Genomic DNA, 115343 nt, shown 5'->3' with positions numbered 1-115343 from the left:
ACATTTTGCATACCTTATTTGGTTTTGGGGCGTGGGTGGCTGTGCTTGTGCTGGCGTATGAGTTGGTGCGGCTGTGGTGGACGCATGTTAAGCTATTTTGGGTACTAAGATTATTTGCTTATGGGCTGTTGGTATTGTTTGTCAGTGCCTTGCTTGCTTATATCGGCGAGATTACGGATGCTTTACTTGCTACGCGGATGGGTGGGGCGATAGGATTTGAGCTTCAAAAAAGTCTTGCTGCCATCTTTGGTGAGACGGTGACAGCTCTACTTTTGGTTGGTATGATTGTCATCATATCTTTGCTAAGCTTTGAGATTCGTTGGCGCCATCTGATGGGTCTGGCGTTTCAGTGGATTGGCGGCGATAAACATACCTCTATAGCAGAATCAGAGCCTAAGCCAAAGCATGCAGACGGCGCCATGTTGGATGAGGAGACAAGCCCTGCAGCGCCAGCCGTGGTGAGCACGCCGCATAATCATGACGGCGCCCTTGAGAGCTTTTTGCGCCATTCTGGACTGCGCGATGAGCTGATCGCTGAGCGTGAGAATGAAGCCCATAAACAAGCTGCCGAAGCACAGGCAGAAAAAATGCGCCAAGAAACTGCACAAGCAGCCAAAACTGACCCAATGGCATACAATCATCAGTCGGATGATACCAAGGTTTTGGATGAGCCAAGTCAGCCGTCCGATCAGGCACAGAAGAGCCCATCGACAGTGGAGCGCTTTAAAACGATTCAAAAAGTCGCCCCGGCTGCTGATGAAGATCGGAGCGAAAAACTAGAAGCGATCAAGGACGCCACACCTAAGCCCAATATCTTGGAAGATGAGCAGCCTTCCCAAGAGCAGACTGATCAAGCGCCCAAATCAAAACAACCACCAGCGCCTGTGCAGTCGCGCGCGATGGATACATTAAGCTATCGTTTGAGCTTGACGCCGATTCCTGAGCTGGATTTATTGGACAAGCCCAATTTATCCAACAAGCCCAAGGTTAGTGAGGATGAACTTCAGCAAGCCTCAGAGCTTTTGGAGATTAAGCTTCAAGAATTTAATATTCAAGCCCAAGTGATTTCGGCGATGGTGGGTCCTGTGGTGACACGCTTTGAGGTTGAGCTTGCGCCAGGGGTCAAGGCAAGCCGAGTCACGCGCGTATCTCAAGATTTGGCACGCTCGATGTCCAAAGCATCTTTGCGTGTGGTTGAGGTGATTCCAGGCAAGCCCTATATTGGTATCGAGGTGCCTAATCAAAAGCGTGAGATGGTGCATCTGATTGAGCTATTGGACACTGAAGATTATAAAAGCCCAAACAATCAAATCGCCATTGCCGTCGGTAAAGATATCAGCGGTAAGCCTGTGATTGCTGATTTAGCCAAAGCACCTCACATGCTTGTGGCAGGCACGACAGGATCGGGTAAATCGGTGTTGGTGAACTCATTTTTATTGTCAATGCTGCTCAAATATACGCCCGATGAGCTGAAGCTTGTACTCATTGACCCAAAACAGCTTGAGCTTGCCAACTATGGCGACATTCCGCATCTATTAACCCCTGTCATCACCGACATGAAAGATGCCGTGGCGGCGCTGACGTGGTGCGTCAATGAAATGGAGCGGCGCTATCAGCTGATGAGTAAGCTAAGAGTGCGTAAAATCAGCGAGTTTAATAAAAAAGTAGAAGCCGCCGAAGCTGAGGGCGAACCGATTTATGATCCTTTATGGAATATTAATCACAGTGTCAGCCAAGATAAGCCGCCCAAGCTCAAGCCACTGCCAACGATTGTGATTGTGGCGGATGAATTTGCTGATATGATCATGCAGCTTGGCAAAACTGCCGAAGAGCCAATCGTTCGTCTAGCTCAAAAAGCGCGTGCCGCTGGCATTCATCTGCTGCTTGCCACACAGCGCCCAACGGTAAATGTGGTGACAGGCTTGATCAAGGCGAATATTCCGTCTCGTGTCGCGCTGCGCGTCAGCTCCAAAGTCGATAGCCGCACCATCATCGAAGAAGGCGGCGCCGAAGATATGCTGGGCCATGGCGATATGATGTTCATTGGACCGGGTAAAAATCATCCTGAGCGTGTTCATGGCGCTTATGTGGATGATGATGAGGTCAATCGAGTCTGTGATGCTTGGCGTGAGCGTGGTAAGCCTGACTATATTGACCTATCTGACAGCTATTCATTTGAGGGCGAAGGCAGTGGCGATATGGGCAGCGGCATCGATGGCGATGAGCTGTACGAAGCGGCGGCAGCTTTTGTGGTGGAGACTAGAAAGCCATCCATCTCGTCAGTGCAGCGCAAGTTTAGCATCGGATACAATCGCGCAGCGCGTCTGCTTGACCAGATGGAAGAGCGTGGATTGGTCTCATCGATGGATAACAGCGGTAAGCGTCAGCTGCTTTTGTAGGATGGTGTGATGTCATTATCAAGCGGAAGTATCGCTGTTATTGTTGTGCTTGTCGTTGCTGGTTTTTTGGTGGGTAATTTTATGGCGGCGCGACCCAATGCCAATGAAGTGCGAGTGGCTGATTTTCGGCTGATGGCACGTAGTCTTGGTATTTTTCCTAAGCTCATTGCTTGCCCAGCTTGGCTCAAAGATCGGTATGATGCGCTCAAACCTGCCAAAAAAGATGTGTATGCCAGAGCTGGCAGCATCCCTTTGATTGCCCAGTACACTGTGATCATAGAAGATCTTAGGCTGCCAATGGCTCAATATCATGTCGTGGCAGATCGTTGGCAGCTGATAACTCAGCAGTTTTATACACCAAAGATGCTAACGCAGGTGCGCCGCCTTGATGAGCAGCCCATACATCTGCCCGATCACATCAAGACCCAAGTTTTGGGATTGTCGGTCAAGGCAAATCACATCTCGCTGTACTGGCTAGATGATAAATATCAGCACAGCCACAAAGCCTATAAGCTCGATAAGGCAAAAGCCCAAGCCGACCTAAATGACATCAAAACCCAGCTGACAGCTTGGGCGAAATTAATTGATGGCGATATGGCGTCTTGATAATCGTGATCGGTCATTTGATAAAACTTTGAGCAAATTTTTATAAAATGATTGACAAAACCACATTTGCACCCTATAAATGCAAATTGATACAGAATCATCCAAAGGAATGTGGGGTGATTTTTCAGACATTTATCACATTTAAATAAAGGCATAATCATGGCAACTTCTAAAAAAACGACCACCAAAGCTGAGGCGGCATCGACCAAAGCCAATGCTAAGGGCAAATCCTTAGTGATTGTGGAGTCGCCTGCAAAAGCCAAAACCATTAATAAATATTTGGGCAAGGATTATGTGGTGCGCTCAAGTATCGGTCATGTGCGCGATCTGCCTGTCAGTGGCAGCACATCTAAAGCCAATAAGACCGAGGATGCAGGACTGTCTCGTGAAGAAAAAGCCCAAAAGGCGCTCGTTCGCCGCATGGGCGTCGATCCTGAGCATGATTGGGCGGCTGTTTATGAAGTCCTGCCCAATAAAACCAAAGTCATCCGCGAACTCAAAGCGCTTGCCAAAGACGCTGATAAAATTTATCTCGCCACCGACTTGGATAGAGAAGGTGAGGCGATCGCATGGCATTTAAAAGAAGTCATCGGTGGCAGTGATGATAAATACAGCCGCGTGGTATTTAACGAAATTACCAAGTCCGCCATCCAAACCGCCTTTGAGCATCCTGATCAACTAAATATCGATCGTGTCAATGCGCAGCAGGCACGCCGCTTTTTGGATCGTGTGGTGGGCTTTATGGTGTCGCCGCTACTGTGGGCAAAGATCGCGCGCGGATTATCAGCAGGGCGCGTACAAAGCGTGGCGACGCGCTTAGTGGTGGAGCGTGAGCGTGAGATCCGCGCCTTTGTGCCCGTTGAATATTGGAAAATTCATACCAATAACACCGCAGCAGGCGAGACGCTGAACCTTGAAGCGGTTAAGCGCGGCGGTAAAATGCTCAAGCTTGGCAATAAAGATCAAGCGAACGAAGTGGTCTTGGCTTTAGATTCATCAGATTTTATGGTTTCGGCGATCGAAGAAAAGCCCACTCAATCACGGGCATCCGCGCCATTCATCACCTCAACGCTTCAGCAAGCTGCCAGTACGCGTCTTGGCTTTAGTGTCAAAAAGACGATGATCTTAGCGCAGCGTCTATATGAAGCAGGGCATATCACTTATATGCGTACCGACTCGACCTTTTTGAGTCAAGATGCCCTGAATTCTGTGCGTGATTATATCACTGAGAATTTTGGTGGCGCTTATTTGCCCCAAAAGCCTAATTTTTATGGCAATAAACAAAATGCCCAAGAAGCGCACGAAGCGATTCGCCCCTCAAATGTTTCGGTCAAGTCAGCTCAGCTAATCGCCATGGAGCGTGATGCTCAGCGACTGTATGAACTGATTTGGCGACAGTTTGTGGCGTGTCAGATGACGCCTGCTCGCTATCAGTCGGTGAATCTGATCGTCACCGCCGGTGATGTGGAATTAAAAGCCAAAGGGCGCACATTGGTGTTTGATGGTTATACACGCGTGCAGCCTCCTGCTAAGACTGACGATGTCTTATTGCCTGCTGTCAAAGTGGGTGAAAAGCTGCCACTGATTGAGATTTTACCGACGCAGCATTTTACCAGTCCACCTGCTCGCTACAGCGAAGCAAGCTTGGTCAAGGAGCTTGAAAGCCGTGGCATTGGCAGACCGTCCACCTATGCGTCAATCATCTCAACCATCCAAGAGCGCGGCTATGTGCGACTTGAAAATAAACGCCTATATGCCGAAAAAATGGGCGACATTGTCACAGAAAGGTTGGTGGAGAGCTTTCCTGATCTGATGGATTATGCGTTCACCGCAGGGCTAGAAGATAAGCTTGATGAAGTGGCGGTCGGTGATGAAGATTGGAAAGCGGTATTGGATCAATTTTATCATGACTTTAAGCAAAAGCTTGATAGCGCCAAAGCTTCTGATGGGATGCGCCCAAATGATCCGACCAATGTGCCTGATATTCATTGTGATTTGTGCAGCCGTCCTATGCAGGTGCGCACTGGCTCAACGGGAGTATTTTTGGGCTGTACTGGCTATAATCTACCGCCCAAAGAGCGCTGTAAGGGCACCAAAAATCTGATGCCTGTATCGGCATTTGAGTTTGATGCCGATGATGATTCAGCCGAAGTCAATGCACTTATGGAGAAAAAACGCTGCCCAAAATGTAATACCGCGATGGATGGCTATATTGTCGATGGCGGACTTAAGCTGCATATCTGTGGTAATAATCCTGATTGCGATGGCTATGTGCTTGAAAAAGGCGTGTTTGAAGTGGGCGGTGCGACCAGTGATGCGCCGACCATTGATTGTGATAAGTGTGACGGTCAAATGGAGCTGAAAACGGGGCGATTTGGGGCATATTTTGCATGCAGAAAGTGTGATAATACCCGTAAAGTGCTCAAAAATGGTCAAGCTGCGCCGCCGCGTATGACGCCGATTGATATGCCTAATCTGCGCTCACAAAAATTTGATGATCATTATGTGCTGCGCGAAGGGGCGGCGGGGCTGTTTTTGGCAGCATCCAAATTCCCCAAAGTGCGTGAAACTCGTCCGCCTAAGCTTAGCGAGCTGCGCGAGATCAAAGATCAGCTTGAGCCTAAATTCCATTATTTGTTCGATGCGCCAGATGTAGATGAAGCAGGTAATCCGACGATCTTGCGATGGAGCCGCAAAAATTCAGAGCAGTATATCGGCTCAGAAAAAGACGGCAAGGCGACACGTTTTGCACTCGTTTGGCGTCAAGGCGCTTGGGTGGAAGAATGACCTTAAATAAAAGCTGTAGGAAATATCGCACAAATATTGACGATTTTGGCGTATTTTCATCATCACAGTTTTATTGCATAATACACCCATAGCAAAGGAAAACCCTGATGGAGCAGGGCAAGGATGAAGTGCTATTCATGGAAGGTTGGTAAGGATACGGATTTTACGGTGGTAAAATCATGGAAAATGGCAAGCTGTATCGGTGACGGTACAGCTTGTTATTTTTGTGCTGATTAAAATTAAAAAAATGTGCGACTGATTAAGCCGCACAATGTGTCTTTCAACCAATCGCTTTAATGCGCTTGATCCCAATTCTCACCAATGCCGACTTCAACCACAAGCGGCACAGCAAAATCAACTTCCCAGCCCAGCTGCTTGGCGGTGTCGGTCAAGGCATTTTGCATCGCTGTTTTGATCAGCTTGCCGATATCATCCGCCTTGTCAGCATCAACTTCAAAAACTAGCTCATCATGCACTTGCAGCAGCAGTTTGGCGTGCGCTTTTGGTAGTACTTCATCCACAGCAATCATTGCAAGCTTGATAATCTCAGCTGCTGAGCCTTGCAGCGGGGCATTAATCGCTGCGCGCTCGGCAGCATCTTTGACCATGCGATTGCTGCTTTGGATGTCAGGCGAATACAGCTTACGTGCCAAAATCGTCTGTACATAGCCCAGCTGTTTTGCCATGGCTTTGGTATTTTCCATATAGCCTGCGATGGCAGGGTAGCGCGCAAAATAGCGCTTGATATACTCTTGGGCAACCGGTCTATCAACGCCAAGCTGTTTAGCAAGCCCAAAAGCGCTCATGCCATACAATAGCCCAAAATTCACCGCCTTGGCAGCACGCCGCTCGCTTGGCATAACTTCGCTGATGTCTTTGCCCATAATTTCGGCTGCGGTCGCGGTGTGAATGTCCAAATTATGATTAAAAGCACGGATCAAGCTTTCATCGCCACTAAAATGCGCCATCAGTCGAAGCTCGATTTGTGAATAATCCGCTGCCAAAATCACGCGACCTGGCGGTGCAACGAACGCCTCACGAATCAGTCGCCCTGTGTCTGTCCGAATGGGAATGTTCTGTAGATTTGGATCTGATGATGACAGGCGACCTGTGCTGGTGAGCGCTTGGTGATAGCTGGTGTGCACACGCCCTTGACTGTCTGCGGCTTTTGCCAGTGCGTCGGTATAGGTGCTTTTGAGCTTCGATAAGCTGCGATGCTCAAGCACCACATCAATCAGCGGATGATCAATTTTTGATAAGACGGCTTCTGATGTGGAATATTGCCCTGTTTTGGTTTTTTTGCCACCTGCGATGCCTAATTTTTCAAATAAAATCTCGCCAAGCTGTTTTGGACTTGCCAAATTAAACTGCTCGCCTGCGATGCGCTCGGCTTCGATTTCAAGCGCCATGATTTTTTTGTCAAATTCGCCTGATAGTTGCCCCAAAAAATCTGTGGCAATCAAAATCCCGTCATGCTCCATTTGCGTCAGAATCTGCGCGGTGGGGATTTCAAGCTGATGTAGTAGCTTAGCGGCAGCGTCATCACGGCTTAGATAGTCGCTAAAGACACTGAACAATCGGAAGGTGACATCCGCATCTTCGCACGCATAGCGACTTGCCACGTCTAAGGCGACTTTATCAAAGCTAAGCTGCTTGGCGCCTTTGCCTGCGACTTGTTCAAAAGTGGTCGTCTGAATGCCCAAATAATGCTCCGCCAAAGCATCCATGCCATGCCGTGTCGCGGCGGCGTTGATGACATAACTGGCAAGCATGGTATCCATTGCCCAGTGGTTTAGGGTGATGCCGTATTTTTTGAAGATATGCGCATCATATTTTACATGTTGTCCGATTTTACCGATGTTTGGATTTTCTAAAATGGGCTTAAGAGCTGATAACACTTCATCAATCGGCAGCTGATCATCGATCAATACATCAAAATCTTCTGTATGCCCCACAGGAATATAATAACCTTCATAATTGGCAGTACTCACCGAGATGCCCACCAGCTTTGCTTGTTGCCAATCAATGTTAGTGGTCTCGGTGTCGATGGCAAAATACGGCACTGATGCTAACTTGTTTACAAGCTGATCAAAGGCAGCTTTCGTTGTGATGCTATGGTAGGACAATTCACCTGCGGGCAGTGTTGACACGCCGCTTGGTGTATCGGCACTGCTAGCATCAGATGATGACTCTTGGGTCGGCGGAAGGTTTTTGTCTGCTTGATTATTGGACTGAGTCAGCAGCTTGGCAGTGTCGGCGATTTCTTTTTTAAATTCTAATTCTTGAAAAAGTGTATATAACGCAGGCGCGCGCTTTTGCTCGGCAGCTTGGCTGTGATCAAGTGCGATGTCATCAAAACCGATGGCAAGCTCAAGATTGGTGACGATGGTGGCTAGTACGCGATTAAGCGGGATATCGTCTTGATTGTCAGCGATGCTTCTACCGACAGCGCCTTTGATGTGCTCAAGATTGGCTAAGATGCCATCGATGTCGTGATATTCATTGAGCAGTTTGGCGGCGGTTTTTTGACCGACCTTGGGGATGCCAGAGATGCCATCGGACGCATCGCCCATCAGGGTCAGATAATCGGCGATCTGCTCACTGGTGACACCAAATTTCTCAACCACGCCAGCTTTATCGGTCAGCTTGCCAGTAAAGCTGTCTTCAAGTATCACACAGTCATTGACCAGCTGCGCCATGTCTTTATCGCCTGTCGAGATGACCACAGGATACCCATTTTGGCAGGCTTGGCGAGCGAGTGTGCCGATGATGTCATCTGCTTCAAAGCCATCGATCTTGATAAGTGGAATGCCCAGTTTCTCGATCATGTCATGGATATAAGGAATCTGCACGCGCAAATCGTCATCCATCGGCGGACGATGCGCCTTATAAGCTTCAGACAAATCGTGGCGAAAAGTGGGCGCCTTGGTATCAAATGCAACCGCCATATAGGTAGGATTGTATTTTTTGATGAGTTTATTAATCGCATTTAGGACGCCGCGAATGGCATTGGTCGGCAGTCCTTGGGAGTTTGATAGGGGCGGCAGACCATGAAAGCAGCGAAACAGATAATAAGAGCCATCCACCAAAATCACAGGCGGTCTTGAGCGGTCAATGTGATCGGTCGGTAGCTTGGCAAGGTTTGGGATGTCAGCGATGTTTGGATAAATGAGATTTGTCATGGTCGTATTTGAATGAGAATTTAAACTATTATAACCAAAAAACCATCGCTTGGGGCATCAGATGTCAAAAAGCCCACCGCTTGGGTGGGCTTTGACTTAGGGTTATTTATACTCGGTGCATTTGATGTCGTCATCGCGGCAAAACATTTCATGATGAGCGGCGGTGCATTTTTTCTTGGCAGCCAAGCGTGCTTTACCGCGGCTTTCATGTTCAGCGGTAAAAGTGTCTGTGAAAGCCTTGATTTTACACACATGGACGCTGTTTTTTTCTGTGTCTTTCTTGTTGGTCGTGTCGGTTTTGTCGTGGATAATGACAGGCACGCCTACTGGCACAGGGATAATGACGGCGCCATTGGGCTCATCCATCGGCGCCACGCATGCAGACAGACCCAAAGTGGCGGCGATGATAAGGGCAAATTTATTCATAACATAACCTTAAGTTTCAATGAAACATGATAAAAAAGTTGCGGTATTATATAAGCCAATTACAACATAAGTTTTTGTAATATGTGTCAAATTGTAACAAAATCAACTTAAGATTCTTAAATTTATTTTTATACACGATTAGAATATATGAACTATTCTCCCATCGTTGGCATCATTATTATCATGTTCAAGTAAGCCAAAATCTGCTAAAATACCCCTTTTTATTTTGATAGACTGATTATGACCGATTTTCACGACCACATCAATTCTCGCCGCACGTTCGCCATTATCTCTCACCCTGACGCCGGTAAAACCACCATGACCGAAAAGCTGCTACTGTGGGGGCAGGCTATCCAAGTGGCGGGTGAAGTGCGTGGGCGTAAAGCCGACCGCCACGCCACGTCCGACTGGATGAGCATGGAGCAAGAGCGTGGGATTTCTATCACCACATCGGTCATGCAGTTTCCTTATAAAGACCACATGGTAAATCTGCTAGACACCCCAGGGCACGCCGACTTTTCAGAAGATACTTATCGCACGCTGACCGCCGTGGACAGTGCCTTGATGGTGATTGACGGTGCAAAGGGCGTCGAAGAGCGGACGATTAAGCTCATGGACGTGTGCCGAATGCGTGATACGCCGATTATCAGCTTTGTCAATAAGCTTGACCGTGAGATTCAAAACCCGCTGGCACTGCTTGATGAGATTGAAAGCGTCCTAAAAATCAAATGTGTGCCCTTTGCTTATCCCATTGGTATGGGACAGGATTTTGTGGGGGTGTATAGTTTTGTGGACGGCAAAACCTATTTTTATAAAAAAGGCTTTGGCTCACAAATCACTGACATTGAAAGCCGTGACGGCTATGACCATGATGATATCAAAGAGCGACTGGGGCAAATCCTTTGGGATGAATTTTTAGAAAATGTGGAACTTGCCGAAATGGCATTTGGCGATTGGGATGTGGATGAGTTTTTGGCAGGTCGCCAAACGCCTGTGCTATTTGGCACAGCACTGGGCAACTTTGGCGTAAACATGATACTAGATGTGCTCACCCAATACGCCCCAGCCCCCAAAGACCATGCAGCGGTAGAGCGTACTGTCAAGGCAGATGAACCAAATTTTACAGGGTTTGTCTTTAAAATCCAAGCCAACATGGACCCCAAGCACCGCGACCGTGTGGCGTTTTTGCGAGTGTGCTCGGGCAGATACGAGCGGGGCATGAAGATGAATCATGTCAGACTTGGTAAAGAGGTGCGAGTATCGGACGCACTGATGTTTTTGGCGGGCGACCGTGAGACGCTGGACGAAGCCTATGCTGGCGACATTATTGGCTTGCACAATCACGGCACGATACAGATTGGCGACAGCTTCACCAGTGGCGAGACCTTGAATTTCACTGGCATTCCACACTTTGCCCCTGAGCTGTTTCGCCGTGTGGTCTTAAAAGACCCGATGAAATCCAAACAGCTACAAAAAGGCTTGCAGCAGCTCTCCGAAGAAGGGGCAACGCAGGTGTTTATGCCCCAAATTAATAATGATTTGATTTTGGGCGCGGTGGGCGTGCTGCAATTTGAAGTGGTGGCACATCGCCTATTAGAAGAATATAAAGTGCAATGCACCTTTGAGCCGATTAGTATCGCCACGGTGCGGTGGGTGCATTGTGATGACAAAGTGGCGTTTGAAAAATTCAAGAAAAAAGCCCACGACCAGCTGTCCATTGACGGCGGTGGCTATCTGACTTATCTGGCGCCAAGCCGTGTGAACTTGCAGCTCATGCAAGAGCGATATCCAGAAGTGGAGTTTAGAAGTACAAGGGAGCATTGATTTTTAAAAATAAATCCGCCCAAAGGCGGTTTTATTTTTTTATTTGAATGCTTTGCTACAATTGCCTATTTGTATCATTTTTAGCTTTGTAATGTCCTGCATTGCTTCATCACTTGGTACAATTTTTAATTTTGCACCACCTGAAAAGACACCCATTTTAATAGATTGCTTAACAAAATAATTTTGATTGGCATTTGTGTATAAATCCAAGTGATTATTACCAAATTCAGATTCAGTTGAGATTCGATGATTTTTATTACCAGTAATTTCTGTATAAAAGAAAGTATTGGGTGCGGTTTCTCCCAAGCATTCACCATCAACCCAAACATCTTTTTTAAGAGCCTGTCCAATCATTGAATCTCTATAGACATAAAGACCTGCATTGCCATTAGTCGGACTTTGAAAGCTTTTTGCTTTTTCTACTATTGCTCCAGTATAAGTTGGAACAGTTGCACAACCTACCATCAAAACAGGTAATAATACTAATGCAAAAATATTTTTTAGCATAATAGCCTCTTATTCGCCAACATAACGACCGCTTGGGGTTAATTTACAGTTACCTGAAACATAAGATCCATCTGGACATAAATTCATATTCCTTGAACTTCTGCCACCAATATAACCGCCATTTGGAGTTAAATTGCATCGATTTCCAGAAACATAAGAACCATCTGGACACATAGTCATTCTGTTATCACCATTGCCACTACCAACATAAGTGCCATTTGGTGTTAATTACATCTTGTCCCCGACACATAAGAACCATCTGGGCACATGGTACTGGCTGAAGCAGTTGAGCAAGTGATTGCGGAAGTTACCGAGAACAGTATTGCGGATAAAGATTTTTTCATTACAAAACTCCTTGAAAGTTTAAAAAACAAATGGAATTTGTTTAATATATAATAACAAATATAACTTGCAGATCAACCAACTAATCCGACACAAATTATCACAAATCCGTTATCAAAACCCACAAAAAGGTACTTTTATGGCAATTTCTGACAACTTGCAAAAATTAAGAAAACTTAATGATTTAAGCCAAGAACAAATGGCGGAAATGCTGAATATGTCAAAAAACGGCTATGGCAAATTAGAACGTGGTGAGAGCAAAATTACGGTAGATCATTTACAAAATATCGCCAATGTGTTTAATATTGATATTGCAGATTTATTAAAAGAAGAGCGTGATTTTTCACTGCTTATTGGAGATAATCACGGTAATTACGCCAATAAATACTATGATAACGCCCAAGAAGTTGAAAAATTACAACTTATCATCAACCACCAAAAACAACTGCTTGAACAAAAAGACAAAGAAATTGAGCTGCTAAGACGATTGCTTGACGCCTAAAGTGTTTTTGTTTTTTTGACTGCCTAATTAACATCTTATCAATTCGCACTCTTCTAGCTTGTGATACAATATCCCAAATTGTATCCATCGAAGAATATCATGCCCAAAACTCCCCACACTGACACAGGCTCATTTGCTGGCTCATTATGGATGGTGGCAGGCGCTGTCTGCTTTAGTATCATGGGGCTGCTTGTCAAGATGACAGGTGCACGCTTTGGGATGCACGAGTACGAGCTGGTGTTTTGGCGCGTTGTGTTTGCGGCGGCTGTTTTGGGTGCCCAAGCCGTGCTGATGAAGCGGCAATTTGCGACACGCTACCCACAGGCGCATTTTTGGCGCTCATTGGCAGGCACGATCAGCTTATTTATGTTCTTTTTTGGTCTGGTGCATCTGCCACTGGCGACTGCCATCACATTTAGCCATACATCAGCGATATTTTTGGCGATTTTTTCAGTGATACTCTTAAGACAAATGCCCAGCCGCCTGACTTGGTTTGCGCTGCTACTTGGGCTTTTTGGTATCATGCTGATTTTGCGTCCCAGTATTCTTGGGCATGGGCTGATACCGACTTTGGTCGGGCTTACCAGTGGTGCGATCGCAGGCTATGCGTATTTACAGGTGCGTGAGCTGTCACTTTTGGGTGAGCCGTCATGGCGCATCGTGTTTTATTTTTCTTTGCTTGCAACGATCATCTCAGCGATCGCCAGTACCATCGTAGGCTGGACGCCCATACAACCTCAGATGCTGCCTTATTTATTTGGTATCGGTCTGTCAGCGATGGGTGGTCAGCTGGCGATGACGCACGCTTATAAGGTCGGACGCAAATTCATGGTATCGGCGCTCGGCTATTTGGTTGTCGTGCTATCCACACTGTATGGCGTGGTGTTTTTTGATGAGATTTTGCCGATGATGGCGATTATTGGCATTGTGCTTGTGATTGTCAGTGGTATTTTGGCAGGTAAAAAATAACCCCTTAAGATTAAGCGCATCAATCCCAAGTCGCTTAAGCCTTTTGTTTATTGGTAACTGTGTTAAACTATCTGCCACATTCCTCAATTCTCAATGTTATGCTTATCTGTCCAATTTGTCATCTGCCGCTAAATCTTACAAATAAAACCTACCAATGTGCCAATCAGCACAGTTTTGATGTCGCCAAAGAAGGCTACGTCAATCTGCATGTCGTCCAACATAAAAAAAGTAAAAATCCTGGCGATACGCCCGAAGCAGTACAGGCAAGGCGAGCGTTTTTATCGGCAGGATATTATCAGCCGCTCAAAGATGCGATCTCACAGATGGCAAAAAAGCTCAATCCAAATACTGTCCTTGATATCGGCTGCGGTGAAGGATATTACACCCAAGGTCTGATCAAAGAGGCAGGTCAGGTCATTGGGCTGGATATTGCCAAATCTGCCATCCAAACTGCTGCCAAAGCCGACAAAGCCCATCGCATCACTTGGGTGGTGGGTACAGGTGCTGTGCTGCCTGTGGCGGATGGATCGATAGATGCGTGCACCAGTGTTTTTAGCCCACTGCCCAAAGATGAGATGCTGCGAGTGCTCCGTGATGGTGGCTATCTGATGGTGGCGTCAGCAGCGCCTAATCATCTGTATGCCATGCGAGAGGCGCTTTTTGGGAAGGTGATCGTGCATGAGCCTGCCAAATCCATCCAAAAGCTTGCGCCTGAGTTTGAGCTCATCGATCAAGCACACATCATCGCGCCGATGCAGCTTGATAATACCGCACTCAAACAGCTAATCGCCATGACACCTTATGCCTATAAGGCAAAAGCTGATCGCCGTGCCATGCTTGAAAGCTTGGAGCATTTTTCGGTGCAGGGCGAATTTTGCCTTTTTGTCTTTCAAAAGGTGAAATGATCCTTGTTGGTAATGAGCACCGCCTAAGTGCAATACGGGAAAGTTAAGCGGTGCCAAATGGGACTATTCGCTGTCTTTTTGAAGCTTTGCCATCTGCGATACTTTGCCAAAGCCTTTTGGCAAGGCGCTACCACGGCTGGCACGGCGAGCGATATAATTGGCTACATCGCTGGGCTTGAGTGTCAAAGTCCGCTTGCCTGCGGTGATGACCAAGCTGTCAGAGTCAGACAGAGCAGTGATGGCAGTGATAGCTTCACCTTGTTTTAGATTGGCAAGTTTATTGCCTTTGCCTTTGGCGAGAGTGGGCAGCTCATCACGCCCAAACACCAGTAAATTACCATTAGACAGACTGACTGCCACCAAGGTATCATTATCTGTCATCGGCACAATGGGCAGCAGCGCCCCTTCGCCAAGATTGATACTGGCTTTACCTGCTTTTTGGGCAGTGTCCAAATTACTTAACTGATTGATAAATCCATAGCCTGCACTGCTTGCCATCAAAATATTTTGATCATGACTAAAGTGTAGCTGATCTATCTTTGCACCTGCAGGCAAGTTTAATAAACTGGTGATTGGGTCGCCTTGGGTACGCGCCGAAGGCAGATGCACGCTATCAAGCCCATAACTGCGACCAGTATTATCAATCAAAATAAGCCGATCAGTGGATTTGCCAAGCGCGTGTGTTAGATAGCTGTCGCCTGCACGGTAATTCATCTCGGCAGGGTCTGTGTGATGACCTTTGGCAGCACGAATCCATCCTGCTTGAGACAAGATGGCGGTGATCGGCTCACTGGCAATCAAGTCCACCGCTTTTAGACTGCTTGCTTCTTCACGCTCAACCACAGGCGAGCGGCGAGCATCGCCATGCTCTTTGGCATCCGCTGTCAGCTCGTCGATGAGTAGCTTGGTGAGCGCATCGGGGTTATTCAGCTGCTCACTGATCAGCGCACGCTCGGCGTCTAGGCGATCACGCTCAGCGTTGAGCTCGATCTCTTCGAGTTTGGCAAGCTGACGCAATCTGATGTCTAAAATTGCATCAGCTTGAATTTGGGTCAGTCCAAAACGCGTCATCAGCTCAAGCCTTGGATCATCTTCTTCACGAATGATGCGAATCACTTCATCGATATTTAAATACGCAATTAATAAGCCTGCCAAGATATGTAGCCGCTGATCAATTTTATCCAAGCGGTGCTCTAGGCGGCGAGTCACCACGCTTCTACGCACCGACAGCCATTCGGTTAGGATGGTTTTTAGGTTTTTGACTTCAGGCTTACCGTTGACGCCGATCATGTTCATATTGACTCGATAGCTCGTCTCAAGATCGGTATTGGCAAACAGATGACTCATGATTGTATCAATGTCAAGCTTGCCTTTTTTAAGCTCAATCACGATACGGCAGGGGTTATTATTGTCCGACTCATCGCGGATCTCGGTGACCCACGGCAGTTTTTTGTCGGTCATCAGTTTGGCGATTTGTTCGACGATTTTATTGCCTGAGACTTGATAAGGCAGAGCATTGACAATGATCCAGTTTTTTTGTTTTGGATCAATTTGGTAAGTGGCACGCATTTTATAGCTGCCTTTACCAGTTTCGTATAAGGCGATCAGCTCATCTTTGGGTGTGATGATCTCAGCTGTGGTCGGCAGATCAGGGGCAGGCAAGGTCTGTGCAAGCTGCTTGATGGATAAGTCAGGATTTTTTAGTAAACGCACGCAGGCTTTGACCACTTCGTTCAAATTATGCGGCGGAATATCTGTCGCCATACCGACCGCAATGCCTGTCGTGCCATTTAATAAGATGTTGGGCAGGCGTGCAGGCAGGGTGACAGGTTCTGACAGTGAGCCATCAAAATTATCCTGCCAATCCACTGTGCCCTGCTCAAGCTCGCTTAATAGCGTGTTGGCGTAATGGCTCATCTTAGCTTCGGTATAGCGCATCGCTGCAAACGACTTGGGGTCATCAGGCGAGCCCCAGTTGCCTTGACCGCTGATCAGCGGATAGCGATAGCTAAAAGGCTGCGCCATCAGTACCATGGCTTCATAGCAAGCACTGTCGCCGTGCGGATGATACTTGCCCAAAACATCACCAACCGTTCGCGCACTTTTTTTGGGCTTGGCGGTATGCTTGAGCCCAAGCTCGCTCATGGCATAGACGATGCGCCGCTGCACGGGTTTGAGCCCATCGGCGATGTGCGGCAGGGCGCGATCCATGATCACATACATGGCATAGTTTAGGTAGGCATATTCGGTAAAATCACTCACCGAACGAGTGTCAATCTGTGTTGTCATAACATACTTTGGTCAAAATTTATCGGCTATGATAGCAAGATTGACAATAAAAAAGCAATGACAGCTCAGGATCATTGCTTTGAATGGGTGTCAATCAGACGGGAGTGGCGGATAAGGCGCTTTGCATTCGCTTGGCAAGCTGTACATCGCGGCTTTGGACAGCGCGCTGATCTGCGGCACCGATACGCACAGAAAGTGCGGTGTAGTCATTTTGCCAAACTGGATAATGCTCAAGTATCTCAGCATAAAATGCCACACGCACCATAAAGCTGATGGCGTCGGCAAAGCTTTCAAAATGAAAGGTTTTTACCAGGCTATGACCATCAAGTGACCATCCTGGCAAGCCCTCGAGCTGAAGGGCGACTTGATCTGAGGTAAGACTGCTCATAATAACTCCAAAAATAAGCACAGATAATGACTTAAGTTTAACACAGATGTAGCAATATGTATCATAATATTTACTGATGAGTGAGAAGCCTTTTATAATAGTCATCAACAATGAGTTACTGGCTTAAAAACCATCTATTTTTTTTTATGCTTAAATCTTAAGGGAATTAGGATGATAAGAATAAACACCCTATTAAAATGAATAGGGTTGATGTGGGGTTTTGTGCTAATGCATCAATCTGTCATTCATAAGCCAGGCTCTAACTGCTGATCTGATGGCTTATGATTTAAGAAATTAAGATATGAAAATGGAGTCGATTGATTTGTTTTAGTTAAGAGACTGATTTTAATTTAATTATTGCTCATTAGCATGGCTTGAAACAATTCATAACAAAAAGGACTTAAAAAAGTATATTTTTTTAACTTTTGGTACTAGATTTACCCAACTTAATATACTACAATATGCCCAAGGCAAAATTCAACCAAAAAAAATTAAAATTTTAATTAAAATGCTCCAAAATAATGGTTGACTTGTTTATAAAAAAGAATATTTTATACACTTCTTATAAATGACATTCATTTTGCCGATACAGGCTTAGATCTTGTTATCCTCTACTAAGCCAATTTCAAAACCCTTCATATGCCCGATATTTACTTTTAATTTAACTATTGGAAATTTACTATAAAAAAAATTCTTTGTGCTGTTACAGCATCTGTTTTGGCGACCACCGCATTTGCCCAAACTTCTGGTCATGGTGCAGGTCAGCTTAATGTTTATGGTAAAGTCACTCAAAATACTTGTCAATTAGCGCCAAATTCTGCTAATGTTCAAGTTGAATTGGGTAGTACTCCAGTTGACCAATTGGCAAAAGCAGGCAGTGTTTCTGCCCGTCCAGCCAAGCCTTTTGCGATCGAATTGATTAACTGTCCAGCAAGTTATGTGGTGGTTGATGGCGAGCAGGCTGGTACCAAGCTGACTCAAGCAGCGGTTAAATTTGCCACTTCTCCTAATGTTACCGAAGATGGCTACTTGAAGAATGTGTCAGCCAGTGCTGCTAAGGCTGAAAATGTTCAAGTGCGTTTATTGAACGCTGATGCAGGTGATGAGGTCATTAATTTAAGAACCAATGCTAATGCACCAAGCAAAAATTTAGCCGATGCCAACGGTAATATTACTTTTAATCTAAAAGCTCAGTTGGGTTCTAAAGAAGGTAATGCCACCCCAGGTCATTTCCAATCAAGCGTACCATTTGAGATTGTTTATAAATAATAGCAGTATTTTCATCCGTTGATGATGTGATGAATTTGACCAAAACCATCTGATTTCGGATGGTTTTGTTGTCTTTGTGCTAAGTACGAGGAAGATAAAGTGTCAAAATTTTTATTAGGATTGGGTGTTTTTTGTTTAAGTATGGCGGCTCAGGCCAGTATTGTCATTCAAGGTACGCGAGTGGTTTATCCAGGCGATGCCAAAAGCATTGATGTCGGAATCACAAACCCTGATCAATCTCCTGCGCTGATACAGTCCTGGATTGAGCAAGGCGATCAAAGCAATCAAACCAAGATTCCTTTTATTATTACACCGCCGCTAACCCGTATCGAAGCCAATACCGAGCAGAGCTTGCGTGTACGCTACACGGGTGAGGCTCTGCCAAGCAATCAAGAAAGTTTATTTTATTTAAACATTTTAGATGTGCCGCCCAAGCCTAAAAATGCTCAAGAAGAACAGAGCTATCTGCAAGTTACGATATTGAGCCGATTGAAGTTTTTTTATCGTCCAAAAGGTCTGCCGTATTCAATCGATGAGGCATACGATAAAGTGACGTGGCAGCTACAAGGGCAGTCCCTGGCACTGTATAATCCCACGCCTTATTACATTACTTATGCGGCTCTTGCAATTAAAGATGCTAACCAAACAGTTGTCCAATCGATCTCAGAGATCGATATGATTGCGCCGTTTTCCACTCAGACGATTGAACTACAACAGCACGCGCCAAATGCTACTAGCGTACAGTGGTATATTATCAATGACTATGGGGCGACTCAGCATGGCACCTCAAAGCTTCAATAATTTTGGCTAAAATATGATGAAATCACTGTTTCAAATAAGTATGGTGGCAAGCTTAATCATACTGCCATCTGCGGTATTGGCGGACGGTGAGTTTGAGTTTGATGACGCATTTCTGTATCAAACAGGGCAACATATCAGCACTGAGCAGTTTCGTTTCGGAAATCCCATTGCCGCAGGTCAATATGTCGCTGATGTCTATGTTAATGGTGCTTATCGTGATCAGCTGACACTTCGCTTTGTCGATGGTGGCAGCGAGCCCATTCGTGGATTGTGTTGGTCGCAAGAGCTCATGGAAGCGCTTGAGCTAAAAGCTGAAGCCGTGGTTCTACAACCAACTGCCAACTGTATATCAGCGCTGGATGCCACGCCAGAGCTTGGTTATCGTTTTGATATCACCACGCATAGACTTAGTGTCGATGTGCCACAAATCTATATAAATGCGCGACCAAAAGGCTATATCCCTCGCTCAAGCTGGCGAGAAGGCGTGCCTGCTGCGTTTTTAAAATATAGCCTCCATGGATACCAACAAAAAGATGACGGCAAAAGATCTGATCATCATTTTGCCAGTTTAAATACTGGGGGCAGCTTTGGGCGGTGGTCTTTAAATCAGCTGGGTTTAGCAAGCTTTGGGGCAAATGATCGTTATCAGCATCAGCAGCTGTATGTACAGCGTGATATGGATGATATTGATGGCAGGCTCAAGATCGGTGATTTTTATACCCAAAGTCCATTGATTGATAACATCTCACTCCGAGGCGTATCACTGCTGTCTGAACCTAGGATGCTACCATATATTCAAAATGGTTACGCCCCTCTTATCCGAGGTCATGCAAGCAGTCCTGCCGTGATAAAAATTTATCAAAATGATTATATTATCCACGAGTTGTCAGTCGCGGCAGGACCGTTTGAAATCAGTGATCTACCTGCACTGTCCTCCACATCAGATACGCTCAGAGTGGTCATCTTGGAGGCAGACGGTGTCGCACGTGAGATGCTTGTACCATTTGCAAGGACAGCACAAATGCTTCGACCTGGACATATGCGCTATCATCTGTCGGCAGGTGCTTATCGCCAAAATCAGCATACTGATGACAACCTGCTGGTACATGGATCGGTACAGTACGGCATGAATAATCATCTCACTGCACAGGCAGGTACGATCTTTCATCCAGACTATCAGTCAGTCACTGTGGGCGGGGTGACGGGCTTGGCATGGGGAGCGCTGTCTTTTGATATGAATGCTGTCCAAGCTGAGGGCTGGGATAGTGCCAGCAAGCTGCATTTGGGTTATCAGCATTATTTAAAATCTTCAAAAACTTATATTGACGCCGATGCTTATCATTATGTTTCTAAGGCTTATCCAAGTTTGGGCGATGTCATCAATACCAATCAGCCAGCCCCACAAAACAAACATCTAAAGCGGCAATATCGGCTAAATGTCAGCCAAGATCTGTCTAAAGGGCTTGGCAGTGTGTATGCCTCAGGCACACTCAATCGCTATGATGACAAAAACGAAAGCAGTTATCAACTTGGTTATAGCAATGCTTATAAAAATATCCAGTATCGTCTTGGTGTCGGCAAAAGCTACAATCTGAATACTGATCGCTATGAAAATTCATGGTTTGCACATCTAACGATGCCATTTGATGAATATCTAAAAAATCCATCCACGATCAGCGCACAGCATAATCATCGCCAAGGCAGCGATTATTCACAAGTTTCATGGAGTAGCGTCTTTGGCGATGCCGATCAACATCACTACTCGGTCGGAGTGGGTAAGCAAGATCATGAGGATGCGAGCGTCTATGCCAGTATTTCTGCAGGACTGCCAACAGCGCGCGTAGGGTTATCGGCATCCCATCAAGGTGATAGCAGTCAGTTTAGTTATTCGGCATCAGGCGCGGTGGTGGCTCATGAGCACGGCGTCACTTTGGCTAATAACTTGGGCGAAACCTTTGCGATCATACGCGCCAAAGGGGCGAAAGGTACACCGATTACCGGTGGTAATGGTAACAAAATCGATCGCTTTGGTCATGGTATTGTGCCGACTTTGTCGCCTTATCAAATCAACCGTATCGGCATTGATGTCAATCATCTGCCGGATGATGTTGAGATCGAAGCCACAGCCAAGACGCTGATTCCAAGAGCTTATACAGCGCATTTGGTAGAGTTTGCGACAAAGTCTGGTCAATTGGTGCTGTTTGATGTGAATAATTTGGATCTGCCCCCACTTGGCAGTGTCTATGATCAAGCCGGCAATCTGATCGGTCAAGTCGTTCAAGATGGCAGGGTATTGGCGCGCGTTACAGACAGTCAAGGACAAGTGCGCGTGTCTTGGCAGTCGGGCGAATGCTTGATTGATTATGACATTGAAGATGAGTCAAGTGAGCTTGTCATCTATCCTACCCAATGCCAAAATTAAGGAAAATACCATGAAACCAAGCATGACATATGGCGTAATATTGGTGGGTATATTGACCAATGCAGCATTTGCCAATCACCAAGATATGCCAAATATTTTACCAGATGCCCATGCGACTTCGGCTGATCAAGTAAATCAGACGCTGGCGTCTGATAATCAGGCTGTGGGGGCGGTCTTGGCGGTGTCATCTCAGACCCAAGATTGTCAAGTGTCTGTAGCGACAATCACCTGCACAGAAGAGCTGGTGCTCCAAAAGCCTGCTAATCAGCCTGAGCATTTTTGGATAAAAGCTGCCGACATGCCACCCGCTGGCAATGTCCGCACTGATATTTTTATCAATGATATTTGGGTGCCGACCATCGCTCATGAGTGGCAGCAGCGGTCAGCTTATTCAGCCACCGATATGCTTAGGCTAAAGATCGTTTATACAGTTGATGCGCCAAAAGCCGGCGATTATCGCATACCTTCTTGGAAGGTGTTTGATTATGTCTTGGGCTTACCTGACAGTCAGCACTCAATTGGGGTGAAGATGGGATTTTCAAAAGCGACTCAGCCAGTCATATGTGCACTTGATAAGCAAAGTCAAAGCGTGATACTTGAGAATGTCGCAAGCAATCAGCTTCGCCACCAAGGAAGCAAGGTCAAGGCAGGCAGTTTTGTGGTGGGTTTAACCTGTAATAGCGATAGCCCTCAGATTGCCATGGCGATGACCGATGTCACACAGCCAAGCAACACCAGTGATTTACTGAGCATAGCCACAGGACGGGCATCAGCCAAAGGCTTGGCTTTACAGCTAAAGCGATCTGATGATCAAAATGTAAGCTTTACACCTCAGGCAGCCAGTTTTGAGATGCCAGCGGCCAATCAGTGGTATCTGCAAGCCAAAAACAGCACCCCAAATCAGCAGTTTGATGTGTATTATGTGAACACTCAAGGTCAGGTGACGGCAGGCAAAGTAGAAGCCAAGGCCACAGTGACTGTCGCATTTCGATAGTCATTAACGCATAAAAAACCCAAAGCTTAGGATCAATCTAGGCTTTGGGTTTTTATGGATTAAATCACACTGTCAAATAAGCGGTAGTTTTGATTTGGTCAGTTTGATTTTTGGTGCTTATTCATGTAATTAGCCACAAAACTACAGCTTGGAATGATTTGCTTGCCTTCAGCTTCGGCATATTCAACAGCGTGCTTGACAAGGGCTGTGCCAACACCACGACCTCCAAGCTGCGGCGGTACAAGCGTGTAGTGATAGTTAAGCGTATTATCATCAATGATGGCATAGCTTAGATAGGCAGTATGACCATCAATGGTAGTCTCAAAACGCTGAGTATCGGGGTTGTGGGTGATAGTGGGGTTTGTCGTCATTGCTAATCCTTAGACTGTTATTTAACCTGTTGTCTTACCATGCTAGCATAAAATCAATATAATTAAAATCATCTTTTAATTCATCAGGCAAAACTATCATCTTTGATCAAATCAATGCCGATGTAAATCCCTTGCCCCACCTGCTAAAGCGTGCGATAATAGACGGTTATATATCTTAATTTGTATAGTTTACCAAATCGTTAATTTTAATTGTTAATCAAAGGCTTAGTATGGCTCAATACATTTACACCATGAACAAGGTGTCAAAAATTGTTCCCCCAAAGCGTGAAATCCTAAAAGACATCAGCTTGTCATTTTTTCCAGGTGCCAAAATCGGTGTCTTGGGTCTAAACGGGGCGGGTAAGTCTACCTTGCTACGCATCATGGCAGGCGTGGACACCGAGTTTAATGGCGAAGCCCGAGCAGCAACAGGGATTAAGATTGGCTATCTGCCTCAAGAACCCCAACTTGACCCCGCCAAAGACGTGCGTGGCAACGTTGAAGACGGTGTGCGTGAAGCCCTAGATGCCCTTGACCGTTTAAATCAAATCTATGCCGAATATGCCGAGCCTGACGCGGATTTTGATAAATTGGCTGCCGAACAAGGCAAAATGGAAGACATCATCCAAGCGTGGGACGCCCATAACCTAAATACCCAGCTAGAAAAAGCCGCCGATGCCCTGCGTTTGCCGCCGTGGGATGCTGATGTGTCTAAGCTGTCAGGCGGTGAAAAACGCCGTGTTGCTTTGTGCCGTCTGCTGCTATCTAAGCCTGATATGCTCTTGCTTGACGAGCCGACCAACCATTTGGACGCAGAATCGGTGGCGTGGCTTGAACGCTTCTTAAAAGATTATTCTGGCACGATTGTGGCGATTACGCACGACCGCTATTTTCTTGATAATGTCGCTGAGTGGATTTTGGAGCTTGACCGTGGCTATGGCTACCCATACCAAGGCAACTACACCGAGTGGCTAGAACAAAAAAATAAACGCCTAGAACAAGAACAAAAACAAGAAGAAGCCTTCGCCAAAGCCCTAAAACAAGAGCTAGAATGGGTGCGTAAAAACCAAAAAGGTCAGCAAGCCAAATCCAAATCTCGCCTAGAACGCTTTGAAGAGATGAACTCACGCGAGTTTCAGCAGCGTAACGAAACGGCGGAGATTTATATTCCGCCAGGACCACGCCTTGGCAATAAAGTCATCGAAGTCAATAACATCTCCAAATCTTTTGACGGACGCTTATTGTATGAAAATTTGTCATTTAGCGTACCGCCAATGGCAATCGTCGGTATTGTTGGTCCAAACGGTGCTGGCAAAACCACGCTGTTTAATATGATTACTGGCAAAGACACGCCTGACACAGGCTCAGTGGAAGTGGGTGAGAGCGTGAAAGTGGCTTATGTTGGTCAGGTCAGAGATGAGCTGGACGACAAAAAAACCGTGTGGGAAGAAGTCTCAGACGGCTTGGATATGATTACGGTGGGTGAGTACACCACGCCAAGCCGTGCTTATATTGGGCGCTTTAATTTTAAAGGTCAAGACCAACAAAAACTCGTGGGCAACTTATCAGGTGGTGAGCGTAACCGCTTGCAACTTGCCAAGACCTTAAAACAGGGGGCGAACGTTATCTTGCTGGATGAGCCGTCCAACGACCTAGATGTCGAGACCTTGCGTGCCTTAGAAGATGCGGTGCAGGTGTTCCCTGGCACAGTCATGGTGGTGTCGCATGACCGCTGGTTCTTGGACCGTATTTGTACGCACATTTTGTCGTTTGAAAATGAAGAACCTGAATTCTTTGACGGCAATTACAGCGAATACGAAAAATGGCGTAAAGAACGACTAGGTGCAGACGCCACACCCAAGCGGATGAAATATAAGAAGATTGGCGGGTAAATCGTCCAAGCCTCATCTTGATTACTGATCAAGATGGGGTATTTTTATTAAGGATTATCAAGTGATTATAAAAGATTATACCATGGGTACAGTATTTACCAATCAAGACTTGATGGATACTTTTAAGGTATCCAATTCAGGGGGGTATGCGCCGCAGTAAAGCGGCTAATACACTGATTTTGGTGAATAAGACAGATTCTATTTATAAAAATTATTGGCAAGACGACATTTTTTATTATACCGGCATGGGATTAACAGGTGATCAAAATCTCAATAATGCACAAAATAAAACTTTGTTAGAGTCAAATCATAATGGCATCACCATTTTATTGTTCAATCATCTTAAACCCAATCATTATGTTTATGCCGGTCAAGTGTATTTGGCGGCCAAGCCCTTTTACCAAGAGCAAAAAGATAAGGATAACAAAAGCAGAAAAGTGGTGATTTTCCCTTTAAAATTAAAGCAGCCGCCAGCATAGCCCTTAAAATTGGCATGGATCAACACGCCTTAGGCTGCTGTCTATGTAATAATCATCGCTTGGATAGGTGAGTTATTGTAGTTCATCACTGATTTTGCTGTCTGATTATCACCCGACAAATATCCTTTTGGGATGATGAGTTTTGGTTCATTAAGTGGGTGGTTTGTTTGACTTTTTATAAGATAAAGCCTAGCATATCGCGCCAAAAAAAACGACATCATTTGATGCCGTTTTTTATGATTTAAGGTTTAAAAATGCGACTCGTCATCTTGAGAATTGGGTAAGATGACTTTGTTGTCGGCTTCATTTTCTGCTTTATCTTGAATGCGCTTAAGTAGGCGAGCCGCCGCTTCACGACCACCCAAGCCAAACGCAAGCGCAAATGCTACCGCCACCGCGCCAAGCGTCAAGCCAAAGGCAAGATTGACAATGCTATCAGCAATGCCCATCGCGCGCAGACCCATCGCCAAAACCAAGCCCATGATTAGCACGCGCACGATGTTCGCCAAAAGCCGCGAGCCTTGTTCTGAGCGCTCAACGATGCCCGCGATGAGATTGGCAAGCCAAAACCCGATGACCAAAATCACGGCACCAAGTATGATTTGACCACCAAAGGTGATGAACATCGCTACCAAAGTACGAATTTGCTCAAATCCTAAAATATCCGCTGCCGCAGTCACAGCAAACAACATGGCAAAAAACATGATGGTGCAGCTGATGACATCAGACAGCTTTTGATTGCCCAAAATGCTTTGTAGTCCCACGCGGCTAGGCAGCGCATCCAATTGAATGCTTGCAAGTAACCCTTTGATAATGTTCGTGATCAAGCGAACCGCATAATAGGTGATGATCAAAACGGCAGCCGCCGTAAAGATATTTGGCAGCGCTTCCATGATTTTATTAAGCATATTGGTGGCAGGGCGCGAGATGGCTTCGATCTTTAGCGCATCCAGTGCCGCGATCGTAAAGGGCACAATCACCAATAAAAACGCCAATGAGCCTGCGATGCTTGGCAAATTATTTTGTTCGCTCACGCCGGCTTTTGTCGCCAAAGCTTGGATATTAAAGCCTTGTATAAGATTGGTGACGATGCTGCGGACGACGCGCGCCACAATCAATCCCACAAAGAACACCAAGCCTGCCATCAAGAAATTTGGAATAAAATCAAAGATCTTATCGACCATATTGGTCAATGGTGTGAACAGGCCAGTGAGCCCAAGCTGACCGAGTACCATGGTCAGCACAATGAGTAAAATAAACCAATAAACCACATCAGCGATGGTGCTGCTCATTGGCTTGACGCCGGCTTCGTGAGACAGTTTTTCATCCAAATTGGTTTTATTAAGCGCCATTTTGGCAGAGTTTTTTGCGATGGTTGCAACGCCCCAACCGATCACCCCGACGGCAATGGCGGCAAGCAGATTGGGTAAAAATAGCAGTACTTGATTGATCATATTGGCAAAAGGCACCGAGATCGAGTTTAGGTTCACTTGATTGAGCGCCCCTGAAATCCCAATGATAAAAACAAACCAAAACACAAGCTTAGATAAGATCTGATCTACCTGATAATGTGTTCCTGTTGAGCGCTGAATGCGCCCATTGATATTAAATTTATTCAAAGCTTTTCGAGTGGCGGCAGCTAACACCAAAGCAGCCACCCAACCAAGTAAAAAAATCAAGATGGCGCCGATGATTGAGCCTGCAGGACCCTGCAGTCCCTGATTAAAAATCATCATTCTATGAAAATCCATGTCATACCCCTAAATAACATCCCGCCTAACCTTTGGCTATAAAAGCTTGCACCTACCAAAGGCTGGCTTGATCCATGATTAGCAAACATGGCGAATGCCAGATGATTGCCGATAACTGAGTAAGATTGTAACACCAAACCCAAGCATTAAGCAGCTTTGGTAAATGTATTTTGATAATCTTAACAAGAATAATACAAGCTTTTTATGAAAGATTATTTAAAGCATAGTAAATTAGCCTAATTTTTGATATGATTAGCCAACCTTTTTAGTGACAAATTGTGAAATAGAGACAGTTTATGAAAAAACATGCGTTAGTTGCTGCTGTAGCCGCCACCTTGGTTTTGGCAGGTTGTAATAAAGATTCGTCAGCGGCTGAGCCTAAAGCGGGCGAAAAATCAACCGTCGTTACCGATAAAAGCACCGAAATTGAGCAAGTCAGTTATGTGTTTGGTTATGACGCAGGCAAATCTTTAAAAAGAATTGAAGAGCAGCTTGATATTGATGTCTATATGAAAGCCTTTAAAGATGGCTATGCTGGTGCCGAAAGTGCGTTGACCGAAGCGCAAATCCAGACACTGGGTCAAGCTTATGAAAAGCGTAAGACTGAAGAAGCGATGAAAAAGCAAGAAGAAGCAGCGGCAACCAATAAGGCCGAAGGTGATAAATTCTTAGCCGAAAATGCCAAAAAAGCAGGTGTACAAACCACCGCTTCTGGCCTTCAATATAAGGTGATCACCGAAGGCACAGGCAAATCGCCGACTGCCACCGATGGCGTTTATGCTGCTTATGAAGGCAAGCTGACTGATGGGACGGTATTTGATTCATCAGAAGGCGAAGCGGTACCATTTATGCTAAACCAAGTCATCAAAGGCTGGACAGAAGGGCTTCAGCTGATGAAAGAAGGTGGCAAATATGAGCTGTATGTGCCCAGTGATTTGGCTTATGGCGAAAATGGCGCAGTGAATGCTGGCATCGGTCCAAACAGTGTCCTGATTTTTACCATTGACCTAAAAAAAGTCGCTGACCAAAAAACCATCGAAGCTGAACAGCGTGCGATGATGGAAGCTCAAATGCGTGCCCTTGAGCAAGCACAAGCTCAGCAATAATTGCTGACACGCCAAAAACCACCCCATTGGGTGGTTTTTTATTGCTAAATTCTCACTAAATCATTGCAACCGAAAAATAAATTCGCTATAGTGAGCAAAATCATTGACAGTCTGTCAATTAACATGGATACATCATGCTCGGCACAGCAAACTTATTGACGTATTTTTTGGCGGTGGTCGTGGTGATCATTTTGCCGGGTCCGAACAGTTTGTACTGCCTATCAGTGTCGGCATCGCATGGTCGGGCAGCAGGCTTGCGCGCATTGGTAGGCGTTTTGCTTGGTGATAGCATTCTGATCGTTGCCACCGTATTTGGTGCAGGCGCACTATTAAAGGCGCATCCGCAAGTATTTGAGATACTAAAGCTGATCGGTGGGACTTATTTGGCTTATATTGGGCTTAGGCTATGGATGGGCGCTTATCATACTTTCAAAAATCGCCAAGCCATTCTTGAGGCGACCGTTTCCATCAAGCCGCCCAAGCAACAAAATTATTTTTATCGATCCTTGAGCTTGAGCCTAACCAATCCCAAAGCGATTTTATTTTTTCTGTCGTTTTTTGTGCAGTTTGTTGATCCAAGTTATGACAAGCCGTTGTTGAGTTTTTTGGTTTTGGCAGTGATTTTACAACTGGTCAGCTTGAGTTATCTGATGCTGTTGGTTTATACCGGCAAAGCTTTGGCTGAAAAATTTTCAAAACGCCCTGTCTTTAGTAGCTTTGCGATGTTTGGTGCTGCGATGTTATTTATCGGCTTTGGGGTGAATATGTGGACAAGTCAGTTATAACCTTGCCAATCAATTGGCAGCTAATGGTGAGAATGTAGAGGTTTTGATGCGATTTAAACATGTTATGATTTACGCGCTGATGATGAGCGCGGCGCCGATCGCCTTGGCAAATGAGTCAAATACTCAAGCCAATGACACTCCGCTGCAGACCGAAGCGGAGGAACAGACTCCTGATCAAGACCAGACAGGGTGGGTTGATGAAAATCATCAGAACTTCAAAGACTGGCTTCAAGACAGTGCGGATAATATCGATGGTTGGTTTGGTGAAAAAAGATCAAAACAATCTGCCAGAGCCAGTTTACGCGTGATGGTAGATACGACCTGGAATGAGTATGATGGCACCAAAATTAAGCCGCGTGTGCGAGGTCGAATCAAGCTGCCAACCCTTGAGGATCGTTTTAGCGTGGTTTTTGGTGATGATTCATTGGATTATGAAGCGCATGATGGTGCGCTCAATGATGATCGTACGGTTGCGCCAAACGCCAATGATCGCCGATACGATCGCCGCGAAACACGAGAGAGCAACTCCTCTTTGGCGCTGCGGTGGTCAAATTTTCGCCGTGATAATAAGATCGATGCTGATGTTGACTTAGGTGTTAGATCGAACGATGTCTATATCCGCGCCAAAGCCGAAAAAAAGTGGCAGCTTGATCATGACATTGAGATGCGTTTTGAGCAGATGTATCGCTACGGCACCCACACTGAACATACCGCCGTCTCAACGCTTGAGTTTACTCAGCCGCAGTCGGAGCGTAGAGATTTGGTCAGTCGCAGTCAGCTGCATTATACCCATAAGGGCGACGAAAATTTATATTGGCACAGCAGTTTGTTTCAGCGCCATTTTATACCTGTCAAACATGGCACAGCTGAGCTGAACTATGGCTTATATGTGGGCGGAGACATCGAAGATAAAAAAGCACACCTGAACACTTATGGACCATATGCCGGCTATCGTCAGCCCGTATGGCGCCCTTGGCTGTTCTTACAAAGTGATGTCAGCTATTATAATAACAAACGTGAAGATCGAGACCATCACGTGTCAGTATTTGGGCGAGTCGAAGTCATTTTTTGATCAAATCTTTGACTGATGGCTTTTGTGATCACCTGAGCCCAAAGATCGTAGGTGATGGCACTGGGATGAAAGCCATCAATGGCAAACAGCTTATCAATGCTGTGCTCATCTAGAGAAAACTCGCCCAGTAAATACATCGCTTTGCCTGTTTGATCGGCTTGGCTGGTGTCAGCAAGCAGCTGATCAAGGCGCACCGCTTGGGCTTGGATGAAGTGATTTAGCGGTCTTGGTAAAGCAGGCATCAGATGCATGGGCGGCAAACTCAAAAAGATGATTTGCTTGGCGCTAAATTTTCTTACCAAGATCTGAATCATGGCTTGGATATTGTCTTGCCAGTGGGTATCGGAAGTTTGCTTTAGCACATCATTGACGCCCATGCTGATCACGACTGTCTCTACAGGGCGGGCGCTCAAGGCATAAAGTCTTGCCAAAATTTGATGGCTGGTATGCCCAGAAGTGGCGTGCAGATGATAATCGATGCGCCCAAATCTACCACCCTGTAAATGCTTGGCAAGATGAAAGATTAGACGCCCCAATGCGGCTTGAGATTGAGTTGCGACACCCACACCTGCCCCTGCCGAATCCCCGATGACCATCAGGCGTATCGTCGCTAGGTCTTGTCTGCTATCATCGATCACAAAGCTGCCAGTTCTATCACCGCTTGGCTCATCTAAGCTGATGACCGATTTTTTGACTGTGCGTGCTTGATGCAAATATAGGGGAATGAGTAACCAGTCGCGTTTACGAAATTTCATATCAAATCGCCAAATTTTTGCCAAATTCTAAGCGCTCATCTGATCGCTGCGTCAGAGTCTTAATAATTTGCAAATGATGCCATAATGATCTTCAAACATGGTTTGGGCGTCCAGCTGTGATAGCGGCAGCCAAAAAGCAGAATCGGCATCATCACCGCCTTGGACATTAGGCAGCTTCTCTTGGGGTGGCAACTCAAAATAATACGCCATGGTCACCGTCCGAGCGCGCTGGCTGCGTCCAGGTGCATCAAATAAGTGGCTTGCTTTTAGGCTGTTTTTGAGTAATTTGCTATCCAGCTGTGTTTCTTCTTGGACCTCGCGAATGCAGGCGTGATAAAAATCTTCATCGCCATCCACAAAGCCGCCAGGCAGTGCATAGAGCCCACGCCCATAGTCACCCCCTCGCTTGACCAATAAAATATGACCAGATTGCACGATCACGGCATCGCTTGTGATGAGACTTGGGGGATAGGGCGCCTCTTGCCAAGCGGCTTGATATGCTTGAATGTGCTGATATTCGCGCTTAAGATAATGATAGCTATCTGTGCGCTCAAACGCATCTAAAAACTCGCCACTGGCAGTAGTCAGCCTCTCAAACGCGGTGGACTTTTTATCCAAATCATCACCAAAATATGCTTTTCTGATCGGCGTGGCGGATAGCCCTTGAAAATTATCTACCTCAAAGCTGTCATACTGGGGAAAAAGATGCAGATAATACGAGCTTTCGTCTTTGGTGTGCCCGATGATGCCGATGCGTTTTTGGGCGCTGTCGCCTGTCATGCTCGTTATGGCGCGCTGCACACCGATCAGCCATTTATTATCATTATAAGTGGCGTCGTTAATGGGGATACAGTGTATGCGCTCACGCTCAAGTTCGCCAAAACTATTTAAAATCATGGTGCGCCGCTCATCGGCAGTGAACGGATTTTTTGGGGTGCGTGGTGCGTTCGCCGAGCCAATCAAAACAATCACCCGATCTGCATGCGCCAGTGCCTGCATCACGACATGATGATGACCTTGGTGAAATGGCTGAAACCGCCCAATAAAAACCAAATAATCAAACTGCCGTGATGAGTGCATATTTTTATCCAAAATTTAAAAAAGTTGGGTTGATAAAGTTAGTCTATGTTACCATATAGGATAAAGATTTGCATGATTTGTTGCTTAGGGTTCAAGAGTGCCATCGCTTGATGGGCTTGATTTGGGCTTAAGCCATGTTATTTTGACAGGATAATTAAAAAGAGAATTGCCATGAGCGAAGCTTTAACCAGTAATATTAAGATCACAGAGTCTGCCCAAGATTACCTTGCTGAGCTGCTTGCTAAGCAAGCGGTTGAGGGGATTGGCGTGCGTATTTTTGTGGAACATGCAGGTACGCCGCGTGCCGAGTGCTGCATGAGCTACTGTCAGCCTGATGAAGTTGATGAGGCAGATTTGCACATTGACTATGCCAAATTTACCGCACACATTGATGCTGATAGCATTCCTTATCTGCATGACGCGGTGATTGATTATAATAAAGATCGCTTTGGTGGTCAGCTGACTTTCCGCGCGCCCAACTCAAAAGTGCCACAAGTCGGCGAAAATGCCAGTATCGAAGAGCGCATTAATTATGTGCTGCAATCAGAAATCAACCCAAGTCTTGCAGGTCACGGCGGTTCGGTAGAGCTTTTGGAAGTCATCGAAGATGAAGCGGGTCTGACGGCTGTGCTGAAGTTCGGCGGCGGCTGTCAAGGCTGTTCGGCGGTGGATGTCACCTTGCGTCAAGGGGTGGAGGTACAGCTAAAGCAGCAAATTCCTGAGCTGACCCAAGTGGTGGATGACACCGACCACAGCGTCTCGGACAATGCATATTATAAATAATTTGAATAAAACCCCCTTTGATGATCGTCAAAGGGGGTTTGTCTTATATGACAGAATCTTTAATGGCTTGATAGTCTTTAACCAAGAGGCGTGGACCAAACTGACTGACAATTGCAGACGCCACCGCAGCAGCTAAGCGGCCGCAGCTTGGCAAGTCCAAACCTTGTGATAAGCCGTATAAAAAAGCACCGGCATAGTTATCACCTGCACCATTGGTGTCGATGACTTGGCTGACAGCGACACTCTCAATGCTGTGCTCAATGATGCCATTATCGCCGCGGCAGGCTATGGTCGTAGGCTTATCGGAATTGGTGATGACCACCAAGTCGCTATATTTAAGCAGTGCATTGACAGGGTCAGCATCGCCATCTGCCTCGGCAAATAGTGCTGCTTCATCAGCATTACAGAACACGGCATCCACGCCTCGGCTTAGCATGGCAGTCAGCCCATCTTTGGCAAATTTAACGACGGCAGGATCAGCAAAGCTCACCGCAATCTTAGCGCCAGCAGCGCGCGCCTGTTTGTGCATCTCGCCAAGTGCTTCGCTGATAGAAGGCGACATGGCTAGATAGCCTTCTAAGTACAGCCACTTTGCACCCATCAGCGTCTGAAAATTAATATTAGTAGCGTCAATCTCGCTGCTTGCCCCCAAGTGAGTCTGCATCGTGCGCTCTCCGTCTGGTGTCACCAGTACGGCGCAGGAGCCCGTCGTACCATTGACTTGTACGGCATAATCAGCATCTGTATCGACGCCAGAGTCTGCCAAATCTCCCAAATAAAAATCCCCCATATCATCACCCCCGACTCGGCAGTGATAATAAGCACGACCACCCAAAGCTGCAAATGCCACCATGCTATTGGCTGCCGAACCGCCGCCAGCTTGTTTGGCAGGTTTTAGATTTTGTTCATCCAGCTTGGCAAACAGCGCATTTTGGGTATCGGTATCTGCCAGTGTCATATTACCGCGGGTCAAACCTGTGGCATCTAAAGCATCATCAGATAGGGTAAACTCAGTATCAACCAAGGCATTGCCGATGGCAACTACATCATACATGGCGCATTCTCTTTGAATTGTGGGGTGGATGGCTGATTGATGCCATCAGCTTAGCATTAATCAGTGATTTAATACAAATTAAAATAAGCCATCTGATCGTCACAATCAAACGACTTATTTATGAGATATCAGGATCAGTCGGCGGCTAATTGAACGACCAATAGATCGCTTTCAACATCAGGCAAGATGCTATCAGCAGTCGCGCCAGCAATCCACGCTGACAGACCTGTTCGCTTATGGCGACCAATCACCACTAAGTCCACCGCATGCGCTCGGCAATAATCAACAATGCCTTTACGCCCTGAGATGGCGGTCTTGATATTGACATGGTGCGCCTGCAAGTGGTTGCGCGCAAGCACTTCTGCTAGGCGTACACGAGCTTTTTGGCAGCGTTCATCGTCGATTTGTTCGTGCAAGGCTGACGCAGGGATCAGCTCATACCCAAAGCCAAGCATGGTCTCTTCGACGATGTGTAAGACCGAAAGCTGAGCTTGTGGTTCTGACTCCAAAATCCATTTGGCTTTTTGAGCGACCAGGTCGGTGTCGTCTTTTAGGTCGGTCACGAGTAATACATGCTGATACATCACTTTCTCCTTAGTTTGCCAAGCCGTTGGGTTAGTTTTAGTATATCAAAAGCTTGGTGATAAATCATCTTGGATTTGCTAAATTTTACCTTACATGATCAGGCTTTTGTCATTGTCATCGCTATGGAGTTTGCCAATCTGTTCGCCATTATCTGAGATGGTCAGCAGATACACATCGCAGTTATTTGGGCGGACAGCCAGCTCATACGCAGCAAAGGCGCGCTTATCATGGACTTTTTGACCATCGGCATGAAGCAGCTGCCAAACGAGCATCCCAATCCACATGCCATGGGTAAAGACCACATAATCGCCATCATCCATTTGGGCAAAAGCTTGTCTTGCGGTCTTGACGCGCGTCACGAATTCATCAAAAGAGTCTGTCTGATCGCTGTCACGATGGGCGTTATCGGTTGCCCAAAATTCATCTGCCATTACGCGAATTTCGGCTAAGCACTTTCGCTCAATCCTTTGAAAATTCAGCATATTAAATTCTTGGAGCGCATCAATAAGCTGACTTTCACGCCCAAGCTTGGTCAAATAAGGCTTGGCGGTCTGTGCGGTACGAATATATGGCGACACAAACACCGCTTGTGGATTGGGCAGCATTTTTATGAGCTTTGCGCTGAGTGTTTCGGCTTGTTTGATGCCCAGTTCGGTCAGATTGATGAGATGATTTTGGTTGATGATAATGCCTGCGTTGGATTCGCTTTGGGCATGACGGATAAGAAAAAATCGTTTCATAGAAAGCTAATATGAGCGCTAAAAGTGGCTGTATAAAAATCGCTAAAACAGGTGTCTTTGATGGATCAAAGCGCATAAGAAATCATAATTATGTTAAAATAACACACTTTTTTCGATAAATATATGACTTAATAAACAGTTTAACCAAAATTTTGGACAATTTCATGACGACACTTCATTCAAGTTTTGAGCTGATCGACAAGCGCAGCATTGAGGCGCTTGACATCACCGTTTTGACTTCGCGCCACCGTGCCACTGGTGCCATCCATTACCATTTGGCGTGCGATCATAGCGAAAATGCTCTGATGATCGGCTTTGCGACGCAGCCGATGACATCGCGCGGCGAGGCGCACATCCTAGAGCATGTGGTGCTGTGTGGCTCCGAAAAATACCCCGTGCGCGACCCATTTTTTAGTATGATTAAGCGGTCTTTGAATACCTTTATGAATGCGATGACGGCGAGCGATTGGACGGTTTATCCCTTTGCCAGTCAAAATAAAAAAGACTTTTTTAATTTATTGTCGGTGTATTTGGATGCGGTGTTTTTTCCCAATATTCATCCGCTTGACTTTGCCCAAGAGGGTATTCGCGTTGAGATCAATCAAGACAATCAGCCTGAATACCACGGCATTGTATTTAATGAAATGAAAGGGGCGATGAGTGGCGAGATCGATCAGCTGTATTATGCCTTAGCGCCGCATCTGTTTCCGACGACGACTTATCACTATAATTCGGGCGGCGATCCTGCCAAGATCCCTGATCTGACGCATGAAGATTTGGTGGCGTTTCATCAGGCGCATTATCACCCAAGCAATGCCATCATCATGAGCTTTGGCGATATCGCAGTCGATGACATCCAAGCTAGGATTCATGACGAGGCTTTGTCACGCTTTGATGACATCCAACGACCAGCAAAAGGTAGAAAATTTTCATCTGTGCTTGAAAAGTCTTTGGATGCGCCAATCCAAGTGAATGACACTTACAGCTCAGACAGCGCCGATCAGCAGATGACCCATCATGTACTGGCATGGCTTTTGCCAACGATCACCGATCCGCGCCTGCGCCTGTCGCTGCGCTTAGTGGAGGGGGTGCTGGCTGAACACAGCGGCTCGCCTTTGCGTGCGTATTTAGAAAGCCATCCACTTGCGACCGCACCAAGTCCGCTGCTTGGGCTTGATGACAGTCATTATCAGATGGCGTTTTATGCTGGCGTGCGTGGTTCGGAGCCTGAACATGCCGAAGAATTAGAACAGGGGATTTTGGCGTTATTAAACCAAATTGCCGATCATCCAATTTCCCAAGAAGTCATTGAAACCATTTTACATCAAATTGAAATTGATCAGCGTCATATCGGCGGCGATAGCATGCCGTATGGGCTTACCTTGATGCTTGAGGCGTTTAGTACTGCGATTCATGGCGGAGATCCATTGGATGTGTGGCAGATTGATGAGCACTTAGCATGGCTCAAACAAAAAGCCCAAGAGCCAAATTGGGTACAAAATTTGATTCGTGAATATTTGATTGATAATCCGCACCGCGTCCGCTTGACGCTGTCGCCCGATACCCAAAAAGCGGCGCGCCTGATTGCTGATGAGCACGCTGCTTTGGCAGCCTTGGATGCGACGCTCAACGATGATGATAAACAAGCGCTAATCAAACAGGCTCTGGCATTGAAAGCTCGCCAAGCGGCACCTGATGATATCAGCGTATTGCCAAAAGTGGGGCTTGAAGATGTGCCAAGCCAAGTGGCATTCACTCAAGGCATTAAGACCACGCTGACGGCAGACGATCAAGAATACCCTGTGCATCTGTATCATGCGGGCACCAATGGACTGTATTATTATCAAGTGATCACACCGCTAACCGATGAGGTGACAGATCAGGTGATGAATAATCCATTGTTGCCACTGTACTTGACGCTTTTGTCGGAAGTGGGTACCAAAAAATATGACGCGCGGACTTTTCAAGCGGTACAAGCGTCGCATTCCTCTGGCGTGACAGCGCGCATCAGTCAGCGCACAGATTTGGCAGATCCTCAGAGACTGAGCAGTTATTTTGTGGTTGCCACGCGCGCATTGAACCGTAAACTTGAAGCCGTTGAGCTGGTCAGCGAGGTGCTCAATGACTCAATTTTTAGTGAAACAGACCGTATTCGTGAGATTTTACAGCAAAAGCAAAGCAGCTGGCAGGCTCGGCTGGCTGGAGCGGGGCATGCCTATGCCATGCAGACAGCCTCTCGTCAGATGAGTTGTCAGGCGCGTACCGAATATGCCTACTCTGGCTTGCCTGCATTAGCAGCGCTCAAATCATTTTTGGCATCCGCGCAGTCTCATGAGGCGCTTTGGGACAGTCTATGCCATCGACTCAGTGAGCTGCACCAAGCCTTGATAGGCTTACCAAAGCAGGTGCTACTTGTATGTGAAGAGCAGGCAAGTCAAAAGCTATTAAATGAAATCTCAAAGCACATTAATGCGCCAAAAGCCGATACATCAGATGAGTGGTCGCATGAGCCGCTTGTATTTGATACATTAAATGCTGTGCGTGAAGATGATGCACCAAAAACCGCTTGGCTGATCTCAACCAATGTCTATCATAATGCCGCAGCTTATCAGGCGACCACTTCAGGGCATGAAGATACGCCAGCTTTGATGGTACTTGCGCCATTTTTGCGTCATGGGTATTTGCATAGCGCCATCAGAGAAAAGGGTGGTGCATATGGCGGCGGCGCCAGTTTTGATAGCAATGCTGCGGCGTTTCGTTTTTATAGCTACCGCGATCCACACTGTGCCGAGACTTTTGCACATTTTGACAAAAGCATTGATTGGCTTTTGGAAAATGAGCATGAGACCGAGCAGCTACACGAAGCGATTTTGGGGATTATCTCAGGTATGGATAAGCCAGGCTCACCTGCAGGCGAAGCGGTTAAGTCATGCTTTAGCGAGCTGCATCACCGTGATCAAGCGTGGCAGCAGCAGCTACGCGCCAATATCTTGTCGGTCACCATCGACGATCTAAAGCGTGTGGCGAGAAAATATCTCAAAGATCAGCCATGCTACAAAGCATCGCTTGCGCCGATGGAATCTGAGTCTGTACTGAACGAGATGGGTTTTGAGATCAAAAAATTGGGCTAGTATTGAGCTAAGTTCGAGAATGCCTACATGCACCAAGCCTAAGTTTGGATTTGATAAACTTGGGCTTGGTGCATCCTAAGTGTGATTACCACCGCATGCCAATACTTTCGGCGCAGGCATAAGCGCTCGCCCATGCCCAAGCAAAATTGTAACCACCCAGCCAGCCTGTCACATCAAGCACCTCGCCAATGAAATACAAATTTGGCTGCAAGCGTGATTCCATCGTCTTACCTGACACCTCACGCGTATCAACGCCGCCCAAAGTCACTTCTGCCACACGATAGCCCTCGGTACCGCTTGGCTTGAGTGTCCAAGCGTTCAGCTGTGCGCCAATGTGACGGATGATGTCATCTTTTAGATTGGCAAGCTCAGTGTCTTGATATGCCTGCCACAAAAGCGCCTCAAGTGCCGTGATGAGCTTTTTAGGCAGTAGGGGCGTCAGCGCAGTGCGTATCAGCTGCTTTGGGTGGGCGCGCTTGGCATCCAAAAGATACTGGATCATATCTTGGTGTGGCAAAAGATCGATGGTGATGTGCTCACCTAATTGCCAGTAGTTTGACAGCTGTAGCATGGCAGGACCTGACAAACCGCGATGCGTAAATAACATCGGCAGTGCAAATGATGCCTTGTCATTATAAGCAACCACATCTAGGCTTAGTCCTGCCAATGACTTGATCATCTCACCTGTTTTATCGGTAAAAGTAAAAGGCACCAATCCTGCACGAGTTGGGATGATTTGATGCCCAAATTGGGTCGCTACTTGATAACCAAAGCCACTGGCTCCAAGTGTCGGAATAGATAAGCCGCCAGTGGCGATCACCAATGAGCTTGCTTGTATGGTGATCGCCAAATCATTGCGCTTGTGTTTGGTGCTAACCATAAACCCTGCGTCGTTGGCACAAATACGCTCAACTGCCGTATCTAGCCGAATCTGCACGCCAGCAGTGCGGCATTCATTAAGCAGCATCGCCAAGATATCTTTGGCGCTATGCTTACAAAACAGCTGACCATACTCGCGCTCTTGATAAGCCACCTGATGGCGATCGACCAATGCGATGAAATCTTCTGGCTGATATTTTGATAAGGCAGATTTGACAAAATGCGGATTTTGGCTGATGAAATGACGCGGCTCAACTTGGCGATTGATAAAATTGCATCGCCCGCCGCCAGACATGAGAATTTTTTTGCCAGCTTTATTGGCATGATCAATCACGAGCACCGATTTGCCATACGCGGCTGCGTTAAAGGCGCAAAACAGCCCCGAAGCCCCCGCGCCGATGATAAGGGTATCTACACTTATGCTCACAAAAACTCACCGATGGATAAATAAAATAAAAGGCGACTTATGGTAGCATTTTTGGCAACCAAAAGCACGATTTGAAATCACCGAAATTCAGTAAAATCCATGGCAAATCGCCCAAAAATTCGGTATCATAATACAAATTTATCAAAAACCAAGCTGCATGAGTTCAAATCCACAATCTGAGCAAGTCAAAAAACCCTCAGTATTTAATTTACCTAATAATCTGACCATCGCGCGCATTGTGATGATTCCTTTGTTTGTGGCGATCGCCTATTGGCCGCCAGCGCTTGGCATTGGTATGCCTGCGATTCCTGATAATGCCATCGCGCGCCTAGGGATGATGGATTATAGCGATAGTATGCTTAGGCATTTGATCTTGACGCTGCTGTTTGTTTTGGCGGCGGTGACAGACTGGCTGGATGGTTATTTGGCTCGGCGTATGAATATCACATCGGCATTTGGGCGGTTCTTGGATCCTGTGGCAGACAAGCTGATGGTCGCCGCTGCGCTGATCGTCCTTGTGCAGTGGCATCCAAATATCGTGATGGCAACGAGCGCGATTGTGATTATTTCGCGCGAGATTGCGGTATCGGCGCTGCGTGAGTGGATGGCTGAGCTTGGTGCGCGCACGAGTGTCGCGGTATCCTATGTTGGCAAACTCAAAACCACATTTCAGATGATTGCCATCACTGTGTTTTTGCTCAATTGGCAATCGCTTGAGATGATCGGCTATGTGCTGATGGTCATCGCGGTGATTTTGACGCTTTGGTCAATGATCATTTATCTAAGAGCAGCTTGGCCCTACCTTAAGCAGCCATAAAAAGCCGTCCTAAAAACGGCTTTTTTATCCACCACCGCCGTAAAACCACCGACTTCAGGCGGTGGATATCAGGCGGTAAATCTCACTTTTTAATCTCTTAGCTTAATAAAATGATATAATAAACCCATGAAAACACTCAAGCTACGCATCAAAGATAAACACACAGACCAACTAAACCGCCTAAGCGGTTCGGTCAATTTCGTGTGGAATTATGTCAATGACTTGGGTTATAACTATTTACAGCGCACAGGCAAATTCTTATCTGCCTATGATTTAAACGACTACACCAAAGGCAGTGGTGAGCTACTAGGCTTACATTCTCAAACCATTCAAGCCATCAATGAAACCCATGCTAAAAGTCGTAAGCAGTTTAAGAAGGCAAAACTTAATTGGCGAACCAATCGCCCAACAGCAAAACGCAAATCACTGGGCTGGATACCCTTTAAGAAATCAGCCATCAAACACATCGCTACTCACCAAACAGGCAAAAAAGGCTTAAAATCAACCCTGCAACTGAGTCTGGCCAAAGGGCAAAAGCTAGTCATTGACCTATGGGATAGCTACAACCTATCACTATATCAAATCAACACTTGCGAAATTGTCCAAGACAGCCGTCACCGCTGGTATGCGTGTCTCACTGTCAAAGAATACCCAAAAACCGAGTGCGGAACAGGTAGTGTAGGTATTGACTTAGGACTTAAAGACAGTGCGACCACCTCAAACGGTGACAAGCTAACCATTAAGCAAACGCTCAAATATGCAAAACAATTAGCGATAGCCCAACGCTCAAACAACAAAAAACGTATCAAGGCTATCCATGCCAAAATCAAAAATACACGGCAAGACCTCATCCACAAATTCACCACCCAATTAGTCAAGGATAACGCCCTAATCGTGGTAGGCGATATTAAAACCACTCAATTTAACAGTAAAAAAGGCAAACTCGCCAAATCGGTTTACGATGCTGGTTGGTTTGAATTAAAGCGACAACTGGAATACAAATGTCAGCAGACAGGCTGTCGCTTGGAAATCGTATCAGAAAGATACACTACCCAGACTTGTTCGTGCTGTGGCGCCATCAGCGACAGTAGTCCGAAAGGTAGGACAGGTCTTGGAATAAGAGAATGGACTTGTGCAAAGTGTGGCGCACGGCATGATAGAGATATCAATGCCAGTAAAAACATTCTTGCGGTCGGGCTTGACCGTCTAGCTGTAGGAATCCCCGAACGATAGGGCGGGGAGGAAGTCAAGTACCAGCTGAATTATGAGCGGCCCAATGCGCTGGTGCGGCGCCAAAGATCATGCATCACCCATGCAGGTCCAATCAATAAAAACTGCAAATCTTCAAAAAATGATGGCTTGGCACCTTCAATTTTATGACCAATGAATTGACCAATCCAGGCTACCACAAACACGCCCACCCAAAACCAAAGCCCCAATCCCAAGCCAAGCAGCGCCATCGTCACACCAACACAAATCGCCATAAATCCTGCCATTAGCATAAATAAACCTGCCGACAAGCGCCAATAAAACCACAATACGCCCAAGGCAACCAAAGCAAATAAATAAGGGTGGATCAGAAAAATGAGTGCGACAATGCACAGAAAAATGATCGGCACGCACAGCCAATGAATGCGTTTATTGGTGGGATTTTGGTGACTGATGGCATATTCATCGAGCCAGACATTGAGCGGTTTTTGGCTTGAAAATAGCGACATAACAACTCCTTTTGTTAGCCTATTTATTTTGATCACTATAGCCAAATTTTAAGGTGATTGCAAGCGGGATAACTGCTCAGAGCGGTGCCAGCCATACAGCCCTACAAAGGCATTGATTTGATAGATCACCGTTTGAATGGCAAAAATGGTATTACCTGTCATCAAATTAACAATGAGCCAAACGGCATTCACCAAAATCCACAGCCACCAATTAAACGAGTAGCGTAAAATCATCGCCGTTTGTGCGGTAATGGATAGCACAAACGCCACCACATTAATCCAAAAAAAGTCGATCATGCCAAGAAAACGGCTGCCATCATTCTCAATGACGCCGTAGCCAAGTTCGCTAAGCTTGGTATTGATGAGCGGAAATAGCATAAGTCCTAAGGCAATAAATCCAAGCGTCATGAGCCAAACATATTTGTTGGCTGATTTTGGGATCATATCGCCATCGGCATCGGTATGGCTTGACCAATATTTGACGCCATAGACATGCGTAAAAAAATTAAATAACGGCGCAAGCATCAAACCAACCGCGCCAGACGTCCCTTGAACCACCACCTCGCCTGCCGTTGCGACCATGCCAAGCCCATTGCCAGCGATGTTTTTACGAAAGCTTAGGCTCACCACACAAACTAATCCGACCACTGAGATGGCAAAATAAAACCAGTCTAAACGCGTTTGATCAGTAGTTGTCCAAAAGCCGATGAACAGTGCAATCAGTCCGCTGACAAACCAAAGTAGCACCCAGCCTGTCGTCCAATCTTTTTCACCAAAACCTGTGATGTTGTCAAGTATTTCAATTTTCATCAGTTGCCTTCCCTGAAATGCGCCCATCATCTGATAAATTGCCCAAAATATGGCGGTCTATCCATGCGACCGCCTGAAGATAGCGCGCATGATAGTCGGCATCATCAATCGTATGATGACTGATGCCATGACGCGCCAAAATATTTAAAAGCTGCTCAGCAAAGGCACTGCGCTTGGCATCATCTCCCAGTCGGCGCATGCCATCAGCGACCCAAGCGACATTATTATCCAAATAAATCGTAAAATCCATGCGCTGACTTTCGATCAGCGACGCCAACAGTGGATGCGTCCGACCTTCATAGGTCTCACAAAACGCCTGCGTCGTCGCAAAATCGGTATCTATCAAGGTGATGGGTGCAGTCGCAGCATGGATGGCGGTATCAATGGCTTTGGCATGGTTGATGGCAATGGGCGCATAGTCGCTGTATTGTAGCGCAAGCTCGCTGCCACCAAGGTGACTGTGAGTGTATAATCGCCCCATTTCAAGCGCCACGCTTGCGCCATAGTGATTGGCAAGCTTATGCACTAAAGTGGTTTTGCCTGAGCTTTCGCCGCCGACAATGCACACGGTTTGGGTATAAAAATATCGGCAAGCAGGTGCCAAGCGATGGAAGTAAGCCAAAGGCTGTTCAAAGATGGCTATGGCATCATCACAAGTTTTGGGCAAGTGGTGTAAAAATGGCGGTGCTTGATCAGAATGGTTTTTGATGCCAAGCTTGGCTGACTTATAAGAGATATCAAGTGCTTGACAGATGTCCAAAAATGCTTGCTCATCCAAATGATCGTCAAATCGATAATCAAAAGATATTTTGGGTAACCCAAGGCTATCAAAAGTATGAACTTGAACAAATCCAAATGGCTGGCACGCCACTTGAACCCAGCGCACCACATCGGCAAGCGTTGGCGCGCGTCCACTGGGGAGCGGTGAGCGGTTAGGCGAGTGCACGATGATATGCAGTGTGTTAGACAGTCCTGTAGCATGATTTATATCAGCCAGCATCCCAAGGGTGAGCGGTGCAAAACCCCCAATTAAAACGGTATGACTTGGCTGCATTGTCTGACATCCTTGTGAATAATTTTTATAAATTGACAAATTTAAAGATTAAAGTTAAAAAAATATTTCAAATAAAATACTTGAGCGCTCTTAGTGTTATCTTATCAATGTCATCTGCTGATTACGATAACGCTGTGTAAAGTTTTTATGGTACTTGGTAACCAAACCCAAAAATCGCTTGAAATCACTGGTAAAAATGACCATTAATTCACTAAGCCAAGGCTGCGTTGATCAGATCGCAGCCACAGACGATTAGGAGAATGTATGTCAAAATTAGTCAAATTACACCGCTCAAACAATCACCGCATGATCGCAGGGGTGATGGGCGGTATCGCTGAATATCTGGGATGGTCGCCTAATATGGTGCGCATCGCCTTTGTGATCATCTCAAGCTTATCGGCTGCCGTGCCAGGGATTTTGATTTATCTGGTGCTCTGGCTGATCATGCCAAATGCAACGCCAGCATCGTATGCAAATCATACTGATTATTCAGGGCAGCAGGGCATCAAGCGGCTGTAAGCTGATTTGATAATAAAAGCGATAAAATAAAAATCAAATGTTCATACAAACCAAGATAATAAATAAAGATAACACATCCAATAATCACTAAAATCAGCTGCCCCCACCACTAGCAGTGCCGATCCTTGGGTCGGCGCTGCCTTCAAACTGAGCCAAATGCAAAAATCAATAGAAAAAAAGCCCAGTGTCTAGTAAAATGGTTGTATTTTTATGATGACTTTGGGCAAAATTATGACTTTTCAGCAAATCATTTTAACACTTCAAAATTATTGGGCATCTCGTGGATGCGTTGTTTTGCAGCCTTATGATATGGAAATGGGTGCAGGCACCTTCCATACCGCAACTTTTTTGCGTGCTTTGACGCCTGAAAAATGGAACGCCGCTTATGTGCAGCCAAGCCGCCGTCCTACCGATGGGCGCTATGGCGATAACCCAAACCGCCTTCAGCACTATTATCAATTTCAAGTCGTCTTAAAGCCAAACCCTGCCAATATCCAAGAGCTGTATCTTGGATCGCTTGAAGCGCTTGGCATTGATACGCTGACGCATGATGTGCGTTTTGTGGAAGATAATTGGGAGTCGCCAACTTTGGGCGCGTGGGGGCTTGGTTGGGAAGTGTGGCTAAACGGCATGGAAGTGACCCAGTTTACCTATTTTCAGCAAGTGGGCGGCATCGAGTGTTTTCCAGTGACAGGCGAGATCACTTATGGGCTTGAGCGCTTGGCGATGTATATTCAAGGCGTCGATAGTGTCTATGACTTGGTGTGGGCGGATGGCGAGTTTGGGCGCGTCACTTATGGCGATGTCTTCCACCAAAACGAAGTGGAGCAGTCCACCTATAACTTTGAATATGCCAATGTCGATAAACTCTTCGAGCTGTTTGATTTTTATGAAAGTGAAGCTGACCGTTTGGTGCTCGTCAATTTGCCTTTACCCGCTTATGAAATGGTGCTAAAAGCCAGTCATACCTTTAACTTGCTCGATGCGCGCGGCGCCATTTCGGTTACCGAGCGTCAGCGCTACATTTTGCGTGTACGGACTTTGGCGCGCAAAGTGGCGGTCAGCTATACCCAAGCGCGCGCCAAATTGGGCTTTCCTTTGGCGGATGACGCGCATAAGGCAGAAGCTTTACAAAAATGGCTGCCAAAAGATGAGTAGCGATGTAAGATCGTATGATAAAAAGTGAACTTTCGTTCACTTTTTCTATTTTGATTAGACAATTTTTCATTAGTTATTTTAAAGAAACATTTGTTTACTAAAATACTGAATATCTCGTTTTGGAATGTCTTTATTTTGTTATATAGATTGCTTATACTAAAAGAGCAACCTAAGTCGATGAGCGAATCATTATGGGAAAATTAATCCAAGATATCCTAATCGTGATGGACTCATCTGCTCGGAAGCATTTACAAATAAAAGCTGAGTTTCATCGGCGATCAAGCTTATATATTTATTAAGGAAGGTAAACAATGACTGTATCTCAATTTTTCATGCCAAGTACCAATTTGATCGGGCCGGGCGCCTTAGATGAAGGGGTGGATCAAATCGTTCGACTTGGATTTAAAAATGCCTTGATTGTTACCGATGCTGATCTGGCAAAAATGGGCATGGCGCAGACATTGGTGGATAAATTAAAACATCAAGGCATCGAAGCGGCTGTCTTTGATGGCGCGCAGCCAAACCCAACCGTTTCAAATGTCAATGATGGTCTTGAGATGCTAAAACAGCATTCAAGCGACTTTGTGATTTCTTTGGGCGGTGGTTCGCCGCATGACTGCGCCAAAGCGATTGCCTTGGTCGCGACCAATGGCGGCAAAATTGAAGATTATGAAGGGCTTGACCAGTCTGCCAAACCGACGCTGCCTTTGGTGTCGATCAATACAACAGCAGGCACTGCCTCTGAGATGACCCGCTTTACGATCATTACAGATGAAACTCGCCATGTGAAGATGGCGATTGTGGATAAGCATGTAACGCCTATGCTTTCTATCAACGACTCTGAACTGATGGAAGGTATGCCTGCATCACTGACTGCAGCCACTGGTATGGATGCTTTGACGCACGCGGTGGAAGCGTATGTATCAACAGCGGCGACACCTTTGACAGATGCCTGCGCCAAGCAAGCCATTGAGCTGATCGCTGAATATCTGCCACAAGCCGTCAAAGAGCCAACCAACAAAAACGCACGCGAAAAGATGGCTTATGCTCAGTTCTTGGCAGGGATGGCATTTAATAATGCATCTCTTGGTTATGTGCACGCGATGGCGCATCAGCTTGGCGGGTTTTATGACTTGCCACACGGCGTTTGTAATGCGCTACTGCTGCCACATGTCGAAGAATTTAACTTAAAAGCTGCCAAAGATCGCCTAGAGCATGTCGGCAAATTACTTGGCGATAATAACTCTGACCTGCAAGGCAAAGATGTCATCTCGGCGATCAAGACATTGGCGGATATCGTTGGTATTCCTAAGTCGCTTGAAGAGCTTGGCGTCAAACGCGAAGATTTTGGTGTCCTAGCTGACAATGCGCTTAAAGATGTGTGTGGTCTGACCAACCCTGTACAAGCCAATAAAGATGAAATCATCGGCATTTTTGAAGCAGCTTACACCAAGCGCTGATATGTGCTGAGTGATTTTTGATAACATCTTAAGGTTCATTCAGGCTCAAGCCGTCCAGATTTTTTGGGCGGCTTGATTTTTTAGTCCTAAAAATGTGTTAAAATGAGTGCAAAATTTTGACCGATTTGGTAATTGATTATTTTAAAGTTTGCCACCTTGTGGGGCAAAAAAGGCTGATTTATGACCACGATTTTATTTGAACTTGGCACCGAAGAGCTGCCACCAAAAAACCTAAAAACACTGCGCGACGCCCTAAAACATAGCGTCCAAACTTTGCTGAATGATCAAAACATCAGCTTTGATGATATTCGTGCCTTTGCTGCGCCGCGCCGCTTGGCACTGATCATTACAGGCGTTGGCGAATTTCAGCCTGACCGCATCGAAACCAAAAAAGGTCCAAGCGTCAAGGCGGCGTTTGATGAATCGGGTCAGTTGACGCGTGCAGGTCAAGGTTTTTTGCAGGGTTTGAATGCCACTGGGCTAAATCTTAGCGCCGAAGATCTAGGGCGCATCGCTGATAAAAAAGGCGAATACATTGCCTATGATTTGACCATCAAAGGCGAAAAAATCACCGATCTGATGCCAACCATCTTACAAAAATCGCTTGATGATTTGCCGATTGCTAAGCGTATGCGCTCAGGTAATGATCGCCATGAGTTCGTTCGCCCAGTGCAGTGGGTGGTGCTGATGTCTGATGCTGCCGTGATTGAGGCTACCATTCAAGGTCATAAGACGGGCAACCAAAGCCATGGTCATCGCTATCACTCACCTGATTTTTTTGTCATTGATCATGCCGATCATTATGAAAATTTACTAAAAAGCCATCACGTGATTGCTGATTTTGATCAGCGTCAAGCCGATATTTTGGCGCAAGTCAAAACATTGGCTGATGAGGTCAATGGTACAGCGATCATCCCTCAAGAGCTATTGGATGAAGTCACAGCTTTGGTGGACTTGCCAGTTGCGCTAAGAGCAAGCTTTGAGGAGCGTTTTTTGGCTGTGCCTCAGGAGGCGCTCATCAGCACCATGCAGGCGGATCAGAAGTATTTTTGCTTGACTGATCAAGCAGGCAAGCTGATGCCGCATTTTATTTTTATCAGCAATATCAACTCTAAAGACCCTGCCGAGGTGATCGCAGGTAATGAAAAAGTCGTGCGTCCACGCCTTTCGGATGCTGAGTTCTTTTTCTTACAAGATCAAAAGCAGCCGCTGTTTGAGCTCAGCGATCACCTAAAAACTCAAGTGTTCCAAGATAAACTGGGTACCTTGTGGGAAAAGTCTGAGCGTGTGGCAAATTTAGCTGCTTTCATCGCGAATCAAATGGATGCTGATACCGATGCAGCGCACCGAGCTGGGCTGTTATCCAAATGCGATTTGGCGAGTACGCTGGTGGGCGAATTCCCAGAACTACAAGGTGTTGCGGGCACTTATTATGCACGCCTAAATCAGGAGCCTGATGCGGTGGCAGATGCCATCGAAGAGCAGTATCTGCCAAAATTCAGCGGTGATCAGCTGCCCACAACTGATGTGGGTACAGCGCTTGCGTTGGCGGATCGTTTGGATACCTTGGTGGGGATTTTTGGGATTGGTGAAATTCCAAGCGGTTCAAAAGATCCCTTCAGCTTGCGTCGTGCGTCCATTGGTATTTTGCGTATTTTAATTGAAAAGCGCCTGCATCTAAGCTTGCCTGATTTGGTTAAAAAAGCCTTAACGGGCTATGGTGATAAGCTTGAAAATGTCGATGAGACCTTGACAGAAGTCATGGAATTTATCAACGCGCGCTATCGGGCAATGTACAGTGAGCAAGGCGTCGCGGTGGATACGATTCAGGCGGTACAAGCAGTGCAAACGGATGTGCCGATGGACTTTGATGAGCGTATCCAAGCGGTGACGGCGTTTCGAGCACTGCCACAAGCAGGCATCTTGGCAGAAAATAATAAACGCGTGGCAAACATCCTTGCTAAAGCTGATACAGTGCAAGGCGCTGTAGATCCTCAAAATCTGATCGAACCAGCCGAGCAGGCACTGTATGACGCGATCGAATCCGCCAAAGCCAGTGTTCAGCCTTTGAATGATGATGGCGATTATCAAGGGGTTTTGACGACGCTTGTGAGCTTATCGGAGCCTTTGACGCAGTTCTTTGATCATGTCATGGTTAACGCTGATGACGAAACTCTAAAACATAATCGTTTGGCGTTACTAGGTCAAGTGCGTGGACTGTTTCTGAGCGTGGCGGATATTGGACTGCTTCAACAATAAAAAACCAATGACAAAAGCTGAATTATTGAGTATAATAATCAGCCTTGGTGACGTGGCTGAGTGGTCGAAAGCGCACGCCTGGAAAGTGTGTATACGTTAATAGCGTATCGAGGGTTCGAATCCCTCCGTCACCGCCAAATTATAAAAACTTCCATATCGGTCGTTGCTGATATGGAAGTTTTTTATGAATTCTTGATCGTCTTCACTAGATTTATTAAAAGTTATCTTTATATATTTCAATTATTTGGGTGAATTAGTCAAATCAATACAAGGCATTTGCATCGAAGCGCCTGAAATCCCCAAGCATGGCGTCATCACCAAATCTTGAAGTGATTCTAAAAACTCATCTCTTGGCATCAAATCTGCCCCAAGGCGCATCAAATGCGGATTTTCAAGTTGACAATCTATGAGCTTTATGCCGCATTTATGCGCCCAATGCATCAACGCCCAAAAGGCAATTTTTGAAGCATCGGTACGCCTGTGAAACATACTTTCTCCACAAAAGATCGACCCAAAGCTCACCCCGTATAAGCCCCCAATCAGCTCGCTGTCATGTGGCATACCTTCCCAAACTTCTATACTTGCTGCCGCACCGATTTTAAATAACTGTCGATACGCTAAAACCATATTATCATGGATCCAAGTCTTAGAAGTGTCGCGGCGCGGCGCACGACAAGCACTCATAACAGCATCAAAATCGGCATTGGTGGTGATGATCCAAGGCTGCTTCTTGGCGGTGTGTATCAGTGATTTGCTGGGATAAAAATCACTCGGCACAATCACGCAGCGCACCTCTGGCGACCACCAGCAGATAGGATCTTCTTCATCAAACCAAGGAAAGGCGCCAGAGCGATAAGCATGTAATAGCGTCGGTACCGTCAGATCGCCCCCTGCACCCAAAAAACCATCGGTATATGCCCCGCCCGCAGCCGGACTAAAATCATATGGGCAGGTATCAGCCAGTTTGTGGAGGCTGCTAAGCTTGTCTTTTGGTAATAAGCTCATGATTATCTAAGTATGATCACATCGAGAACGGCTATATATTTTAGCAAAATTTTTTGGAAGTAATCTGTATTTTGACTATTAGACAGCTTTCAGTTAGCTGATTTTAAAATTTATGTGAGATAAAATAACAAAATAAAGGGCAATAGAAAAATAATATAAAAATTTAATATTTTTTGTTGCAATTCTGAAAGATTACAGATATATTACAACAATCTTTGAAATCTCGGTCTATACAACTCTTATAGAACCATTTCAAAGATATTTTATTGAACTAAAGTTAAGGATTGCTTGTCAATGAAGTTTTACTACCCTTATTTTGGACTGCTGGCTCTTGGCAGTTCTTTTTTGATACCTCAAGCGCATGCTGCTTGGCTGGACAATAATTTACGTGATGGTCTGCAATTTAGTATTGGCGCGACCATTAGTCCAACTTTGACTCAAAGATCAAGTAAATTTACATATCTGTATGGTGATCCTAGTATTTATGGCCGCAATGGCAGCTTGGAGCAAGTACTTAAAGATCAAGACAGACGTGAAACAGACGAGCGTATGCGCTTAGATGGTCAAGAAAGTGTTATGGCCTATATTTCGGCGCAGCAGATGCTAACGCGAGACATCCGCATTTTTGGATCTGTTGGTCTGTGGGCAACCCCAAATACAGCGTCACGCCGTGGCTATTCCTTTGGTGCGACCATCAATCACAATAAAATCGGCTCCTTGGGCATCAATACAAGTAGTGCTTTTTCTACAAGCCGTATCGCCACTTCTCGCACCTATACAGCCTTGGATACGGCTGGCTCTGCGGTATCAGCAAGTTATACAGCCATTCCAAACTTAACCGTATCAGCTTATCACGCATTCCCAGAATCAGGCGACACCAGATCAGAATATGATGTCGGCTTGCATTCAGGTTACGGTGTGGCTGCTTCCTACAATTTTGATTTTGCGCCAAGACATCAGCTAACTATTGGTGCAGGTCATACTAAAGGTGAGCGTCATGTAGAGGTGATCGGTGATCGTGCTACTGATCCTTGGGGGCGTGTGACTAGTACTGCTAAGGAAAAAGAGGCAACTGCGCTAGGCTTTAGCTATCAATTAAATGATTGGAAGCTATCGGTAGATGGTGGTAAAGCAGAAGAATATTTTAATGGGCATTTTTATAATCGCACCAAAACGGATAACTATGGCGTGCGCATTGATTATGAAGTGACGCCTCGCATATCCACCTATGCTTCTTATGGTAAGAGAAAATCCAAAAAAACACCTACTGAAGGTAATCAATTAAGTTACGAAAATCTCATTAATAATAATTTGGGTGTCAATGAGTCATTGGTATTTGATCAGGTTAAGCAAGATCGCTATACCTTAGGTGCTGAATATGACTTATATCATAATATTACGCTGCAAGGCTCAGTTTCTGGTACTAAAACTAAAAACTATGTCACCGAAGGCGCTTTTAGTAAGCGAGAAACATTGAACTATCAAGCTGGCGTTAGCTTTAACTTCTGATTGGATATTTATTAAATTAAGGATTATTGTATGAAATTAAGAGTATTAACATCGACCGTGATCATGGTATTGGGTGCAAGTACATTACAGTCGCACGCAGTTTATAATTTGTATAAAAAAGACGGTCTAAGCTTGGATGTTAATGGTGAGATTAATGTTCATTTTAAGAATGACCGAAAACAATACACCTATCAGTACGACCAACCTGGCACTATCGGGGCGCCTCAATACGACTACAGCTTAGGTCAGTGGATATCACCACAGATTTTGGTCGGTGCCTATGAAGAGCGCACTGACCGCCGCACGCGTTTGGGGCATGATGATGGCGCTTCTTGGCTTGATATCCGTGGTTCTCAAAAACTACCTCAAGACTGGCGTGTGACAGGCACAGTGGGCTTTGGATATGCAGACAGCGGCACAGGGATGTACCTAAATAGTGCTAATTTGGCGTTTGATAAGCTTAATACAGGGTCAATTTCTTTGGGTCGTCAGTACCTGCATTCAGGTTATGTGACGCGTACAGGTACATTTACAACTTTAGAGACATTTGCGGCAGCATCGATACGTGCAGACTACACCGCCATTCCAAATTTGCACCTAAGCGCTTATTACAACACGCCATCAAGTCCAGATGTGCGTAATAATAGCAGCCGAGAAGTTGAGGGTTTTGGTGCGTCTTTGAGCTATCGCTTACCGATGAGTCAAGAGCAAAATCTACGTTTTGCAGCAGGCTATTCAGATTCTCGTGCCAATCCAAATCTATCGACTCGTAGTGGTAACCAAGTGGCGATAGATTCAAAAGGCTATGCTGGCTCTGTCGAATATCGACATGGTCAGGTTTTGGCTGCTTTGGATTTGGGCGGTAAAAAAGAAGATTTGAATGGCACCGTCACCGATTCAGCAAAAACTGACTTTTTTGGTGTTAAAGTTGGATATCAATTCACGCCAAGATTTAGCCTAACGGCAGGGCATGGTAAAAAAGACATCACCAGGGATAATAAACAGGGCGTGCAAGTGGTTGCTAATGCAGCACGTGATGCCACGAATGTCGCTTATGCTTATGAGTCATTTTTATTCCCCAAAACCGAAGAAAAGCGTAGCTATGTTCGAGCGGATTATTATTTGCGCGAAAATGTTCGCCTATATGGACGCGTTGACAATATTGAGTTACAGCATCAGTTAGATGGCAAGGATTATGCAAAATTAGAAGACACTGCCTATCGTGCGGGTGTGTCATTTACCTTCTAATTTGTCGCCGTTTGGTCGTTATTAGCAAGCTAGCCAAACCTGATTAAGTATGAGCTAGCTTGTTTGACTTTACTCTAGGATGAGTATGGAGAAACTTATGAAATTAAAAAAACTCGTCTTGTTGATTGCCTTGGCTTCGGGTGTATATTCAGCACATGCTATGGCTCAAGACACCAACGCCACTGCAGCAACCAATCAATTAATCTACCCAACAACCCGTGTGCATCAGCAGCAGCAAGACCATTTTTTATATGGTGAATATGGTCGCCCAAGTAATTATGTCAGCGCAAGCGGCGGTGTTTTAGACACTTCAGAGCGTCCGCGCCCTGATGATGGCGTGGACCACTACTTTGATGAAACGGTGGTGGACAAATACCGCTGGCTTGAAGAAATAGATGTCATCAGCCCTGAATACGCCAAAGAAACCAGCGCCGATCGAGATCGTAACTATATTGGGACAAGACTGGAAAATGAAGTACCTGATGATCAGTTTGATAATCGCACGCTTAAGGCTTTACAAACCGTTGGTGAGAAAACATCCAGCGAAGTTAATGACTGGGTTAATGCTCAAAATGCTGTAACCCAAGCGTATCTGAATAGCATTCCATATTATGACCAAATTCGTCAGAATATCGATGGATTGATGGATTTTGAACATCAAATTCGAAAAAGTAAATTTGATCAGTTGGGCGAGCTTTATTTGTATCGCGGCGTAGATGGCTATACACGCTTACGCTATACAGACTTGTCCGGCAATCAGCGCATTATCTTTGATGAAAAAACGCTGTCTGAAGATGGACGAGTGGTCATTGCTGATGGGGATATGCATCCAAGCAAAGACGGGACTTATGTTGCCTTAATTATGCGTGAGGGCGATACTGATACTGATAAATATTATATTCAGGTCTTGGATAGTAGAACCGGTGACATGGTGGGTCAGCGTATCAATCACATCAATGCCTCTTCGATGTCAATTTTTTGGGCTGATGATACCAAGTTTTATTATGCGACTACAAATGGTGGCTGGCCTGAAGTACATCTACGCGATGTCACACAGCCCCGCTTTAATGACAAGATTGAAGTTGCTCGCAGTCATCTAACCAGCTGGATTGGCGATATTTGGTTGGAAGGTGATGATAATCGCTATATGGTGATTGAGCATACGACACCAGTAGATAATTTTTATATTAAGGATTTGCAAACTGGTCGCTATTATCGTATACACAATCAAAAGCACTACAATAAAAAATACCATAAAGCCGATTCATTTACTGCTGGATTTTTAGCGCGCTATGTGCATTTTGACCCAAAAACTTTGGATGTGATGTTTATATCTGAAGAGAATAATCCAAAGGGTGAAATTTTAAAAATTAATTTAAAAACACCAAATCGTCGCGAAGTAGTGGTGAATGCACCGAGTAACTATGATGAAATTTTAAGCGCAGTTTGGCACGATGAAGGCGATGGCTATTTTTTAATTAAATATTCAAAAGATGGTACACATCGCCTGGTATTGACGGACGCTCGCGGTAATTTCTTAGAAGATATCAGTCCATCGGATGCTGGCAATGCTGATGACTTGCGTTCGGTTGTCGCAGGTAAAGATACCAGTCATGGTGATAAGGAAGCGCTAGATTCTCTTGAGGTTCAGGATAATTATGTGTCATTCCGCTATTTTAGTACGATTACACCGCGTACGATTTATAAATACAGTCCAACTAAGCGTGAGTTCATTGACATTCGTCGTAGGGATTTACATCCTTTTGTCAGTGAAAATTACGAAACCAAGAACATTACATATACATCCAAAGATGGTACCAAAATCCCAATGGTAATCAGCCATAAAAAAGGATTGGTGCTAGATGGTAAAAACCCAACCGTGTTATATGGTTACGGTGGTTTTGGCGTACCTTCTGATAATGCGTTTCGCTTTGATCGAGCTGTTTGGCTTGAACACGGCGGTGTCTGGGCGACAGCACATCTGCGTGGCGGTAGTGAGCTTGGCGAAGAGTGGCATCAAGCTGGTAAACGTTTGAATAAAATGAACGTTTTTGATGACTTTGAGGCAGCGGCTGATTATTTGATTGATAAAAACTATACGTCTTCAGACTATTTGGCAATTTCAGGTGCATCGAACGGTGGCTTATTGGTGGGTGCGGCAATGACGCTCAATCCAAATAAGTATCGTGTGGCGCTGCCTGAAGTGGGCGTGTTAGATATGCTGCGACATGCAGATAACTACCATACGCAGTATTGGGTAGCTGAATACGGCACGCCTTTTGATAGCCGAGCCATGTATGATATGCTAAGAGGTTATTCGCCTTATCACAATGTCAAAGCAGGCGTATGTTATCCATCAACGATCGTCATGACCTCTAAGCGAGATGATCGAGTGACGCCATCGCATTCTTATAAGTTTGCTGCGGCGCTACAAGAGCATCAAGCTTGTGATAATCCAACCTTATTACACGCCGCAGAGATTCATGGACATGGCGCACGTATATGGGTAGATCGTAAGGATAATTACCAAATCGTTACCGCTTTTCGTTTGCACGAAATGGGCATCACGAACATACCAACTAACATTTACCGACCAACTCCAGAGGAGCTTAAGGGTGAAAAGTGGTTGGCTGAGGAGGCTCAAGAATCCGCTGAAACTTTAAGAAAGCAGCAGCAATATCGTCAAAATCTAGAAAATCAATAACCATCAAAAAGTCCGCAGTAAGATCGACTGCGGACTTTTTAAATTTAAAATCTCTAAATAAAAGAGATGCTCAATATCACTGAGCAGCTCTTTTATTTGACCAAAGTTAAGATTATTGGTGACGAGTTACTTCACATTACGCTCATAAACAGGCAGTTTTTTGCAAATTTGGGCGACTTTTTCACGCGTTGCTGCCAAGACTGCTTCATCGCCGCGTGCGTCTAAGACATCACAAATCCAACCTGCCAATTCGCGAGACTCCGCCTCACCAAAGCCACGTGTAGTAATCGCAGGTGTACCGATACGGATGCCCGAGGTAACAAATGGTGATTTTGGATCGTTTGGTACAGCGTTTTTATTGACGGTAATGTGTGCATCACCCAGCCATTTATCCGCTTCTTTTCCTGTAATCTCTTGCTTGATTAGGCTGATGAGCATCAGATGGTTTTCGGTACCGCCAGAGACGATCTCGTAGCCGCGATCTTGAATGACTGCAGCCATCGCTTTGGCATTGGCGACCACTTGTTTTTGATAGGCTTTGTAGTCATCGCTCATCGCTTCTTTGAAGCACACAGCTTTTGCGGCGATGGCGTGCATGAGCGGACCGCCTTGGTTGCCTGGGAAGACGGCGGATGCCAATTTTTTCTCAATTTCTTCATTGGCTTTTGCCAAGATCAAGCCAGAGCGTGGACCGCGTAATGTTTTATGAGTTGTGGTGGTGGTGACATCAGCGATTTGTACTGGATTTGGATAAACGCCAGCAGCGACCAAGCCAGCAACGTGCGCCATATCCACCATCAGATATGCGCCCACTTCATCAGCGATATCACGGAATTTTTGCCAATCGATGACTTGGCTATATGCCGAAAAGCCGGCAATGATCATTTTGGGCTTATGCTCGCGTGCTAGACGGGCAACTTCTTCATAATCAATCAATCCTGTTTCGGTGTCTAGTCCATATTGAACCGCGTTGTAGTTGCGTCCAGAAAAGTTCACCGAAGCGCCATGGGTTAGGTGACCGCCGTGAGCCAGACTCATGCCAAGTACGGTATCATTTGGCTGAAGCAGTGCCAAGAATACGGCGCTGTTAGCATTTGATCCTGAATGCGGCTGCACATTGGCGTAATCTGCACCAAACAGCTCTTTGGCGCGATCGATAGCGATTTGTTCAATCACATCAACATGCTCACAGCCGCCATAATAGCGCTTGCCTGGATAGCCTTCAGCGTATTTATTGGTCAATGATGAGCCTTGCGCTTCCATCACCGCAGGCGAGCAGTAGTTTTCAGAGGCGATCAGTTCGATGTGATCTTCTTGGCGCTGAGTCTCTGCGTCAATCTGTGCTGCCAAATCTGGATCGTATTGATGTAGTGAAATTTCTTTAAACATAAATTTTCCTTGTTTGATAGGAGAACAAAAAGCCAAGATTAGTTTAGCATATTTACCCAATCTTCACTAGGGCAAAGCTTGCTTTTTCGCCGATAAAACCAAAGCCAAACTGTGTCATTTTAATCACACCAGCCACGCCATCATTGATCCAAAGAGGCTTCAAAAGCTGCCAAAAACAGCTCATCAATCAAAATTTTGCGCCCATCGATGTCATAAACCGTTTGCCGACCAATTTGATTATCGCACCGATAAAAATGACGCTCAATTGGCAGCTGCCGCCGCTTTTTGAACAACACATAACCAATGGGTGTCGTGCCCAGTGCTTTTAGGCGCGCTAATGAACCTGTCAATGATGCCAAAGGAAAAATACTCTTGGCAAGCACCCAAGCATCTGACCCATCGCCGTATAGCTTGACGCTGCGCACCCAAGCCACTTGGAGGCGATTTGGGGGCAGTCCAAGCTGTGATTTTTGGGCAAAGGTGAGTGGCTGATAGCCTTGATGGAGAATTTCAACTTTCAAGGGCTTACCTGACTGCGCTTCTAATAACGCAGTCAACGACCCTTGCGCGAGTACAAAACTGGCAAGTCTTGGGGAGTGGTGGTCAAATATCTCATCCATTGGCACGAAGTCATCATCTATTGGCGGTACAGGTGTATAATTTTAGCACAAAAACCGCTGATAAAGATAAATTTGGCGACGATGATTGGATCTATTATAAAGAATATCTTATCATATTGATTAAACAAATTATGATAGACAACTTAAAAAATCTGAGACAAATCAACCTTTAGTGACAGTATGATATTATTTATTTGAAAATTTAATGACAATTTCATAGTCATTTATTTTAAAAATGGTGAACATTGGGCAGGGCTATTGGATTAATTGTGTAAATTTGGGTATTCTGTATGTAACGGTTGGGATGATCGGTAACTTTAGTAGACCCTAAAATCACCCACTCAGCCATGAGGCACTAAGGTGCAATCTTGTTATAAGATATTTATTGAGTTGTCAAATCAAAAGGAGTTAGCAATGACTTATCAATCAGCGCTAGAACATGTTCGTAATGTAAAAGAAAAATTGGGCGGTACTTGGGATGCGATTCGCGCAGAAGATGCGGCTCGTATGATTGTACAAAATCGTTTTAAAACTGGTCTAGACATCGCCAAATATACTGCTGCGATCATGCGTAAAGATATGGCAGAGTACGATGCTGACAACAGCAAATACACTCAGTCACTAGGCTGCTGGCATGGTTTCATTGCTCAACAAAAAATGATCGCCAACAAAAAATACTTTGGCACCACCAACAAGCGCTATATCTACCTATCAGGCTGGATGGTTGCAGCACTTCGTTCAGAATTTGGTCCACTACCTGACCAATCTATGCACGAAAAAACCGCTGTGCCTAAGCTGATTGAAGAGATCTACACTTTCCTTCGTCAAGCAGACGCAAAAGAGCTAAACGATCTGTTCCGCGCGATGCAAAAAGCAGAAGCAGCAGGCGACGATGCCAAAGTCAAAGAAATCGAAGCACAAATCGACAACTTTGAAACTCACGTTGTGCCTATCATCGCTGACATCGACGCAGGTTTTGGTAACGAAGAAGCCACTTACTTGCTAACTAAGCAAATGATCGAAGCAGGCGCGTGTGCCATCCAAATCGAAAACCAAGTATCAGACGCTAAGCAGTGTGGTCACCAAGCTGGTAAAGTGACTGTACCACACGAAGATTTCTTGGCGAAAATCAACGCTGTTCGCTATGCATTCCTAGAGCTAGGCGTAGATGATGGTGTGATCGTAGCGCGTACTGACTCTGAAGGTGCTGACCTAACTCAAAAAATCCCAGTATCTCGCGAGCCAGGCGATCTAGCATCTAAGTACATCAGCTACCTAGAAACTACTGAAATTGATATCTCTGAAGCGCAAGAAGACGAAATCTTGATCAAGCGTGATGGTAAGCTACACCGCCCAACTCGTCTGCCATCAGGTCTATATCAGTTCCGCGAAGGCACTCAACATGACCGCGTTGTTCTTGACTGCGTCACTTCACTACAAAATGGCGCAGACATGATCTGGATCGAAACCCCAACGCCAGACGTTCAAGGTATCGCAAGCTTTGTCAATGACATCAAAAAGCAAGTACCAGACGCTAAATTGGTTTACAACAACTCGCCATCATTTAACTGGACAATCAACTTCCGTCAACAAGCGTACGATCGCTGGGCTGCTGAAGGTCGTGATTTGTCAGGCTATGACCGCGCCAAATTGATGGATGCACAGTATGATGATTCTGAATTGGCTCGTGATGCTGATGAAAAAATCCGTACTTTCCAAGCGGACGCTGCGCGCGAAGCAGGTGTTTTCCACCACCTAATCACGCTACCAACTTACCACACAGCAGCACTATCAACGCATGAGCTTGCTAAAGGCTACTTCGGTGATGAAGGTATGCTGGCGTATGTGGCTGGCGTACAGCGTAAAGAAATCCGCGGCGGTATTGCTTGCGTTAAGCACCAAGCGATGGCAGGTTCGGATATCGGTGACGACCACAAAGAAATCTTCTCTGGTGAGAATGCACTAAAAGCAGGTGATGCAAGCAAAAACACCATGAACCAATTCGGTGGCTAATTCCACGATGGTTCACTCATGATGTTTTGACATCTGCAAAGGCGGTGTTCTGATTGGAGAACCCAGTTAAAGCATCGCCTTTTTGATTTTAATTTAGAATATTTTAAGGATAAAAATATGGCTACCACTCGTATTCAAAAGGGCAGTTTGGCAGTTGATGAAATTCTTTTTAACTTTATTGAAAAAGAAGCTCTGCCTTTATCAGGTCTTTCAAGTGATGAATTTTGGTCAGGATTTGAATCTATCATCAAAGATTTGACCCCAAAAAACAAAGCACTGCTTAAGCGCCGTGACGAGCTACAAGCGAAGATCGATGATTGGCACGCGAACAATACTTATGAGCTTGAAAGCTATAAACAATTCTTAACCGAAATCGGTTATCTTGAGCCTGAAGTGGCAGATTTCACCATCACCACCGAAAATGTCGATGATGAGATCGCAACGATCGCCGGTGCACAGCTGGTGGTGCCTTTGCGTAACGCGCGCTACTGCCTAAACGCTGCCAATGCGCGCTGGGGCTCATTGTATGATGCCTTATATGGCTTTGATGTGATTGCTGAAACGGATGGGGCTGAAAAGGGCAAAGGATACAATCCAGTGCGCGGCGAGAAGGTCATCGCATTTGCCAAGCAGTTTTTGGACAACACTTTCCCATTGGCAGAAGGATCTCATGCCGACGCGACAGCTTATGCGATTATCGATGGTCAATTGGTTGTCAAATCGGGCGATGGCGAGACGACTTTGGCTAAAGCTGAGCAGCTGGCAGGCTTTAATGGCGAGTCGTCAGCACCAAATCAAATTGTCCTAAAAAACAACGGCTTACATGTTATCATTGAAGTCGATGCAGCAAGCCCTATCGGTCAAACCGACAAAGCTGGCGTCAAAGATGTGATCTTGGAAGCAGCGGTCACCACCATTCAAGACCTTGAAGATTCTGTTGCTGCTGTCGATGCGGCAGAAAAAGTTGAGGGCTATCGCAACTGGCTGGGTCTGATGAAAGGTGATTTGACCGAAGTCATGGAAAAAAATGGCAAAACCATCACTCGTCGTCTGAATGAAGACCGCACTTATACTGATCTTGATGGCAATACCCAAACTCTGCATGGTCGCTCGGTGATGCTGCTTCGTAATGTGGGACATTTGATGACCAACCCTGCCATTTTGGTTGATGGCGAAGAAGTGTTCGAAGGTATCATGGATGGCGTCATCACGCCGCTGCTGACGATTGTAGATTTAAAGGGCGAAAATACACTCAGAAATTCTCGCACAGGCTCAATGTATATCGTAAAACCAAAAATGCACGGCTCTGAAGAAGTGGCATTTGCTGTTGAGTTATTTGAGCGCAGTGAGCAGCTGCTTGGCTTGCCTGCCAAGAGCTTGAAAGTGGGCATTATGGATGAAGAGCGCCGTACTTCTGCCAACCTAAAAAACTGCATCGAAAAAGCCAAAGATCGCACCATTTTCATCAATACTGGATTTATGGACCGTACGGGTGATGAGATTCACACGGCTATGAAAGCAGGACCATTTGTCCGTAAGGGTGAGATCAAAGGTCAAACTTGGTTTAATGCGTATGAAGAGCGTAACGTTGCCATCGGTCTTCAATCAGGTCTTAAGGGCCGTGCTCAAATCGGTAAAGGCATGTGGCCAAAGCCTGACGAGTTGGCTGATATGTATAAGTCTAAGATTGAGCATCCAAAAGCAGGCGCAAGCTGTGCTTGGGTACCATCGCCATCAGGCGCGACCATCCATGCGATCCACTATCATCAGTGCAGCGTGGCTGAGCGTCAAGAAGCCTTAGCACAGCAAGCTGCCCCAAGCTTGGATGATTTGCTGACCATTCCTTTGGCAACCGATACCAACTGGAGTGACGAAGAAAAGACTCGCGAACTTGAAAATAACTGCCAAGGCATCTTGGGCTATGTGGTTCGCTGGGTTGATTTGGGTGTGGGCTGCTCAAAAGTGCCGGACATCAACGACGTGGGTCTGATGGAAGACCGTGCGACCTTGCGTATCTCAAGCCAGCATGTTACTAACTGGCTTGAGCATGGCGTGGTGACCGAAGAGCAAGTCTGGGAAGTCTTAAAGCGCATGGCGAAAGTTGTCGATGAACAAAACGCAGGCGACCCCGCCTATCGCCCAATGGCTGCCGACTTTGATAACAGCATCGCATTCCAAGCGGCTGCCGACTTGATCTTCAAGGGCGCACAGCAGCCTTCAGGCTACACCGAGCCGCTACTTCATGCCGCTCGCCTAAAGCTCAAAGGCTATACTGGTGATTGATGGCTAATCCATTAATCTGATCAAAAACCGCTTTTTACGACTGGGTAAAAAGCGGTTTTGTATTTGTATGGCGTTAAATAGTTACACTCTTAATACAACTTAAGATCATCTGTAAATCGCTAAACAAATGGTAACTTGAAATTATGGATGTCCTTTTCTACAATGAATTAAGCGAATTAATTGACAAGTACACTAGGGGAAGTGATGAATTTTAATCAAAAATTGTTTAAAACCGAAGCATACATTGATGGTCAATGGCTGCCGGCAGATAATAAAAGCGCCATTGAGGTGACGAACCCAGCAACGGGTGAGGTCATCGGCACTGTCCCAAATATGGGCGCCAAAGAAGCGACAAAGGCGATAGAAGCTGCCGAGCGAGCACTGCCGACTTGGCAAGCCAAAAGTGCACAGGAGCGTGCTGACATCATGCGTCGCTGGTTTGATTTGATGATGGAGCATCAAGATGATCTTGCGCTGATTATGACGGCTGAGCAAGGTAAGCCCTTGAAGGAGTCAAGTGGTGAAGTTGCTTATGGCGCGTCTTATATTGAGTGGTTTGCTGAAGAAGGTAAGCGCGTTTATGGTGATACCATTCCTGCCAAATCAGGTTCTGAGCGTGTGCTTGTCATCAAGCAGCCAGTTGGGGTATGTACCGCCATTACGCCATGGAATTTTCCGAATGCCATGATTGCCAGAAAAGTAGCGCCTGCTTTGGCGGCAGGGTGTACTTTTGTGATTCGTCCTGCTTCTTTGACGCCATTTTCGGCGTTGGCGATGGCAGCGCTCGCTGAGGAGGCAGGTATTCCTGCGGGCGTTTTTAATGTGATTACAGGCAAGGCTTCGGATATTGGTGAAGTGCTCACACAGCATGACAGCGTGCGTAAATTTAGCTTCACAGGCTCAACGCCAGTGGGTCGTCAGCTGCTCTCACAGTGCGCCGACACCATCAAAAAAGTGTCTATGGAGCTTGGAGGCAATGCACCTTTTATCGTCTTTGATGATGCTGATCTTGATGCTGCCGTCGAAGGCGCGATCGCGGCTAAGTATCGTAATGCAGGACAAACTTGTGTCTGCGCCAACCGCATCTATGCTCAAGCGGGGATTTATGAGGCATTTGTGGAGAAATTGATCGATAAGACCGCTGAGCTAAAAGTTGGCGATGGCAACAAATCAGGGGTGGATATCGGACCTTTGATCAATCAAGATGCCATCGATAACAGCCTAGAGCTGCTTGAAGATGCCAAAGACAAAGGCGGCGAAATCGTCGGCGGCGGTAAGCTTGAAGATCAAGGTGAACTGTTCTTCAAACCTGCAGTGATCAAATATGCCAATGATCAGATGCGCGTCGCTCAAGAAGAGATTTTTGCGCCGATTGCGCCAGTGTTTCGTTTTGAGGATGAAGAAGAAGTCATCCGCCGTGCCAACGATACCGAATTTGGCTTAGCGTCTTATTTTTATAGTCAAAATCTTAACCGAGTCATCCGCGTCTCTGAGCGCTTGGCGTTCGGTATGGTGGGCGTGAACACTGGACTGGTATCTAATGCAGCCGCTCCTTTTGGTGGTGTTAAGCAGTCAGGGCTTGGGCGTGAAGGCTCAAAATACGGCATTGAAGATTATTTAGAAATCAAATACGTTGCCATCGGTGGTGTTCAGTGATCGCTCAATGCGTTTAGCTATCTGAGTTTGGCACTCGCTTTACATCAGATGGGGCGTTATCCGATTAACAACAATTGATCTTTGGGTCAATTGTTGTTAATTTTTCACATTGGTTTGCTAAAATTCTTTGCCATCTTAGATTACGATCAGTATCAAATGACGATGATAAAAAAAGCTTTGTTAACGGCGCTTAGTGCCACCATGCTATTGACAGGGTGTGTGACAACTCAATTCCCCATCGAAACCGCTCATCAAGCACAAGGGCAATCTGAGCGCATTGAGTACATCGTGCTCCACTATACCGCTGAAGATGATCAAAATTCTTTGGAAGTGCTGACCACTGGTCGAGTCAGCAGCCACTATCTGATTCCGTCTGGGACGGATCCACGTATTTACCAATTGGTTGAAGATCACAAAAAAGCTTGGCACGCAGGGATGAGCCGCTTTCAAGGTAAGTCTGCGCTCAATGACATCTCCATCGGCATCGAGATCGTCAATGAAGGCGTCTATCGGCAATATTTGGGCTCAAAAGACTATCTGCCGCCTGAGGCTTATGTGCCTTATAAACCACTTCAGATTCAAAAAGTGGCTGAGCTTTTGTCGCACCTCATCAAAAAATACGACATCAAGCCTACCCATATCGTGGGTCATTCAGACATTGCACCTTCTCGAAAAATTGATCCAGGTGCGCAATTTCCTTGGGAGTATCTATATCGTGAGCATGGGATCGGCGCATGGTATGATGAAGATGATAAAGAGCAGCTTTTGATGGAGCTGAATCAAGTGGGAATGGATGCCATATCCATTAGCCAAATCAAACAGGAGCTGGCGCGCTATGGCTATCATATCAATTCAAGCGATGAATGGGATCGGGCAAGCCGAAATGTGATTTATGCGTTTCAGCTGCATTTTCGTCCTGAGCGCTTAACCGGTGAGATGGATGCTGAAAGTTTGGCAATTTTACGCGCGCTCAATAAAAAATATCATCCTGATGCTCTTAAGTTTTAGTCATTTCAGCCTAAACTAACAAAAGCGCCATGAATACACATGGCGCTTTTTGATGCACATACTCTGTGCGTCAGTTGTTGGCTGAATCATCTGCTGATTCAGCAGATGGCGTCTCCGAAGGTTCCACAGGCTTAGATAGCTTGCGCACTTCTACCTTAGTTGGTTTTTTGCTTGGCTTTCTAGGCGCTCTTGTTTTGGTTGGCTTGGGCGCTTTGGCAGGCTTGGCTGCCATCAGATTCAAGATGCCGACCTGAGGCTGTAGCTGACCTGCGACATTTTCAATCATGTCTTTGTAGCTATTTGCTTTAGTCTTGCGCTCTGTTTTTTGGTCAGCGGTGATCTCTTTGATTTGGCTGCCTTTTTTGGCTTTGCCATTTTCAGGTTCATCCTGCTCATGAGCGTCTTCTTCCACTTCTGTGGCGGCGTCGTCAGCCATATCAGGCAGAAGTAGATCTGCAGCCGCTGAGACGACAGTTGAGATATTAGCCATCGTCTCGCTGACGGTGTCACCAATGCTGTCAGAGATTTGTTCTGCAGCAAGCGCAGTGGCATCGATGGCATCATCGATCAGATGTTCAACTGCTTCAACCGCTTCGCTAAGCTGGCTATCATCCGAGTCAGGTTCAGATGCGGTAGCCGGTTTGGATGCCTCATCCGACGCTTTAGTGTCGATGATCGCCTCGGCGCTTTGGTTATCTGCACTGCGGTCATCAGCGATATCCTCTAGTCGAGATTCGGCAGTTTGTGCCACTTGGGCGACTGCTTGGGCTGGGGCGATATCGCTGTCCGAGACACTACAGGCGGCTTGATCGGCATCCTGTAAAACAGTTTCGATCGCCTGCTCAGTACCAGTGCTGGTCTCTTCGACATACTCAGGATGCTGACCGCGAGGGTCGTTGGCAGCGCGGCGCGTAATTGGGCGCGGCTCGGTCTTAGTTTTACCCTGTGGAGCCGAGGCTTGAGCGGTGGCTTGGGTCAATTTGCCAAACTCATCTTTTGCAGCGGCATCCAGTGGTGAGTAACCAAAGTTAGCAAAATCAAATTGTGAAGGTGCTGACATCGTTGCCACTGCATTCATAAAATCAGTCACAAAATTGCCTGTGGCAGACTCACCTAAGACGCGCAAGATAAGCGTCCCTGCTGTCAACCCATTGAGATTGACAGCCTGAGTCTGCCGAAGGGCGATTTGTACCACTCGAGGGTCATTGGCAGCCTTATTCATCGATTTGGCAAGCGCCTGAATTTTTTCAGCCAGTTTCGGCTCAATGCCCTCGGTCGATGAGACTGTAGTTGGCGTACCGATCTCGTCTGGCTGTGTAGCCGGCTCAGCTTCAGCTGGCTTGGTCTTGACCGGCATGGGCTCTTTTTGCGCTTTGATCGCTTTGTCTGCATCTGCTTGAGGTACAGCTTTGACATCGTCTTTAACGTCGTCTTTGGTGTTCGACGACTCGTCTTTGGATGGTTTTGCCAACTTGCTGCCATCTAGCGAAAGATGTATGACTTGCGCAGTATTTTCAGCGGCTTTGATGCTGCTTACATGTAGCACCACATCTTCAGGATTGGCTGTTTTTTGACGTGGCGGCTTATCGGCTTTTTCAGATTTGGGCTTGTCAGTACGAACTGGCTTCTCAGCCTTCTGTGTTTTTTCTACTTTTTCTTCGGCTTTATGAAGCGTCTCACCGCGCATGATCTCTCCGCGAGACTCACGGCGAGAACCTGCTTCACGCTTTGGATAGTGCTCTTTATCGCGTTCTTTTTTGGTTTTTTTGTCCGCTTTTTCAGGGGCTTGGGCAGTGGTCTCTTCGCCTGATTCCTTCTTAGCATTTCGAGGCTTTTTATGGCGCTTGTCTTCTGCTTGAGGGCGTGCATTTGATTCCGCTGTCGGTGCTGGGATATCTGCCATGCTGCCCGCTGCGCCTAGGCTTACTGCGCCGCCGTTTACCAGTGCTTCGATGGCAGAAGCAGCATCTGCCGTCCCTAAGCTGCCAGCAACTTTGGCTTGTGGCTTTGGTGCAAACAGATTGGACAGCCATGCCACTGCTTGAGGTTCGGCTTTGGCTGCTGGTTTTGGCTCAGCGGCAGGGGCTTTTTGGGTGGGCTTTGGTTCGGACTTCTGCCAACGGTTTGAGTCTTGCTTTTCGTGCTCTGTTTGCCAATTGACTTCATAGCCACGGTCAATATTTTCTTTTTCTTCGGTGTCCGCGATGCGCTCATAGCTTGATGGCGCAAAACCATCTGGATTAAAGTGCAGGCTAAAATTAGGGCTTTCAAGATGCGCGTGCGGCAAAATGGTGATGCGTGCTCCGCTGTCTTGCTCAAGATATACCAAGCTTTCACGTTTTTCGTTTAATAAAAAAGCAGCGATGTCGGTTGGCACTTCGGCTTGGATTTCGCCCATGCGCTCTTTTAGGGCGATTTGTTCAATTTGACGCATGATGGACAGCGACAAAGAGCGCAAATCACGAATCATGCCATTACCATGACAGCGTGGGCAGATATAACCTGTGGCTTCTTCTAGTGATGGACGCAGGCGCTGGCGGCTCATCTCCATCAGCCCAAATTTGCTGATCTCGGCAAATTGAACACGCGCACGGTCATGGCGCGTCGCTTCGATGAGTCGTTTTTCGACGTCTTTTTGGTGGCGCGGATCATTCATGTCAATAAAGTCAATGACAATCAAGCCGCCCATGTCTCTTAGGCGCAGCTGGCGAGCGATTTCATCGGCAGCTTCTAAATTGGTGTGGTAGGCGGTTTCGGCGACGTCTGAGCCTTTGGTAGATTTTGATGAGTTGATGTCAATGGATACCAAAGCTTCGGTCTGATCGATGACGATTGAGCCACCAGAAGGCAAGCGCACTTCGCGCTGATAAGCAGTTTCGATTTGACGCTCAATGCCAAAACGCGCAAACATCGGCTCATAGTCGGTGTATTTACGCAGTTTGCTCATTTGAGCTGGCATCACAGCTTTGATAAAATTTGCCGCTTCATCATAAGCATTTTCGCTGTCAATCCACACTTCGCCAATGTCATCACGCAGATAATCGCGCACCGCACGTGTGACCACGCCAGCTTCTTGATGCACCAAGCAAGGGCTTGGGCGGTTTTTGTTTTGGTCTTGGATGGATTTCCAAATGTCTAACAGATGATCAAGGTCATTTTGAAGGTCGACAGCACCTTTGCCCAAACCTGCGGTGCGAACGATGACGCTCATGCCTTTTGGTAGGCTAAGACCTGCGATGATTTGCTTCATCTCTTCACGGACTTTACCTGAGATTTGGCGGCTGATACCACCTGCTTTGGCATTATTTGGCATCAAAACCAAATATCGACCCGCCAATGAGATAAACGTTGAGAGCGCCGCGCCTTTGTTACCGCGCTCTTCTTTTTCGACTTGAACGATGACTTCATCGCCTTCTTTGATGAGCTGCTTAATGCTATCTTCGCGCGCATTGCCGTTTAGGTATTCAGGGGCAATTTCTCGAAGCGGTAAAAAGCCTTGGCGCGCTGAGCCATACTCAACAAACGCAGCTTCCAAAGAAGGCTCTACACGGGTAATGTGCCCTTTGTAGATGTTCGCTTTTTTTTGTTCACGAGTACGATTTTCAAGGTCGAAGTCGTACAGATGATTGTCTTTACAGAGTGCAACACGAATCTCTTCGTTATGCGTGGCGTTAATTAATATGCGTTTCATGATGTTCCTTAATGGGCAAAATCGCCCGAGTCAAGCAACATCGGTATTAAGTTTACGAAGATTTATCAATCACATCCAAGCTGTCTTGGGCGTGATGGGTTAAGTTGTCACAAATCTATCCATCTTGGATAAACATTAAAACCGCTTGCACCGATTTTAAAAACTCACTGTTTCTTTGGGCTTTATTGGGGATTACCTTGCAAAAGCAGAGTCTGTCTTGTGCTTTTGAACCAATAGTTCCCAAAATCATACCATGCGCATCAATGGGCGACTGGCAAAATCTTGTACGGTATCAATACCGAAGTTGCATTACAAAAGTTTTATTTAACACAGTCAAACTTTTGTTTAGTGAATGATATTTTGGTGGTTGCAGGTCAAATTTATCAAACAAACAGGCGCTATCATCGGATGTCATCAGGCATGATGAATCAAATGATCGATAAATAAATCTTATCAATGTGATGTACTATCTCATCTCATGACGATGATGGCGACACACACAATGGTGCGTTCGATCTTACCGTGATTGATGATAAGTGCCGATCAAAGGTTTTATAAATTTGCAGTGATGGGATAAAATTTTTCTATCAAGATAAAAATTATCCTGTCCTAAGTTGCAACATGATAAACTATACCAAAACTTTTGCCAAACGCCTACTAAAAAATGTCAAAACTATGAAAAATTTACAAAAAATGCCGAAAAAACAGTCATCAGCTCGTGATACAAGTCATCACTCTGCTAAAAATGCCAGACCCAGCACAGCGCGCTCCCACAAGCGTACATCTTCGCCTACAACCACCAAGCAAGGCATGACTGATAAAAAACCTACCACAAAACCTGCCAAGCAGTCCGCAGATGTCGCCATCACAAATTTTGATCAGGTGAATTTTTTGACCGTCACTGATAATCAAGATGGGCAGCGGGTGGATAATTTTTTGTTAGCCAGACTTAAGGGGCTGCCACGCTCACATCTGTATAAATTGATCCGTAGCGATGAAATTCGGATCAATGGCAAAAGATGCAAGGCGCATGATAAGCTGTATGCAGGCGATGTGGTGCGCATTGCCCCCGTCCGCTTGAGCGTACGCGAAGCGCCGATCATCAGCGAGCAGCTCGCCAAAGGGCTGCTTGCACGCATCATCTTTGAAGATGATGGCTTGATGGTGCTCAATAAGCCGCACGGCATGGCGGTGCATGGCGGCTCGGGCGAGAGTTTTGGGGTGATTGAAGCGATGCGCATGGCAACGGGCAAAAAATATCTTGAGCTGATTCATCGGATCGATAAAGAGACTTCAGGGCTGCTATTAATCGCCAAAAAACGCAGCACTCTAAAGGCGCTCCAAACGCAGTTTCGCACCAAGACCATCCATAAACAGTATCTGTGCTTGGTATCAGGTTATGTCAATGCTGATCAGATGAATATTGACAAGCCTTTGCTTCGCTATACTTTGGCAAATGGTGAGCGCCGCGTCAAAGTCGCCCATCCCAATGAACAAAAAGGTGATGAGCGCGCCAAACCAAGTCTGACCAAAATAAAAACTTTGGCAAAATTTGAACTCAGCGGTCACCCTGTCAGCTTGGTGCTCGCCATGCCTGCCACTGGACGCACGCATCAGATTCGGGTGCATATGGCGCACATCGGGCATGCGCTGCTTGGAGATGATAAATACCAGCAAAACCCGTCGGCGCTGGCAGTGGGGCGTCTTTGCTTGCATGCTTGGCAGCTTGAGCTTGAAAAAACCGACGATGCCGACGATCAGCGCCCAAGCCGATACATCGCACCTGTACCCAGTGATATGACTGATATGATCCCTGAAGATGTCCTAAAACTGATCAGAGGTCATTAATTTTGGTAGAAAAGCTGGGCAAAATTGATGGATAAAAACGACCATCTGTCGTAAAATAACCTCATTTATTAAACATATGATCCAAGGATTTGCCATGAAACCAGCCGTCTTAGACAACACCCAACGCCATCAACAAATCGCCAGCGCCATCCATGATGCGGTCGCCATCGGTCGCGATGAGATGCTAGGCTCTATCGATTTGGGCTCAAACAGTTTTCATTTGGCAATCGGTCGTTTGGATCATGGTGAAGTGCGTAAAGTTGCCTCCATTTCAGAAAAAGTCCAGCTGGCAGCAGGCTTGGATGATGATAATATACTGTCCGAAGAAGCGATGCAGCGTGGCTTGGAGTGCTTGAATCGCTTTGCGCAGCATGTGACGGAGATTCATCCCAGCCGTTTGCGCATCGTCGCCACTAACGCCCTTCGTAAAGCGGTGAATGCGGCTGAATTTATTCGCCGTGCCAATGCCATTTTGCCAAAGCCGATTGAGATCATCTCAGGTCGCGAAGAAGCGCGCTTGATTTATTTGGGTGTGTCGCATTCAAATGCCAGTACCGACACGCGCTTGGTCATTGACATTGGTGGTGGCTCGACAGAGTTTATTATCGGTCAGGGGTTTGAGCCGATTGAGATGGAATCTTTGCAAATGGGCTGTGTGTCTTATACCAAAAAGTTTTTTGCTGACGGTAAAATCACCGAAGAAGCCTTTGATCAAGCCGCAAAGTACACGCAAGCCGAACTGATGGCGATCGCCAAACGCTATAAAAAAGTCGGCTGGGATAATGCCATCGGCTCATCAGGCACGATCAAGGCGGCGCGCTTGGTGCTTGCTGAGCTTGGGCTTAGCACTGAGAGCATCACCCTTGATGGGATGCAAAAACTCAAAAAACATCTGATCAAGCTTGGCAGCGTCGATAAGATTGAATTTGAAGGTGTCAAAGCCCATCGCCAAGCTGTTTTCCCAGCAGGCGTGGCGGAGCTGCTTGAGATCATGCAGACTTTGCAGATTGATGAGCTTGGCTATTCAGACGGTGCGCTCAGAGAAGGGGTGATGTACGATATGCTGGGTCGCCTAAACTCTGAGGATGTGCGTGACCGCTCGGTGGCAGCGATGGCGGAGCGATACTCGGTGGATGTCAAGCAAGCAGGACGCGTTATGACGCGCGCCGCCAGATTGTTTAATCATGCGAAAGATGCTTTGGATTTTGATGAAGAAGATGCGGATTTATTGCGCCGAACTGCCAATTTATACGAGATCGGTTTGGCGGTAGGTCATAGCAACTATCAGCGTCACAGTGCTTATTTGCTTGAGCACTCAGACATTGCAGGATTTTCTCAAATTGGGCAAGAGATGATGGCACAAATCGTGCTACACCATCGCCGCAAACTAAAATCCGATGCCCTAGAGACAGTCGAGGAGCTTGGCGGTCGCAAATTGGTGTATCTGTGCTTGATTTTAAGATTGGCTGTACAATCTAGCCAAAGCCGCACCACCAAGGCAGCAGCGATTGATTTACATGTGATCACGCCAGATCATTGGCAGGTGACCGTCGGCTTTGGCTTACATGAAGATTTGATCTTAGATCAGCTTGAACAAGATGCGCGCCAATTTGCCAAATGGGGCGTGCTTCTAGAAGTGGTCGGCTGTCGTCATTAATGCCGCTAAAATGCTGCCAAAAACCTCAAATTTTAGATAAAACAGATGACGAGACCCAAAAAAAGTGCTAAACTTAATATCAGTTTACATTTGTACAATTTATTGAGTGTTCTATGAATCAAGTTTGGGAAAGCGTGCAATTGGCGCGTCATGCAAAGCGTCCATTGTTTTTGGATTATGTTGATTCGCTGTTTGATGAATTTGATGAGCTGCATGGAGATCGCGCTTTTGCGGATGATCGTGCCATTTTGGGCGGTCTGGCTCGGTTCAATGGTGCACCGGTGCTCGTGGTTGGTCAGCATCGTGGGCGCAGTACACGTGAGCGGATCGCACATAATTTTGGCATGGCAAATCCTGAAGGCTACCGCAAAATCATCCGTTTGGTGCAGTTGGCGGAGCGTTTCGGTCTGCCGGTGTTTACTTTTATTGATACCCAAGGTGCCTATCCTGGCGTCGGTGCCGAGGAGCGCGGTCAAGCCGAAGCGATCGCTAAAAGTATTGCGGTATTTTCAAGCCTAAAAACGCCCATCATCGCCACGGTGATCGGTGAGGGCGGCTCGGGCGGCGCGCTTGCCATCGGTGTGGCGGATAAAGTGAATATGCTTGAAAATAGCATCTATTCGGTCATCTCCCCAGAAGGGTGCGCGTCTATCTTGTGGAAAACTGCCGAAAAGGCGCCTGATGCTTCAGAAGCGCTCAAGCTAAATGCCGTGAATCTGCATCAGCTTGGCTTGATTGACGAAGTCATTGATGAGGGCGCCGGTGCTCACGAAGCGTCTGAGCCTGTGATGGCAGCGCTCAAAAGCCTGCTGACAGTACAATTGGCAGAATTACAAGCGCTGCCAATTGATGAGCTGCTTGAAAAGCGGTATCAGCGGCTCATGCAGTTTAATTCAAAAGTATCGCTTTGACTTCCTCCCCGCCCTAAAGTGCGGGGATTCCTTCTACAAGACGGTCAAGCCCGACCGCAAGAATGTTCTTAGCGGCATTGATATCTCTATCATGCCATGTGCCACACTTTGCACAAGTCCATTCTCTTATTCCAAGACCTGTCCTACCTTTCGGACTACTGGACATATCGCCACAGCACGAACAAGTTTGGGTAGTGTATCGCTCTGATACGATTACAAAACGGCAACCTGCATTCTTACATTTATAGATCAGTTGCCGTTTGAGTTCAAACCAACCTGCATCATAGACGCTTTTAGCCAGTTTGCCTTTTTTACTGTTAAATTGAGTGGTTTTAATATCGCCTACCACGATTAGGGCGTTATCCTTGACTAATTGGGTGGTGAATTTGTGGATGAGGTCTTGCCGTGTATTTTTGATTTTGGCATGGATTGCCTGTACACGCTTGTTTTTACCTGCACGCTGAGCAATCGCTAAGTCTTTGGCGTATTTAAGCGTTTGCTTAATATGCAGTTTATCCCCGTTTGAGGTAGTGGCACTGTCTTTTAAACCAAGATCAATACCAACCGAACCTGTGCCACAAGTTTGTTTTGGATAGTTCTTGACGGTGAGACAGGCATACCAACGATTGCGGCTGTCTTGCACAATCTCACAGGTGTTAATTTGATATAGTGATAGGTTGTAGCTGTCCCATAGGTCAATGACTAGCTTTTGTCCTTTGGCCAGACTCAGTTGCAGGGTTGATTTTAAGCCTTTTTTGCCTGTTTGGTGAGTAGCGATGTGTTTGATGGCTGATTGTTTAAAGGGTATCCAGCCCAATGATTTGCGTTTTGCTGTTGGGCGATTGGTTCGCCAGTTAAGTTTTGCCTTCTTAAACTGCTTACGACTTTTAGCGTGGGTTTCATTGATGGCTTGTATGGTTTGAGAATGTAAGCCTAGTAGCTCACCACTGCCTTTGGTGTAGTCGTTTAAATCATAGGCAGATAAGAATTTGCCTGTGCGCTGTAAATAGTTATAACCCAAGTCATTAACATAATTCCACACGAAATTGACTAAACCGCTTAGGTGGTTTAGTTGGTCTATGTGTTTATCTTTGATGCGTAGTTGAGTGTTTTTATGGATTTGGGTATCATTGGATTTTTATATTTTAAAGTTTAGTCTAATGATATGTCAAATGATTTAAGACGTGGTAGGCACGTTGTTTACAATCTTCATGTGCATTTGGTCTTTGTGGCTAAATACCGCAGAAAAGTATTCACTAAAGAGATTTTAGACGATATGCAGGTTATCTTTGAGGAAGTTTGTTCAAAGTTTGAGGCACAATTAGTCGAGTTTGATGGTGAAAACGACCATGTGCATTTATTGGTGGTTTATCCGCCTAAAGTGGCTATTTCTAGTTTGGTGAATAGCTTGAAAGGCGTGTCTAGTCGGCTATTGCGTAAGAAAGAATACCCGTCCATCAAAGGGCAGTTATGGGATGATGCGTTGTGGTCGCCTAGCTATTTTGCAGGTAGTTGTGGTGGTGCTCCAATTGAGATTATCCGCCAGTACATTGAACAGCAAAATACACCTCACTAAATACCATCTGTGCGTAAGCATAGCTACGGAGTTGCCTTATATCCACCGCCTAGAGTCGGTGGTTTTACGGCAATGACAGATAAATTGACAGCGACTATAATAAAGTTGTTATAATCAACATATCAAGAACAAGGGGTAAAAGCTGCTCCTTGTTTTTTATTGGAGTTGGTAAAGTTTATGACTGACGATCTTTTGACACCCTTATCGACAGCTTTTGAAGAGTTGGCATTGCCCGCTCATGCTAAGTTATATCTGGCTTGCAGCGGCGGCAGGGACTCACTGGCTTTGGCTTATGCCTGCTTGATGTTGTATCGGCAAGGTATGATAAAAACTTTGCCTACATTGCTCCATGTGCATCATGGGTGGCAGGCGGCAAATGATACTTGGGCGCAGCTGGTAGAAAGATGGTCGGACGAGCATGGGTTTGAGTGTCAAGTTTTGAAAGTCAATTTACCAAAAAATAGCGAAACACACGCTCGCGAAGCACGCTATCATGCCTTTGGCAAGGTCATGAACCAAGGCGATGTGCTGATGTTTGCACACCATGCACATGATCAAGCCGAAACTGTGCTGATGCGGCTGGTTTCGGGCGCAGGACTCCAAGGGCTATCGGGCATGAAAGCTTGGCAAGCCAAAACTGTGTGCACAGACGAGACGACCAAAACCATCACACTGTGGCGACCATGGCTTACGATATCTAGAGATAAGATCAGTCAATTTGCCAAAGCTCATGCGCTGCCTTATGTGGATGATGTGACCAACACTGATCCTGTCTATGCCCGAGGGCGTATTCGTCAAGATATCTTGCCACATCTTTTGGCACTCAATCCTAAGGCGATTGAGAATATCGGTCGGTCGGCTGATCTGCTGTCGACGGCATCTGCCATGGTGGATCAGCAGATGGAGATTTTGCTGGCATCTTTGGCGCATCCTGCCAACCAAACACCTTATCAGCGAGTGCTTGCCATTCAGGATTTTTTCAATTTATCAGAGCCTGAGCAAACACTGGCGCTACACCGCTGGCTTCAAGGTGATGAACCGCTGCCGCCAAGTCATCAGCTGAGTCGTCAGGTTATTGAGATGATTTACCGACAGGATAATGATCATAGCAGTCAGCTACTGTGGCAAGCTGCGCGTTCGGCTTATGTTCTGTGTCGCTATGATGACTGCCTATATCGTTACCGCGCTGATGTGTGGCAGCTATTTGACACACACATGACAGAGGCGCTGGCGGATGACCATGGGTGGGTGCTGGCGGATGATGGCAGATGTCAGCTCAGGCTGATGGCAGATATTAGCCACATTCAAAAAATCACCAAAAATGAGTCGCTCATAATCGGAAAGCACCACTATAAAGGCAAAAAACTGGCTCAAAAACTCAGGCTCCCACCTTGGCTAAGAGCGCATCTGTGGCGAGTCACGGTGGATGATCGCCAATATTTGATAGCGCCGATGATGGCATGGGACTTGAGTAGCAGTCAGCGTTTGGATAATTTTGCACCAATAGGGCGAATGGTGTACAATGCGTTTGATTCCCATTAATCCATCAGATATCCATGCTTGTATGCTAAGAATATCAGTCAAAGACGGCGGAGAAAACAGATGACGGATTTTAGTGCGCTCAATGAAAAAACCATCAGCTTCATTGGCGGTGGTAATATGGCAAGAGCCATCATCGATGGGCTTTTAAAAGCAAAACACGAGCATTATTTAACCCTAAATTTGGGGGTCTCTGACAGCGATCCTTCCAAGCTTGATGAGTTTATTGCCAAAGGATTGAGTGCGGTCAGTCCTGATGACGCCAAGCAAATCATCGAGGGCGCCGATGTCGTGGTATTGGCGGTCAAGCCCCAGGTCATGCGTGATGTGGCTGGTAGCATCGCACCGTATCTTAATGAGCAAATCGTCCTATCCATCGCAGCAGGACTGTCTGTGGATACTTTGTCAGATATGCTTGGCGGCTATCGTAACATTGTGCGCTGTATGCCTAATTTACCTGCCAGCCAAGGCTTTGGAGCATCTGGGCTATACGCCTCAAACTCAAGCGAAGCAGCGCGCTTGATGACTCAAAACATCATGCAGGCTTCAGGCATGGTTTCTTGGGTAGAAGATGAGTCACTGCTGCACGCTGTGACAGCGGTCGCAGGCTCAGCGCCAGCTTACTTTTTTTATGTGCTTGAAAATATGATTGCCAAAGCGGTGGAAATGGGACTGTCGCCAGAGGATGCACATGCTTTGGCAGTACAAAGTATGTGCGGCGCAGCAGCTTTGGCAAAAGACCAAGACCCTGCGACGCTGCGAGAGCAAGTCACCTCCAAAGGCGGCACCACCGCTGCAGCGCTTGATTGCTTATATCGAGACGATGTAGGCGGTGCTTTTGCTCGCGCCATGCAGGCGTGTAGCGATCGCAGCTTTGAGCTGGGTCAGATGCTCAGTGAGAGCTAATTTTTATCCATTATAGATATCATTTATGAATTCATTGTCTTTTGTTTTGACAAACATGCTCATCAACTTTGCTTTGATGCTCTTGTTTGTGCGCTTTATGATTCAGCTGGCACAGATTGATGGCAGTGAGCCTTTGGCGCGTGCAACCTATCGCTTAACTGGCGTAGTTGATATTTTTACTCGTATTTTCCCAAACATGGGGGGTGGGCGCATCAGTTTGGCAGCGGTGGTTTTGATGCTGCTGCTATATCTGATTAATATCGCCGCTAATAATGCCATTTTAGGCGTATCAATGACTGGCATTGAGCTGTTTTTTGTCGGCTCTTTGAGCGCCATTATGAAGTTTTTACAATTGGTGCGTTATACGATGATCGCATCGGCGGTGTGTAGTTTATTGATGGTTTTTTTAAATATCAATAACAGTATAATGTTCGTGCTGATGCAGCTGTCTGAGCCAATCGTGGCGCCATTTCGTCGCTTCGTACCAAATCTTGGTATGATTGATTTATCATTTTTGGCGGCGCTATTTAGTTTGCTTTTGTTAGAAAATTTTATTGGCATCATTGGCAGGCACATTTGGGGCGGCTAAGCCATGATCAATCGGGACAAATATGTGTCCCGATTTTTTTATCCATTGAATTTTTGATCACTTAAATAAAGCGATTTGGAATCAGCTGTGCCTCTGGGTCTGAGTGCGGTCTGTCAGCATGACTCAGTGCCTGATGAATCCACGCATCGGCGGCAGTGATGGCGCTGATGAGATCGTCACCCATTGCCAAGCGTCCAGCGATATGGCTTGCCAGCGAGCAGCCAGAGCCATGAAACTCACCTGCCAATCTTGGCACAATACTGGTATGGGCGATCTGCTCATCAATATATAAAAACTGCTCAATATCACCTGAGTGAAAATCATGCGAAGTTTTGACAAGCACAGCCTTTGCTCCGCGGCGATTGAGCGATTTGGCGGCGTCGTGTAGATCTTGGCATCCGCTTAGGGCGCGAATTTCGTGCGTATTTGGCGTGATCAAAGCGGCGTATGGTAAAAGTTTATCAAACGCTTTTGCCAAAGTCTTGGGATCTCCCAAAGCCCCTCCGGCATTTGCCACCAAAACTGGATCAAGCACATAAGGGGTCTCAGTCGCGATCGCACCACTTTCAAACAAATGTGCCAATGCGTGAATATTATCCACCGTGCCCATCATGCCAGACTTGATGGCGCGTACCGGCAAATCCTCCAAGACTGCCTTGGCTTGAGCGGCGAGCAGCGCGCTATCCACAGCCTCAAACCCAAAAACCTGTTGTGAGCTTTGAACGGTTAAAGCAGTGCAGGCCACAGCAGCATGTGCGCCTGAGGCGCCGATTGACTCAATGTCAGCTTGAATGCCGGCACCGCCCGAAGGATCTAGTCCTGAAAAACATAGTACCGTCGGTCTCATTGAATGGATTTGCATGGCTTATCTCCCAGTATCACAATCACTCATTGAGTATGGTAGCAAATTTTTGATAAATCGGGCGAATTTTCTCAGGTTTTGGCAAAAATCGCAAAATTTTTTCATATTTTTATCAAAACCGCTTGCAATCGTTGGTAATTTTGATATAATTATCGCCCACAACGACAGGCGAAATCATCACAGATGACCAAGTAAATTAGCAATTTACCTAGCCTAAGTTCGGTGAAGTGGGTGAGTGGCTGAAACCAGTTCCCTGCTAAGGAACCATACCTAATTACGGGTATCGAGGGTTCGAATCCCTCCTTCACCGCCATTTATTTTCTTAGTCGGCTTTAAGTTCAATGCTTAGAAAATAAATTAAAAAAGTGCTTGACATACAAAATAATCACTGTATAATAGCCGCCACAACGAAAGATGTTACGACAATATCTAAGTTGATTCGCACCCGTAGCTCAGTTGGATAGAGCACTTGGCTACGAACTAAGGGGTCGGGAGTTCGAATCTCTCCGGGTGCGCCATATTATGAAAATCACCGAATTTATGATTCGGTGATTTTTTTTGTGGGCTATTTGAGTATCTTAGTATGGCATGCAATTTATGCATCCAAATTCAAATCATGATACAATAGCCCAACTTTTCTTTTTGAAACACCAGCCATGCCAAACACTTCTCATTCATCGCCTGCTTCTTCATCACAGATGCCCACCGTCGCCAAGCCTGCGGTGCGCTTGGCTGCAATCGTTTATGATGGCATGTTGATTTTGGCGATGCTGTTTTTAGTGGGTGCGGCACTTGCTGTGTTGGGTACGGTGCTGTTTTTGGATGTGGGCACCACTTCCCAAGAAGCCAAAACGTTGCCGATTTGGTATCAAAACGCGGTGATGACACCTGCTTTTGTGCTGACCTTGGTGGGGTTTTATGGGATTTTTTGGCGCAAATCAGGTCAAACGCTGGGTATGCAGACATGGCGCTTAAAAACAGTCAATGATCAAGGCGGGCTGCTAACATGGCGCCAAAGCTTTGTGCGTATCATCAGCGCCTGTCTTTTGCCCGCACTATGTGCGGTGATCGGAGCGCTATTACATGGCTCAAAACTTGCCATTTTGGTAGCAGCAGTGCTTGGATTTTTATTTAATTTTTTATTTTGTCTGTTTAATCGCCGTGGACTTGCGGTGCATGATATGCTATCAAACACCATCACCTTAAAGGTGCCAAAAATTGCCCATGAGTCGCTTTGGCAAACGCTTAAGCGCCGTAAAAATAAGGCGTGATACATACCACGCCTTATTTGAGCTGATGATTTTGGTTAAATCACTTTAGAAAAACGGTTGGCGTGTTTTTTGCCCAAATATTCATCAAATACCATCGCAATACTGCGCCCCAAAATTCGACCCTTGGGCAAGATGGTTATGCCATCATCATCAATCTGAACCAAGCCATCTTTTGCCATATCCTGTAAGCTCATGATTTCATTAGCAAAATACTCTTTTGGGTCAATGCCAAATTTTTGGTGCAAATCTTGAAAACTCATATAATCATGGCACAGTAAATTCATGATCACATGGCGGCGTAGTGCGTCTTTGGCATCGCTTTGGATGTGCTTGACGGCAGGCAGTGCGCCCGACTTGATCGCGTCTTGATAGTCGGCGAGCGCAGTGGGATTTTGTAAAATATGCTCGCCAATCTGACTGATGGCGCTCACCCCAAACCCCAATAAATCACACTCGCCCAAAATGGCATAACCTTGAAAATTACGGTGCAGCTCACCTTGGCGCTGCGCCACCGCCATCGCATCGTCTGGCTTGGCAAAGTGATCGATGCCGATGTATTGATAGCCTGCCTGACCAAGCGCCGTAATGATATTGCCAAACATGGCTAACTTATCAGCAGGGCTTGGCAAATCTGCTTCACGGATCCGCTTTTGGGCTAAAAACCGATCGGGCAAATGCGCATAATTGAACACCGACAGGCGATCAGGCGACAATTTGATGATCTCTTGGATGGTCAAATCCATACTCTTAGGTGTCTGATGGGGCAGTCCATAAATCAAATCAATGTTGGTGGACACAAAGCCTAGCGCCCGTGCTTCTTGCATGACGCTTTGGATCAGCTCAAGTGGCTGCACACGATTGACGGCGATTTGCACTTTTTGATCCAAATCCTGCACCCCAAAGCTGAGCCGATTAAATCCCAAATCTTTTAGCAATTTTAGGGTCGTTGGTCGCAGCTCGCGCGGATCGATCTCAATAGAAAAATCACCGTCATCAGCAAATATAAATTCTTCCTGTAAAAACTGCCAAAGCGCTGATAGCTCATCGTCGCTCAAAAAGGTCGGCGTACCCCCACCAAGATGCAGCTGCTTGACCACAGACTGACCACGCAGCAAAGATTTTTTGTGGCGAATCTCAGCAAATAAATAGGTCAAATAATCGCCAGCGTCACTGTTTTTTTTGGTGATGATTTTATTGCAGCCGCAGTAGTAGCACAGATGATGACAAAAAGGAATGTGAATGTATAACGACAGCGGCACGCTAGGATCGCGCTTTGCCAAAATACTGGCTTCAACGCCTGACTCAATCGGCGCAAATTCTAAAGCGGTGGGATAGGAGGTATAGCGCGGACCTTGGCGGTTGTATTTTTGGATCAAAGCTTCGTCATAGCGGATGCCGTCAAAATGCTTGGCGGTACGATGCGCATAAGGGTTTGGCGTGGTCATAATTATCCATGGGATGTTTATAAGAGTAACTCGTATTATAACAAAATCCCCAAAGTTTTTCGGGGATTTTGTTAGAGAGCATCATGGATTGGCAGACTGATTTGTATGAGATGGATGGTGAGCCATTTTGCTTGATCAATAAGGTAGCTGATCAGAACAGATGTGCTGCCATCTTTGCCAATCATATATTAAGCCATGACACTCATCGCAAGCCAAGCACTATAGCCAATAAAGCAGCTAATAAACATAAGCCCAACGCCGCGCCCAATTTGACCGTCTCGCTTGAGTGCCAACGCGCAAAGCGCAAATAGCAGTAAAGTCACGCCGCTCATTACCACCGCATCACGGCTGAGCATTGCAGGCTCAACCTGCATTGGCATGATGATCGCCGCCACACCAACGACCCCTAGAGTATTAAATAGGTTTGAGCCAAGCACATTACCCAAAGCCATCTCGAACTCTCCGCGTCTGGCTGCGATCACTGATGACACAAGCTCAGGTAAACTGGTGCCAATGGCGACAATGGTCAAGCCGATGATCAAATCAGATAAGCCCCATAGCTTGGCAAGCTCAACTGCACCCCAGACGATGAGCCGTGAGCTGAGCACCAAGACAATCAAGCCAATGATCAGCTTGGCAAGAGATTTTGGGGTGCTGACGGTATTTGGGTCGGGCAGCTCATCTTCGGCAAGTTCATAGGCGTGTTCATCACTGGCAAGAATGGCGCTCTCTGAAGCAGCAGCGGCATGGCGCTTAGCATAGATGATTTGCATGGCGATATTGGCTGCCAATACCAATAATAAAATCAGTGCATCAATTCGGCTCAAATGACCATCTATCATCAATCCCAAAGTGATGACGGTGGCGCTAATCAGCCACACAAAGTCTGTTTTAAGCACTTGTTTTTGGATGACGATGGGGGCAATCAAAGCGGTGACGCCCAGCACCAATAAAATATTGGCGATATTTGACCCAAAGGCATTACCCAAAGCAAGACCTGGGCTGCCAGCAAAGGCAGACAATGCCGAAACCACAATCTCGGGCGCTGAAGTGCCCACCCCGATGATGAGCGCACCGATGAGCATTTTTGGCATATGATATTTGGTTGCGATAGCGACCGCACCATCAATAAAAACGTCAGCGCTATAAATTAAGATAACCAGTCCTATAATGACCGCTAAGATAGATAACAGCATAATACAATCTTTTGATAAAAACTAAAGTCAGTACAGATCAGCTGGGAAGCTTAAAGCCGTTGATCTGATTGCGCGCACGCTCCAGATCACCAGACATAATCTCACCAAGTGACGCCACAGCGCAATCGATGGCAGCATCAATGCTGATGCGCTCATCGGTAGGGGGCTTGCCAAGCACATAGCCGCTCACCTGCGATGAATGAGCAGGGCGACCGATACCGATGCGCAAGCGATGAAACTGAGCGCCAATGTGCGGCACGATGTCTTTTAAGCCATTGTGCCCGCCATGACCGCCGCCAGTTTTAAGCTTAATGCTGCCTGCAGGGATATCCAGCTCATCATGAGCGATCAAAATGCTGCCTGTATCTATGCCATAAAACTTGGCAAAAGGTACCACGGACTGCCCCGAGCGATTCATAAAGGTTTCGGGTAGTAGTAATCTGACCTCTTGTCCGTGGATTAGCCCTCGTCCGACTTGACCATGAAATTTCTTATCAAAAGCCAAGCTGATGCCAAATTTATCGGCAAGCTGTTCAACAAACCAAAACCCTGCGTTATGCCGAGTGTGTTGATATTGTGCGCCCGGATTGCCAAGTCCGACAATGAGTTTGATGGTCATAGTCAATCGACTCCCGCTTTTTTGATCAATTTGGATATTCTCATAAATAAAAAACCAGTAAGCAAGTTACTGGTTTTTTGAACGCTTAAGCAATCAGATTACTCTTCGCTTGCTTCTTCTGAAGCCGCTTCTGCTTCGCTTGCTTCTTCTGCTGGTGTTTCGTCAGCAGTTTCAACCACAGCAGGCGCTTGCATGGTTACGATGGTGCGATTTAGGTCAGCTTCATCATGCATCACCAAAGTCACTTCGCTTGGCAGTTTGACATCACTTAGATGGATTGACTCACCAATCTCAAGATGCGCTACATCGATTTCGATGGCTTCTGGCAAGTTGCGTGGCAAGCAGTTGATTTCGATGTCGTTGACTAACGTGGTTAGGATACCGCCAGCTTTTTTGCCCGCTGAAGTTTCTTCATTAACAACATGTACAGGGACATTGAAGTTCATGGTTTGACCGCGAACGATGCGTTGAAAGTCAACATGTAGCGGGAAGCCTTTTGATGGATGACGCTGAAGCGCTTTGATGATCACTTCGTGCTCAGCACCGTCTAAGTTGATGGCGATAACGCTAGAGAAGAAGGCTTCGTTAGACAAGGCTTTAACGATTTCGTTAGTTTTTACACAAATCGCGACAGGCTCATCATTACCACCATAGATGATGGCTGGAACTAGATTTTCTTTACGCAGGCGGCGGCTCGCACCTTTGCCCTGCTGCGCTTCGGCGCGCGCGACACCATTCAGAGTAAATTGGCTCATGAAAGATCCTTTTGGATAAGTAAATATTAGACGAGCTTGCGACCAGCTCGCCGAGAGATGCCCAACTGGGCGTTTGGCATCACTGCTCAGCGATATATCGATGCGCTTGCAGTGAAGTCAAAATTAGCCCAATATTATACCCAAAAATTCCAAATTCACCAAGCTTTTTTAACGGCTTTTTAAGCATAAATCATAAAATTTTCTGCCAAATTGCTCAGGTGATGGGCATTAATTACCATTTCATCAGTAAATTTGAGCGGTGTTATGAATTTTCAAAGAGACGGTTGGGCAGTTTAATTAAAATAAAATGAATAAAATATTGACGATAGGTTGCCAAAACATAAGCATTTGTTATTTTTATGTTATAATGTGGATGTACATACACATTGTGTATGCATTTATTGATATTTGAACACATACATTTTACTAAAGACTGATAACATGCTTTGTGCTGGTTATCAAAAGGAGTTTGACCATGCAATCTGTAGAAACAGGCGTATGGATTTCGCTGGCGATCTATTTTATTTTGATGATTGCTATCGGTATTTATGCTTATTTTAAACAAAGAAATGATATCGAAGGCTATATGCTCGGCGGGCGCAACTTAAGCCCTGCGGTGGCGGCGCTATCGGCTGGGGCATCTGATATGTCAGGCTGGCTTTTGCTGGGTTTGCCGGGATATATGTACGCTTCGGGCGTGGTGAGTATCTGGATTGCGCTGGGCTTGACGATCGGTGCGTGCGCCAACTATCTGATCGTGGCGCCGCGTTTGCGCATCTATACCGAGCTTGCTGATAATGCGATCACTTTACCGGATTATTTTGCCAATCGTTTTCATGATAAATCGCACCTTTTGCGGATCATGTCGGCAGTTGTGATCATTTTATTTTTTACGGTCTATACGGCGGCAAGCTTGGTGGCTGGCGGCAAGCTGTTTGAAAGCTCACTAAATCTACCATACAGCTTGGGTCTGTGGGTGACAGCAGGCGTAGTTGTGGCATATACGCTGTTTGGCGGCTTTTTGGCGGTGTCTTTGACCGACTTCGTTCAAGGGGTCATCATGCTGATCGCGATGCTGCTTGTGCCGGTAGTCGCCTTTAGTGAGATTGGCGGTGTGTCTGAGGCGATGACGATCGCAGCACAAGCCAATACCGAGGTCTTCAACTGGATGAATGGTGTCACTGTCATGGGCGTGATCTCTTTGATGGCGTGGGGCTTTGGCTATTTCGGGCAGCCGCACATCATCGTGCGTTTTATGGCGATTCGCTCGGTCAAAGATGTGCCTGTGGCGACGGTCATTGGCATGGGCTGGATGATTCTAAGCTTGATCGGTGCTTTGATGGTGGGTCTCGCGGGGATTGCTTATGTCGCGCGTACAGGCATTGAGCTCAAAGACCCTGAGACCATCTTTTTGGTGTTCTCACAAGTACTGTTCCATCCGCTGATTTCAGGGTTTTTGTTGGCAGCGATTTTGGCGGCGATCATGAGTACCATCTCAAGTCAGCTGCTGGTGGTCTCAAGCTCATTGACACGCGATATCTATAAGCTATTTTTGGACAAAGAAGCTTCAGAAGCGCGCCAAGTCCTTATCGGTCGCATCTCGGTGGTGCTGGTCGCCGTGGTCGCCATCTTGATAGCAGGCGACAGCAACAGCTCAGTTTTAAGCTTGGTATCACATGCGTGGGCGGGCTTCGGTGCAGCGTTTGGTCCTTTGGTGATCTTGAGCCTGATGTGGAAGCGTATGAACCGAAATGGCGCTTTGGCAGGGATGATCGTGGGTGCCTTGACGGTGATTATATGGGTGTATGGCGGTTTTGAGATTGGCGGTCAGCCAGCCAATGACGCGATTTACTCCATTTTGCCGGGATTTGCGCTCAGTTTTATTACCACGATTGCGGTCAGCTTGATGACAGCGCCGCCACCGCCTTATATTGTCCAAAAGTTTGAGGACATGGAAAAAGGCTTAAAATAACCTTTATAAGATTTTATTATTAAAAACTGCTTGATAATCAAGCGGTTTTTTATTTTCTCTGAATCGGCTGTTGCACAGACATTGAGATGACAAATAGTTCGTATTATTTTTTATTATGTTAAAATAAATAAAATAAATCATGGTCACAAGTCAGAATAACCACAATCATATTAAGGGTTTCAAAATTTCAAGAGGCTAATGAAACAAATTAATGTATAATTACAAAAATTACACAGTTAAATGTAAATTGTAAGAATGAAAGGGTGGTAAGATTTCTTAAAAGTATTATAATATGCTAAATAATCCCCCTGTTTTTAGCACACCTGACAAATTATCATTTTCTTTTTAGTTTTCAAATTATGACAGCTGCTATCATTGTGTCGCTGTCATAGACTGCATTACAGCCAATCCAGCTGAATTGAATTAGGATATTAAGACTATGAACAAACTCTACCGCGTCATTTATAACCGCTCTACCCAAACTTTCCAAGCTGTCTGCGAATATGCTCGCGCACAAGGCAAAGGCAGTCAAACTGCTGTCGGCAGCGAAGGCTCATCTGATCACATCGAATCAGTGCAGGGTGCGTATGGACTGCTAAAATTCAGCTTAATCATGTCAGGTATCATACTGTCAAGCCATGCTGTGGCGGCTACTGGTAATCAGCCTCCTGTCGCAGATGCTAATCCTGCAGCGAACCGTTGTTATTATGATACAGCCACCAAATCTGTCGTGTGTGGTGATACTACTACCCAAACTCAAGGTCAAAATACTATCGCCATCGGTACCGAAGCAGGCTTTGGTCTAAGTGACAAAGGCACCGCCAATGGGGGTGCGGGCGGTGTTCATTTTGTCAATGGCACAACCAATGCGCTACAAAATATCCAAGAACCCATTATTGCTACCAATACCAATATCGCCATTGGTCAAAATGCCAGCAAAAATGCGACAGGTCAGCGTAACACCGCTATCGGTCAGAACGCAGGTGTTCAGCATTATGGGGAAGATTCGGTCGCCATTGGTACTAATGCCAATAATTTTGCTGCTGCCAAAAACACCAATGACAGCACTCTGGCAGTGGGTGACACCTATCGCGCTCGTCGTACCGTTGCCATCGGTAACAATGCCATGACCTATGGCGAAGAGTCTATCGCCATCGGTAACGGTGCCAGCACCAAGCAGGTGTCTTATGATAATGGTGCCAAATACACCACTGCCGAAAACGCCATCGCTGTGGGTGAGAATGCTCGTGCTGCAGGTAATAGTGCCATTGCCCAAGGTGCCAATAGCACGGCACAGGGCAACAGAGACATTGTCATCGGTGTAGGTGCTAGGGCAGAGATTAATCCTGTATCGGCGTCCGCCCGCACGAACGGCATCGCCATCGGTTACAGTGCCCATGTCGGTCATCTAACAGGTGATAATACCATGGCAATCGGGAACAACGCCAAAGTGATTCATGCTGGTAACAATAAAATGGCAATTGGTCCTGATGCCATCTCAGCTGGTACCATCTCGTCTGCGGTAGGGGTTAATGCCATCGCGCTCGGTGACACCACATCGGCATACGGCAGCTACACTCAGACATCAGCTGGCTTTGACAGTGCGGCGATAGGGGCGTCTAGTGTGACCGGTCTGACTGGTAATAACATGGCGGCTATTGGTAGTGGCGCCATCACTAATAATAAAGGTGCGACTGCCATCGGCTCGGGCAATATGAGCTTTGGTGCCAACTCTACCGTGATTGGGGCGACCGGTGGTGGCGATGCAGCTCGCATGGCACACGCTTTGTCAGACGCCAATATGAACGATACCAAATTTAGCATCGTCGGTGGTCAGCGCAATACCGCCATTGGTAATGCCAACTTAATTGGCTCGACCTCACATGATAACTTTGTGCTAGGCAACCAAGTCAAGGTCGGTGCCTCATCAGCGACTGTTAAACAAACTACACAAACTGTCACTGGTGCCGATGGCAGTGTCAATTTGGCGGTTTATACCCCGACCTTTACGAATACCAAATCGGTGAACCGTGCTGTGGCTATCGGTCAAGCTGCTTCTGTAGCTGATAATGATACCATTGCCATCGGTACTGGTGCGGTAGCAGGTGACAAAAATCAACCAGGCAGTGTCGGTGTTAATGCCATCGCTCTGGGTAATAAAGCCCAAGCCACGCGCATTAACACTCTCGCCCAAGGTACATCAGCCGTCGCCAGCGGCAATCATGCCATCGCCATCGGTACTGGTGCCAAAGCTCCCTATGCCAGCACGGTCGTGATCGGTGATGGGGCTAAGGTTAATAGACCAGGACCTGGTCATTGGGATATGGATTATAGCGTGGTGATTGGTCGCAATGCCACAGTCTTCACCGGAAAGGGTTCTACAGGTGATAAAGCCGATGGCCCTGCGATGGGCGGTGCCACTGCAGTCGGTCATGATGCCGAAACTGCCTACAGCGGTTCGGTGGCGTTGGGTGCTGCCAAAGCCAAAGCGATTAATAGCATCGCCATTGGTGCACAGAGTGGGAGACACCCTACGGAGCCTGGCTATCCATATGGATTTTTTGGAGCTACCACAGAAGCCGAGGGGTCTTTGGCACTTGGTAATGGCGCTCTTGTCAAAACCAGTGCCAGTGTCGGCGCTCAGGCCCTCGGGCGTGGTGCCATCGCTCAAGGTAGGGGTGCCCAAAGCTATGGTCAAAATGCGCAGGTGTACGGCAACTCATCTATCGCCATTGGCGGTGCGAGCGATATAAGTGTTGGGGGATTTATCCCGGGTGGTGCAGCAGCTCAGGTGGGTGTCGAGAAAAACATGGCTAATAACGCCATCGCCATCGGTATCTCAGAAGTCGGTGGCGGTGCACATTACTCTGTCTCTGTCGGATCGCACAATACCATATCTGGCACCCATTCCTCTGTCGTGGGTAATAATAACCATGTCACTAGTGCGAACACCTATGTCTTAGGTAGTGGCATTAATACAACAGGTACGGGCAATCAACTCACTCGCTTGGGTAATACCGTTGCCAATTCAGTGTATTTGGGTGATGATAGTACTGTTACCGCAGGTCGGGGCAGTGTTAATGACCAAGGTCAAGGCACCTTATTTAATGCCATAAAAGACAGCAATCAAGTCGGAGCCACCACCACGGCAGGTGCAACAGGGGTGGTCAATAATGCCACTGTCAATGGTCAGGTGTATGGCAACTTTGCAGGTGCGACAGCGGTAGGCGGCGTGTCTGTGGGGGCGTCAGGCTCTGAGCGCCGTATTCAAAACGTCGCTGCTGGTGAAATTTCATCAACTTCTACTGATGCTATCAATGGCAGTCAGCTGTATATGGTCACCCAAGGCACCTTAAATCAAATGCCTGTGGTTTATACCGATGCTGAAGGTAAGAGAGTTTACAAACAGCCTGACGGCACGTTTAGCTACGCTAATGGAGACACTATCGATCCTGCTGATGTCATTGCTTCTTTGAATAATGGTAATGGTAGCACCATAGCACCAACCAACTTAGCCAATGTGGCAGGTAACCTAACCCCAACGTACAATGTGGGCGATTACCGTGTGGCACCTGATGGCACGCTAGATACCCAAACTCCAGCATTCGATGCCACCACACATATGGCAGCTCCAGACACTGTGGCAAATATTTATAACAACGCTGCCACTGTGGGTGATGTGTTAAATTCGGGCTTTAACCTACAAAACAACGGTGAAGCTCGCGACTTTGTCAAGGCTTATGATACGGTGAATTTTGTTGACGGTACAAACACCGAAGCTGTCGTCACGACCGATGCTGACGGTAAAGTCAGCAGTGTGACTTATAACCTAAGCAAAGATATCACAGTAAATAGCGTTACCGCAGGTAATACCACCATTAACACCAATGGCATCACCATTAATAATCCTGGCTCTAATAATGTCAGCTTGACCAATGCTGGCCTCAACAATGGCGGCAATAAAATCACCAATGTAAAAGCAGGCACAAAAGGGACTGATGCGGTCAATCTTAATCAGCTAAATACTGTCAAAAAGAATTTAGAGAAGAAAATGGAGAGCTTTACCGTTGGTGCTGATATAAATGGTCAAGCAGAAGGGATTACGATTAACAAAGATAATGCTCGCTTTGATATCGTAGGTGCAGAAGATGGACAGATTAGTACGGCAGTGGATGGTAATAAAATTACCATCAGTGCTGTGACCAGCGCCATCACCACCAATGCCAACGGTGTAGCGAATGCAACCACTCCGGCATCTTTGGCAACCGCAGGTGACATTGCCACAGCGATTAACAAATCAGGCTTTAACATCGTCGGTGCTGGTAATAATGCGGGTGATGCTTTTGCCAACGAGCTGATCAACCCAGGCGATACCGTCACCTTAGAGGCAGGCAAAAACCTGACTGTGGCTCAAACCAATGGGCAGTTTGTCTTTGCCACCAAAGATGAGGTTGAGTTTGCGTCTGTGATCACCAAAGATGCGGCAGGTAACACAACCAGTCTGGATGGCAGTGGTATTGTCTCAGAAGACACCTCAGGCAATGTCACCATCCACACAGCACAAGGCAGCTCTGTGATCACTGCAGACGGTGACATCACAACGGTGCGTGGTCAAGGCGTGACCATCACACCGACCGATGGTCAAACTGTCAGCTTAACAACCACAGGCCTCAATAATGGCAACAACAAAATTACTAACATTGCAGAAGGTACAGCCGATACAGATGCAGTCAATGTAAGCCAGTTGAAAGCAGCTCAAACTGTGGTTGAAGGCAATCAAGGTGTTACAGTCACTGCTGGTACACCTGATTCAGCCACTGGCGCAACCACCTACACCGTAAAAGCCAAAACTGATGGCACAACGGTTAAAGTAGATGACGATGGCAACATTGCCGCCATCACCAGCGCCATCACCACCAATGACGATGGTGTGGCAGAAGCCGAAAATGGCGACGCCTTGGTGACTGCACAAACTGTCAGCACTGCCATCAATCAATCTGGCTTTAAGTTGGCAGCTGGGGGTGTTGAGGGCAGTGAGCTGATCCGTGCTGGTGAGACAGCCACCTTCAACGCAGGTGATAACCTGACGGTCAGCCGTGAGGGTGGTACCATCACCTATCAAACCAAAAAAGACGTCACCTTCAATAACGTTCAGCTGGGTGATAACGGTCCTACCATCAGCAGCAATGCCGGCAACCTCACCGTGGCAAACAACCAAGGCACTCCTGTGAAGATCACTGGTCTTGCTGAGGGTACGGATGCCAATGATGCGGTGAACTTCAGTCAGTTGACCAAAGCACAAAATGCCGCGACCACTAAGGTGGCAGGCGACCAAGGTGTGCGCATTGAAAACACTAAGAATGACGATGGCTCAACCACCTATACCATCGCTGCTAAGACGGATAATGTCACCACCACTGTCAATGACGATGGCAACATTGCCGCCATCACCAGCGCCATCACCACCAATGACGATGGTGTGGCAGAAGCCGAAAATGGCGACGCCTTGGTGACTGCACAAACTGTCAGCACTGCCATCAATCAATCTGGCTTTAAGTTGGCAGCTGGGGGTGTTGAGGGCAGTGAGCTGATCCGTGCTGGTGAGACAGCCACCTTCAACGCAGGTGATAACCTGACGGTCAGCCGTGAGGGTGGTACCATCACCTATCAAACCAAAAAAGACGTCACCTTCAATAACGTTCAGCTGGGTGATAACGGTCCTACCATCAGCAGCAATGCCGGCAACCTCACCGTGGCAAACAACCAAGGCACTCCTGTGAAGATCACTGGTCTTGCTGAGGGTACGGATGCCAATGATGCGGTGAACTTCAGTCAGTTGACCAAAGCACAAAATGCCGCGACCACTAAGGTGGCAGGCGACCAAGGTGTGCGCATTGAAAACACTAAGAATGACGATGGCTCAACCACCTATACCATCGCTGCTAAGACGGATAATGTCACCACCACTGTCAATGACGATGGCAACATTGCCGCCATCACCAGCGCCATCACCACCAATGACGATGGTGTGGCAGAAGCCGAAAATGGCGACGCCTTGGTGACTGCACAAACTGTCAGCACTGCCATCAATCAATCTGGCTTTAAGTTGGCAGCTGGGGGTGTTGAGGGCAGTGAGCTGATCCGTGCTGGTGAGACAGCCACCTTCAACGCAGGTGATAACCTGACGGTCAGCCGTGAGGGTGGTACCATCACCTATCAAACCAAAAAAGACGTCACCTTCAATAACGTTCAGCTGGGTGATAACGGTCCTACCATCAGCAGCAATGCCGGCAACCTCACCGTGGCAAACAACCAAGGCACTCCTGTGAAGATCACTGGTCTTGCTGAGGGTACGGATGCCAATGATGCGGTGAACTTCAGTCAGTTGACCAAAGCACAAAATGCCGCGACCACTAAGGTGGCAGGCGACCAAGGTGTGCGCATTGAAAACACTAAGAATGACGATGGCTCAACCACCTATACCATCGCTGCTAAGACGGATAATGTCACCACCACTGTCAATGACGATGGCAACATTGCCGCCATCACCAGCGCCATCACCACCAATGACGATGGTGTGGCAGAAGCCGAAAATGGCGACGCCTTGGTGACTGCACAAACTGTCAGCACTGCCATCAATCAATCTGGCTTTAAGTTGGCAGCTGGGGGTGTTGAGGGCAGTGAGCTGATCCGTGCTGGTGAGACAGCCACCTTCAACGCAGGTGATAACCTGACGGTCAGCCGTGAGGGTGGTACCATCACCTATCAAACCAAAAAAGACGTCACCTTCAATAACGTTCAGCTGGGTGATAACGGTCCTACCATCAGCAGCAATGAGGCAGGCAACATCACCGTGGCAAACACCCAAGGCAATCCTGTGAAGATCACTGGTCTTGCTGAGGGTACTGATGCCAATGATGCGGTGAACGTCAGTCAGCTGACCAAAGCACAAAATGCGGCGACCACTAAGGTGGCAGGCGACCAAGGTGTGCGCATTGAAAACACTAAGAATGACGATGGTTCAACCACCTATACCATCGCTGCTAAGACGGATAATGTCACCACCACTGTCAATGAGGCTGGCAACATTGCCGCCATCACCAGCGCCATCACCACCGATGACAATGGTGTGGCAGCAGCCGCAAATGGCGACGCCTTGGTGACTGCACAAACTGTCAGCACTGCCATCAATCAATCTGGCTTTAAGTTGGCAGCTGAGGGGGTTGAGGGCAGTGAGCTGATCCGTGCTGGTGAGACAGCCACTTTCAACGCAGGTGATAACCTGACGGTCAGCCGTGACGGTAGCACCATCACCTATCAAACCAAAAAAGACGTGAACTTCAATAACGTTCAGCTGGGTGATAACGGTCCTACCATCAGCAGCAATGAGGCAGGCAACATCACCGTGGCAAACAACCAAGGCACTCCTGTGAAGATCACTGGTCTTGCTGAGGGTACTGATGCCAATGATGCGGTGAACTTCAGTCAGTTGACCAAAGCACAAAATGCGGCGACCACTAAGGTGGCAGGCGACCAAGGTGTGCGCATTGAAAACACTAAGAATGACGATGGTTCAACCACCTATACCATCGCTGCTAAGACGGATAATGTCACCACCACTGTCAATGAGGCTGGCAACATTGCCGCCATCACCAGCGCCATCACCACCGATGACAATGGTGTGGCAGCAGCCGCAAATGGCGACGCCTTGGTGACTGCACAAACTGTCAGCACTGCCATCAATCAATCTGGCTTTAAGTTGGCAGCTGAGGGGGTTGAGGGCAGTGAGCTGATCCGTGCTGGTGAGACAGCCACCTTCAACGCAGGTGATAACCTGACGGTCAGCCGTGAGGGTGGTACCATCACCTATCAAACCAAAAAAGACGTCACCTTCAATAACGTTCAGCTGGGTGATAACGGTCCTACCATCAGCAGCAATGCCGGCAACCTCACCGTGGCAAACAACCAAGGCACTCCTGTGAAGATCACTGGTCTTGCTGAGGGTACGGATGCCAATGATGCGGTGAACTTCAGTCAGTTGACCAAAGCACAAAATGCCGCGACCACTAAGGTGGAAGCTGGCAGCAATATTGTAGTCAAGACTCACAAGAATGCTGATGGCAGTACAAAATACACCGTTTCAACTGCTGATAATCTTACCGTGGATAGTGTTAAAACTGGTGACACCGTCTTGAATAATGATGGTATCAAAGTGGGTGATAAGGTCGCTTTAACTAATACCGGTCTGAAAGTCGGTGATGTATCAGTGTCTAGCACAGGTATTAATGCTGGCGGCAACAAGGTTACTGGCGTTGCTAAGGGCGATATTACACAAAATAGTACTGATGCGGTTAATGGTAGTCAGCTTTACGCAGTTCAGCAAGCAGCTAATGCTGCTAAGACAGAAATTAAAGCAGGTGAAAACATTACCGTTCATAGCTCAACAGGTCAAAATAATCAAACTATTTATACCGTTAATGCTAAAGATACTTCTGCAAGCGTTACTGCTGGATCGGATGCTGTTACGGTGACCAAGTCTGCTTCTGCTAGAGTTGGTACTGCTGATGTCACTGATTATAAAGTCGACCTATCTCAAGCGACCAAAAACGACATTGCCAAAGGGGTTGAAGCCAAAAATATCGTAGATAATAAAGGCTTAACCTTCAATGGTGATAGTGGTACTACTGGTATTAAGAAGCTTGGTGATAGTGTAGCGATTAAGGGTGATGATAATATTACCACGAAGGCAGATGCTAACGGTCTACAAGTGACATTAAATAAAGAGGTTGCAGTTGATACTGTCACTACCGGCAATACGGTAATCGGTAGCTCTGGTATCACCATTAAATCACCAACCCAAGATAATCCAAACAACACGGTTGCACTGACTCAATCGGGTCTAAACAATGGTGGTCAACGCATCACGAACGTTGCCCCAGGAGTGGATGCAACTGATGCGGTCAATGTCAATCAACTCAATGAAATTAAAAAAATTGTTACAGGTGGTAATGCTGGCACAAACATAACCACTCAGCAAGCTATCACAGGCAATGCACCCCCAGGTACTGTCATTACTACTTTTACAAACCCTGATGGCTCAACCACTACCACCACAGAAACCAACCAAACCGTTGTGGTGTCAACAGATAAAGGAGGCAAAGATTACTATCTCACCACCTATAATGTTGAGGGGCAAAATACCTACGTTACCAATGATGTCATCCAAGCAATTGGTAAGATGAACGAGCAAGGCATTAAGTTCTTCCATACAAATGATGGCGAGGTAAAACCTGCTATTCAAGGAAGTAATAATGTGGATTCTAGTGCATCAGGTAAATTTGCCACAGCGGTGGGCTATCAAACTGTTGCTGATGGTGATAACGCAGTGGCAATGGGTAATACCTATGTGTCTGATAAAAAGATAGAAGGGGCGCAAGTTACCGAAATTGCAGATGGTAACGGCGAGAAACGATATGCCCAAGTTACCAAAGCAACGGGTAAAAATGCGATCGCCCTTGGAACGGGTTCGCAGGCATTGGCGGAAAACACAATCGCTATTGGTACAGGTAATGTGGTTACTGGTAAAAACTCAGGCGCCATCGGCGATCCAAGTATCGTAACTGGCAATAATAGCTATGCTGTGGGTAACAACAATACCATTTCCTCAGATGATACTTTTGTCGTTGGTAACGAAGTTAAGCAAACTTTGGCAAACTCAGTTGTTTTAGGTAGTCAATCTGCAGCTGTTGAAGTGAATACTGCTACCAAAAAACAAGGCACTTATACTTATGCGGGTATTAACGATGCTAATGTATCAGGTGTTGAAGACGTTGTGGGTGTGGTGAGTGTTGGTGCAGAAGGTCAAACTCGCCAAATTCAAAACGTGGCGGCAGGTGTTGTTTCTGCCAATAGTACCGATGCTATCAATGGCAGTCAGTTGTATGACACTCACCAAGCCATCGGTCAGCTTGCCAACCAAACAGTGAGCTTGGGCAATCAGCTCAACCACCGCATTAACGATGTGGCAGATGATGCCAATGCAGGTGTATCATCAGCGATGGCAATGGCGGCCTTACCACAAGCCTATATCCCAGGTAAGTCGATGCTCACAGGCGGTATCGCAAGTTATAATGGCGAAGGCGCTGTGGCTGTTGGTCTATCTAAGCTGTCTGATAATGGTCGCTGGGTGCTTAAGGTCTCTGGTACTGCCGATACTCAAGGTAATGCTGGTGGTGCAGTCGGCGCAGGCTTCCATTTCTAAGAGCTTATTATGCCAGATCCTGTGTGAGACTGGGTCTGGCATTTTGTCAAATTTCATTCATTGAGCGGTTTAGGATATATTATGAAAAATGTAACTATTGGCGCAGCAGTATTAGCTGTATTAACACTGACAGGGTGTATGGGTACAAAGCAGGTAAGCCAAAATATCTCAAATCAGGGTACGATCGCAGCCGAAGATATTTATTTTCCAGAGCTTGATAAAGCATGGCAAAAAGATGGTCAGTTTCCCAATCGTGAGAATTTGTCTAAAATTCGTCCAGGTATCGCCAAGGACGAGCTGTATCAGCTCATTGGTCGTCCGCATTTTAGCGAAGCGAACCGTGCTAGAGAATGGGACTATATTCTAAAGTTTTATCAAGCTGATGACAGTGTTAAAGTATGTCAGTATAAAGTTATTTTTGATGAACATTTCCGTGGTCAAGAATTTTATTGGCTACCAGCCGACTGTGCTCAATATGCGCGTATGCCGACAGCAGGCGGTACTGTGATTATCAATCAAACAACGCCTGCGCCTGTAGCGCAGATTATGACTCCAATCGTTAATGAGCGGATCAATTTGTCAGCGGATGCGCTATTTAAGTTTGATAAGTATGAGCAAAAAGACATGCTGCCTGCAGGGCGTGCGCGCCTTGATGAGTTAGCAGTTCAACTGATCGAATGGGAGCAGCGCGGAGATAGCCGTATACATTTGGTTGGTCATACCGATCGACTGGGGTCTGACGACTATAATATGACATTATCTCAAAGACGCGCCGAGACTGTGCGCCGTTATTTGATTGAACGTGGTGTTAATGCTGCGACCTTGACGGCTGCGGGAGCGGGCAGGCTTCAGCCATTATCTGACGTTCAGTGCAGCAATACTTTACCGCGCCCACAGCTGATTGAGTGCTTGCAGCCCAATCGCCGAGTTGAGGTGAATGTGACTGTTTATGCGCGCACAGCAGAAGATGCTGTACAAATTCAGTAAACCCGATACTCTAATAAAAAACAAGGCTTTTGCTAATTAAGCCTTGTTTTTTTATGAATATTCAAGTATAATTTGCGCTGTTTTGTCTGCCTTGACAAAGCAGACCATGTCATCAAAGGTGCATGGATTTATTTTTCCGATCTGAGCTGATGCCCGCCCCAAGACAGCGGCGCTATATATCGAATAATACAGCCAGATTGATGCCACCCGTCTTGAATATGGAGTAACCTATGCCTTCAGTAAAGGTAAAAGAGAACGAACCAGTTGATATCGCGATCCGTCGTTTTAAGCGTGCTTGTGAAAAAGCAGGCGTTCTAGCAGACGTCCGTAAAAAAGAATTCTTTGAGAAACCAACTCAAGAGCGTAAGCGTAAAAAAGCAGCTGCTGTTAAACGCTACAAGAAAAAAGTTTATCGTGAGCAAGTGCGTCATCAGCGTAAGTACTAATTATTGTACCGCTTGACCCGCAAGCCATAAAGATTAAAACCCTAGAAAATTCTAGGGTTTTTATTTGGGCGTTAAGCAGATCAAAGCAATTCATCTTAAGTTGTATGAAAATAAAAACGCAAAGCACTGGGCTTTGCGTTTTTATTTATTCAGATTACTTACGATCAGGTAAACTGATATTCATCTCAAGCACGTCTAAGTTATCCTCGTGACGGTGATTGATATTTAGATCATCAATATTGACGCCATTAACATACTTATTGACGACAGCTAAAATTTCACGCTTCATCTGCTCGATGCGATCAGCGGTCAAGCGGTTGTTTAGGCGATCGTGACTAGCGACAATGACTTTTAGGCGATCTTTGGCGATATCAGCACTGTTTGAGCTGCCTTGATTGCCAAATAGGGTGCTCCAAAATCCTTTTTTCATCATCAACCCCCAAACAATCGTTCAAAGAAGCCTTTTTTCTTCACTTCTAAATGGCGTAGCGGTACATCTTCACCCAAGAAACGAGAAACGATGTCTTCATAGCATTGACCCGCAGCTGAATCAGTAAAATGAATAACTGGCTGACCTTGGTTTGAAGCTTCCAAGACGGCATTGCTTTCTGGAATGATGCCAATGAGTGGCACGCGCAAAATTTCATCGGCGATGGTGTGATAGTCCATCATCTCGCCTTCAGCAGCGCGCTGTGGATTGTAGCGTGTGATCACCAAATGCTCGCGTACGCTGCCACCTTCTTCGACTTTTTTGGTGCGACTTTGAAGAATGCCGATGATACGATCCGAGTCACGCACAGAAGAGACTTCAGGATTTGTGACAATCAAGGCTTCATCAGCATGATACATGGCAAGCTGTGCACCGCGTTCAATGCCCGCAGGGCTATCACAGATAATGAAATCAAAATTCATGTCATCTGCCAACTCTTTCATGACTTTAGCCACGCCTTCATCGGTCAGGGCGTCTTTGTCGCGCGTTTGCGATGCAGGCAAAATGTATAGATTTTCAAATTGTTTGTCTTTGACTAAGGCTTGTGCAAGTTTGGCGTTACCGCTGATCACATCGACAAAGTCATAAACGATGCGATTTTCACAGCCCATGATCAGATCAAGATTACGCAAGCCAACATCAAAATCAATGATCACTGTTTTAAAGCCACGCTTGGCAAGACCTGCGCCAAATGATGCGCTGGTTGTGGTTTTGCCGACACCACCTTTACCTGAAGTTACTACAACAATTTTTGCCACAATGGCACTCCTTAAAATAAGATAAAGCAAATAGCGATGATCAAATCAGCGCACAAAATTTGCCCAAATATAGCATATTCTTAGAATAGCATATTTGGAAATGTTCATCAATTCATGAGTGATCATTTAGATAAATTTATCCAAAAAATCCGTATTTATAATTGATTGAGCAGGGTGAATACCAATCCTTTTTCTTCATCATAAGTGACCTGTACCGCTTGATCAATCATCTCGCTTGGGATGGCGTCTCTTAGGCAATACGTGCCTGCGACCGACACCAAAGATGGGTTAAATTTTTGGCAAAAAATACGCGCATCTTTATCACCTGTTGCACCAGCGACAAGCCGACCCAAGCCGCGCCCATAAATGTGTAAGCTATTGTCCGTGATGGCTTCTGCGCCGTCATTGACGCCGCCAATTACCGTCAAATCACCGCCTAAGTGTTGTAAGCTTTGACCTGAGCGCAGCATGTGCGTATGAATGCCACTGACCAGTGAGCGCTGATTGTCTTGAGCAGTTGAAAGGGTAGATCCTTGCTGAGTGCTTGCAGCGGCAGCTGAGATCGGCTTGTCTGCGTCAGGGTCGGGCGCCGATACTGCGCTGCTTTGATTGGGATCAATTTTGGAGCTTGATTTGTCTTCGGTATTTGGCAGTCGCTCAATGCGTTTGCCATCAGCAGGAAAGATCGCCAAACGCAAATCGCGCGCTTGATCATCCAAAGGACCGCTCACCACACCGATAGGCTGCACATCCATCAGCCAAAGCATGTCAATCAATGCGTCAAGCTCAAGATCTACCGTGCTATCAATCACAATCGGTAAGCCGCTGGCAATGGGATTGTCACTGAGTACTTGCATCAAATCCTTTCGAATCTCAGTCAAATCATCGGTATGGACTTTTAAGCGGCTAAATGTCAGCATCTTGCCAAATAAAGTGACAGCTTGAGTCATAAAATTGCGCCTTGATTGATGGGTGAATTGCTTGCCATTGTAGCACTTTTTGAATGACGAAAAAAGTGCACGAGCCTTAAATGGGCAGCTGCTGCTTGTGCTTCCATTGCTGGGTCTTGACCTGATCTTCAAAGGAGTTTAGCACCTCATCGACAATCTCTGCGATCAAGGTTTGGACTTCAGGGCGAGAAGTATCGACTTGAGCCACCCCATGCGCCACCGATGACATCAGATAATCTAAAGTGCGGTCATCAAACAAATGCTGATTGATGGCAGTGGTGACATTCTCACCAATCTGTCTGCCGATGGTGTGGATTTGCGACTCTATCATACCGCCTGCGATGGGGATGAGTTTTAAATATTTACGAAGCTCAGGTGTGTCGTTGAGCGCTTTTTCTACCGCCTGTCCGATATCAATGGCAAGCTTTTCTCCCTGACTTGCCAAAAGTGCCGACTGCAGCCTTGGCGTCAGCTCATGACGCAATAAGGTTAATAAGGCAAGCTCAATTTGTGCACGATTGCGCTCAATGGTTTGGTGGACGACTTTGCCACCGCCAGAGCCATCGCGAGCGATTTGGGCGCGAAAATTATCAATGGCTGTCAAAATCACTCGATCAGACAGCTCCTCAAGCAAAATATGATAATAAAATTTGGCAGAATCTACCCAGCGTCTGGGAATTACCTGAATGCCTAATCGATGCAGCCTACGAATGATGACCGCCGCACGCAGCAGCCGCAGCGCACGCAAATCTGGGAATACGCCCAAAACTTCATACCAATGCACAAACGGAAAGAAAAACCAGCGATAGTAAGTTTTTTGATAAATCGCAAATCCCCACCGTATCAGCAAATCGGCTGCCCAAAACAGCGTAAAAAATCCCCCAATGGCTGAGACTGTCAAATGATGATTGGTTTGATAGTCTGCCAAAGATGCTGAAAGATTTAGCCAATTTGCCACGCTTATCGCAAAACCACCCATCAAGATGCTATCAATGCTGATGAGCATCAAGTCAATCAGCAGTAGCATCAGCATCACAATATCATAACCAAGCTTAAGGCGGCTTGGCGGTCGATCCTCTTGTTTTTGCGTGCCATAAAATGGGATGATATCTTCTGGCAAGTCCGCTTGTTGTGGGGCGCCAAATTCTTCAATGTCTTTGGGGGTGTTTGGGTGTGGTTTCATGACTTTACCTAATCAATCGCATGGGCTGGCAGAAGGATGATGGATGTATTTTATCCAAACTAAAGCCAAAAACCAACCACAACACACGCTGTTTAAATTTTGGCATTGTTAAACAAAAATACATCAGTTAAAATACCACACACTCAACCACATGTAAAACAACCACCCAATGAACCAAACATTTACCCATTGTCCTAAATGTCAAAATACACACTTTGTTAAAGCAGGGTTTAACAATGGCAAACAACGCTACAAGTGCAAAAACTGTCATTATTATTTTTTAAGTACACAAACACAGCTCTCATAAGAGCGATGCCATTAAGAAAATGGCAATAGATATGTATTTAGAAGGTCTAGGGTTTCGCTCCATTGGTAGAGTATTAAACATTAGTTACGGTACGGTCTATCAATGGGTTAAACATCTTGGGGAGCAACATCAAATCAAACCCAATGACAGTCAAGAAATTGACATTGTAGAGCTTGATGAAATCCACAGTTATACCAAACACAAAAAAACTACTGCTGGACTTGGATTGCCATTGACCGACAAACAAAACACGTTTTAGGTTTTGTTTGTGGCAAACGAGACAGTAAAACCTTTGCAAGGCTATACAACACCCTAAACTCAAACAATATTAAGCTGTTTTGTTCTGATTATTGGAAATCTTATGATGAAATTATTCCAAAACACAAGCACCTAAAAAGCAAAGCTCAAACTTTTACCATTGAGAGTTATAACAGCCTTATTAGACATTTTACTGCAAGATTTAGGAGAAAGACCAAATGTTATTCTAAATGCAAGAAAATGATAGAAAATACGCTCAATTTACTGTTTGCTAAATGGAATGGGGGTTTGAGTTATGTATTTTAAATTAACAATGCCTAAATTTTATCTAAGTATTTAGGCAGCCGATTGCATTAAATTCAAAGCCATAAACTAAGTCCATCAAGATATGTTTTGATGGACTTAGATTTGCGGCTTGATTAAGATTGATGAAATTCCGCCAACCGCTCGGCAATTTTTTGATCTTTGGCTTGCCAAATCTCATCAAGCCACGCATAAAGCGCTTGCTTGACTGACTCATCGGTATCATATTCGCCATTTTTAAGAGCCGAGAGTAGCGCTTCATCTGGGCTGACAAATTCAATATCCACTGACAGCCGAGACAGCTTACCTGACCAAAGATCGCTATATTCGGGTGCGCCGTCAGGATAGACCAAGGTCATGTCCAAAATGCCATCAATCTGACTGCCAAGGCTTGATAATGCCAGTGCAAAGCCGCCCGCTTTGGGCTTTAAAAGATGCTCATAAGGGGAGTTTTGCTGAGCGTGCTTAGCGGCGGTGAAACGCGTTCCTTCCAAATAATTGAGCAAGACAAAAGGTTTGTCCTTCAACGATTGGCAGGCGCGCAAAGCTTCATCCAAATCACGGCGCGCCAAATCAGGATTTTTGGCGATTTGTGCTTTGGTGTGACGCTTCATCATGGGAAAGTCCAAGAAATAAAAGGTTTGACCCACGATCGGGATATAAATCAGCTCATGCTTGGCAAAAAAACGAGTAATCGGCAGCACGCCTTCGCTGACATATTGGATGATACTGGTATCCACCCATGAGCGATGATTGCAAATCAAGAGATATCTGCCGTTGGGATCAAGATTACTAGGTAAGTGAATGCGCCAATCTTTGGCAGGCAGTACCTTATCAATGAGCAAGTTATTGGTGTGAATCCAGTGATTGGCGATCCCAATGACTGTTTTATCCGCAGTTTTTGAGCCAGTCAGCATTTTTGCCAGCCCTGCCCCAAGCACAGGGGCGCCGAGTACTAAACTGTTAGCGGCGATGGTGCCTGTGCTCGTCACTAGTGATAGCTTTTGGGCAAGCTTTGGCTGCTTGGCATGAAGGTTTTCAAAAAAAGGCAGGGTTTTGCGTGACTTTGACATGGTTCACCTAACTCATCGCGATATTTGTTACAAAATATGTCATTTTAATTCAAATGACAGAAGTTTTGTACACAGTTGTACATTAATTGGCATAGTTTACCAAAAACTGCTCAAAATAGGCAAAAAATTCGCTCATTTTGATGTTTTATTTGTATTTGACACCAAAAAATGCATTGAGATTGTAACAATTCATATCAAGATGAATAAGTATGATAAAAATTGCTCGCTGTTGGCCGCAATTTTGGATCAATTTTAGGGGATTGGCGTGCATTTGCGGTAATTTTAAGTGAATTTAAGCAGGCTTGATCACTATCAAAGCTCAATCAATAATAAAAAGCGCACATCCAGCCTACATTAGTCATACAATCAAGCAAGAAATTAGGTTCATAATGAGCTTAAGCAAGCAAAGCTTATGTGAAAACATATTAATTTTACTTAACTGAAACAAGTCTAAGAGTAGGCGCAAGGAGTTCTCAATGAAAATGAAGGCATTAGGTATTACGGTATTGGCATCTAGCATGGCATTGGCAGGCTGTGCGAATACGGGTACTGCAGGCGGTGCTAATGGCACTGGGCCTGGCGGCGTGAATAAAGCCGTGATTGGCGCCGTGGCAGGTGCTCTGGGCGGCGCCGCTATCTCAAAAGCGACAGGCGGTGAAAAAACTGGTCGTGACGCTGCTATCGGTGCAGCGGTCGGTGCAGCTGCGGGCGCCTATATGGAGCGCCAAGCCAAGCAAATTGAGCAGCAAATGGAAGGTACAGGTGTGACTGTCACTCATGACACCAATACTGGTAACATCAATTTGACGATGCCAGGTAACATCACCTTTGCTCATGATGATGCAACGCTTAATGGTGCGTTTTTGGGCAGCTTGAATCAGTTGGCAAACACGATGAAGCAGTATCATCAAACGACCATCGTAGTTGCAGGTCATACTGACTCTACTGGTCAAGCAGCTTATAACCAAGCTTTATCTGAGCGCCGAGCTGCGTCTGTGCGTAACTACTTGGTCAGCCAAGGTGTGGCGGCTCATCGTATCCAAACCGTGGGTTATGGTATGCGTCAGCCAGTTGCCTCAAATGCTACTGACGCTGGACGCGCCCAAAACCGCCGTGTTGAATTGACCATTTTGACACCACAAAATATGTAAAGTTTTTAGATAGTTAAACAAAACCGCCAAAATATTTTTGGCGGTTTTTTCTCGTATATTCACCAAGAGAATGTCTTGATGAATAGAGCTTTTAATTATTGCATTGATGGGTTAGGCACTTCACCTTTTGGGTATTGAGCATTTTTAGCCTGAGTTTTTTGCATTTCAACCAAAGCCGCATCTGCTTTAGTCTGCGCATCATAATTAGGACCTTCACCAATGGGATATTGCGTGGTTTCGATCTGAGAGAAGTTACTTTCATTGTTCATCATTTTGTCGGCGGTAGCGGTGACGGCATTGCAGCCCGATAACAAAATAATAGCAGCGATAGAAAGGACAGCGATTTTCATAAAACCTCCATGGCGCTTGTTTGAGTGACTTGAATAATCAACGAAATCTATTTTATTAAAGGTAAATAAAGCTAGATTTGCATTATGATAGAGCAAAAGGGATTGTTGGGGTAGAGTTATTTTGTTATTAAAGTATTTTATTAATTGAATATTTTTTTATCAGATTTTAAGGAGTTATGATATTATTATCATAATAAATTTGATATCAATAAGTCTGAATGTGTGTTATTGAGATTTTTAAAAAAAATTGGTTTATAAAATTTCATTTCTAAGGGAGGAAGTATGACAGCAAAATCTTTTAAGTTAGCACGATTTATTTTGCCCATGTGCTTGGGTCTTTGGCTAACTGCCTGCGGCAGCGATGATGCACCAAAAACCTCACCACCTGCTGCCAATGATCAAAGCGTATCAACAGCAACATCTGAGACTGATGTTACCCAGTCAGATAGTGCCAATACCATGACAAAAACGGAATCGGATATCCAAAGTGAGACCACCGAGTCAGCATTACCGACTGATGCGGCTCAAGATAATCCGGTGGTGACAGAGGCGTCTGCTGAGGTAGGTAAGGCTCGCTATGAAAAATCTTGCAAGGTGTGCCATGATGCAGGTTTGCTTGATGCGCCTAAATTAACTGCAAAAGCCGAATGGCAGAAGCGTTTAAGTGATAAGGGGCTTGAGACGCTGCAAATCCATTCTGCCAAAGGATTTAATAAAATGCCGGCGCAAGCTGTGGGAGAAGTGACAGAAGCTGAAGTGTATGCGGCGGTCAGATATATCCTTAATCAAGCTCAATAAACGCCAATAAAAAAGCGCATCTATCAATGATGCGCTTTTTAATATGGTCGGAATGATAGGATTTGAACCTACGACCCCTTGCACCCCATGCAAGTGCGCTACCAAGCTGCGCTACATTCCGATGTGCCTATTGTAGCGGATTTTGTCGATTTGGCAAGTGGTTTTTTGAGTTTTAGGGTGGTGGTCTGTATTTAGATGTGGATGGGTTGTGTGCCATCAAATTAAAAGTATGGCTCATTGAAATCATGAATTGATACAAATTAAATTTATATATTTTATACAATAAAAAATAATAATATAAGTTTACTGATGTAATTATTATGATAATATAACATTCAAACAAACCCCGACAAGGTGATCGGACTAAATTAACATGGAGGCAATCATGCGTTTCAAGAACATCGTATTGACATTAAGTATTGTTCTATCGTTTTGCAGCATTAGTCATGCTCGAGACTCTGTGTTGGATGAGTCATTGATCGAGGTTTATATTGCGGAGTTTGATATTAGTCGCGAAGAAGCTATTAGAAGATTAGATTTAATTAATCACAGCCAGTCAATTATCGATGAAATGCAAGCTAAATTTGGTGATGATATTGTATCCATTTATTTTGATAATGAAAGTGAGTTTCGGCTGGTGGTGAGAACTACTGCACAAGGTCGAGATTTGAAAGAGATGAGAGCTTTAGCTGGCACCAAAAATGAGTTGCCTGTATTAATCCTAAAGAACAATCCTAGAAATGCTCAAGCAATTACCAATATTATAAAAAATCAAAGTGCTAGGTTGGCCAAAAATATAGAGGGATTTTCTATGATGGGCTATGATCCTGTTAAAGATAGAATCATTATCAGTATTTATGAGCCAAATGTTGATAAGCAAAATATGCTAAAGAACGATCAATCTATTAAAAAAATATCAGGAATTGAGACTGAAATTGAATTTCTATCTCAACCGTTAGAGACTTTGAGTTTAAAAGGCGGGGCTCCAATTAACCAAAGAGTTCAAATCACTCCTAGTATAACGCAATTAAATAATTGCACCTCTGCATTTCCAGCGATTTATAACGGACAAAATGGATTGCTTACAGCTGCTCATTGTGCTGATAAGACATTGCAGGAAAAGACCCCTATAATCTATAAAGGTTATGGGAATGATCCAAGAACTGATATGATCATCGCTTTTTATGATAAGAACGCAACCACTCATGATATTATGTTTATAACTCCCAGAGATTCTACACAAGTCAGCAATCTATACTATGTTGATAGCGTTACACAGGAGCTTGTGAGAGAATATATCAATCCATCAGTTGGCATACCAGCATGCCAACATGGACAGACAACAGGAAAAAGCTGCGGTGTTATTTCACAAACTTACACGCATAATAATGCAAAAAATGCGTGTCCAGCAAGCTTAAAGGGAATGGCGTGTGAGCCTGCTTTTGCCGTAGTAAGAGGATCTAGCTTGCGTATTAAAGATGGTGATAGCGGAGGGGCGGTTTATTCAATTCGAGTTAATAAAAATCACCCTGTAGGGGTAACAAGCTCTGGTGCTGAGACAGAGCTAGGAGGTATTTTAGTATTTTCACCATTACATAACCTAAATTCAACAGGTATTAAATTAAAAACATATTAATTTTTGGTTTTGTAAAGCTAAATCACCAAGTTCAAAACTTGGTGATTTATGTTGAATAAAAGTCACTATATCAACTTTTTCAACAGCTCATTCACCTGAGCAGGGTTTGCTTTGCCACGACTGGCTTTCATTACTTGTCCGACCAGACCATTGAAGGCTTTTTCTTTGCCGCCTTTGTATTCGTCCACCATGGTTTGGTTATTGGCGAGAACTTCTTTGATGATGGCTTCAATCGCCCCTGTGTCGGTCTCTTGTTTGAGTCCATGCTCGCTGATAATTTCATCGGCGGATTTGTCGCTCTCCCACAATAGCCCAAAGACTTGCTTAGCGATTTTGCCGCTGATGGTGTTGTCATTGATGCGGCTAATCAGTCCTGCCAGACGCTCGGCACTGATGGGGGATTGACCGATAGAAAGCTCAGCTTTATTTAACGCCCCAGACAGCTCACCCATGACCCAATTGGCTGCGGTTTTAGCGTGATTTTGTCCCACGATATCAATGACTTGTAAAAAATAATCCGACAGCTCACGACTGCCATTGAGTACATTGGCATCATAGGTAGATAGACCCAATTCGCTGACAAAACGCTCTTTACGAACACTTGGCAGCTCTGGCATGTCGGCTTTGACTTTTGCTAAGGTGTCATCAGAGATGACCACAGGCAACAAATCAGGGCAGGGGAAATAGCGGTAATCGTTGGCTTCTTCTTTGGTACGCATGGCACGTGTTTCATCACGCTCAGGGTCATAAAGCCTTGTGGCTTGGATAACTTTTCCGCCGTCTTCTATCAGGTCAATTTGCCGTTCAATCTCGGATTTAGTCGCACGCTCAATAAAGCGAAATGAGTTTAGGTTTTTAAGTTCGCAGCGAGTGCCAAAGGGGGTGTTCGGCTTATGCACAGACACGTTGATGTCAGCACGAAACGAGCCTTCCGCCATAATCGCATCACTAATACCAAGCCACGTTACCAGTTCATGAATGGTCTTGACATAAGCGACCGCTTCGGCGACCGACCGCATGTCAGGCTCAGAGACAATCTCAATGAGCGGCGTGCCTGCACGGTTCAAATCCACGCCCGTCATGGCAGGCACGGCATCATGTACCGACTTGCCGGCGTCTTCTTCTAGGTGGGCTCGTGTGATGCCGATACGCTTGGTGTATTCGTCCTTTTGTCCTGCGTTGACCAATATGTCAATATAGCCTTCGCCGACAATGGGGTTTGCCATTTGGGTGATTTGATAGCCTTTGGGCAAGTCAGGATAAAAGTAGTTTTTGCGGTCAAAGGTGTTGTATGTGCCAAGTTTGGCATTGACGCCCATACCAAATTTCAAGGCACGCTCAATCACGCCTTCGTTTAAGACAGGCAACGCCCCAGGAAAGCCCAAATCCACAATCGTGGCGGCGGTGTTGGGGGCTGCCCCAAAGGTGGTGGGGGCGTTTGAAAAAATCTTGGAGCTGGTGTTTAGTTGGCAATGAATTTCAATGCCGATGACAACTTCATAACCGTCAATAAGGGGAGCTTGGTGGGTCATAATTATTCCTGAATGTCACTGATTATTATTAAGTCTGAGCAATAGAGCATTAGCTGTTGCCTTGATGCACAAAATCCAGCAGCGTTTTGGCGGATAATTTACCAAAGTCGTTGGCTGCCAAGGGGCTGGCTGCGGTGATAAGTTTTTGGTCAATGTGGCAAGTTTTATCGGCAAAGTGATTGACAATGCGGACACCAAGAGCACTAAGCTTGCCGGCATAGTGCCACGGCATTTTGCCTGGTAGATAGCCGATGTGCGGCAACACCTTATCCATGCTGTCAGGAAAAGTGGCAATCTGATAGCCTTGATAAACAAAGGGCTGCCTAAATAAATTGGCGGCAAGCAAGGCGGCAGGTCCATGACAAATCGCCAAGGTAAACTTGCCGCTGTCATGAGCGTCAAGTAGCAGTCTAGCCACGTTTGGATTGTCTGGCAGACCGAGCATTGCCCCATGCCCCCCTGGTAAAAACACCGCCACATAATCTGCCAGCGTGGTGATGCTATCTAGCGAGATTGGCGAGCTAAGCTTAGGCTGATAGGCGTCATACAGCTGCACGACCGCCTTATCTTTGTGCGGCATTGCCCAAGTTTCTAGCTTGACCGCCTTGCCTGTGGGCGTGGCGATGTCAAACTCAAATCCAGCTTTTTGTAAGTGCAGCATCGGCACAAACAGCTCAACAGGGTGATTACCCGTCAAAAACCGTTTGCCATTTTGCATGGTCATCTCACCGTCTTCGGTGGCGATGATGAGAATCTTTTTATCGCCTTGATAGGGATTGTCATAGACCGTGTGGTCATAATCAGTGGTCTTTGACGTTGCCAAAGCCAGCGACACAGGCGACGGCGAAAACGCACCGCTGGGCGTTAGCGTGGGGGCGATACCAAGTTTAGATTTTAGCATGGGTGGCTCTCTTATGGGGCGTCAGTTTGGGCAAGGGGTGAGCTTGCCTGATGAAACTTAGTATTTGCCTGATAAATATGAGCCGTTTTTAAAAGCTCGCTTTCTGCCCAATGCTTACCAATCAGCTGTAAGCCCACAGGCAAACCCTGTGCCATGCCGACTGGGTGCGACAGTGCCGGCAAGCCTGCTAAGTTGACGCCAATGGTATAGACATCACCCAAATAAATGGTGGCAGGGTCTAGGCTTTCGCCAAGCTTATAGGCAGGCGTGGGGGCGGTGGGACTTGCGATGATGTCGCATTTTTCAAAGGCTTTTTTGAAATCTTCCACAATCAGACGGCGTACCTTTTGGGCTTTGGTATAATAAGCGTCAAAATAGCCTGCTGATAGGGCATAAGTGCCCATGATGATGCGGCGTTGTACTTCTTCGCCAAAGCCTTCGGAGCGGCTGCGTGTGTATAAGTCGTGCAAATCCTTGGGGTTGTCGCAGCGATAGCCAAAGCGTACGCCGTCATAACGAGATAAATTGGAGCTGGCTTCGGCAGGGGCGAGCAGATAATAAGTGGCAAGCGTGATTGTCGGGTCGGTCAAATCTATCTCCACGATGCTTGCACCAAGTTCTTGATAAGTGGCAAGGGCAGAGCGAATGGATTTTTCAACTTCGCTGTCAAGCCCTGTGCCAAAATAGGCTTTGGGTACGCCCAGTTTTTTGCCGGCAAGTGGTTTGTCCCTGGCAGTGTCGCATGCCAAAATGTCTGCCACAAGCGTGTCAGTGGGGCGGTTGATAGATGTGGCGTCTTTGTTGTCGTAGCCGCTCATCGGGTCAAGCAAATAAGCACAATCCAAGGCAGATTTGCCAAAGGTGCCAGCTTGGTCTAGGCTTGACGCATAAGCAATCATGCCATAGCGAGACACTCGCCCATAGGTGGGCTTGATGCCCGTTACCCCACAAAAACTGGCAGGCTGACGGATTGAGCCGCCGGTGTCCGAGCCTGTCGCCACTGGTACAAAGCCTGCCGCCACTGCCGCCGCCGAACCGCCTGACGAACCGCCTGGCACACGCTCTAAGTCCCAAGGGTTATGCACCGCGCCAAAGTGTGAGCTTTCGTTGTCCGAGCCCATGGCAAACTCGTCCATATTAAGCTTACCAAGGCTGACAAATCCGCTGTTTGCGATGTTTTGTACCACAGTGGCATCATAAGGCGAGACAAAGTTATACAGCATTTTTGAGCCAGCGGTGGTCAATACGCCTTTGGTGCATAGGTTGTCTTTGTGAGCCATTGGCACGCCCAAAAGCGGTCGGTTGTCGCCGTCTGCTCTTTGCTTGTCGGCAAGTTTGGCTTGGGCTAAGGCATTCTCAAAATCTTTGGTGATAAAGCTGTTGATTTGTCCGTCCAAGCTGTCAATACGATTGATAAAATGCTCGGTCAGCTCTGTGCTTGAAAAAGACTGATTTTTTAGCCCTTGAACCAGTTCATGAACCGATAACTGATGAAATTGTGTCATAAAAACCCTTTACTTAACTCATATTTAACAATAAAAACTAAATCGTCCATTCGTCGGTGATGATTGCCACCAAATAAGGGCGACCTTGATAGGTTTCAAAAACCAGTCGCACACACCGCCAATCCATGCCAGCGTAGGTCTCGCTGCCAGCAGAATAAAATTCCACAAATTCATGCTCAGGATAGACGTCTGCCAAGTTGTTTAGGCTGTTGCCCGTGCCATAAAATTCGTTTACGCCAACCTTTTCAAAACGTGTATCACGCACCACCCAGTTTGCCAGATAAGTTGGCAAACTTACGATATATAAGTCGCCTGTGCCGTCCTTTTCACCCCAAGTGAATTGGATTTTGGATTGGTTTAAATATTTGTCAAACTCAGCTTGACTAAATACCTTGTCTTTGTCAGGATTGACATAGGCATACATGCTAAATCGCACGCCCTTGGTGGGGTGGATGTGGGGCGTGATTTTGTCGTATTGCTGATATTGTAGTGCGTATTTGACAGCAAAAGCAGAATCAACAAAAGCAGGCAGATGCCCTGTTTGAATCGAAGATTTGGCAGACGCCCCAAAGGCAGTGTTGCCGATCATCAAGCCAAAGCTAAGCAATACACTGATGGCGACAGATCTAAGTAGAACCATGATTACTCAATCACTTGAGGCACCAAATACAGCCCATCTTGGGCTTTGGGGGCGATTGCTTGATAAGCTTCTCGGTCAATGTCAGGATTTGGTACATCAGCACGCAAATCGGTGCAGGCTTCGTGAATATTCGCCAAAGGCTTGATGTGGTCGGTATTCACGCTGTCTAAGACGTCCATCATGGCTAGGATTTTATCCAAATTGCCTGCATAGCTTTGTGCGGTTTGTTCATCAAGCGCAAGCCGTGATAAATTTGCACAGCCTAAAATATCTTCGGTGGTGATTGACATGAATACTCCTAAAAATCACACAAATTCGCCCAAAATGATCAGCCAAAATCAAGCAACTAAGCCACGCATTGATGGCTTGGTGGCAGCTTATTTACCATCGCAGATGCCGCCAAAAGCTGATCACACTGATTGGGTCTGATGTGTCTTATAAAATTAACTGCATAAAGCCTAATAAAATAGCCTAATTGTACCATAGCTTGACACAGGCACAAAGCAAACTTTCAAGTCTTCATGGTTTTTACCGTTAAATACCCCTCGGTGATTCTAAAACAGCGCAGCGAGCCATTTGACCAAGTAAGCCAAAAAGCGGATAATGCTTTTGTTATATGCTATCTTGAACTGATTATGAGTGATTTGCAAACCCTGCCCATTGTACTGGCATCCACATCGCCAAGACGCCAAGAGCTGCTTTTGGCGGCGGGCGTTGAATTTATGATGCGCTCAGTTGAGATTGATGAGTCTTGGCAAACCAAAGAAACGCCTACAGACTATATCAATCGCATGGTGCTGACTAAGGCGCAGCAAGCAAGCCTGCTTGGCGATTTGCCGAATAAGTGTCTTTTGATCACTGCAGATACCATTGGCGTGATTGGTGATATGGTGCTGACTAAGCCCAAAGATCGGGCAGATGCTTATCGTATGTGGCAGATGCTTTCAGAGACATCGCATGAGATTTGGACGGCGGTGTGTGTCAGTGTGATTGAGGCAGGTCAACTGATTGATCAGGCAGTGATTTGTGAGTGCACCAAAGTCACCTTTGTTAAGCTGACTCAAGCGATGATGGCGGATTATTGGGCGACTGGTGAGCCGCAGGACAAGGCGGGTGCTTATGCCATTCAAGGGGGTGCGATGGCTTGGGTGCTGTCGATTGATGGCAGTTACACCAATGTTGTTGGGCTGCCATTGGCGCAGACGCTTGCTTTGATTGATCAGATGCTAGCCAAGCAGTAACCTAGCTTGCCATTTTATTAATTTATAACTCTATTTACTTCCAAGTCCAATTCAATGGATTGATATCAGAGTTGACTAAATCAATAAGTTCATCCAATGGGCGTTAAACTTGCACATTGAGTGAATATCGCTTACCATAAGCATAAGATAAAAATTGCTAAAATTATAAATAAAGAGTAAATAATGTCAGAAGAATTATTAATTAATTATACGCCCATGGAGTCGCGCGTGGCGGTGCTGACCGATGGCGTTACCAGTGAGATTTTAATTGAACGCCATCAAAAACTTGGTTTGGTGGGTAATATTTATTTGGGTACTGTGGTGCGAGTTTTGCCGGGCATGCAGGCGGCATTCGTGGATATCGGACAAGCCAGAACCGCATTTTTACATGCCAATGATATGCAAAAACCCAAGCGCAGCAGTGATAGCTTGGATGAAGTGCCGTCAGCGCCGATTACGCAGCTTCGGATAGCGCATCACAGCACAGCTTCTCAAGATGAGCGCACCGAGCAACAAGGGCATAGCTCTGCCATCGATATCCAAACCCCTGCTTTACCCAAAAAAGCTGAGCCGCCAAAATCTGAATTGATCCAATACCGCCTTAGAGAAGGCGATAGAATTTTGGTGCAGGTCATCAAAGATGAGCTGGGTACAAAAGGCGCGCGTCTGACGACCAACATCTCTTTGCCCTCGCGTTATTTGGTGTATTTGCCGACAAGTGATGAGTATGTGGGGGTGTCCATACGCATCGAAGAAAGCGAAGAGCGGACGCGATTAAAAGATATCTTGACCCAGCTTATGCAAAACGCCAATTTAAAAGGCGGACTCATCGCACGCACTGCCGCTGAGAAGATGAGCGAGCCTAAGCTTGAAGAAGACATTTATTATTTATTGCAGCTTTGGCAAACCATCATCGCCCGTCAAGCCGCGGCACGCCTGCATTCAAATAAACGCAGCGAGCTGATTTATCAAGAGCTATCACTACCGCTTCGCTGTATCCGTGATTTGGTTAATGAAAAAACAACCAAAGTACTCATTGATAATGAGATGGTGTATCACGAAGTGGCGCATTTTGCCCAAGAATTCGTCCCTTTCATTGCGCCGATGGTGGCGCATTATGCAGGCGAGATTCCCTTATTTGATCTATATCGCGTCGAAGAAGATCTGCAAAATGCCCTAAAACGCCGTGTGGATCTTAAATCAGGCGGCTATTTGATCATTGATCAGACAGAAGCCATGACCACTATTGACGTCAATACAGGCTCTTATGTTGGCGCGCGCTGCCTAGAAGATACGGTATATAAGACCAATCTTGAAGCCACTCACGCCATCGCACGCCAAATTCGCCTGCGAAACCTTGGCGGTATCATCATTCTTGACTTCATCGATATGTCCGAAGAAGAGCACAGAGCCGATGTGCTGACAAGCTTACAAGAGCAGCTGACCCACGACTATGCCAAAACCAATATCACCCAAGTCAGCGAGCTTGGCTTGGTGGAGATGACGCGTAAGCGCACGAGGGAGTCACTGCCGCAGCAGCTGTGTGAGCCTTGTCCTGTTTGTGATGGCAAGGGCTATATTAAGACCGCAGAAACAGTGTGTTTTGAAATTTTTCGTGAAATCATGCGCTATGGACGCACTTTTAATGCGCCCAAACAATTCACCGTCATCGCCCATGCAAGCGTTATCGATATGATGCTATCTAGCGAAGCGGGCACAGTAGCCGATTTAGAATATTTGATAGGCAAACCGATTCGTTTTGAGATTGAAAGTTTTTTTACACCTGAGCAGTACAACATTGCGCTAGACTAAAATTGGTCATTAATTTGTGAGTTGATTTTTGGGCTTTTAGAGACTCATTTATCAATCCAAAATTTAAGAAAAAATTAGCAAAAAATCCAATAAACGCCTTGCATTCACGAATTTTTCGTGTATAATATGCAAATCATTTGAACTGCGTTGCACTTTTTGTAAAGAATGCAAAAAGTTTACTTCAACAATGAACCTTGTTCAACACAAAGGAAGTACTAAGACAACGCCACAGCCGAAGCATCGTTTTTGGCACTATTGAACAAACGCCCCTGCTACCTTGCCTTTTGCATATGGTGGGCAGGGATAGGATTATTTTGCTTTTCATAATTTGAAAGTGAATTTTAACGGTTTAACTGACATCGTTTGATGGAAGTTTATAAAGCACTTAATTAGGAGCTTGTTGGCATGGCTAACCAGAGAATCCGTATCCGACTAAAATCGTTCGACCATCGTCTGATTGACCAGTCGGCACAAGAGATTGTCGATACTGCAAAGCGTACAGGTGCACAAGTTTGCGGTCCTGTACCGTTGCCGACTCGTATTGAGCGGTTCAACGTATTGACATCACCACACGTCAACAAAGACGCTCGTGACCAGTACGAAATTCGCACCCATAAGCGCATGATCGACATCGTGCAACCAACAGACAAAACTGTTGATGCATTGATGAAGCTAGATCTGGCAGCTGGTGTTGATGTTCAGATCGCTTTGGGCTAATGAACATAAGTCTGGTTTGAACTATTAAACTATTAATATAAAGAGGTCTAAAATGGCGATTGGTTTAGTCGGTAAAAAATGCGGCATGACCCGAGTCTTCACTGAAGCAGGCGTTTCTATCCCTGTAACAGTGGTTGAGGTTGATGCCAACCGCATCTCGCAAATCAAAACAGTAGACACCGATGGCTATAACGCAATCCAAATCACTACAGGTGAGCGTCGTGACAGCCGCGTGACTGCTGCTCAAAAAGGACACTTCGCAAAAGCTGGCGTTGCTGCTGGTCGTGGTGTTTGGGAATTCCGTGCAGAAGAAAGCGATCTTGAAGGTCGTGAAATCGGCGGTAATATCCTAGCTGATATCTTTGAAGTTGGTCAGTTGGTAGATGTCACAGGTCAAAGCAAGGGTAAAGGTTTCCAAGGTGGTGTGAAGCGTCACAACTTCCGCACTCAAGACGCAACTCACGGTAACTCTGTT

88 protein-coding genes, 4 tRNA genes and 1 pseudogene (2 of these 93 cut by a window edge) are annotated in these 115343 nt (G+C 46.1%); 55 read left to right on the top strand and 38 right to left on the bottom strand.

The features are described from left to right. The 3 genes from U0021_RS03795 to topA all read left to right on the top strand — a co-directional run. Positions 1-2399: the 3' portion of a DNA translocase FtsK gene (locus U0021_RS03795; protein ID WP_114800409.1), read on the top strand. It extends 214 nt beyond the left edge of the window; 2399 of the gene's 2613 nt are visible here — the last part of the coding sequence; the start codon falls outside the window, past its left edge; the stop codon is at positions 2397-2399. Positions 2400-2408: 9 nt separating this feature from the next. Next, the gene (locus U0021_RS03790) at positions 2409-3005 is read left to right on the top strand and encodes a hypothetical protein (protein ID WP_114800408.1); all 597 of its coding nucleotides are present in this window, start codon (positions 2409-2411) and stop codon (positions 3003-3005) included. A 159-nt stretch (positions 3006-3164) separates the two neighbouring features. Continuing rightward, positions 3165-5792 carry a type I DNA topoisomerase gene (gene topA, locus U0021_RS03785; protein WP_114800407.1) on the top strand — a complete coding sequence of 876 codons (2628 nt, stop codon included), beginning with the start codon at positions 3165-3167 and terminating at the stop codon, positions 5790-5792. A gap of 293 nt (positions 5793-6085) precedes the next feature. On the opposite strand, the gene polA is transcribed toward topA, so the two are convergent. Further along, the gene (polA, locus tag U0021_RS03780) at positions 6086-8974 is read right to left on the bottom strand and encodes a DNA polymerase I (RefSeq protein ID WP_114800406.1); all 2889 of its coding nucleotides are present in this window, start codon (positions 8972-8974) and stop codon (positions 6086-6088) included. A 102-nt stretch (positions 8975-9076) separates the two neighbouring features. Further along, entirely contained in the window at positions 9077-9400 is a 324-nt protein-coding gene (locus U0021_RS03775; RefSeq protein ID WP_114800405.1) for a hypothetical protein, read from the bottom strand. A gap of 240 nt (positions 9401-9640) precedes the next feature. Here U0021_RS03775 and U0021_RS03770 point away from each other — a divergent pair, with 240 nt between their 5' ends. Further along, the gene (locus U0021_RS03770) at positions 9641-11224 is read left to right on the top strand and encodes a peptide chain release factor 3 (RefSeq protein ID WP_114800404.1); all 1584 of its coding nucleotides are present in this window, start codon (positions 9641-9643) and stop codon (positions 11222-11224) included. 39 nt (positions 11225-11263) lie between these two features. Here U0021_RS03770 and U0021_RS03765 read toward each other — a convergent pair whose 3' ends face one another. Beyond that, positions 11264-11731 carry a DUF2846 domain-containing protein gene (locus U0021_RS03765; RefSeq protein WP_078256676.1) on the bottom strand — a complete coding sequence of 156 codons (468 nt, stop codon included), beginning with the start codon at positions 11729-11731 and terminating at the stop codon, positions 11264-11266. Between the two features lie 481 nt (positions 11732-12212). Here U0021_RS03765 and U0021_RS03760 point away from each other — a divergent pair, with 481 nt between their 5' ends. The 3 genes from U0021_RS03760 (at position 12213) to U0021_RS03750 (ending at position 14449) form a co-directional block, all read left to right on the top strand. Further along, a complete protein-coding gene (locus tag U0021_RS03760; RefSeq protein WP_114800403.1) occupies positions 12213-12575 on the top strand; it encodes a helix-turn-helix domain-containing protein in 363 nt (120 codons plus the stop codon). Between the two features lie 99 nt (positions 12576-12674). After that, positions 12675-13544 (top strand): DMT family transporter, encoded by an 870-nt coding sequence (locus tag U0021_RS03755; protein WP_114800402.1) that lies wholly within the window; start codon positions 12675-12677, stop codon positions 13542-13544. A gap of 98 nt (positions 13545-13642) precedes the next feature. Further along, a complete protein-coding gene (locus tag U0021_RS03750) occupies positions 13643-14449 on the top strand; it encodes a putative RNA methyltransferase (RefSeq protein WP_114800401.1) in 807 nt (268 codons plus the stop codon). Positions 14450-14512: 63 nt separating this feature from the next. Here the strand turns inward: U0021_RS03750 and parC are convergent, their stop codons facing one another. After that, the gene (gene parC / locus U0021_RS03745) at positions 14513-16738 is read right to left on the bottom strand and encodes a DNA topoisomerase IV subunit A (protein WP_114800400.1); all 2226 of its coding nucleotides are present in this window, start codon (positions 16736-16738) and stop codon (positions 14513-14515) included. 94 nt (positions 16739-16832) lie between these two features. After that, entirely contained in the window at positions 16833-17126 is a 294-nt protein-coding gene (locus U0021_RS03740; RefSeq protein WP_114800399.1) for a 4a-hydroxytetrahydrobiopterin dehydratase, read from the bottom strand. A 717-nt stretch (positions 17127-17843) separates the two neighbouring features. Between U0021_RS03740 and U0021_RS03735 the strand changes: the two genes are divergently transcribed. The 4 genes from U0021_RS03735 to U0021_RS03720 all read left to right on the top strand — a co-directional run bounded on the left by U0021_RS03735 (position 17844) and on the right by U0021_RS03720 (position 22612). Continuing rightward, positions 17844-18395, top strand: coding sequence for a fimbrial protein (locus U0021_RS03735; protein ID WP_114800398.1), 552 nt, complete (start codon positions 17844-17846; stop codon positions 18393-18395). Between the two features lie 99 nt (positions 18396-18494). Beyond that, on the top strand, positions 18495-19196 hold the full coding sequence (locus U0021_RS03730; protein WP_205276521.1) for a fimbrial biogenesis chaperone: 702 nt from the start codon (positions 18495-18497) through the stop codon (positions 19194-19196). 13 nt (positions 19197-19209) lie between these two features. After that, positions 19210-21618 (top strand): fimbria/pilus outer membrane usher protein, encoded by a 2409-nt coding sequence (locus U0021_RS03725; protein WP_114800396.1) that lies wholly within the window; start codon positions 19210-19212, stop codon positions 21616-21618. Positions 21619-21628: 10 nt separating this feature from the next. Beyond that, positions 21629-22612, top strand: a complete 984-nt coding sequence (locus U0021_RS03720; protein WP_162816808.1) for a fimbrial protein — start codon at positions 21629-21631, stop codon at positions 22610-22612. A 98-nt stretch (positions 22613-22710) separates the two neighbouring features. Here the strand turns inward: U0021_RS03720 and U0021_RS03715 are convergent, their stop codons facing one another. Beyond that, positions 22711-22983, bottom strand: a complete 273-nt coding sequence (locus tag U0021_RS03715) for a GNAT family N-acetyltransferase (protein WP_114800394.1) — start codon at positions 22981-22983, stop codon at positions 22711-22713. Between the two features lie 230 nt (positions 22984-23213). Here U0021_RS03715 and ettA point away from each other — a divergent pair, with 230 nt between their 5' ends. Beyond that, the gene (gene ettA, locus U0021_RS03710; RefSeq protein WP_114800393.1) at positions 23214-24875 is read left to right on the top strand and encodes an energy-dependent translational throttle protein EttA; all 1662 of its coding nucleotides are present in this window, start codon (positions 23214-23216) and stop codon (positions 24873-24875) included. 146 nt (positions 24876-25021) lie between these two features. Next, positions 25022-25354, top strand: coding sequence for an HNH endonuclease (locus U0021_RS03705; protein ID WP_114800392.1), 333 nt, complete (start codon positions 25022-25024; stop codon positions 25352-25354). Between the two features lie 248 nt (positions 25355-25602). Here the strand turns inward: U0021_RS03705 and U0021_RS03700 are convergent, their stop codons facing one another. Beyond that, positions 25603-27105 carry a mechanosensitive ion channel gene (locus U0021_RS03700; protein WP_114800391.1) on the bottom strand — a complete coding sequence of 501 codons (1503 nt, stop codon included), beginning with the start codon at positions 27103-27105 and terminating at the stop codon, positions 25603-25605. Positions 27106-27401: 296 nt separating this feature from the next. Here U0021_RS03700 and U0021_RS03695 point away from each other — a divergent pair, with 296 nt between their 5' ends. The 3 genes from U0021_RS03695 to U0021_RS03685 all read left to right on the top strand — a co-directional run bounded on the left by U0021_RS03695 (position 27402) and on the right by U0021_RS03685 (position 30068). Beyond that, positions 27402-28211, top strand: a complete 810-nt coding sequence (locus U0021_RS03695) for an FKBP-type peptidyl-prolyl cis-trans isomerase (protein ID WP_078256488.1) — start codon at positions 27402-27404, stop codon at positions 28209-28211. A 134-nt stretch (positions 28212-28345) separates the two neighbouring features. Continuing rightward, positions 28346-28996: a leucine efflux protein LeuE gene (leuE, locus tag U0021_RS03690; protein WP_114800390.1), complete on the top strand. Its 651-nt coding sequence runs from the start codon at positions 28346-28348 to the stop codon at positions 28994-28996. A 46-nt stretch (positions 28997-29042) separates the two neighbouring features. After that, positions 29043-30068, top strand: coding sequence for a hypothetical protein (locus tag U0021_RS03685; protein WP_227538694.1), 1026 nt, complete (start codon positions 29043-29045; stop codon positions 30066-30068). On the opposite strand, the gene U0021_RS03680 is transcribed toward U0021_RS03685, so the two are convergent. Together U0021_RS03680 and U0021_RS03675 are read right to left on the bottom strand one after the other, a co-directional pair. Further along, complete coding sequence (locus U0021_RS03680) at positions 30029-30823, bottom strand: SGNH/GDSL hydrolase family protein (protein WP_114800389.1); 795 nt, start codon at positions 30821-30823, stop codon at positions 30029-30031. The two genes, U0021_RS03685 and U0021_RS03680, sit on opposite strands and share 40 nt — an antisense overlap. 51 nt (positions 30824-30874) lie before the next feature. After that, positions 30875-31903, bottom strand: coding sequence for a bifunctional nicotinamide-nucleotide adenylyltransferase/Nudix hydroxylase (locus tag U0021_RS03675; RefSeq protein ID WP_114800388.1), 1029 nt, complete (start codon positions 31901-31903; stop codon positions 30875-30877). A gap of 171 nt (positions 31904-32074) precedes the next feature. Between U0021_RS03675 and nfuA the strand changes: the two genes are divergently transcribed. Beyond that, complete coding sequence (gene nfuA / locus U0021_RS03670) at positions 32075-32686, top strand: Fe-S biogenesis protein NfuA (protein ID WP_078256492.1); 612 nt, start codon at positions 32075-32077, stop codon at positions 32684-32686. Between the two features lie 43 nt (positions 32687-32729). Here nfuA and U0021_RS03665 read toward each other — a convergent pair whose 3' ends face one another. From U0021_RS03665 to U0021_RS03655, 3 genes are all read right to left on the bottom strand, one after another. Next, the gene (locus U0021_RS03665) at positions 32730-33740 is read right to left on the bottom strand and encodes an adenosine kinase (protein WP_114800387.1); all 1011 of its coding nucleotides are present in this window, start codon (positions 33738-33740) and stop codon (positions 32730-32732) included. A gap of 134 nt (positions 33741-33874) precedes the next feature. Further along, positions 33875-34324 (bottom strand): universal stress protein, encoded by a 450-nt coding sequence (locus tag U0021_RS03660; protein WP_049237512.1) that lies wholly within the window; start codon positions 34322-34324, stop codon positions 33875-33877. A gap of 90 nt (positions 34325-34414) precedes the next feature. After that, complete coding sequence (locus tag U0021_RS03655) at positions 34415-35065, bottom strand: histidine phosphatase family protein (RefSeq protein ID WP_114800386.1); 651 nt, start codon at positions 35063-35065, stop codon at positions 34415-34417. Positions 35066-35229: 164 nt separating this feature from the next. Between U0021_RS03655 and U0021_RS03650 the strand changes: the two genes are divergently transcribed. Then, a complete protein-coding gene (locus U0021_RS03650; protein ID WP_114800385.1) occupies positions 35230-38196 on the top strand; it encodes an insulinase family protein in 2967 nt (988 codons plus the stop codon). A gap of 85 nt (positions 38197-38281) precedes the next feature. Here U0021_RS03650 and U0021_RS03645 read toward each other — a convergent pair whose 3' ends face one another. Further along, a complete protein-coding gene (locus U0021_RS03645; RefSeq protein WP_114800384.1) occupies positions 38282-39502 on the bottom strand; it encodes a BaiN/RdsA family NAD(P)/FAD-dependent oxidoreductase in 1221 nt (406 codons plus the stop codon). Between the two features lie 157 nt (positions 39503-39659). Here U0021_RS03645 and pgsA point away from each other — a divergent pair, with 157 nt between their 5' ends. Next, positions 39660-40319, top strand: coding sequence for a CDP-diacylglycerol--glycerol-3-phosphate 3-phosphatidyltransferase (pgsA, locus tag U0021_RS03640; RefSeq protein WP_049237506.1), 660 nt, complete (start codon positions 39660-39662; stop codon positions 40317-40319). A gap of 126 nt (positions 40320-40445) precedes the next feature. After that, on the top strand, positions 40446-41552 hold the full coding sequence (locus U0021_RS03635; RefSeq protein WP_327037551.1) for an RNA-guided endonuclease InsQ/TnpB family protein: 1107 nt from the start codon (positions 40446-40448) through the stop codon (positions 41550-41552). Between the two features lie 29 nt (positions 41553-41581). On the opposite strand, the gene U0021_RS03630 is transcribed toward U0021_RS03635, so the two are convergent. From U0021_RS03630 to nadR, 3 genes are read right to left on the bottom strand one after another with little or no spacing between them, the layout of a single operon-like run. Next, positions 41582-42037, bottom strand: a complete 456-nt coding sequence (locus U0021_RS03630; RefSeq protein WP_078256497.1) for an Mpo1 family 2-hydroxy fatty acid dioxygenase — start codon at positions 42035-42037, stop codon at positions 41582-41584. A gap of 48 nt (positions 42038-42085) precedes the next feature. After that, positions 42086-42847 carry a nicotinamide riboside transporter PnuC gene (gene pnuC, locus U0021_RS03625; RefSeq protein ID WP_114800576.1) on the bottom strand — a complete coding sequence of 254 codons (762 nt, stop codon included), beginning with the start codon at positions 42845-42847 and terminating at the stop codon, positions 42086-42088. Continuing rightward, on the bottom strand, positions 42837-43901 hold the full coding sequence (gene nadR, locus U0021_RS03620; RefSeq protein WP_114800575.1) for a multifunctional transcriptional regulator/nicotinamide-nucleotide adenylyltransferase/ribosylnicotinamide kinase NadR: 1065 nt from the start codon (positions 43899-43901) through the stop codon (positions 42837-42839). The genes pnuC and nadR overlap by 11 nt, the downstream gene beginning before the upstream one ends. Before the next feature lie 264 nt (positions 43902-44165). Between nadR and U0021_RS03615 the strand changes: the two genes are divergently transcribed. The 5 genes from U0021_RS03615 to U0021_RS03595 all read left to right on the top strand — a co-directional run bounded on the left by U0021_RS03615 (position 44166) and on the right by U0021_RS03595 (position 49434). Then, the gene (locus tag U0021_RS03615) at positions 44166-44420 is read left to right on the top strand and encodes a PspC domain-containing protein (RefSeq protein ID WP_078256500.1); all 255 of its coding nucleotides are present in this window, start codon (positions 44166-44168) and stop codon (positions 44418-44420) included. A gap of 231 nt (positions 44421-44651) precedes the next feature. Further along, positions 44652-45578, top strand: a complete 927-nt coding sequence (gene glyQ, locus U0021_RS03610; protein WP_407666576.1) for a glycine--tRNA ligase subunit alpha — start codon at positions 44652-44654, stop codon at positions 45576-45578. Positions 45579-45889: 311 nt separating this feature from the next. After that, on the top strand, positions 45890-47038 hold the full coding sequence (locus U0021_RS03605; RefSeq protein ID WP_049236764.1) for an iron-containing alcohol dehydrogenase: 1149 nt from the start codon (positions 45890-45892) through the stop codon (positions 47036-47038). Positions 47039-47218: 180 nt separating this feature from the next. Then, positions 47219-49297: a glycine--tRNA ligase subunit beta gene (gene glyS / locus U0021_RS03600; RefSeq protein WP_114800574.1), complete on the top strand. Its 2079-nt coding sequence runs from the start codon at positions 47219-47221 to the stop codon at positions 49295-49297. Positions 49298-49343: 46 nt separating this feature from the next. After that, positions 49344-49434 (top strand) — tRNA-Ser (locus U0021_RS03595). A gap of 103 nt (positions 49435-49537) precedes the next feature. Here U0021_RS03595 and aat read toward each other — a convergent pair. After that, complete coding sequence (aat, locus tag U0021_RS03590) at positions 49538-50302, bottom strand: leucyl/phenylalanyl-tRNA--protein transferase (RefSeq protein WP_114800573.1); 765 nt, start codon at positions 50300-50302, stop codon at positions 49538-49540. Between the two features lie 294 nt (positions 50303-50596). On the opposite strand from aat, the gene U0021_RS03585 reads away from it, so the two are divergent. The 3 genes from U0021_RS03585 to U0021_RS03575 all read left to right on the top strand — a co-directional run bounded on the left by U0021_RS03585 (position 50597) and on the right by U0021_RS03575 (position 55763). Then, positions 50597-51811 (top strand): porin, encoded by a 1215-nt coding sequence (locus U0021_RS03585; RefSeq protein WP_114800572.1) that lies wholly within the window; start codon positions 50597-50599, stop codon positions 51809-51811. Between the two features lie 30 nt (positions 51812-51841). After that, on the top strand, positions 51842-53059 hold the full coding sequence (locus U0021_RS03580) for a porin (RefSeq protein ID WP_227538706.1): 1218 nt from the start codon (positions 51842-51844) through the stop codon (positions 53057-53059). Positions 53060-53156: 97 nt separating this feature from the next. Continuing rightward, entirely contained in the window at positions 53157-55763 is a 2607-nt protein-coding gene (locus U0021_RS03575; protein ID WP_162816810.1) for a prolyl oligopeptidase family serine peptidase, read from the top strand. A gap of 126 nt (positions 55764-55889) precedes the next feature. On the opposite strand, the gene glyA is transcribed toward U0021_RS03575, so the two are convergent. Continuing rightward, entirely contained in the window at positions 55890-57152 is a 1263-nt protein-coding gene (gene glyA / locus U0021_RS03570; protein ID WP_078256507.1) for a serine hydroxymethyltransferase, read from the bottom strand. A 140-nt stretch (positions 57153-57292) separates the two neighbouring features. Then, entirely contained in the window at positions 57293-57778 is a 486-nt protein-coding gene (locus tag U0021_RS03565) for a chorismate--pyruvate lyase family protein (RefSeq protein WP_114800569.1), read from the bottom strand. A gap of 408 nt (positions 57779-58186) precedes the next feature. Between U0021_RS03565 and U0021_RS03560 the strand changes: the two genes are divergently transcribed. From U0021_RS03560 to U0021_RS03545, 4 genes are all read left to right on the top strand, one after another. Then, positions 58187-59785, top strand: a complete 1599-nt coding sequence (locus tag U0021_RS03560) for an isocitrate lyase (RefSeq protein WP_078256509.1) — start codon at positions 58187-58189, stop codon at positions 59783-59785. Positions 59786-59902: 117 nt separating this feature from the next. Then, positions 59903-62068, top strand: a complete 2166-nt coding sequence (locus U0021_RS03555; protein ID WP_114800568.1) for a malate synthase G — start codon at positions 59903-59905, stop codon at positions 62066-62068. Between the two features lie 204 nt (positions 62069-62272). After that, positions 62273-63724, top strand: coding sequence for an NAD-dependent succinate-semialdehyde dehydrogenase (locus tag U0021_RS03550; RefSeq protein ID WP_114800567.1), 1452 nt, complete (start codon positions 62273-62275; stop codon positions 63722-63724). 156 nt (positions 63725-63880) lie between these two features. Further along, positions 63881-64732, top strand: coding sequence for an N-acetylmuramoyl-L-alanine amidase (locus U0021_RS03545; RefSeq protein ID WP_327037550.1), 852 nt, complete (start codon positions 63881-63883; stop codon positions 64730-64732). A gap of 70 nt (positions 64733-64802) precedes the next feature. Here the strand turns inward: U0021_RS03545 and U0021_RS03540 are convergent, their stop codons facing one another. After that, positions 64803-68423 (bottom strand): Rne/Rng family ribonuclease, encoded by a 3621-nt coding sequence (locus U0021_RS03540; protein WP_114800566.1) that lies wholly within the window; start codon positions 68421-68423, stop codon positions 64803-64805. A 621-nt stretch (positions 68424-69044) separates the two neighbouring features. Here U0021_RS03540 and U0021_RS03535 point away from each other — a divergent pair. The 3 genes from U0021_RS03535 (at position 69045) to U0021_RS03525 (ending at position 72839) form a co-directional block, all read left to right on the top strand. After that, positions 69045-70271, top strand: coding sequence for an RluA family pseudouridine synthase (locus tag U0021_RS03535; RefSeq protein ID WP_114800565.1), 1227 nt, complete (start codon positions 69045-69047; stop codon positions 70269-70271). A 94-nt stretch (positions 70272-70365) separates the two neighbouring features. Beyond that, a complete protein-coding gene (gene ppx, locus U0021_RS03530; protein ID WP_114800564.1) occupies positions 70366-71928 on the top strand; it encodes an exopolyphosphatase in 1563 nt (520 codons plus the stop codon). 113 nt (positions 71929-72041) lie between these two features. After that, a complete protein-coding gene (locus U0021_RS03525; RefSeq protein WP_114800563.1) occupies positions 72042-72839 on the top strand; it encodes an acetyl-CoA carboxylase carboxyltransferase subunit alpha in 798 nt (265 codons plus the stop codon). Positions 72840-72852: 13 nt separating this feature from the next. On the opposite strand, the gene U0021_RS03520 is transcribed toward U0021_RS03525, so the two are convergent. Beyond that, entirely contained in the window at positions 72853-73959 is a 1107-nt protein-coding gene (locus U0021_RS03520) for an RNA-guided endonuclease InsQ/TnpB family protein (RefSeq protein ID WP_327037560.1), read from the bottom strand. Positions 73960-74004: 45 nt separating this feature from the next. Between U0021_RS03520 and tnpA the strand changes: the two genes are divergently transcribed. From tnpA to U0021_RS03500, 4 genes are all read left to right on the top strand, one after another. Beyond that, on the top strand, positions 74005-74415 hold the full coding sequence (tnpA, locus tag U0021_RS03515; RefSeq protein ID WP_114800561.1) for an IS200/IS605 family transposase: 411 nt from the start codon (positions 74005-74007) through the stop codon (positions 74413-74415). 177 nt (positions 74416-74592) lie between these two features. Next, positions 74593-75957, top strand: coding sequence for a tRNA lysidine(34) synthetase TilS (gene tilS / locus U0021_RS03510; RefSeq protein WP_114800560.1), 1365 nt, complete (start codon positions 74593-74595; stop codon positions 75955-75957). 60 nt (positions 75958-76017) lie between these two features. Then, positions 76018-76860: a pyrroline-5-carboxylate reductase gene (gene proC, locus U0021_RS03505; protein ID WP_114800559.1), complete on the top strand. Its 843-nt coding sequence runs from the start codon at positions 76018-76020 to the stop codon at positions 76858-76860. Positions 76861-76885: 25 nt separating this feature from the next. Then, positions 76886-77449 (top strand): YggT family protein, encoded by a 564-nt coding sequence (locus tag U0021_RS03500; protein WP_114800558.1) that lies wholly within the window; start codon positions 76886-76888, stop codon positions 77447-77449. Between the two features lie 61 nt (positions 77450-77510). Here the strand turns inward: U0021_RS03500 and U0021_RS03495 are convergent, their stop codons facing one another. Then, a complete protein-coding gene (locus U0021_RS03495; protein WP_227538707.1) occupies positions 77511-78296 on the bottom strand; it encodes a hydroxymethylpyrimidine/phosphomethylpyrimidine kinase in 786 nt (261 codons plus the stop codon). A gap of 236 nt (positions 78297-78532) precedes the next feature. Here U0021_RS03495 and U0021_RS03490 point away from each other — a divergent pair. From U0021_RS03490 to U0021_RS03480, 3 genes are all read left to right on the top strand, one after another. Beyond that, positions 78533-78624 (top strand) — tRNA-Ser (locus tag U0021_RS03490). 128 nt (positions 78625-78752) lie between these two features. Then, a tRNA-Arg gene (locus tag U0021_RS03485) sits at positions 78753-78829 on the top strand. A gap of 180 nt (positions 78830-79009) precedes the next feature. Next, positions 79010-79582: an RDD family protein gene (locus U0021_RS03480; RefSeq protein WP_049236774.1), complete on the top strand. Its 573-nt coding sequence runs from the start codon at positions 79010-79012 to the stop codon at positions 79580-79582. Positions 79583-79617: 35 nt separating this feature from the next. Here U0021_RS03480 and hemN read toward each other — a convergent pair whose 3' ends face one another. From hemN to U0021_RS03460, 4 genes are all read right to left on the bottom strand, one after another. Then, positions 79618-81027, bottom strand: a complete 1410-nt coding sequence (gene hemN / locus U0021_RS03475) for an oxygen-independent coproporphyrinogen III oxidase (protein ID WP_114800556.1) — start codon at positions 81025-81027, stop codon at positions 79618-79620. 188 nt (positions 81028-81215) lie between these two features. Further along, positions 81216-82223, bottom strand: coding sequence for a calcium/sodium antiporter (locus U0021_RS03470; protein ID WP_114800555.1), 1008 nt, complete (start codon positions 82221-82223; stop codon positions 81216-81218). Between the two features lie 37 nt (positions 82224-82260). Continuing rightward, entirely contained in the window at positions 82261-82842 is a 582-nt protein-coding gene (pth, locus tag U0021_RS03465; RefSeq protein ID WP_114800554.1) for an aminoacyl-tRNA hydrolase, read from the bottom strand. Positions 82843-82940: 98 nt separating this feature from the next. Then, positions 82941-83597 carry a 50S ribosomal protein L25/general stress protein Ctc gene (locus tag U0021_RS03460; protein WP_114800553.1) on the bottom strand — a complete coding sequence of 219 codons (657 nt, stop codon included), beginning with the start codon at positions 83595-83597 and terminating at the stop codon, positions 82941-82943. A gap of 475 nt (positions 83598-84072) precedes the next feature. Here U0021_RS03460 and putP point away from each other — a divergent pair, with 475 nt between their 5' ends. From putP to rpsU, 4 genes are all read left to right on the top strand, one after another. Further along, positions 84073-85569: a sodium/proline symporter PutP gene (gene putP / locus U0021_RS03455; RefSeq protein WP_114800552.1), complete on the top strand. Its 1497-nt coding sequence runs from the start codon at positions 84073-84075 to the stop codon at positions 85567-85569. Positions 85570-86008: 439 nt separating this feature from the next. Next, positions 86009-95830, top strand: coding sequence for a YadA-like family protein (locus tag U0021_RS03450; protein WP_327037549.1), 9822 nt, complete (start codon positions 86009-86011; stop codon positions 95828-95830). A gap of 81 nt (positions 95831-95911) precedes the next feature. After that, entirely contained in the window at positions 95912-96817 is a 906-nt protein-coding gene (locus U0021_RS03445; protein ID WP_114801192.1) for an OmpA family protein, read from the top strand. A gap of 230 nt (positions 96818-97047) precedes the next feature. Then, complete coding sequence (gene rpsU, locus U0021_RS03440; RefSeq protein WP_003657016.1) at positions 97048-97263, top strand: 30S ribosomal protein S21; 216 nt, start codon at positions 97048-97050, stop codon at positions 97261-97263. A gap of 154 nt (positions 97264-97417) precedes the next feature. Here rpsU and minE read toward each other — a convergent pair whose 3' ends face one another. From minE to U0021_RS03420, 4 genes are all read right to left on the bottom strand, one after another. Further along, positions 97418-97699, bottom strand: coding sequence for a cell division topological specificity factor MinE (gene minE / locus U0021_RS03435; RefSeq protein ID WP_205276597.1), 282 nt, complete (start codon positions 97697-97699; stop codon positions 97418-97420). Beyond that, positions 97696-98511 (bottom strand): septum site-determining protein MinD, encoded by an 816-nt coding sequence (gene minD, locus U0021_RS03430; protein WP_078256529.1) that lies wholly within the window; start codon positions 98509-98511, stop codon positions 97696-97698. Before minD ends, minE begins: the two co-directional genes overlap by 4 nt. 155 nt (positions 98512-98666) lie before the next feature. Beyond that, positions 98667-99461: a septum site-determining protein MinC gene (gene minC, locus U0021_RS03425; protein WP_114801191.1), complete on the bottom strand. Its 795-nt coding sequence runs from the start codon at positions 99459-99461 to the stop codon at positions 98667-98669. A gap of 76 nt (positions 99462-99537) precedes the next feature. Further along, on the bottom strand, positions 99538-100644 hold the full coding sequence (locus U0021_RS03420; RefSeq protein ID WP_205276595.1) for a hypothetical protein: 1107 nt from the start codon (positions 100642-100644) through the stop codon (positions 99538-99540). A gap of 169 nt (positions 100645-100813) precedes the next feature. Here U0021_RS03420 and U0021_RS03415 point away from each other — a divergent pair. Then, a pseudogene (locus tag U0021_RS03415) lies at positions 100814-101515 on the top strand (IS1 family transposase). Positions 101516-101628: 113 nt separating this feature from the next. Here the strand turns inward: U0021_RS03415 and U0021_RS03410 are convergent. Beyond that, positions 101629-102585 (bottom strand): acyltransferase, encoded by a 957-nt coding sequence (locus U0021_RS03410; protein ID WP_114801149.1) that lies wholly within the window; start codon positions 102583-102585, stop codon positions 101629-101631. A gap of 476 nt (positions 102586-103061) precedes the next feature. Here U0021_RS03410 and U0021_RS03405 point away from each other — a divergent pair, with 476 nt between their 5' ends. Beyond that, entirely contained in the window at positions 103062-103736 is a 675-nt protein-coding gene (locus tag U0021_RS03405) for an OmpA family protein (protein WP_114801147.1), read from the top strand. Between the two features lie 95 nt (positions 103737-103831). On the opposite strand, the gene U0021_RS03400 is transcribed toward U0021_RS03405, so the two are convergent. Next, positions 103832-104086 carry a hypothetical protein gene (locus tag U0021_RS03400; protein WP_114801146.1) on the bottom strand — a complete coding sequence of 85 codons (255 nt, stop codon included), beginning with the start codon at positions 104084-104086 and terminating at the stop codon, positions 103832-103834. Between the two features lie 282 nt (positions 104087-104368). Between U0021_RS03400 and U0021_RS03395 the strand changes: the two genes are divergently transcribed. Beyond that, entirely contained in the window at positions 104369-104884 is a 516-nt protein-coding gene (locus U0021_RS03395; protein WP_114801145.1) for a c-type cytochrome, read from the top strand. A gap of 44 nt (positions 104885-104928) precedes the next feature. Here the strand turns inward: U0021_RS03395 and U0021_RS03390 are convergent. Further along, positions 104929-105005, bottom strand: a tRNA-Pro gene (locus tag U0021_RS03390). Between the two features lie 264 nt (positions 105006-105269). Between U0021_RS03390 and U0021_RS03385 the strand changes: the two genes are divergently transcribed. Then, positions 105270-106520 carry a trypsin-like serine protease gene (locus U0021_RS03385; RefSeq protein ID WP_049236800.1) on the top strand — a complete coding sequence of 417 codons (1251 nt, stop codon included), beginning with the start codon at positions 105270-105272 and terminating at the stop codon, positions 106518-106520. Between the two features lie 65 nt (positions 106521-106585). On the opposite strand, the gene gatB is transcribed toward U0021_RS03385, so the two are convergent. From gatB to gatC, 5 genes are read right to left on the bottom strand one after another with little or no spacing between them, the layout of a single operon-like run. Beyond that, positions 106586-108052, bottom strand: coding sequence for an Asp-tRNA(Asn)/Glu-tRNA(Gln) amidotransferase subunit GatB (gene gatB / locus U0021_RS03380; protein WP_114801143.1), 1467 nt, complete (start codon positions 108050-108052; stop codon positions 106586-106588). A 49-nt stretch (positions 108053-108101) separates the two neighbouring features. Then, the gene (locus tag U0021_RS03375; protein ID WP_114801142.1) at positions 108102-108953 is read right to left on the bottom strand and encodes a DJ-1/PfpI family protein; all 852 of its coding nucleotides are present in this window, start codon (positions 108951-108953) and stop codon (positions 108102-108104) included. Positions 108954-108964: 11 nt separating this feature from the next. Continuing rightward, positions 108965-110458, bottom strand: a complete 1494-nt coding sequence (gatA, locus tag U0021_RS03370; RefSeq protein WP_114801141.1) for an Asp-tRNA(Asn)/Glu-tRNA(Gln) amidotransferase subunit GatA — start codon at positions 110456-110458, stop codon at positions 108965-108967. A 37-nt stretch (positions 110459-110495) separates the two neighbouring features. Further along, a complete protein-coding gene (locus U0021_RS03365; RefSeq protein ID WP_114801140.1) occupies positions 110496-111098 on the bottom strand; it encodes a hypothetical protein in 603 nt (200 codons plus the stop codon). A gap of 2 nt (positions 111099-111100) precedes the next feature. Further along, positions 111101-111388: an Asp-tRNA(Asn)/Glu-tRNA(Gln) amidotransferase subunit GatC gene (gene gatC, locus U0021_RS03360; RefSeq protein ID WP_078256557.1), complete on the bottom strand. Its 288-nt coding sequence runs from the start codon at positions 111386-111388 to the stop codon at positions 111101-111103. Between gatC and U0021_RS03355 the strand changes: the two genes are divergently transcribed. The 5 genes from U0021_RS03355 to rplC all read left to right on the top strand — a co-directional run. Next, on the top strand, positions 111387-111527 hold the full coding sequence (locus U0021_RS03355; RefSeq protein ID WP_155733834.1) for a hypothetical protein: 141 nt from the start codon (positions 111387-111389) through the stop codon (positions 111525-111527). The genes gatC and U0021_RS03355 overlap by 2 nt on opposite strands. A 206-nt stretch (positions 111528-111733) precedes the next feature. Then, positions 111734-112339, top strand: coding sequence for a Maf family protein (locus U0021_RS03350; RefSeq protein WP_114801150.1), 606 nt, complete (start codon positions 111734-111736; stop codon positions 112337-112339). 183 nt (positions 112340-112522) lie between these two features. Then, on the top strand, positions 112523-114151 hold the full coding sequence (locus U0021_RS03345) for an Rne/Rng family ribonuclease (RefSeq protein ID WP_327037548.1): 1629 nt from the start codon (positions 112523-112525) through the stop codon (positions 114149-114151). A 405-nt stretch (positions 114152-114556) separates the two neighbouring features. Further along, complete coding sequence (rpsJ, locus tag U0021_RS03340) at positions 114557-114868, top strand: 30S ribosomal protein S10 (RefSeq protein ID WP_003656991.1); 312 nt, start codon at positions 114557-114559, stop codon at positions 114866-114868. Between the two features lie 52 nt (positions 114869-114920). Then, positions 114921-115343 carry the 5' portion of a 50S ribosomal protein L3 gene (rplC, locus tag U0021_RS03335; protein WP_003656990.1) on the top strand. Its footprint extends 216 nt past the window's final position, so 423 of the gene's 639 nt are visible here — the first part of the coding sequence; it begins with the start codon at positions 114921-114923; the stop codon falls past the right edge of the window.

Source organism: Moraxella canis, assembly GCF_034424565.1.
Classification (GTDB): Bacteria; Pseudomonadota; Gammaproteobacteria; order Pseudomonadales; family Moraxellaceae; genus Moraxella; species Moraxella canis.
The sequence above is the reverse complement of the archived record's forward strand: the minus strand, read 5'-3'. Positions and strand labels throughout refer to the sequence as shown.

What these genes read in the sequence shown, in the direction of transcription:
- U0021_RS03555 (WP_114800568.1), top strand. Translation starts at nt 59,903, where the DNA reads ATGGCTACCACTCGTATTCAAAAGGGCAGTTTGGCAGTTGATGAAATT.
- U0021_RS03540 (WP_114800566.1), bottom strand. Translation starts at nt 68,423, where the DNA reads ATGAAACGCATATTAATTAACGCCACGCATAACGAAGAGATTCGTGTT.
- nadR (WP_114800575.1), bottom strand. Translation starts at nt 43,901, where the DNA reads ATGCAGCCAAGTCATACCGTTTTAATTGGGGGTTTTGCACCGCTCACC.
- nfuA (WP_078256492.1), top strand. Translation starts at nt 32,075, where the DNA reads ATGAGCGAAGCTTTAACCAGTAATATTAAGATCACAGAGTCTGCCCAA.
- U0021_RS03550 (WP_114800567.1), top strand. Translation starts at nt 62,273, where the DNA reads ATGAATTTTAATCAAAAATTGTTTAAAACCGAAGCATACATTGATGGT.
- hemN (WP_114800556.1), bottom strand. Translation starts at nt 81,027, where the DNA reads ATGACCACGCCAAACCCTTATGCGCATCGTACCGCCAAGCATTTTGAC.
- U0021_RS03650 (WP_114800385.1), top strand. Translation starts at nt 35,230, where the DNA reads ATGACGACACTTCATTCAAGTTTTGAGCTGATCGACAAGCGCAGCATT.
- polA (WP_114800406.1), bottom strand. Translation starts at nt 8,974, where the DNA reads ATGACAAATCTCATTTATCCAAACATCGCTGACATCCCAAACCTTGCC.
- U0021_RS03775 (WP_114800405.1), bottom strand. Translation starts at nt 9,400, where the DNA reads ATGAATAAATTTGCCCTTATCATCGCCGCCACTTTGGGTCTGTCTGCA.
- topA (WP_114800407.1), top strand. Translation starts at nt 3,165, where the DNA reads ATGGCAACTTCTAAAAAAACGACCACCAAAGCTGAGGCGGCATCGACC.
- U0021_RS03680 (WP_114800389.1), bottom strand. Translation starts at nt 30,823, where the DNA reads ATGAAATTTCGTAAACGCGACTGGTTACTCATTCCCCTATATTTGCAT.
- U0021_RS03545 (WP_327037550.1), top strand. Translation starts at nt 63,881, where the DNA reads ATGACGATGATAAAAAAAGCTTTGTTAACGGCGCTTAGTGCCACCATG.
- tnpA (WP_114800561.1), top strand. Translation starts at nt 74,005, where the DNA reads ATGTCAAATGATTTAAGACGTGGTAGGCACGTTGTTTACAATCTTCAT.
- aat (WP_114800573.1), bottom strand. Translation starts at nt 50,302, where the DNA reads ATGAGCTTATTACCAAAAGACAAGCTTAGCAGCCTCCACAAACTGGCT.
- pnuC (WP_114800576.1), bottom strand. Translation starts at nt 42,847, where the DNA reads ATGAAAATTGAAATACTTGACAACATCACAGGTTTTGGTGAAAAAGAT.
- glyS (WP_114800574.1), top strand. Translation starts at nt 47,219, where the DNA reads ATGACCACGATTTTATTTGAACTTGGCACCGAAGAGCTGCCACCAAAA.
- U0021_RS03345 (WP_327037548.1), top strand. Translation starts at nt 112,523, where the DNA reads ATGTCAGAAGAATTATTAATTAATTATACGCCCATGGAGTCGCGCGTG.
- proC (WP_114800559.1), top strand. Translation starts at nt 76,018, where the DNA reads ATGACGGATTTTAGTGCGCTCAATGAAAAAACCATCAGCTTCATTGGC.
- U0021_RS03445 (WP_114801192.1), top strand. Translation starts at nt 95,912, where the DNA reads ATGAAAAATGTAACTATTGGCGCAGCAGTATTAGCTGTATTAACACTG.
- U0021_RS03715 (WP_114800394.1), bottom strand. Translation starts at nt 22,983, where the DNA reads ATGACGACAAACCCCACTATCACCCACAACCCCGATACTCAGCGTTTT.
- parC (WP_114800400.1), bottom strand. Translation starts at nt 16,738, where the DNA reads ATGACAACACAGATTGACACTCGTTCGGTGAGTGATTTTACCGAATAT.
- putP (WP_114800552.1), top strand. Translation starts at nt 84,073, where the DNA reads ATGCAATCTGTAGAAACAGGCGTATGGATTTCGCTGGCGATCTATTTT.
- U0021_RS03630 (WP_078256497.1), bottom strand. Translation starts at nt 42,037, where the DNA reads ATGTCGCTATTTTCAAGCCAAAAACCGCTCAATGTCTGGCTCGATGAA.
- U0021_RS03585 (WP_114800572.1), top strand. Translation starts at nt 50,597, where the DNA reads ATGAAGTTTTACTACCCTTATTTTGGACTGCTGGCTCTTGGCAGTTCT.
- U0021_RS03725 (WP_114800396.1), top strand. Translation starts at nt 19,210, where the DNA reads ATGATGAAATCACTGTTTCAAATAAGTATGGTGGCAAGCTTAATCATA.
- U0021_RS03605 (WP_049236764.1), top strand. Translation starts at nt 45,890, where the DNA reads ATGACTGTATCTCAATTTTTCATGCCAAGTACCAATTTGATCGGGCCG.
- U0021_RS03525 (WP_114800563.1), top strand. Translation starts at nt 72,042, where the DNA reads ATGAATCAAGTTTGGGAAAGCGTGCAATTGGCGCGTCATGCAAAGCGT.
- U0021_RS03660 (WP_049237512.1), bottom strand. Translation starts at nt 34,324, where the DNA reads ATGTATCAGCATGTATTACTCGTGACCGACCTAAAAGACGACACCGAC.
- gatA (WP_114801141.1), bottom strand. Translation starts at nt 110,458, where the DNA reads ATGACACAATTTCATCAGTTATCGGTTCATGAACTGGTTCAAGGGCTA.
- U0021_RS03375 (WP_114801142.1), bottom strand. Translation starts at nt 108,953, where the DNA reads ATGCTAAAATCTAAACTTGGTATCGCCCCCACGCTAACGCCCAGCGGT.
- U0021_RS03695 (WP_078256488.1), top strand. Translation starts at nt 27,402, where the DNA reads ATGAAAAAACATGCGTTAGTTGCTGCTGTAGCCGCCACCTTGGTTTTG.
- glyA (WP_078256507.1), bottom strand. Translation starts at nt 57,152, where the DNA reads ATGTTTAAAGAAATTTCACTACATCAATACGATCCAGATTTGGCAGCA.
- U0021_RS03405 (WP_114801147.1), top strand. Translation starts at nt 103,062, where the DNA reads ATGAAAATGAAGGCATTAGGTATTACGGTATTGGCATCTAGCATGGCA.
- U0021_RS03480 (WP_049236774.1), top strand. Translation starts at nt 79,010, where the DNA reads ATGCCCACCGTCGCCAAGCCTGCGGTGCGCTTGGCTGCAATCGTTTAT.
- U0021_RS03765 (WP_078256676.1), bottom strand. Translation starts at nt 11,731, where the DNA reads ATGCTAAAAAATATTTTTGCATTAGTATTATTACCTGTTTTGATGGTA.
- U0021_RS03700 (WP_114800391.1), bottom strand. Translation starts at nt 27,105, where the DNA reads ATGGATTTTCATAGAATGATGATTTTTAATCAGGGACTGCAGGGTCCT.
- U0021_RS03410 (WP_114801149.1), bottom strand. Translation starts at nt 102,585, where the DNA reads ATGTCAAAGTCACGCAAAACCCTGCCTTTTTTTGAAAACCTTCATGCC.
- U0021_RS03385 (WP_049236800.1), top strand. Translation starts at nt 105,270, where the DNA reads ATGCGTTTCAAGAACATCGTATTGACATTAAGTATTGTTCTATCGTTT.
- U0021_RS03705 (WP_114800392.1), top strand. Translation starts at nt 25,022, where the DNA reads ATGCGCCGCAGTAAAGCGGCTAATACACTGATTTTGGTGAATAAGACA.
- U0021_RS03460 (WP_114800553.1), bottom strand. Translation starts at nt 83,597, where the DNA reads ATGAGCCAATTTACTCTGAATGGTGTCGCGCGCGCCGAAGCGCAGCAG.
- pgsA (WP_049237506.1), top strand. Translation starts at nt 39,660, where the DNA reads ATGAGTTCAAATCCACAATCTGAGCAAGTCAAAAAACCCTCAGTATTT.
- U0021_RS03790 (WP_114800408.1), top strand. Translation starts at nt 2,409, where the DNA reads ATGTCATTATCAAGCGGAAGTATCGCTGTTATTGTTGTGCTTGTCGTT.
- U0021_RS03350 (WP_114801150.1), top strand. Translation starts at nt 111,734, where the DNA reads ATGAGTGATTTGCAAACCCTGCCCATTGTACTGGCATCCACATCGCCA.
- U0021_RS03365 (WP_114801140.1), bottom strand. Translation starts at nt 111,098, where the DNA reads ATGGTTCTACTTAGATCTGTCGCCATCAGTGTATTGCTTAGCTTTGGC.
- ppx (WP_114800564.1), top strand. Translation starts at nt 70,366, where the DNA reads ATGAAACCAGCCGTCTTAGACAACACCCAACGCCATCAACAAATCGCC.
- gatC (WP_078256557.1), bottom strand. Translation starts at nt 111,388, where the DNA reads ATGTCAATCACCACCGAAGATATTTTAGGCTGTGCAAATTTATCACGG.
- pth (WP_114800554.1), bottom strand. Translation starts at nt 82,842, where the DNA reads ATGACCATCAAACTCATTGTCGGACTTGGCAATCCGGGCGCACAATAT.
- U0021_RS03665 (WP_114800387.1), bottom strand. Translation starts at nt 33,740, where the DNA reads ATGTATGATGTAGTTGCCATCGGCAATGCCTTGGTTGATACTGAGTTT.
- U0021_RS03655 (WP_114800386.1), bottom strand. Translation starts at nt 35,065, where the DNA reads ATGAAACGATTTTTTCTTATCCGTCATGCCCAAAGCGAATCCAACGCA.
- U0021_RS03495 (WP_227538707.1), bottom strand. Translation starts at nt 78,296, where the DNA reads ATGAGACCGACGGTACTATGTTTTTCAGGACTAGATCCTTCGGGCGGT.
- U0021_RS03500 (WP_114800558.1), top strand. Translation starts at nt 76,886, where the DNA reads ATGAATTCATTGTCTTTTGTTTTGACAAACATGCTCATCAACTTTGCT.
- glyQ (WP_407666576.1), top strand. Translation starts at nt 44,652, where the DNA reads ATGACTTTTCAGCAAATCATTTTAACACTTCAAAATTATTGGGCATCT.
- U0021_RS03635 (WP_327037551.1), top strand. Translation starts at nt 40,446, where the DNA reads ATGAAAACACTCAAGCTACGCATCAAAGATAAACACACAGACCAACTA.
- ettA (WP_114800393.1), top strand. Translation starts at nt 23,214, where the DNA reads ATGGCTCAATACATTTACACCATGAACAAGGTGTCAAAAATTGTTCCC.
- U0021_RS03450 (WP_327037549.1), top strand. Translation starts at nt 86,009, where the DNA reads ATGAACAAACTCTACCGCGTCATTTATAACCGCTCTACCCAAACTTTC.
- U0021_RS03560 (WP_078256509.1), top strand. Translation starts at nt 58,187, where the DNA reads ATGACTTATCAATCAGCGCTAGAACATGTTCGTAATGTAAAAGAAAAA.
- rpsU (WP_003657016.1), top strand. Translation starts at nt 97,048, where the DNA reads ATGCCTTCAGTAAAGGTAAAAGAGAACGAACCAGTTGATATCGCGATC.
- U0021_RS03395 (WP_114801145.1), top strand. Translation starts at nt 104,369, where the DNA reads ATGACAGCAAAATCTTTTAAGTTAGCACGATTTATTTTGCCCATGTGC.
- U0021_RS03535 (WP_114800565.1), top strand. Translation starts at nt 69,045, where the DNA reads ATGATAAACTATACCAAAACTTTTGCCAAACGCCTACTAAAAAATGTC.
- U0021_RS03355 (WP_155733834.1), top strand. Translation starts at nt 111,387, where the DNA reads ATGAATACTCCTAAAAATCACACAAATTCGCCCAAAATGATCAGCCAA.
- leuE (WP_114800390.1), top strand. Translation starts at nt 28,346, where the DNA reads ATGCTCGGCACAGCAAACTTATTGACGTATTTTTTGGCGGTGGTCGTG.
- minC (WP_114801191.1), bottom strand. Translation starts at nt 99,461, where the DNA reads ATGACTCAAGCTGTCACTTTATTTGGCAAGATGCTGACATTTAGCCGC.
- U0021_RS03755 (WP_114800402.1), top strand. Translation starts at nt 12,675, where the DNA reads ATGCCCAAAACTCCCCACACTGACACAGGCTCATTTGCTGGCTCATTA.
- U0021_RS03685 (WP_227538694.1), top strand. Translation starts at nt 29,043, where the DNA reads ATGCGATTTAAACATGTTATGATTTACGCGCTGATGATGAGCGCGGCG.
- gatB (WP_114801143.1), bottom strand. Translation starts at nt 108,052, where the DNA reads ATGACCCACCAAGCTCCCCTTATTGACGGTTATGAAGTTGTCATCGGC.
- U0021_RS03760 (WP_114800403.1), top strand. Translation starts at nt 12,213, where the DNA reads ATGGCAATTTCTGACAACTTGCAAAAATTAAGAAAACTTAATGATTTA.
- U0021_RS03580 (WP_227538706.1), top strand. Translation starts at nt 51,842, where the DNA reads ATGAAATTAAGAGTATTAACATCGACCGTGATCATGGTATTGGGTGCA.
- rpsJ (WP_003656991.1), top strand. Translation starts at nt 114,557, where the DNA reads ATGGCTAACCAGAGAATCCGTATCCGACTAAAATCGTTCGACCATCGT.
- U0021_RS03400 (WP_114801146.1), bottom strand. Translation starts at nt 104,086, where the DNA reads ATGAAAATCGCTGTCCTTTCTATCGCTGCTATTATTTTGTTATCGGGC.
- U0021_RS03740 (WP_114800399.1), bottom strand. Translation starts at nt 17,126, where the DNA reads ATGAGCAGTCTTACCTCAGATCAAGTCGCCCTTCAGCTCGAGGGCTTG.
- U0021_RS03675 (WP_114800388.1), bottom strand. Translation starts at nt 31,903, where the DNA reads ATGCACTCATCACGGCAGTTTGATTATTTGGTTTTTATTGGGCGGTTT.
- U0021_RS03420 (WP_205276595.1), bottom strand. Translation starts at nt 100,644, where the DNA reads ATGAAACCACACCCAAACACCCCCAAAGACATTGAAGAATTTGGCGCC.
- U0021_RS03470 (WP_114800555.1), bottom strand. Translation starts at nt 82,223, where the DNA reads ATGCTGTTATCTATCTTAGCGGTCATTATAGGACTGGTTATCTTAATT.
- U0021_RS03575 (WP_162816810.1), top strand. Translation starts at nt 53,157, where the DNA reads ATGAAATTAAAAAAACTCGTCTTGTTGATTGCCTTGGCTTCGGGTGTA.
- tilS (WP_114800560.1), top strand. Translation starts at nt 74,593, where the DNA reads ATGACTGACGATCTTTTGACACCCTTATCGACAGCTTTTGAAGAGTTG.
- U0021_RS03615 (WP_078256500.1), top strand. Translation starts at nt 44,166, where the DNA reads ATGTCAAAATTAGTCAAATTACACCGCTCAAACAATCACCGCATGATC.
- U0021_RS03770 (WP_114800404.1), top strand. Translation starts at nt 9,641, where the DNA reads ATGACCGATTTTCACGACCACATCAATTCTCGCCGCACGTTCGCCATT.
- U0021_RS03750 (WP_114800401.1), top strand. Translation starts at nt 13,643, where the DNA reads ATGCTTATCTGTCCAATTTGTCATCTGCCGCTAAATCTTACAAATAAA.
- U0021_RS03720 (WP_162816808.1), top strand. Translation starts at nt 21,629, where the DNA reads ATGAAACCAAGCATGACATATGGCGTAATATTGGTGGGTATATTGACC.